Annotated in this window: 107 protein-coding genes, 2 tRNA genes and 1 rRNA gene; 60 read left to right on the plus strand and 50 right to left on the minus strand. The window is 66.1% G+C overall.

Annotation, left to right across the window (positions count from 1 at the left end):
- A partial coding sequence (locus BLU18_RS13470) for a PGF-CTERM sorting domain-containing protein (RefSeq protein WP_218124114.1) occupies nt 1-1,069 on the plus strand: 1,069 nt, incomplete at its 5' end.
- A 191-nt stretch (nt 1,070-1,260) separates the two neighbouring features.
- On the opposite strand, the gene BLU18_RS13475 is transcribed toward BLU18_RS13470, so the two are convergent.
- Together BLU18_RS13475 and BLU18_RS13480 are read right to left on the minus strand one after the other, a co-directional pair.
- The gene (locus BLU18_RS13475) at nt 1,261-2,589 is read right to left on the minus strand and encodes a ribonuclease catalytic domain-containing protein (protein ID WP_092635780.1); all 1,329 of its coding nucleotides are present in this window, start codon (nt 2,587-2,589) and stop codon (nt 1,261-1,263) included.
- 51 nt (nt 2,590-2,640) lie between these two features.
- Nucleotides 2,641-2,952 carry a DUF7562 family protein gene (locus tag BLU18_RS13480; protein WP_092635782.1) on the minus strand — a complete coding sequence of 104 codons (312 nt, stop codon included), beginning with the start codon at nt 2,950-2,952 and terminating at the stop codon, nt 2,641-2,643.
- Between the two features lie 105 nt (nt 2,953-3,057).
- On the opposite strand from BLU18_RS13480, the gene BLU18_RS13485 reads away from it, so the two are divergent.
- Nucleotides 3,058-3,537, plus strand: a complete 480-nt coding sequence (locus BLU18_RS13485) for an RNA-binding protein (RefSeq protein WP_092635784.1) — start codon at nt 3,058-3,060, stop codon at nt 3,535-3,537.
- Between the two features lie 15 nt (nt 3,538-3,552).
- Here the strand turns inward: BLU18_RS13485 and BLU18_RS13490 are convergent, their stop codons facing one another.
- Entirely contained in the window at nt 3,553-4,191 is a 639-nt protein-coding gene (locus BLU18_RS13490) for a DUF1028 domain-containing protein (protein ID WP_092635786.1), read from the minus strand.
- Nucleotides 4,192-4,284: 93 nt separating this feature from the next.
- On the opposite strand from BLU18_RS13490, the gene BLU18_RS13495 reads away from it, so the two are divergent.
- The 3 genes from BLU18_RS13495 to BLU18_RS13505 all read left to right on the plus strand — a co-directional run bounded on the left by BLU18_RS13495 (nt 4,285) and on the right by BLU18_RS13505 (nt 9,168).
- Nucleotides 4,285-4,644, plus strand: a complete 360-nt coding sequence (locus BLU18_RS13495) for a cell division protein SepF (RefSeq protein WP_092635788.1) — start codon at nt 4,285-4,287, stop codon at nt 4,642-4,644.
- Between the two features lie 50 nt (nt 4,645-4,694).
- Nucleotides 4,695-7,673, plus strand: a complete 2,979-nt coding sequence (gene uvrA, locus BLU18_RS13500; RefSeq protein ID WP_092635790.1) for an excinuclease ABC subunit UvrA — start codon at nt 4,695-4,697, stop codon at nt 7,671-7,673.
- 106 nt (nt 7,674-7,779) lie between these two features.
- The gene (locus tag BLU18_RS13505) at nt 7,780-9,168 is read left to right on the plus strand and encodes a ribonuclease FAU-1 family protein (protein ID WP_092635792.1); all 1,389 of its coding nucleotides are present in this window, start codon (nt 7,780-7,782) and stop codon (nt 9,166-9,168) included.
- Here BLU18_RS13505 and BLU18_RS13510 read toward each other — a convergent pair.
- Nucleotides 9,165-9,449, minus strand: coding sequence for a hypothetical protein (locus tag BLU18_RS13510; protein ID WP_092635794.1), 285 nt, complete (start codon nt 9,447-9,449; stop codon nt 9,165-9,167). The two genes, BLU18_RS13505 and BLU18_RS13510, sit on opposite strands and share 4 nt — an antisense overlap.
- 117 nt (nt 9,450-9,566) lie before the next feature.
- Between BLU18_RS13510 and BLU18_RS13515 the strand changes: the two genes are divergently transcribed.
- Nucleotides 9,567-10,304 (plus strand): SDR family NAD(P)-dependent oxidoreductase, encoded by a 738-nt coding sequence (locus tag BLU18_RS13515; protein WP_092635796.1) that lies wholly within the window; start codon nt 9,567-9,569, stop codon nt 10,302-10,304.
- Here BLU18_RS13515 and BLU18_RS13520 read toward each other — a convergent pair.
- Together BLU18_RS13520 and BLU18_RS13525 are read right to left on the minus strand one after the other, a co-directional pair.
- On the minus strand, nt 10,301-10,693 hold the full coding sequence (locus tag BLU18_RS13520) for a DUF5611 family protein (protein ID WP_092635798.1): 393 nt from the start codon (nt 10,691-10,693) through the stop codon (nt 10,301-10,303). The genes BLU18_RS13515 and BLU18_RS13520 overlap by 4 nt on opposite strands.
- A 54-nt stretch (nt 10,694-10,747) precedes the next feature.
- Nucleotides 10,748-11,650 carry a DUF7093 family protein gene (locus tag BLU18_RS13525; RefSeq protein WP_092635800.1) on the minus strand — a complete coding sequence of 301 codons (903 nt, stop codon included), beginning with the start codon at nt 11,648-11,650 and terminating at the stop codon, nt 10,748-10,750.
- Nucleotides 11,651-11,751: 101 nt separating this feature from the next.
- Between BLU18_RS13525 and BLU18_RS13530 the strand changes: the two genes are divergently transcribed.
- Together BLU18_RS13530 and ygfZ are read left to right on the plus strand one after the other, a co-directional pair.
- Nucleotides 11,752-12,048: a DUF6432 family protein gene (locus BLU18_RS13530; protein ID WP_092635802.1), complete on the plus strand. Its 297-nt coding sequence runs from the start codon at nt 11,752-11,754 to the stop codon at nt 12,046-12,048.
- A gap of 44 nt (nt 12,049-12,092) precedes the next feature.
- Nucleotides 12,093-13,181, plus strand: coding sequence for a CAF17-like 4Fe-4S cluster assembly/insertion protein YgfZ (gene ygfZ, locus BLU18_RS13535; RefSeq protein ID WP_092635804.1), 1,089 nt, complete (start codon nt 12,093-12,095; stop codon nt 13,179-13,181).
- Here the strand turns inward: ygfZ and BLU18_RS13540 are convergent.
- Nucleotides 13,166-14,278, minus strand: coding sequence for a geranylgeranyl reductase family protein (locus BLU18_RS13540; RefSeq protein ID WP_092635806.1), 1,113 nt, complete (start codon nt 14,276-14,278; stop codon nt 13,166-13,168). The two genes, ygfZ and BLU18_RS13540, sit on opposite strands and share 16 nt — an antisense overlap.
- A gap of 91 nt (nt 14,279-14,369) precedes the next feature.
- Between BLU18_RS13540 and BLU18_RS13545 the strand changes: the two genes are divergently transcribed.
- Nucleotides 14,370-15,377, plus strand: a complete 1,008-nt coding sequence (locus BLU18_RS13545) for a PrsW family intramembrane metalloprotease (protein ID WP_092635808.1) — start codon at nt 14,370-14,372, stop codon at nt 15,375-15,377.
- Here BLU18_RS13545 and BLU18_RS13550 read toward each other — a convergent pair whose 3' ends face one another.
- Nucleotides 15,378-15,956: a riboflavin synthase gene (locus BLU18_RS13550; protein ID WP_092635810.1), complete on the minus strand. Its 579-nt coding sequence runs from the start codon at nt 15,954-15,956 to the stop codon at nt 15,378-15,380. It lies immediately after the preceding gene.
- A gap of 82 nt (nt 15,957-16,038) precedes the next feature.
- Here BLU18_RS13550 and BLU18_RS13555 point away from each other — a divergent pair, with 82 nt between their 5' ends.
- On the plus strand, nt 16,039-16,677 hold the full coding sequence (locus BLU18_RS13555) for a DUF502 domain-containing protein (protein ID WP_092635812.1): 639 nt from the start codon (nt 16,039-16,041) through the stop codon (nt 16,675-16,677).
- Nucleotides 16,678-16,723: 46 nt separating this feature from the next.
- The gene (locus BLU18_RS13560) at nt 16,724-16,972 is read left to right on the plus strand and encodes a DUF7533 family protein (RefSeq protein ID WP_092635814.1); all 249 of its coding nucleotides are present in this window, start codon (nt 16,724-16,726) and stop codon (nt 16,970-16,972) included.
- Here BLU18_RS13560 and BLU18_RS13565 read toward each other — a convergent pair.
- The 4 genes from BLU18_RS13565 to BLU18_RS13580 form a co-directional block, all read right to left on the minus strand.
- Nucleotides 16,969-17,580, minus strand: coding sequence for a M24 family metallopeptidase (locus tag BLU18_RS13565; protein WP_092635816.1), 612 nt, complete (start codon nt 17,578-17,580; stop codon nt 16,969-16,971). The two genes, BLU18_RS13560 and BLU18_RS13565, sit on opposite strands and share 4 nt — an antisense overlap.
- Nucleotides 17,577-19,421 (minus strand): UvrD-helicase domain-containing protein, encoded by a 1,845-nt coding sequence (locus BLU18_RS13570; protein ID WP_092635818.1) that lies wholly within the window; start codon nt 19,419-19,421, stop codon nt 17,577-17,579. The genes BLU18_RS13565 and BLU18_RS13570 overlap by 4 nt, the downstream gene beginning before the upstream one ends.
- Nucleotides 19,422-19,473: 52 nt before the next feature.
- Nucleotides 19,474-19,659, minus strand: a complete 186-nt coding sequence (locus BLU18_RS13575; protein ID WP_092635820.1) for an HVO_0416 family zinc finger protein — start codon at nt 19,657-19,659, stop codon at nt 19,474-19,476.
- Nucleotides 19,660-19,722: 63 nt separating this feature from the next.
- A complete protein-coding gene (locus BLU18_RS13580) occupies nt 19,723-21,228 on the minus strand; it encodes a carboxypeptidase M32 (protein WP_092635822.1) in 1,506 nt (501 codons plus the stop codon).
- Nucleotides 21,229-21,326: 98 nt separating this feature from the next.
- Here BLU18_RS13580 and BLU18_RS13585 point away from each other — a divergent pair, with 98 nt between their 5' ends.
- The 3 genes from BLU18_RS13585 to BLU18_RS13595 all read left to right on the plus strand — a co-directional run bounded on the left by BLU18_RS13585 (nt 21,327) and on the right by BLU18_RS13595 (nt 24,040).
- The gene (locus BLU18_RS13585) at nt 21,327-22,640 is read left to right on the plus strand and encodes a divalent metal cation transporter (protein ID WP_092635824.1); all 1,314 of its coding nucleotides are present in this window, start codon (nt 21,327-21,329) and stop codon (nt 22,638-22,640) included.
- Complete coding sequence (locus BLU18_RS13590; protein ID WP_092635826.1) at nt 22,637-23,194, plus strand: hypothetical protein; 558 nt, start codon at nt 22,637-22,639, stop codon at nt 23,192-23,194. The genes BLU18_RS13585 and BLU18_RS13590 overlap by 4 nt, the downstream gene beginning before the upstream one ends.
- A 117-nt stretch (nt 23,195-23,311) precedes the next feature.
- Nucleotides 23,312-24,040 (plus strand): DUF4382 domain-containing protein, encoded by a 729-nt coding sequence (locus tag BLU18_RS13595; protein WP_281241043.1) that lies wholly within the window; start codon nt 23,312-23,314, stop codon nt 24,038-24,040.
- A gap of 18 nt (nt 24,041-24,058) precedes the next feature.
- Here the strand turns inward: BLU18_RS13595 and BLU18_RS13600 are convergent, their stop codons facing one another.
- A complete protein-coding gene (locus BLU18_RS13600) occupies nt 24,059-25,147 on the minus strand; it encodes a M20 family metallopeptidase (RefSeq protein ID WP_092635830.1) in 1,089 nt (362 codons plus the stop codon).
- A gap of 59 nt (nt 25,148-25,206) precedes the next feature.
- Here BLU18_RS13600 and BLU18_RS13605 point away from each other — a divergent pair, with 59 nt between their 5' ends.
- A complete protein-coding gene (locus BLU18_RS13605; protein WP_092635832.1) occupies nt 25,207-27,072 on the plus strand; it encodes a PINc/VapC family ATPase in 1,866 nt (621 codons plus the stop codon).
- Here the strand turns inward: BLU18_RS13605 and BLU18_RS13610 are convergent.
- Nucleotides 27,069-27,356, minus strand: coding sequence for a winged helix-turn-helix domain-containing protein (locus tag BLU18_RS13610; RefSeq protein WP_092635834.1), 288 nt, complete (start codon nt 27,354-27,356; stop codon nt 27,069-27,071). The two genes, BLU18_RS13605 and BLU18_RS13610, sit on opposite strands and share 4 nt — an antisense overlap.
- A gap of 164 nt (nt 27,357-27,520) precedes the next feature.
- Here BLU18_RS13610 and BLU18_RS13615 point away from each other — a divergent pair, with 164 nt between their 5' ends.
- From BLU18_RS13615 to pyrF, 5 genes are all read left to right on the plus strand, one after another.
- Nucleotides 27,521-29,614 (plus strand): acetate--CoA ligase family protein, encoded by a 2,094-nt coding sequence (locus tag BLU18_RS13615; protein WP_092635836.1) that lies wholly within the window; start codon nt 27,521-27,523, stop codon nt 29,612-29,614.
- Nucleotides 29,615-29,716: 102 nt separating this feature from the next.
- A complete protein-coding gene (locus tag BLU18_RS13620; protein ID WP_092635838.1) occupies nt 29,717-30,031 on the plus strand; it encodes an EMC6-like membrane protein in 315 nt (104 codons plus the stop codon).
- A 2-nt stretch (nt 30,032-30,033) separates the two neighbouring features.
- Nucleotides 30,034-31,863 carry a ribosome biogenesis/translation initiation ATPase RLI gene (locus BLU18_RS13625; RefSeq protein WP_092635840.1) on the plus strand — a complete coding sequence of 610 codons (1,830 nt, stop codon included), beginning with the start codon at nt 30,034-30,036 and terminating at the stop codon, nt 31,861-31,863.
- A gap of 231 nt (nt 31,864-32,094) precedes the next feature.
- Complete coding sequence (locus BLU18_RS13630) at nt 32,095-33,627, plus strand: amidohydrolase (protein WP_092635842.1); 1,533 nt, start codon at nt 32,095-32,097, stop codon at nt 33,625-33,627.
- A 25-nt stretch (nt 33,628-33,652) separates the two neighbouring features.
- Nucleotides 33,653-34,465, plus strand: coding sequence for an orotidine-5'-phosphate decarboxylase (pyrF, locus tag BLU18_RS13635; protein WP_092635844.1), 813 nt, complete (start codon nt 33,653-33,655; stop codon nt 34,463-34,465).
- Here pyrF and BLU18_RS13640 read toward each other — a convergent pair.
- Together BLU18_RS13640 and BLU18_RS13645 are read right to left on the minus strand one after the other, a co-directional pair.
- Nucleotides 34,462-34,602 (minus strand): zinc finger HIT domain-containing protein, encoded by a 141-nt coding sequence (locus BLU18_RS13640; RefSeq protein WP_143025274.1) that lies wholly within the window; start codon nt 34,600-34,602, stop codon nt 34,462-34,464. The two genes, pyrF and BLU18_RS13640, sit on opposite strands and share 4 nt — an antisense overlap.
- A gap of 68 nt (nt 34,603-34,670) precedes the next feature.
- On the minus strand, nt 34,671-35,402 hold the full coding sequence (locus BLU18_RS13645; protein WP_092635848.1) for a DUF7847 domain-containing protein: 732 nt from the start codon (nt 35,400-35,402) through the stop codon (nt 34,671-34,673).
- Between the two features lie 102 nt (nt 35,403-35,504).
- On the opposite strand from BLU18_RS13645, the gene BLU18_RS13650 reads away from it, so the two are divergent.
- The 3 genes from BLU18_RS13650 to BLU18_RS15205 are packed head-to-tail and all read left to right on the plus strand — an operon-like array spanning nt 35,505 to nt 37,766.
- On the plus strand, nt 35,505-35,978 hold the full coding sequence (locus tag BLU18_RS13650; RefSeq protein ID WP_092635978.1) for a J domain-containing protein: 474 nt from the start codon (nt 35,505-35,507) through the stop codon (nt 35,976-35,978).
- A 60-nt stretch (nt 35,979-36,038) separates the two neighbouring features.
- The gene (locus tag BLU18_RS13655; RefSeq protein ID WP_092635850.1) at nt 36,039-37,640 is read left to right on the plus strand and encodes a GTPBP1 family GTP-binding protein; all 1,602 of its coding nucleotides are present in this window, start codon (nt 36,039-36,041) and stop codon (nt 37,638-37,640) included.
- Entirely contained in the window at nt 37,641-37,766 is a 126-nt protein-coding gene (locus tag BLU18_RS15205; RefSeq protein WP_281241041.1) for a hypothetical protein, read from the plus strand.
- On the opposite strand, the gene BLU18_RS13660 is transcribed toward BLU18_RS15205, so the two are convergent.
- The 5 genes from BLU18_RS13660 to BLU18_RS13680 are packed head-to-tail and all read right to left on the minus strand — an operon-like array spanning nt 37,741 to nt 43,558.
- Complete coding sequence (locus tag BLU18_RS13660; RefSeq protein WP_092635852.1) at nt 37,741-38,838, minus strand: ABC transporter ATP-binding protein; 1,098 nt, start codon at nt 38,836-38,838, stop codon at nt 37,741-37,743. The genes BLU18_RS15205 and BLU18_RS13660 overlap by 26 nt on opposite strands.
- Complete coding sequence (locus tag BLU18_RS13665; protein WP_092635854.1) at nt 38,835-39,953, minus strand: ABC transporter ATP-binding protein; 1,119 nt, start codon at nt 39,951-39,953, stop codon at nt 38,835-38,837. The genes BLU18_RS13660 and BLU18_RS13665 overlap by 4 nt, the downstream gene beginning before the upstream one ends.
- Nucleotides 39,950-40,855, minus strand: a complete 906-nt coding sequence (locus BLU18_RS13670) for an ABC transporter permease (RefSeq protein ID WP_092635857.1) — start codon at nt 40,853-40,855, stop codon at nt 39,950-39,952. Before BLU18_RS13670 ends, BLU18_RS13665 begins: the two co-directional genes overlap by 4 nt.
- Nucleotides 40,855-41,814, minus strand: coding sequence for an ABC transporter permease (locus tag BLU18_RS13675; RefSeq protein WP_092635859.1), 960 nt, complete (start codon nt 41,812-41,814; stop codon nt 40,855-40,857). The genes BLU18_RS13670 and BLU18_RS13675 overlap by 1 nt, the downstream gene beginning before the upstream one ends.
- A gap of 1 nt (nt 41,815) precedes the next feature.
- On the minus strand, nt 41,816-43,558 hold the full coding sequence (locus BLU18_RS13680; protein ID WP_092635861.1) for an ABC transporter substrate-binding protein: 1,743 nt from the start codon (nt 43,556-43,558) through the stop codon (nt 41,816-41,818).
- Between the two features lie 271 nt (nt 43,559-43,829).
- Here BLU18_RS13680 and BLU18_RS13685 point away from each other — a divergent pair, with 271 nt between their 5' ends.
- On the plus strand, nt 43,830-44,153 hold the full coding sequence (locus BLU18_RS13685; protein WP_092635863.1) for a hypothetical protein: 324 nt from the start codon (nt 43,830-43,832) through the stop codon (nt 44,151-44,153).
- Between the two features lie 3 nt (nt 44,154-44,156).
- Here the strand turns inward: BLU18_RS13685 and BLU18_RS13690 are convergent, their stop codons facing one another.
- Both BLU18_RS13690 and BLU18_RS14980 read right to left on the minus strand, forming a co-directional pair.
- Entirely contained in the window at nt 44,157-44,348 is a 192-nt protein-coding gene (locus BLU18_RS13690; RefSeq protein WP_092635865.1) for a hypothetical protein, read from the minus strand.
- Nucleotides 44,345-44,497: a hypothetical protein gene (locus tag BLU18_RS14980; protein ID WP_176791252.1), complete on the minus strand. Its 153-nt coding sequence runs from the start codon at nt 44,495-44,497 to the stop codon at nt 44,345-44,347. The genes BLU18_RS13690 and BLU18_RS14980 overlap by 4 nt, the downstream gene beginning before the upstream one ends.
- Nucleotides 44,498-44,726: 229 nt before the next feature.
- On the opposite strand from BLU18_RS14980, the gene BLU18_RS13695 reads away from it, so the two are divergent.
- The 5 genes from BLU18_RS13695 to BLU18_RS14630 all read left to right on the plus strand — a co-directional run bounded on the left by BLU18_RS13695 (nt 44,727) and on the right by BLU18_RS14630 (nt 48,324).
- Nucleotides 44,727-45,038, plus strand: a complete 312-nt coding sequence (locus BLU18_RS13695) for an ASCH domain-containing protein (protein ID WP_092635867.1) — start codon at nt 44,727-44,729, stop codon at nt 45,036-45,038.
- A 72-nt stretch (nt 45,039-45,110) separates the two neighbouring features.
- Nucleotides 45,111-46,115 (plus strand): zinc-binding dehydrogenase, encoded by a 1,005-nt coding sequence (locus BLU18_RS13700; RefSeq protein ID WP_092635869.1) that lies wholly within the window; start codon nt 45,111-45,113, stop codon nt 46,113-46,115.
- Nucleotides 46,116-46,355: 240 nt separating this feature from the next.
- Nucleotides 46,356-46,556 carry a transcriptional regulator gene (locus BLU18_RS14620; protein ID WP_143025275.1) on the plus strand — a complete coding sequence of 67 codons (201 nt, stop codon included), beginning with the start codon at nt 46,356-46,358 and terminating at the stop codon, nt 46,554-46,556.
- A 191-nt stretch (nt 46,557-46,747) separates the two neighbouring features.
- A complete protein-coding gene (locus BLU18_RS14625; protein WP_143025276.1) occupies nt 46,748-47,359 on the plus strand; it encodes a hypothetical protein in 612 nt (203 codons plus the stop codon).
- A 2-nt stretch (nt 47,360-47,361) separates the two neighbouring features.
- Nucleotides 47,362-48,324 (plus strand): hypothetical protein, encoded by a 963-nt coding sequence (locus tag BLU18_RS14630; protein ID WP_143025277.1) that lies wholly within the window; start codon nt 47,362-47,364, stop codon nt 48,322-48,324.
- Here BLU18_RS14630 and BLU18_RS14635 read toward each other — a convergent pair.
- The 7 genes from BLU18_RS14635 to icd form a co-directional block, all read right to left on the minus strand.
- Nucleotides 48,321-49,877, minus strand: a complete 1,557-nt coding sequence (locus tag BLU18_RS14635) for a DUF2254 domain-containing protein (RefSeq protein ID WP_143025278.1) — start codon at nt 49,875-49,877, stop codon at nt 48,321-48,323. The genes BLU18_RS14630 and BLU18_RS14635 overlap by 4 nt on opposite strands.
- A gap of 186 nt (nt 49,878-50,063) precedes the next feature.
- A tRNA-Pro gene (locus tag BLU18_RS13715) sits at nt 50,064-50,134 on the minus strand.
- A gap of 56 nt (nt 50,135-50,190) precedes the next feature.
- A complete protein-coding gene (locus BLU18_RS13720) occupies nt 50,191-51,060 on the minus strand; it encodes an RNA-guided pseudouridylation complex pseudouridine synthase subunit Cbf5 (RefSeq protein WP_092635875.1) in 870 nt (289 codons plus the stop codon).
- Nucleotides 51,057-51,641, minus strand: coding sequence for a (d)CMP kinase (cmk, locus tag BLU18_RS13725; protein WP_092635877.1), 585 nt, complete (start codon nt 51,639-51,641; stop codon nt 51,057-51,059). Before cmk ends, BLU18_RS13720 begins: the two co-directional genes overlap by 4 nt.
- A gap of 39 nt (nt 51,642-51,680) precedes the next feature.
- The gene (locus BLU18_RS13730) at nt 51,681-52,577 is read right to left on the minus strand and encodes a DUF106 domain-containing protein (protein ID WP_092635879.1); all 897 of its coding nucleotides are present in this window, start codon (nt 52,575-52,577) and stop codon (nt 51,681-51,683) included.
- 84 nt (nt 52,578-52,661) lie between these two features.
- Nucleotides 52,662-53,309: an adenylate kinase gene (locus BLU18_RS13735; RefSeq protein WP_092635881.1), complete on the minus strand. Its 648-nt coding sequence runs from the start codon at nt 53,307-53,309 to the stop codon at nt 52,662-52,664.
- A gap of 91 nt (nt 53,310-53,400) precedes the next feature.
- Nucleotides 53,401-54,660, minus strand: a complete 1,260-nt coding sequence (gene icd, locus BLU18_RS13740) for an isocitrate dehydrogenase (NADP(+)) (protein WP_092635980.1) — start codon at nt 54,658-54,660, stop codon at nt 53,401-53,403.
- Between the two features lie 135 nt (nt 54,661-54,795).
- Between icd and map the strand changes: the two genes are divergently transcribed.
- Complete coding sequence (gene map / locus BLU18_RS13745) at nt 54,796-55,686, plus strand: type II methionyl aminopeptidase (RefSeq protein ID WP_092635883.1); 891 nt, start codon at nt 54,796-54,798, stop codon at nt 55,684-55,686.
- On the opposite strand, the gene BLU18_RS13750 is transcribed toward map, so the two are convergent.
- Nucleotides 55,683-55,883: a DUF7835 family putative zinc beta-ribbon protein gene (locus BLU18_RS13750; RefSeq protein ID WP_092635885.1), complete on the minus strand. Its 201-nt coding sequence runs from the start codon at nt 55,881-55,883 to the stop codon at nt 55,683-55,685. The genes map and BLU18_RS13750 overlap by 4 nt on opposite strands.
- Before the next feature lie 179 nt (nt 55,884-56,062).
- On the opposite strand from BLU18_RS13750, the gene BLU18_RS13755 reads away from it, so the two are divergent.
- Both BLU18_RS13755 and BLU18_RS13760 read left to right on the plus strand, forming a co-directional pair.
- Nucleotides 56,063-56,608 (plus strand): HIT family protein, encoded by a 546-nt coding sequence (locus tag BLU18_RS13755; RefSeq protein WP_092635887.1) that lies wholly within the window; start codon nt 56,063-56,065, stop codon nt 56,606-56,608.
- Between the two features lie 70 nt (nt 56,609-56,678).
- On the plus strand, nt 56,679-57,596 hold the full coding sequence (locus BLU18_RS13760; protein ID WP_092635889.1) for a cation diffusion facilitator family transporter: 918 nt from the start codon (nt 56,679-56,681) through the stop codon (nt 57,594-57,596).
- Here the strand turns inward: BLU18_RS13760 and BLU18_RS13765 are convergent.
- The 3 genes from BLU18_RS13765 to deoC all read right to left on the minus strand — a co-directional run bounded on the left by BLU18_RS13765 (nt 57,593) and on the right by deoC (nt 59,887).
- Nucleotides 57,593-57,865 (minus strand): PadR family transcriptional regulator, encoded by a 273-nt coding sequence (locus BLU18_RS13765; protein WP_092635891.1) that lies wholly within the window; start codon nt 57,863-57,865, stop codon nt 57,593-57,595. The two genes, BLU18_RS13760 and BLU18_RS13765, sit on opposite strands and share 4 nt — an antisense overlap.
- Nucleotides 57,866-57,911: 46 nt before the next feature.
- Nucleotides 57,912-59,168, minus strand: coding sequence for a tRNA (N(6)-L-threonylcarbamoyladenosine(37)-C(2))-methylthiotransferase (locus tag BLU18_RS13770; RefSeq protein ID WP_092635893.1), 1,257 nt, complete (start codon nt 59,166-59,168; stop codon nt 57,912-57,914).
- Nucleotides 59,169-59,260: 92 nt separating this feature from the next.
- A complete protein-coding gene (gene deoC / locus BLU18_RS13775) occupies nt 59,261-59,887 on the minus strand; it encodes a deoxyribose-phosphate aldolase (protein WP_092635895.1) in 627 nt (208 codons plus the stop codon).
- Between the two features lie 59 nt (nt 59,888-59,946).
- Between deoC and BLU18_RS13780 the strand changes: the two genes are divergently transcribed.
- Complete coding sequence (locus BLU18_RS13780; RefSeq protein WP_092635897.1) at nt 59,947-60,753, plus strand: DUF63 family protein; 807 nt, start codon at nt 59,947-59,949, stop codon at nt 60,751-60,753.
- On the opposite strand, the gene BLU18_RS13785 is transcribed toward BLU18_RS13780, so the two are convergent.
- Genes BLU18_RS13785 through BLU18_RS13800 form a run of 4 tightly spaced genes read right to left on the minus strand, consistent with a single transcriptional unit; the run spans nt 60,750 to nt 63,175 of the window.
- Nucleotides 60,750-61,724, minus strand: coding sequence for a hypothetical protein (locus BLU18_RS13785; RefSeq protein WP_092635899.1), 975 nt, complete (start codon nt 61,722-61,724; stop codon nt 60,750-60,752). The two genes, BLU18_RS13780 and BLU18_RS13785, sit on opposite strands and share 4 nt — an antisense overlap.
- A gap of 60 nt (nt 61,725-61,784) precedes the next feature.
- A complete protein-coding gene (locus BLU18_RS13790) occupies nt 61,785-62,090 on the minus strand; it encodes a DUF8036 family membrane protein (protein ID WP_092635901.1) in 306 nt (101 codons plus the stop codon).
- A 55-nt stretch (nt 62,091-62,145) separates the two neighbouring features.
- A complete protein-coding gene (locus tag BLU18_RS13795) occupies nt 62,146-62,421 on the minus strand; it encodes an ArsR/SmtB family transcription factor (RefSeq protein ID WP_092635903.1) in 276 nt (91 codons plus the stop codon).
- A 52-nt stretch (nt 62,422-62,473) separates the two neighbouring features.
- Complete coding sequence (locus tag BLU18_RS13800) at nt 62,474-63,175, minus strand: ferritin-like domain-containing protein (protein ID WP_092635905.1); 702 nt, start codon at nt 63,173-63,175, stop codon at nt 62,474-62,476.
- Between the two features lie 155 nt (nt 63,176-63,330).
- On the opposite strand from BLU18_RS13800, the gene BLU18_RS13805 reads away from it, so the two are divergent.
- On the plus strand, nt 63,331-64,071 hold the full coding sequence (locus BLU18_RS13805) for a nucleoside phosphorylase (protein WP_092635907.1): 741 nt from the start codon (nt 63,331-63,333) through the stop codon (nt 64,069-64,071).
- A gap of 1 nt (nt 64,072) precedes the next feature.
- Nucleotides 64,073-65,455 (plus strand): universal stress protein, encoded by a 1,383-nt coding sequence (locus BLU18_RS13810; RefSeq protein ID WP_092635909.1) that lies wholly within the window; start codon nt 64,073-64,075, stop codon nt 65,453-65,455.
- Here BLU18_RS13810 and BLU18_RS13815 read toward each other — a convergent pair.
- Nucleotides 65,452-66,609, minus strand: coding sequence for an NAD-binding protein (locus BLU18_RS13815; RefSeq protein ID WP_092635911.1), 1,158 nt, complete (start codon nt 66,607-66,609; stop codon nt 65,452-65,454). The two genes, BLU18_RS13810 and BLU18_RS13815, sit on opposite strands and share 4 nt — an antisense overlap.
- Nucleotides 66,610-66,703: 94 nt before the next feature.
- Here BLU18_RS13815 and BLU18_RS13820 point away from each other — a divergent pair, with 94 nt between their 5' ends.
- From BLU18_RS13820 to BLU18_RS13830, 3 genes are read left to right on the plus strand one after another with little or no spacing between them, the layout of a single operon-like run.
- Nucleotides 66,704-67,930: a potassium channel family protein gene (locus BLU18_RS13820; protein WP_092635913.1), complete on the plus strand. Its 1,227-nt coding sequence runs from the start codon at nt 66,704-66,706 to the stop codon at nt 67,928-67,930.
- Complete coding sequence (locus tag BLU18_RS13825; RefSeq protein WP_092635915.1) at nt 67,927-69,105, plus strand: DUF8167 domain-containing protein; 1,179 nt, start codon at nt 67,927-67,929, stop codon at nt 69,103-69,105. Before BLU18_RS13820 ends, BLU18_RS13825 begins: the two co-directional genes overlap by 4 nt.
- 23 nt (nt 69,106-69,128) lie before the next feature.
- A complete protein-coding gene (locus BLU18_RS13830) occupies nt 69,129-69,410 on the plus strand; it encodes a ubiquitin-like small modifier protein 1 (RefSeq protein ID WP_092635917.1) in 282 nt (93 codons plus the stop codon).
- Nucleotides 69,411-69,428: 18 nt separating this feature from the next.
- Here the strand turns inward: BLU18_RS13830 and BLU18_RS13835 are convergent, their stop codons facing one another.
- Nucleotides 69,429-70,265: a Rieske (2Fe-2S) protein gene (locus BLU18_RS13835; protein WP_092635919.1), complete on the minus strand. Its 837-nt coding sequence runs from the start codon at nt 70,263-70,265 to the stop codon at nt 69,429-69,431.
- 62 nt (nt 70,266-70,327) lie between these two features.
- On the minus strand, nt 70,328-71,122 hold the full coding sequence (locus tag BLU18_RS13840; protein ID WP_092635921.1) for an aldo/keto reductase: 795 nt from the start codon (nt 71,120-71,122) through the stop codon (nt 70,328-70,330).
- 137 nt (nt 71,123-71,259) lie between these two features.
- On the opposite strand from BLU18_RS13840, the gene pyrG reads away from it, so the two are divergent.
- The 9 genes from pyrG to BLU18_RS13885 are packed head-to-tail and all read left to right on the plus strand — an operon-like array spanning nt 71,260 to nt 78,104.
- The gene (gene pyrG / locus BLU18_RS13845) at nt 71,260-72,906 is read left to right on the plus strand and encodes a glutamine hydrolyzing CTP synthase (RefSeq protein ID WP_092635923.1); all 1,647 of its coding nucleotides are present in this window, start codon (nt 71,260-71,262) and stop codon (nt 72,904-72,906) included.
- Entirely contained in the window at nt 72,906-73,823 is a 918-nt protein-coding gene (guaA, locus tag BLU18_RS13850; protein ID WP_092635925.1) for a glutamine-hydrolyzing GMP synthase, read from the plus strand. The genes pyrG and guaA overlap by 1 nt, the downstream gene beginning before the upstream one ends.
- On the plus strand, nt 73,823-74,143 hold the full coding sequence (locus BLU18_RS13855; RefSeq protein WP_092635927.1) for a DUF7126 family protein: 321 nt from the start codon (nt 73,823-73,825) through the stop codon (nt 74,141-74,143). Before guaA ends, BLU18_RS13855 begins: the two co-directional genes overlap by 1 nt.
- A 54-nt stretch (nt 74,144-74,197) precedes the next feature.
- Nucleotides 74,198-74,512 carry a cupin domain-containing protein gene (locus tag BLU18_RS13860; RefSeq protein ID WP_092635929.1) on the plus strand — a complete coding sequence of 105 codons (315 nt, stop codon included), beginning with the start codon at nt 74,198-74,200 and terminating at the stop codon, nt 74,510-74,512.
- Complete coding sequence (locus BLU18_RS13865; RefSeq protein ID WP_092635931.1) at nt 74,513-75,499, plus strand: beta-ribofuranosylaminobenzene 5'-phosphate synthase family protein; 987 nt, start codon at nt 74,513-74,515, stop codon at nt 75,497-75,499. It abuts the gene before it with no gap.
- A 24-nt stretch (nt 75,500-75,523) separates the two neighbouring features.
- A complete protein-coding gene (locus BLU18_RS13870; RefSeq protein WP_092635933.1) occupies nt 75,524-76,360 on the plus strand; it encodes an RAD55 family ATPase in 837 nt (278 codons plus the stop codon).
- 49 nt (nt 76,361-76,409) lie between these two features.
- Nucleotides 76,410-77,228, plus strand: a complete 819-nt coding sequence (locus BLU18_RS13875; RefSeq protein WP_092635935.1) for a hypothetical protein — start codon at nt 76,410-76,412, stop codon at nt 77,226-77,228.
- Nucleotides 77,221-77,727: a DUF8135 domain-containing protein gene (locus BLU18_RS13880; RefSeq protein WP_092635937.1), complete on the plus strand. Its 507-nt coding sequence runs from the start codon at nt 77,221-77,223 to the stop codon at nt 77,725-77,727. Before BLU18_RS13875 ends, BLU18_RS13880 begins: the two co-directional genes overlap by 8 nt.
- Before the next feature lie 53 nt (nt 77,728-77,780).
- Nucleotides 77,781-78,104, plus strand: coding sequence for a transcription factor S (locus BLU18_RS13885; protein ID WP_092635939.1), 324 nt, complete (start codon nt 77,781-77,783; stop codon nt 78,102-78,104).
- A gap of 438 nt (nt 78,105-78,542) precedes the next feature.
- Here the strand turns inward: BLU18_RS13885 and BLU18_RS14640 are convergent, their stop codons facing one another.
- Together BLU18_RS14640 and BLU18_RS13890 are read right to left on the minus strand one after the other, a co-directional pair.
- A complete protein-coding gene (locus BLU18_RS14640) occupies nt 78,543-79,013 on the minus strand; it encodes a hypothetical protein (RefSeq protein ID WP_143025279.1) in 471 nt (156 codons plus the stop codon).
- A gap of 248 nt (nt 79,014-79,261) precedes the next feature.
- Nucleotides 79,262-79,843 (minus strand): dienelactone hydrolase family protein, encoded by a 582-nt coding sequence (locus BLU18_RS13890; RefSeq protein WP_092635941.1) that lies wholly within the window; start codon nt 79,841-79,843, stop codon nt 79,262-79,264.
- 85 nt (nt 79,844-79,928) lie between these two features.
- Here BLU18_RS13890 and BLU18_RS13895 point away from each other — a divergent pair, with 85 nt between their 5' ends.
- The 4 genes from BLU18_RS13895 (at nt 79,929) to BLU18_RS13910 (ending at nt 85,588) form a co-directional block, all read left to right on the plus strand.
- Nucleotides 79,929-80,702: a PspA/IM30 family protein gene (locus BLU18_RS13895; protein ID WP_092635943.1), complete on the plus strand. Its 774-nt coding sequence runs from the start codon at nt 79,929-79,931 to the stop codon at nt 80,700-80,702.
- A complete protein-coding gene (locus BLU18_RS13900; protein ID WP_092635945.1) occupies nt 80,702-82,225 on the plus strand; it encodes a glutamate-cysteine ligase family protein in 1,524 nt (507 codons plus the stop codon). The genes BLU18_RS13895 and BLU18_RS13900 overlap by 1 nt, the downstream gene beginning before the upstream one ends.
- Nucleotides 82,226-82,383: 158 nt before the next feature.
- A complete protein-coding gene (locus tag BLU18_RS13905; protein ID WP_176791253.1) occupies nt 82,384-84,630 on the plus strand; it encodes a 4Fe-4S binding protein in 2,247 nt (748 codons plus the stop codon).
- On the plus strand, nt 84,623-85,588 hold the full coding sequence (locus BLU18_RS13910; protein ID WP_143025280.1) for an FAD:protein FMN transferase: 966 nt from the start codon (nt 84,623-84,625) through the stop codon (nt 85,586-85,588). The genes BLU18_RS13905 and BLU18_RS13910 overlap by 8 nt, the downstream gene beginning before the upstream one ends.
- Here BLU18_RS13910 and BLU18_RS13915 read toward each other — a convergent pair.
- Nucleotides 85,585-86,616, minus strand: coding sequence for a dipeptide epimerase (locus BLU18_RS13915; protein ID WP_092635950.1), 1,032 nt, complete (start codon nt 86,614-86,616; stop codon nt 85,585-85,587). The genes BLU18_RS13910 and BLU18_RS13915 overlap by 4 nt on opposite strands.
- Nucleotides 86,613-87,656, minus strand: a complete 1,044-nt coding sequence (locus BLU18_RS13920; protein ID WP_092635952.1) for an N-acetyltransferase DgcN family protein — start codon at nt 87,654-87,656, stop codon at nt 86,613-86,615. The genes BLU18_RS13915 and BLU18_RS13920 overlap by 4 nt, the downstream gene beginning before the upstream one ends.
- A 79-nt stretch (nt 87,657-87,735) precedes the next feature.
- On the opposite strand from BLU18_RS13920, the gene BLU18_RS13925 reads away from it, so the two are divergent.
- The 6 genes from BLU18_RS13925 (at nt 87,736) to BLU18_RS13950 (ending at nt 91,330) form a co-directional block, all read left to right on the plus strand.
- Nucleotides 87,736-88,230 (plus strand): SRPBCC family protein, encoded by a 495-nt coding sequence (locus BLU18_RS13925; RefSeq protein ID WP_092635954.1) that lies wholly within the window; start codon nt 87,736-87,738, stop codon nt 88,228-88,230.
- Nucleotides 88,231-88,253: 23 nt separating this feature from the next.
- Nucleotides 88,254-88,652, plus strand: coding sequence for a VOC family protein (locus tag BLU18_RS13930; protein WP_092635956.1), 399 nt, complete (start codon nt 88,254-88,256; stop codon nt 88,650-88,652).
- Between the two features lie 143 nt (nt 88,653-88,795).
- Entirely contained in the window at nt 88,796-89,023 is a 228-nt protein-coding gene (locus tag BLU18_RS13935; RefSeq protein ID WP_092635958.1) for a DUF3311 domain-containing protein, read from the plus strand.
- Complete coding sequence (locus tag BLU18_RS13940) at nt 89,020-90,516, plus strand: sodium:solute symporter family protein (RefSeq protein WP_092635960.1); 1,497 nt, start codon at nt 89,020-89,022, stop codon at nt 90,514-90,516. The genes BLU18_RS13935 and BLU18_RS13940 overlap by 4 nt, the downstream gene beginning before the upstream one ends.
- A gap of 41 nt (nt 90,517-90,557) precedes the next feature.
- Nucleotides 90,558-90,782, plus strand: a complete 225-nt coding sequence (locus BLU18_RS13945; protein WP_092635963.1) for a hypothetical protein — start codon at nt 90,558-90,560, stop codon at nt 90,780-90,782.
- A 101-nt stretch (nt 90,783-90,883) separates the two neighbouring features.
- Nucleotides 90,884-91,330 carry a pyridoxamine 5'-phosphate oxidase family protein gene (locus tag BLU18_RS13950; protein WP_092635965.1) on the plus strand — a complete coding sequence of 149 codons (447 nt, stop codon included), beginning with the start codon at nt 90,884-90,886 and terminating at the stop codon, nt 91,328-91,330.
- Nucleotides 91,331-91,346: 16 nt separating this feature from the next.
- Here BLU18_RS13950 and BLU18_RS15210 read toward each other — a convergent pair whose 3' ends face one another.
- Together BLU18_RS15210 and BLU18_RS13955 are read right to left on the minus strand one after the other, a co-directional pair.
- Nucleotides 91,347-91,472, minus strand: a complete 126-nt coding sequence (locus BLU18_RS15210; RefSeq protein WP_281241042.1) for a hypothetical protein — start codon at nt 91,470-91,472, stop codon at nt 91,347-91,349.
- Nucleotides 91,473-91,588: 116 nt separating this feature from the next.
- A tRNA-Tyr gene (locus BLU18_RS13955) sits at nt 91,589-91,662 on the minus strand.
- A gap of 93 nt (nt 91,663-91,755) precedes the next feature.
- Between BLU18_RS13955 and BLU18_RS13960 the strand changes: the two genes are divergently transcribed.
- Nucleotides 91,756-92,523, plus strand: a complete 768-nt coding sequence (locus tag BLU18_RS13960) for a hypothetical protein (protein ID WP_092635967.1) — start codon at nt 91,756-91,758, stop codon at nt 92,521-92,523.
- Here BLU18_RS13960 and BLU18_RS13965 read toward each other — a convergent pair.
- A complete protein-coding gene (locus BLU18_RS13965) occupies nt 92,520-93,479 on the minus strand; it encodes an AIR synthase family protein (RefSeq protein WP_092635970.1) in 960 nt (319 codons plus the stop codon). The two genes, BLU18_RS13960 and BLU18_RS13965, sit on opposite strands and share 4 nt — an antisense overlap.
- Before the next feature lie 79 nt (nt 93,480-93,558).
- Between BLU18_RS13965 and BLU18_RS13970 the strand changes: the two genes are divergently transcribed.
- Nucleotides 93,559-94,605, plus strand: a complete 1,047-nt coding sequence (locus BLU18_RS13970; protein WP_092635972.1) for a pyridoxal-phosphate-dependent aminotransferase family protein — start codon at nt 93,559-93,561, stop codon at nt 94,603-94,605.
- Here the strand turns inward: BLU18_RS13970 and BLU18_RS13975 are convergent.
- Together BLU18_RS13975 and BLU18_RS13980 are read right to left on the minus strand one after the other, a co-directional pair.
- Nucleotides 94,602-96,422 (minus strand): DEAD/DEAH box helicase family protein, encoded by a 1,821-nt coding sequence (locus BLU18_RS13975; protein ID WP_092635974.1) that lies wholly within the window; start codon nt 96,420-96,422, stop codon nt 94,602-94,604. The genes BLU18_RS13970 and BLU18_RS13975 overlap by 4 nt on opposite strands.
- Before the next feature lie 39 nt (nt 96,423-96,461).
- Nucleotides 96,462-97,022: a TATA-box-binding protein gene (locus BLU18_RS13980; RefSeq protein WP_092635976.1), complete on the minus strand. Its 561-nt coding sequence runs from the start codon at nt 97,020-97,022 to the stop codon at nt 96,462-96,464.
- A gap of 500 nt (nt 97,023-97,522) precedes the next feature.
- Here BLU18_RS13980 and BLU18_RS13985 point away from each other — a divergent pair.
- Nucleotides 97,523-97,675 (plus strand): 16S ribosomal RNA (locus BLU18_RS13985); the annotation flags it as partial.

The following is a 97,675-nucleotide window of genomic DNA, read 5'->3' on the forward strand; positions in this document are numbered from 1 at the left end:
CGTATCTGATGTCGGTGGCACTGGTAACATCTCCTCTGACGTCTCGGTCTCGGACTTCAACACGGGAACGAGCGGTCAGAAATCGCTGCGCGTGACCGACACTGAGCTGAGCGCGACCTTCAACACGGTCGGCGGTCAGGTCTCTGTCGACGATCGCGTGGTGAACGTGACTGGCTCGTCGCTCGGTTCGAACACCGTGGCGTTCGTCTTCGTCGACGAACGGGGTAACACCTACTACACGGACGTGACGACCGACGACGACAACACGTTCGACGAGGACGACCTGAACATTGGGTCGAACCTGCAGGAAGGGCAGGTCAGCGCACACGTGCTGACGGTTGGCCGTGACAACGAGTTCGGTGACGGCGGCATCGAGAGCCGCTCCTCCGGCGACGCATACAACGACCTTGACCAGTTCGCCTCCGACCTCGACAACCAGTCGCTGACGGGCCAGCAGGTCCGTTCGCGCCTGCTTGAAGAGACGACCGAGGCAACTGCAAGCGACGACCGGATGGTCACGACGCGATTCCGTCTGACGGACTCGCGAACGACCATCAACTCGGTGTACCCCGACGGCATGCAGGCCTCGGGCGTCAACCCGGTCGGCGTTGACGACGAGATGGTCGTCGAAGGCAGGACGAACCTGCGCCCGGACGACAACTCGATCACCGTCGAGCTCCTGACTCAGGACGGCGACTCGGTCGCCCTGACGACGACTGAGGACTGGGGCTACGATGGCAAGTACGAAGTCTCGATCGAGCTTGAGGACGTGCAGACGGGCACGTACACGCTCGAAGCCGACGACTCGTACAACTCTGACACGGTCGAGGTAGAGATCGTGCAGAGCGTCGAGACGGCAACGCCGGAGCCGACGCCGACGGAGGAACCGACGGCGACGCCGACGGCAACCGCCGAACCGACGCCCGAGCCGACGCCTGAGCCGACGGCGAAGCCAACGGCAACGGCAACGCCGACGACCACTGAGGGCGGCGGCCCCGGCTTCGGTGCTCTCGTCGCTGTCATCGCGCTCATCGCGGCTGCGCTGCTGGCCGTGCGACGCGACGACTAACGACAATTAATCCCGACTGACCGCCGTTAGCGGTCATCCGGTGCGATTTCTTTTATCGCCGCTATGTCCGACAGAGCGGAGGCTGTCGATTCAGATACTGGTAGCTACCCCGATGCGTCTCGAAGAATATCGTCGGCAGGGTCGGCTACTGAAGTAGTCCGGTCGAGAGATGCGGCCAGCCGCCTTCGTGCTCAGTCCTCTTCGGGTGGCAGGCCGTGGTCGTTCACCACCGCACCGTCTTCGTTGACGGTGACGACGCCGCGGTTGTTCACCGCGTACGGGTCGAGATTGATCTCCTCCATGAACCCTTTGTAGAGTCGCTCCACCGTTTCGCCGTCCTTCTGTCGGTCCGAGGCCCGGTCACAGAGTTCGATCAGGTCCTCGGGCACGTCGTTCTCGTGGACGATCCAGTGGTTGATCAGGTCCGATAGGCGTCGGATGGGCGAGGTGAAGTGACCGTAGATGTCGAAGTTGAGGGCGTGGTGGCCGCCGAAGGGGTCGTTCATGTACTTCGCGCGGGGCATCACCTTCAGCACCGCCCGCTGAATCTTCGAGAGCATCCGGTCCGGGGAGGTTTCGAGGGCACCGTTGACCGCTTTCCGCGGGTCGTCCCACTTGTCCGAGGGGATGGAGACGCCGTTGAGTTCCTGAATCTCGCGGAGGGCATCGTTCCACTGGTCGGGCGTGGGCTGGGGGTGGACGCGATACATCGCCTCCACGCCGCGATTCCACATCAGCTCGTGCGTGACGGCCTTGTTCGCCTTGAGCATGCACTCCTCGATGATGGTGTGTGCGCGGTCACGGCTCGGGTTCAGGACGAGCGAGCCGTCTTCCTTGCGCTGTTCGTGCATCCGGTCGGCGAGCTCGAACGCGAGGGTGTTCTCCTCGTGGAGCGGGGCGTCCGGGTCTTCCAGTCGGTCCTCACACTGGCTGTACGTGAGACGCTCGTCGCTCTGGATGACGGATTTGTAGATGTCGATATTTTCGAAGGAGAGCGTCTCCGCGTCGAGTTCCATCTCTACCGTGTGCGCGAGTCGGTCCTCGTTCGGCACGAGCGAGCACACCGTCTCCGCGAGCGTCGGTGGGAGCATGTGGATGGTGTAGGACGGGAGATAGACCGTATTCCCGCGCTTGACGGCCTCTTCCCACATCGCGGAGTCGGGGTGGACGTAGTGAGTCACGTCGGCGATGTGGACCCAGAGTCGGTACACGTCGTCTTCGGCGCGGACGCTGATGGCGTCGTCGAAGTCTTGGGCGTCGATCGGGTCGGTCGTCCACGCGGTCAGGTCGCGCAGGTCCTCGCGGTGGTCGAGTTCGTCCTCGATCTCCTGTTGCACGTCCTCGGTACGCGCTTCGGCCTCTCGAATCACTTCGCGCGGGAACTCGTCGCGAATCTCGAACTCCTCGAACAGTTCCTCGCGTTTCTCCTGTAACTGCCGCGCCTCGGCAGGCGAAATCTCGACGGGACCTTGTCCCTCGGCGGTCCCAGCCTCGGCTTGGGCGTCAGAATCGGTCGTCATGCACCGGACTAAACGTGACGGGTAGTTAGACGTGTCGGGCGCGTCCGGGCGTCAGGATTCCGGCTCTTCGGGCGAGCCGTATCGGTCTTCGACGGTGCTGTAGTAGCGTTCGAGAAAGGCTCCTTGTGAGAGCGTCTCGCCCTCGCCGATGTCGACGAGGAGCGATTCGAGTTCGTCGCGTGGCTGATGACAGAGCGTTCGGTAGCACTCCTTGCAGAGGTGCTCGAACTCTTTCCCGTGTCGACTCCAGCGGTCGCCCTCTTTGTCGTACTCGCGCGCTTCGGATCGGAGAAGCGAGGAGCCACACGCGATACAGACGACCGTGGTTCGGTCCTGACTACTGTCCGACCCGGAACGCCACATAGCCGAAGGCAGACACCACGACCACTTAGCGTTTGTTACGCGTCCGACGCTCGGCCGACGCGCTGGATAATCAGTATTATCCCCAGAGCGACCCTCCCGGTTCGTATGGAAGTCAAATCCCGCCATCACCTGCGCAGCGACGAGATACGGGACCTGGAGACGAGCCTCGAATCGAAACTTGGGGTCGAGGTCGACGGCGACACCTACGAACGCGTCGACCTCGTCGGCACCGAGTTCGACCTGGTGCTCGTCGACGGCGAGCCACACGTCTTCCTCGTCGACGGCGAAACCTATCTCACCGTGCGCGGCGCGAACGCCTTCCCGCCCGAGCGCCGCGTGGTCACCGTCGACGCCGGCGCGGTCCAGTTCGTCAGCGACGGCGCCGACGTGATGCGCCCCGGCATCGTCGACGCCGACGAGGTTATCGACCCCCAGGACCTCGTCGTCATCGTCGAGGAGACCCACGGCAAGGCACTCGCCGTCGGCCGAGCGCTCGAACACGGCAGCGACCTGCCCGGCGACTCCGGAAAAGTCGTCGAATCGGTCCACCACGTCGGCGACGAACTCTACGAATTCTCGGTGTAGGTCGCGGCGAGCGGTCTAGCCGTATCGGTCGAGCGCCGCCTCGTATCCGTGCTTCGCCTGCCGATACGTCTCGCGTAGGTCGGCGACCGGATTTTCGCTCGCGTCCACCCGAAGGTCGTGATACAGCGGGTCGTCTTCGCCGCGGACGACGACCGCCGCGCTTCCGACCGGCAGGTCTCGGTCGTCGCCGCCCGCTCGCTCGCCCGCCGCGAGCGCCGTGAGCAGGCGCCGAACGAGCGGTGCGTCGCGCTCGTTGGCCGCGTATCCGTGTTCGAGGGCGTCAAGAACTTCCTTGTCGGCCATCGCCGTCCCGCCGACGGTGTGGGTGTCGCCAGCGCGGGCGCCCGCGACCGACTCGCAGTCCGCACCCGTGTGTGTCGCCGTCGCGTCGACGCCGACGCCGTGAAGCTGCCAGCGGGTCGCGCCGTCGTCCGTCACGAGTTCGTCGACGGCGTCGTCGATTCGCTGCCCTTCTGCGAGCGCATCGAGACAGCGCTGGCCCAGCGTGGTGTCGGTGACGCCGCCGACGGCGACGGCGCCGTGGTCGCCGACGTGGGGACAGACGCCCCCGACCGCCGGGACACGCGCCGCGGCGGCGACGCCGAATCGCCAGCCGTCGCTGGCTCGCTCCCGGACGCAGATGCTGTAGGTCACGGTCGTGCGAGGGGCAGCGTGCGTGAAAAGCCTCCCGTCGTGGCGCCTGTGTCTGACGCAAGAACTATTGAGCCCGTGGTTCCTGTACGTACTATGGGCATCATGAGCAAGATCCTCGGCGGCGGCGGCACCCACAGCACCGAGGACTACGTGGAACTGAACTTGGACGACTTCGACACGGCCCGCGGCGAGGCGGGGATTCAGGTTCGGTTTATAGAGATTAGCGAACACCGCGACGCCATCCCCATCAAGGACGCCATCTACGACGGCGACATCGTCATCGCCGACATCACGCGGATGAGTCCGAGCGACGGCGTGGTCGACCGCGTCCTCGAAGACCTCCGACAGGTGGCCCGCGAAGTCGACGGCGACGTAGTCGTGAAAGGGGAGAAAGAGGACGAAATCATCATCGCGCCCACGGGCGTGACCATCAACCGCGAGAAACTCTCCTGAAACCCCGGAACCGACAGGGTTTCACGGATTCGGTCCCCATCCTGCGGTAGATGAGTAAGGACTATATCGAGGTTCGCGGGGCCGAGGAACACAACCTCAAGGACCTCGACGTCCGCATTCCCCGCGAGGAGTTCAGCGTCGTCACCGGCCTCTCCGGGTCGGGCAAGTCGTCGCTCGCCTTCGAGACGGTGTACGCCGAAGGCCAGCGTCGCTACATCGAATCCCTCTCTGCCTACGCCCGCAACTTCCTCGGGCAGATGGACAAACCGCAGGTCGAGAGCGTCGAGGGTCTCTCCCCCGCTATCTCCATCGACCAGAAGAACGCCGCGAACAACCCCCGGTCGACGGTCGGCACCGTCACCGAACTCCACGACTACCTCCGTCTGCTCTACGCCCGCGTCGGCACGCCACACTGCCCCGAGTGCGGGCGCGAGGTGGGCGAACAGAGCGCGAGCCAGATGGTCACGCGCCTCCTCGAACTCCCCGAGGGGACGCGAGCCAAACTCTGTGCCCCCGTCGTCCGCGACCAGAAGGGCGCCTTCGAGGACCGCTTCGACGACCTCGTGAGCGAGGGGTACAGCCGCGTCGAAGTCGACGGCGAACCCTACGACCTCACCGTCGACCGGCCCGACCTCGACGAGAACTACGACCACACGATAGACGTGGTGGTCGACCGCGTCAAGATATCCACGGAAGCCCGGTCGCGCATCACCGACTCCGTCGAGATGGCGTTAGACGAGGCCGGCGGCGTGTTGAAGGTCATCCTCCCCGACCCGCCCGGGGGTGTCGAACTCGGCGGCTCGGCCGCTCGCTCGACCGGCGATTTGGCCGAGGTCGACGGCGAGAGCGACGAGACGGACGCGACTGACCGCCTCGTCGTCGAGTTCTCCGAGGCGCTCGCCTGCACCCACTGCGGCATCGACATCCCTGAAATCGAGACGCGGAGCTTCTCCTTCAACAGCCCCCACGGCGCCTGTCCCGAGTGTGAGGGCATCGGCAACACGAAGGAAGTCGACCCGGACCTCGTCGTGCAAGACGAGAGCAAGCCGCTGAAAGACGTCTTCGAGCCGTGGAGCTACAACCGGTCGTACTACCGCCGCCAGCTCGACTCGCTGGCGCGACACTTCGGTATCTCCGTCGATACGCCCTTCGAGGACTTGGACGACGACGTACAGGACTCCTTCCTCTTCGGCACCGACGAGGAGGTGCTCTTCAAGTGGACCACCAAAAACGGCGTCCGTCGCAAGGAACAGCCATTCGAGGGCGTCATCGGCAACCTCGAACGCCGACACGTCGAGACGGACTCCGAGAACACCCGCGAGCACATCGAGGAGTTCATGGCCGTCACCACCTGCCCCGAGTGTGAGGGGACGCGCCTCAAGCCTGCCTCGCGGGCCGTCCTCGTCGACGGCACCGATATTACCGAGGTGAACCGCATGAGCATCGCGGACGCCCTCGCCCACTTCGAGGGGCTGGAATCCTCGCTCACGGAGCGCGAACGCACCATCGCCGAGGAGATTCTGAAAGAGATTCGCGCTCGCCTTGGCTTCATGCAGGAAGTGGGACTGGAGTATCTCACCCTCGACCGCGAGGCGGCGACGCTCTCGGGCGGCGAGTCCCAGCGCATCCGACTGGCGACGCAGGTGGGGTCCGGCCTCGTGGGCGTCCTCTACGTCCTCGACGAGCCCTCGATTGGCCTCCACCAGCGCGACAACGACCGCCTCCTCGACACGCTGGAGGGCCTTCGCGACTTGGGCAACACCCTCCTCGTCGTCGAACACGACGAGGAGACGATGCGCCGCGCGGACAACATCATCGACATGGGGCCGGGCCCGGGCCGGCGCGGCGGCGAAGTCGTCGCACAGGGTGACTTCGACGACGTCGTCGAGGCCGAGAACTCCGTCACGGCCGACTACCTCGCCGGGCGGCGCGAGATTCCGGTGCCCGAGGAGCGCCGCGACGCCGACGCCGGCGAACTCACGATTCGCGGCGCTCGCCAGCACAACCTCGACGACCTGGACGTCTCGATTCCGCTCGGCGAGTTCGTCGCCATCACCGGCGTCTCCGGGTCCGGCAAGTCGACCCTGATGCACGACGTGCTCTACAAGGGCCTCGCGCGCGAGATGAACGACAACACGTCGGTCGACCCCGGCGACCACGACGCCATCGAGGGGACCGACCAGATAGAGACGGTCAGGCTCATCGACCAGTCGCCAATCGGGCGCACGCCGCGTTCGAACCCCGCCACGTACACCGGCGTCTTCGACCACATCCGCGAACTCTTCGCGGAGACGAAGCTCGCGAACCAGCGTGGCTACGACAAGGGTCGCTTCTCGTTCAACGTCAAGGGCGGTCGCTGTGAGGAGTGTGGCGGGCAGGGCACCGTCAAAATCGAGATGAACTTCCTCTCGGACGTGCACGTCCCCTGCGAGGAGTGTGACGGCGCGCGGTACAACGACGAGACCCTCGACGTGACCTACAAGGGCGCGACCATCGCCGACGTGCTGAACATGGAAGTCGACGAAGCGCTCGACTTCTTCGAGGCCAACCCCGGCATCCGTCGTCGCCTCGAACTGCTTCGGGACGTTGGCCTCGGCTACATGCAGCTCGGCCAGCCGTCGACGACGCTCTCGGGCGGCGAAGCCCAGCGCGTCAAACTCGCCGAGGAGCTGGGGAAGAAAGACTCCGGCGAGACGCTCTACCTGCTGGACGAACCGACCACTGGCCTCCACTCCGAGGACGAACGCAAACTCATCGAGGTGCTCCACCGCCTCGTCGACGCCGGCAACACGGTGGTCGTCATCGAACACGAACTCGACCTCGTGAAGAACGCCGACCACGTCGTCGACCTCGGCCCCGAGGGCGGCGAGGGCGGCGGCGAAGTGGTCGCGACGGGCACGCCCGAGGCACTCGCCCGCACCGACGCCTCTCACACCGGCCGCTACCTGCGCGACCTGCTTCCCGCCATCGACCGCGACGGACCTCGCTCGGACCGCCGCAAGCCCGCGAAGGCGTCCAGCGACGACTAGCGACTCCCACTCCGTCGCAGTCAAAACCCCGGCGGTCCAACGGGAGTGTGATGGACGACGAACTACTCTCGCCGCCGGTATCGACCGGTCGGCGCCGTCGAGTCGTATGAACGTTCGCCTCCGCGGCATCTACACCACGGCGCTCACCCACCGGGTCCGCGAGGCCGGCCACGACGTGGTCGCTGCATCCGACCCCATCCGCGAGCGCTTCGACGCCGACTTCGGCCACGCTCCCCACGACGTCGCCGTCGACACGACGGACGACCGACAGGGCGTCAGCCTGACCGGCGACCCCGACGACGTCGCCCGACTCGTCGACTGTATCATTCCCTCGCGCGACACCTTCGCGTGGTCGTCGCCCGCCCCCCGCGACGCCGTGTTCGACGCGCGCGTCACCGAGACGCTGGGGAGTGGCGCCGTCTGTGACCTCGGCGAGACTGAGGGCTTCCTCCCCTTCGGCAACGTGGACGCCCACGTCGACGTCGGCGACGAGGTTCGGGTGCAAGTCGAGGAAGCCGCGCCGCCGTGGCTTGACCGCCGTCCCGTCCTCGACGGCGACGTTCGAGTGCGGGCCGGGCCGGCGACCCTCGTCCGCGGCGAGTCGGGGATTACCGTCGACACCTACGACGACGAGGCGGGGCGGGAACTCGCGGGCATGACCGACCTCCTCGGCATCGAACCACCGGACGGGTGGGGTCTGCGGTGGGGCGACGACGCCACCGATGCGGACATGGGCGCCCTCCAGACGTCGCTCGAACGCGCCGTCGACCGAGCCGAGTCGCTCTCCCTCGACGACGATGTCGCCGCGCCGCGTCGCCTCGCCGCACCTCTCGCGACGACATGGCTCTGGTTCGGGCGCGAGTCGCGCTTCGAACTCGATACGGACCGCCGCGCGGTGACGACGACGATGCCCGGTCACCACCGCGTTAAGGCGTCGTCGTCGGACGCGAGTCGCGCCGTCGACTTCGTGGAAGCACTCGACGCGGCCGCGGGCGACGACTTCCCCTTCGGGGCCGTCACCGACACCTTCGGTCCGACGACGGGTGACTACGTCCGCCTCGCGCACGGGAAACCGGACGGCCGACTGATAATCCTCGGACGCGCTGAGGTGACCGACCGCGACCCGGAGGGGTCGCTCACGCTCCGCCGCGAGATGACGGCCGGTGGCTCATACGACGCCCTTGACGCCCGCCGCGAGGCTGGCGACGTGGCCGTGACTACGGTCAAGGAGGGTCGCTGGTGGTATCCGACCGTCTACCGCGACGACGAGGGGCGACGGAAGGGAACCTACGTCAACGTCTGCACACCCGTCGAGTGTTTCCCCGACGCCGTCCGCTACGTCGACCTCCACGTCGACGTGGTGAAAGAGCGCGACGGGACGGTCCGCCGCGTCGACGACGACGAACTCGACGCCGCCGTCGAGGCCGGGAACGTCTCCGAAGCCCTCGCCGAGCAGGCCCGCACCGTCGCGTCGAGTCTCGAAGACGCGCTCTAGCGCGCCGCCCGGTCGCGGGCACCCGTCCCGTCGGTGATGGCGCTCGCGAGCGCATCTCTGACGACGGCGTCGCCGTCGGCGTCAACGCCCCGAATCTCGGGCACCGCTGTCGCGACGTTGTCCGGCAGTCGCTCGCGAATCCGGTCGAGCACCTGCGCCGGGTTGTTGCGCGTGACGCCGCCCCCGACGGCGTCGTTGTGGGGGGTGATGCGGTCCGTCGACAGGAGCGTGCCGAGTGGTCCGACGAGGGGAACGCGGTCGACGCCCAGATACGGCGCCATCTACGCCACCTCCCGAGTGGGACGCCGCGCGTCGCGTCGGTTCATGGCCCCTCGGTTCCGCGTCCGCGCACAAATCGCTACCGACCACTCTTTGGGTCCGCCCTCCGATGTGTTCGTATGCTCACGACCGACCTCTCGGACCGCGTGGCGCTGGTGACGGGCAGCTCGCAGGGCGTCGGCCGCGAATTCGCGCTCTCGATGGCCGAGGCCGGCGCGTCCGTCGCCGTCCACTACTACTCCAGCGACGAGGAAGCGCGAGCGACGGCGGCCGTCGCCCGCGAGGAGAGCGGGTCGGCGATGACGGTCCAAGCCGACGTGACCGACCCCGACGACGTGGACGAGATGTTCGAGGCCGTCGAATCGACGCTCGGCGAGGTGGACGTCCTCGTCAACAACGTCGGCGACTTCGCGCCCGAGCACTGGGAAGACATCTCCTTCGAGACGTGGAACCGCGTGATGGACACCAACTTCACGGGCACATATCTCTGCTCGAAGCGGGCGCTCCCTGCGATGCGCGAAAGCGAGTTCGGGCGCATCGTCAACGTCGGCTACGCGGGCACGGAGAAAGCGCTCGTCTACCCGAAGAACTTCCCGTATCTCGTCGCGAAGACGGGCGTCATCATGTTCACGCGGATGCTCGCGAACGACACGCGCGACGACGGCATCACCGTCAACTGCATCTCGCCCTACGTCGTCGAAACCTCGGACGAGTTCCCGGCGGAGGCCCCGCGGGGCCGGTGGGCGTCGCTCGACGACCTGCGACAGGTCCTCTTCTTCTTCCTCGACTCCGACAGCGGCTACGTGAGTGGCGAGAACGTAGAGGTCGACGGCGGGTGGATTCCGGAGGCGCTCTAGGCGTTCGGCACGTCGTCCGGGTCGTCCTCGACGGAGCGTTTCATGGAGTCACGTCGGGACTTGGCGTCGCGGCCGGTGACTTCGAGTAGGAAGTCGTTTTTCACGCTGACGGCGTCTTCGGCGGCGTCGGCGTGGCCCTCTTCGATGACCTGCGCGGCGGGTTTCTCCTCGAAGTGGACGGCGAGTTTGTCCTTCTTGCTGCTGTACTCCGAGGCGCCCGCGACGATTTGCTCGAAGACGGGATTGTCCGGTTCGCCGACGACGTAGAGGTCGTTGCCCTTGAACTCCTCCGTCCCCGTCACCGGGCCGAAGTAGTCCTCGATAGTCCCCTTGAGGTCCGGCGCGTTCTCCTCTAAGGTTTCCCCGCGACGCATCTTGTACTCCTTCATGGACCCTGCTTCGGAAGGCGATGGTTTACCAGTTTCGTCCTCGGGAAACGGGCGTCACCGCTCGCGTTCGGCGATGTACCCCTTGTGGCAGTCCGGGCAGATGTCGCCAGCACGCATCGACGACCCGCCAGCGACGCGGGCGTAGTCGCAGTTCGGACAGAAAAATTCCGTCTCGCCTTCGTCGGCGTCCACGCGTTCGACGCCCTCGGCGGCGACGAACTGTTTGCCTGCGGCGCTCCCCGTCGCCGCAGTCGTTGCGCTCTCGTCTTCTTCCGACGCCGCCTCCTCGGTCGTCTCGGCGCGTTCCTCGGGCGTCAGTCCGCCACCGAACTCCACGTCCATCGTCTCGCCGTCGTTCGGTTCGGCGTCGAAGCCCTCGTCCTCGCCGTCGTGGTCCGGCCACCCCTCGCCGGTGACGACGGTCGCCCCGTCGTCGACTGCGTCGGTCGAGTCGTCCGGTTCTTCCTCGGCTTCCTCCTCTTCCGCGCCGGGCCACTCGCCGCGTCCCCGGTCGCCGAGGGTGTCTTCCTCGCCGTCGTCGTCGAGGATGATGCCGCCGTCGGGGTCGTCCGTAGTCGGTTCGTCGGCAGTCGGCTCGCTCGCCGTCGATTCGTCCGGTGTCGACCCACTCGCCGCCGGTTCGTCCGGCGTCGCCGTCGTCTCCGGTGTCCGGTCGGCCGCGCCGCTCTCCGGCGCGTCCGGCGTCGACGGTTCGTCTGCCGTCGCCTCGTCGGGGTCGGGCGTCACGCTCCCGCCGAGTCCCGTCGTCACCGTCTCGTCCTCGGGGTTTCGGACGGGCCGGACTTCCTTGTTCTCGCTGACGACGCGGCGCTCGCCACACCGGTCACACGTCTCGACGGTCCGGTAGGTCACGACCACCTCGTTGCCGCGTTCCTCCCGCTCACGCTCCACCTCTCGGTTTGCGTATTCGTGTCCCAGAAGGCACCTGAGTCCCATTGCGTAGGAGTAGCGAGACCCTCCACCAAAAGCATCCGTCAGACGCACGTCCGACCGCGCCGGCGGTACTGGTAAACCCCCCGCGGTCGTTAGGCTCAGGCATGCAGGCCAAACGGGAGTTCCGCGACCGCGAGGACGTGGAAGTGGCCGTTCTCGACGCGCTGGTGGACCGCGGTGGCGACGGCATGACCGTGTTCGAACTCCGCGCGGCCGCCGATGTCGACATCGACACGCTCGAAGACGCACTCGCCGAACTCAAAGACGACTCGCTCATCTCGGTCGAGACCGACGAGGGACGGACCGTCGTCCTGCCCGCCGACCGCGTGATTCCCGACCCGACCGAGGCGCCCGACGAGGAGTCGCTTCTCGACGCGGTCCGCGACCGACTCGGGCTCTGACGTAACCGCGTCACTTTTTCCGCCGCCGCGTCTACGACTTGTCGATGCAGGGGCGTCACACCGACTACGGTGCCGAATTCGAGACGCACGGCGACCGGACGGTCGTTTCTCACTACGGCCGCCCCGAACGGACCCACCTCGCGGTCCGCAACGGTGTCGGCGCCATCGAGATGGACTACGGCGTCGTCGTCGTCGAGGGCTCTGACGCCGTCGACTTCGTCGACAACGCCGTTTCCAACGCCGTCCCCGACGACGACGGCGCGGGCTGTTACGCCCTCCTCCTCGACCCGCAGGGCGGCATCGAGACGGACCTCTACGTCTACAACGCGGGCGAACGCCTCCTCTGTTTCACGCCGCCCACCCGCGCCGCCCCACTCGCGGACGACTGGGGCGACAAAGTGTTCATCCAGGACGTGTCGATTCGCGACGCCTCCGAAGAGTTCGCCGTCTTCGGCGTTCACGGCCCCACCGCGACGGAGACGGTCGCGACGCTCCTCGCCGGCGCCGAAGTGCCGGAACCGCCGCTGACCTTCGTCCGAGGCGCCATCGGCGACGCCGGCGTCACCGTCGTCTCGACGGACGACCCGACCGGCGAGACGGGGTACGAGGTCATCTGTCGCGCCGACGACGCCGACGACGTGTGGGAGTCGTTGCTCACGAGGGGCACCCCGACCACGCCCGTCGGCTACCGGACGTGGAACACGCTGACGCTCGAAGCCGGCACGCCGCTGTTCGAGACGGAACTCGACGGCCGGATTCCGAACGTCGCGGGCGTTCGCAACGCTCTCGATTTCGACAAGGGCTGTTACGTCGGCCAAGAGGTCGTCTCCCGCGTCGAGAACCGTGGGCGTCCCAGCGAGCGTCTCGTCGGCCTCGAACTCGACGGCCTCCCCGAATCGGGGGCGGCGGTGCTTGACGGCGACGACGCTATCGGCGAGGTGACCCGTGCCGTCCAGAGTCCATCGCTCGACCGACCCATCGCGCTCGCGTACGTCGAGAGCGGGGCGCTGGAGGAGACATCGACCGTCGCGGTCCGCGTTGACGGCGACGACGCCGACGCCACGGTCACGGCCCTCCCCTTCGTTGAGGGGAGCGGCGAGTCAGCGCGCCGTCCGCGCTACGACTCCGAGTGAGGGCGCTCTTCTTCTCCGCTTCCCACAAGCGCCCGCAGGTGTGACGCCGAGAACAGCGAGGACGGTCGGTCCATGTGGACGCCGATTTCGCCGCTGAGCGTTCGGAGACCGAGTCGCTGGACTGGTTCGGGCAGCGAGTACGCCCGGCGAATCAGGTGGCCGAGTCGAATCTCTCGCCCGAGGTCGTCGCGCCACGCCCGTTCGTACGCCGCAAGCGTCGACGGGTCGTCCGGGTCGACCGTCTCGACGGCGTGGTCGGCGGCGGTCATGCCGTAGAGAATCCCGCCCCCGGTGAAGGGCTTGGTCTGGGCGGCGGCGTCGCCGACGAGGAAGGTCCGGTCGCCGGTGACGCTGTCCGGCGGGCCGATGGGGATGGCGCCCGAACAGCGGTGGGTCGTCTCGGTGCCGTAGGCCTCGGTGAACTGGTCGAAGCGCTCGGTCACGTCGGTCCCCGGCGGCACCGCGAGGCCGTACTCCACGCCCGCGTCGCCGCGGGGGATGCGCCACGCGAAAAAGCGCGGCACCGTCAGGTGGACGTCAACGAAGTCGCCGTCGTCTGGCGTCTCGTCGAACGCGAGGACGCCGTGGAGTCGTTCGTCGGGGTCGGGCAGGCCGACTGCCTGCCGAACTCGCGAGACGGGGCCGTCACACCCGGCGACGAGGCGCCCCTCGAACTGGACCGTCTCGCCGTCGGTCCGGGCGGTCACCGTCACGCCGTCCGCGCGTTCCGTCACGTCGGTGACGGTGTGACCCTCGCGCACGTCGGCGCCGGCGTCCCGGGCCGCGTCAGCGAGCGTCCGGTCGAGCGCGACGCGGTCGATGACGTTCGACACCTCGCGTGACTTGTAGAAGGGGTACGCGTCGGAGTCTGGCCCGCCGAGCCGGAAGTTCGCGCCGTACACGCGGTTCTGGAGGAGGTCGCTCTTCGCGCTCTCGGGGACGTACTCCCAGATGTCGGTGCTGACGTGGCCCGAGCAGGCCAGCGGGGTGCCGACCGTGCCCTTCTCAAGCGCGAGCACGTCGTACCCAGCGTCGGCGGCGCGGCGTGCGAGACGAGCGCCCGCCGGGCCGACGCCGACCACGACGAAATCGTACATACTCCCTGTTCCGCCGCGCCGAGACAAATACCCGATGGTTCGAACCACCTCTAGGCCAAGGACTTAACCGCTCGCGGGCGAGCCTTCGCCCATGTCGCGCAGACGGGACCCCGTCGAGGAACGCGCTGACGACACTCGCGACCTCTACGACATCGCTACGTGGGAACGCCGCGGCGCGCTCGACACCGTTGCCGCGGGCATCTACCACGCGCTGGTCGCGTCGACGCGCCTCGTGGTCGTCGCCGTCGCGCTCCTCATCCTCGTCGGCATCGGCGGCCTGAGCGCCATCACCGACCCGCAGATCGGGACGCTGACGCTGCTCTCCGCGCTTCCGGCGCTCGCGCTGGCGCTCTACGTCCGCCGAACCGATGTCACGACCGCCGAACCCCTCTCGCTGCTCGTCGCCACCTTCCTCCTCGGCGTCCTGACCGCCAACTTCGCCGCGGTGCTCAACTCCTTCAGCCAGCAGTTTTTCACCGGTCTCGGGCTCGTCGGCAACGTCCTCTTTTTCTTCCTCATCGTCGGTCCCATCGAGGAGACGGTGAAGCTCCTCGCGGTCCGTCTGTACGCCTACGGCACCGACAGTTTCGAAGCGGTCGTCGACGGTGCGGTGTACGGCGCCGTCGCCGGCCTCGGCTTCGCCACCATCGAGAACGCCCTCTACATCACCCAGAGTATCGATATGCCCACGGCAGGTGCGCTCGGACTCATCGGCGCCGGCGGCGGCATCACGGCCGTCCGCGCGCTCGCCGGTCCGGGCCACGTCATCTACTCCGCCTTCGCCGGCTACTACCTCGGCCTCGCGAAGTTCAACCCGGAAAACCGCGGACCGATAATCATCAAGGGGCTGCTCATCGCGACGTTCATCCACGCCGTCTACAACACCACCGTCGGCATCGGGACCGGCCTGATTGGCTTCGCGACCGGGCTTCCCCAACTCCCCTCCTATCTGGTCTTCGTCCTCGTCTACGACGGCTTCTTCGGGCTCATCCTCTTCGGAAAGATTCGGCGGTACAGCCGCGCTTACCGTTCGGTCCACGATAGCGAGGACATCGAGGAGTCGTCGTTGGAGGTCGAGGCCGACGAGTTCGACCCCTGATTACTCGGCCAGGCGCTCGACGTACTTCGCCACCACGTCCACCTCGACGTGGACGGGATCACCCGGCTCCTTGGCCGAGAGCGTCGTTTCGTCGTACGTCGTCGGGATGATGGCGACCGTGATTTCGCCGTCGGTCCGCTCCGCGATGGTGAGGCTGATGCCGTCGAGTGCTATCGACCCCTTCGAGACGACGTAGCGGTCCAACTCGGGCGGCAGCGAGAAGGTGAAGGCCCAGTCGTCGCCGACGCGCTCGACGGACTCCACGGTCGCGACGCCGTCGACGTGGCCCTGCACGATGTGGCCGTCGAAGCGCCCGTCGGCGGGCATGGCGCGTTCGAGGTTGACGGCGTCGCCGACGCCGACATCGCCGAGATACGTCTTCGCCACCGTCTCGCTCGCGAGGAAGACTTCGAACCAGTCGTCGCCGAAGTCTTCGACGGTGAGACAGACGCCGCTGACGCTGATGGACTGCCCGTGTTCGACCGTATCGAAGTCGTGACGCAGGCGGAGGCGCCGCCCCTCGTCGCTCTCGTCGACTCCGAGCACCTCGCTCGTCGTCTCGACGATACCCGTGAACATACTCACGCTTCGCCGACGCGGGAGTAAGGGGTTGCGGTCCGCTGCCCACACGACTATTACTCGCCTCGCCCTCACGTCACCCATGAGTCTCAGCGGCCGGCTTCGGGCGAGCTTCGTCACCGGACTCCTCCTGGTGACACCGCTCGCCGTGACCCTGTTGGTCCTGCAGTTCGTGTTCGTCCGCACGACGCGACTGTTGAATCCGGTCGTGCGCGCGACGCGACTGACCTCCTACACCGGTAACGTCGAAATCGTCGCGCAGTTGCTCGCGGCCGTCCTCCTCGCTCTCGGCATCACCGCGCTGGGCTATCTCGCCTCGTGGCGTCTGGGCAAGCGCCTCTTCGGTGGCGTTGAGCGAGCCATCCGACTCGTCCCCCTCGTGCGCACCGTCTACTTCGGCGTCCGACAGGTAAGCGAATCGCTCGCCCAGCGCACCGCCGGCTACGACGCCGTCGCGCTCGTCGAATTCCCGCGCGAGGGCGTCTACGCCATCGGCTTCGTCACCAACGAGGCGCCGCGAAGCACGCGCCGCGCGACGAACGAGGACCTCTACACCGTCTTCCTCCCCAACAGCCCCAACCCCACCGCTGGGACGCTCACACTCGTCCCCGACGACGATATCTACGAGGTGGATATGTCCGTCCGCCGCGGGCTACGCCTCCTCGTCACCACCGGCCTCAGCGTCGACGACGTGGACGACCTCCCCGAAGTCGTGGCCTGACTGCGGAGCGACGAGCCTTTTGCCGCTCCGTCGCCTACGCCCGCCAATGCGACTCGGCATCTTGGAGACGGTGGGGCTCGCGGCGTCGCTCGTCTTCGCCATCCCCGTCGGCGTGTTCGGCATCGAGACGCTGCTCGCCGGCCAGCAGGCACTCGGCGCCGGCCTCGTTGTCGTCGCGGTGTTGATGGTCGTCCTCCCCCGCCGACTCACGACGCCGACTGACCTGCCCGGCGCCGTGGCCGAACGAGTCATCGGAACTGCGGTCAAAGACCCCGAGTCGGACGACGAGTCCTAGTACGCCGACGGCGACAGCGACGTGGACACCGACTCCTCGCGCCGACAGCCGTCGTCGGTGACGACGTACCGTCCGCTGACGCGCACGCAACGCTCGGTGTCGGGGTCGGGGTCTGTCGCCGCCGGGTCGAGGACGAAGCGGTCGCCGACCTCGAATTCCTCGCTGTCTGAACCGTCGAGCGGTCGAACCACCGGCCCCTCGCCGGGAGCCAGTCCGTACGCCCCGAGTTCGGCGATGGCCTCATCCGTGATGCGCTGGACGGTGACGCCGGGTTCGGCCACGCGCCCGACGGCGTCGTGTGCCATCTCGACGGCGACGGCCGCCCGGCGCTCCCACCCGCCGCGCCCGTCGACGACGAACGTCCGCGCGAGCGGTGCGCGACGCCCGTCGGCGCGGGGCGCGACGGCGACGACGATTGGCTCCGCGGGGCGGAGCGTCCCCGGTTCGACCGTCGTCGCGCCGTCGGGGTCGGCCCCCGCTCGCTCGATGGCCTCGTCGGCGAGGCGTTCGAGCGTCGCTGGCGAGAGTGAGGACACGTCGGCACTCGCGAGACGCGTCGCGACGGCGACGATGCCGGCTTCGGCGGCCGCCGTCGCCTGCGTCGTCACGCTTCGGGTTCGGGGACTGGCGACGACTGTGCCGCTTCGAGCATCTCGTCGACGTCGACGTCCCGGAGTTCGTTGTGGAGGACGACGCTGATAGGCAGCGTCGGCGCCCCGCTGATGAGGTTTTCGAGCAGTACCAGGCGTTCACGTGCACGACTCATACCGACGTAGAACACGCGGCGTTCGTTGTCGGTGAGGACGGGCACCGGGCTCGTGTGAGCGGTGAACTCCTCGACGCCGTCGATGTCGGTGGGGTCGTCGACGCTCGCGGCCATCTGCTCGACCACCTTCTCCGTGAGGTCGGTGCAGACGAAGACGTGGTCGGCTTCGCGACCCTTCGCGGAGTGGATGGTGCCGACGCGGACGCGACTCGGGTCCATCCCGCGGTAGTCGTTTTCGAAGTAGGCTTCGACCGCGTTTCGCTGGAAGCTCGTCACCTTCCGCAGCATATCGCCGGCGGACGCGGTGTCCGGCAGGAAGGGGATGTGGTCGTCGATGACCGACGGCGCCACCGAAATCTCGGCGATGTCGTCGGTCGCCGCGTTCTCCTCCAGCTCGTCGAGAGTGTCGTAGAAGTCGTCGCGTTCGTTCGTGCCGAACGCCGACTCCTGGAGCATGTCGGCGAGGCGACGCGCCTCCAGACCGGTCACGTGGTCGCCGGCCTCCAGTTTCTCGATGGCGCGGACGTACTGCGTGAGGCGGTCGGTCCACATCCGCTGGTCGGTCATCATCGAGAACGGGATGCCCTTCGGGAGGAACTCGTCGATGAACTGGAACATCTGGTAGCGCGCCCGGAAGAGGATCATCAGCGTCTCGTCGGTGGAGTCGACGGTGTGCTGGACGTTCCGAACCACCTCGAACATCGAGGGGCTCTGAATCCCCTCGACGACGCCGCCCTCCTTGCGCGGGTTCAGGTCCTTCTCTTGGCGCTTGTCGATGTGCTGAATCTCGCGGTTGACGACGTTGAGGATGCGCGAGGGCAGGCGATAGGAGTTGGGCAACACCTCGTCCTCGTGGACCGTCGCGTCGAGGAGGATGTTGGGGTCGGCGCCCTGCCAGGCGTACACGACTTGGTCGTCGTCGCCGGCGATGAGGACGCCCTCCGTGTGGGGTTTCCACTCCTCGTACACCTCGTACTGGAGGGTGGTGATGTCCTGGAACTCGTCGATGACGAGGTAGTCGACGTGGGGCACCAGGGACCGCTGGGCGACGCGTTCGAGCATATCGGCGAAGCCGACGAGTCCGTGTTCGCCCTTGTACGAGCGCCACGCGCGAATCACTTCGGGCACGTCGATTCGGTCGTCGTCCGTCGGCCACGTCGGGGTGTACTTGTTCCCCTCCTGGGCGTTCGGGTCGACGTCCGGCGGGAGGCGAACCGCCTCCTCGTCCCACTGGAAGGGCACGTCGTACCAGTCGGCCACGTCGCGCTGAGTGCGCTGGAGCCACTGACTGGTCGCGATTATCTTGTTGCCGAGCGTCGTCGACCGGGCGGTGCGTCGGCCGGCGCCGCCGTGTTCGTCCTCGTACTCGACGCCGTACTCCTCGCAGAACTCCTCCTTGTCGTTCTCGCCGACCACGTCGCCTCGCGAGAGGTCGAGCAGTTCGTACGCCTTCGCGTGCATCGTACAGACGTTCCCCTGCAGCGCTCGGGGAGACACGTCGAGGCGTTCGGCGAGGCGTTCGCGAACCTCGGCGGCCGCGGCACGAGTGTACGAGACGACGAGCACGTCGCGGATGCTCACGTCGTCGTCTTCAAGCAACTCGTCTACGCGGTCGAGGAGGGCGGTGGTCTTCCCGCTCCCGGGGCCACCGAAGAGACGGGTGACCGTGGCGTCGTCGCTCATAGTCGAAATACACGCCCCGAGGTGGTATAAACGGCGTGGCTCGGGGGAACCGCTACGACGCGGGGTCCCAACCGCAGACCGAACAGTCGGCCGCGGTTTCGTCGTGCAGCGCCCCACAGTCCGGGCACTGCAACTTGTTATACGACCGCTCCCAGCGTACCGCTGTGGTCTCGTGGCCGTTGTCCGCGAGGAACTGGTCGAACAGTTCGTCGTCGTGTTCGCTGGGTCCGGCTGCCATACATGCTATGGTATGACACACCACTACTTAGGCGTATTGGTTAGTGTAACGTTCACACACCACTCACAGTTCGTACAGGTCGCCGTACTTCGCCGTCGCGTAGTCGACGAAGGCGTCGGCGGAGACGCCCTCGCCCGTTGCGCGCCGGACGAGTTCGTTCGTCTCGTAGCGCTTGCCGTGGCGGTGGATGTTCTCGGTCAACCACTCGTGGAGCGAGTCGAACTCGCCCGCGCGAATCTGGTCGTCCAGTCCCTTGATATCGTCCGCGGCGGCGTCGAACAGTTGCGCCGCGACGACGCTACCCAGCGAGTAGGTGGGGAAGTACCCGAAGTTGCCGTGTGACCAGTGGATGTCCTGCAGGCAGCCCTCGGCGTCCGTCTCGGGGCGCACGCCCAGATAGGACTCCATCTTGTCGTTCCAGACGGCAGGCACCTCCGACACGTCGAGGTCACCCCGAATCAGGTCGCGTTCGATTTCGAACCGGAGGACGATGTGAAGGTGGTAGGTAAGTTCGTCCGCCTCGACTCGAATCAGGTTCGTCGGGTCCACGGCGTTGACCGCCTCGTACGCTTCGCGGGGACTCACGTCGTCGACGCCGGGGAAGGCATCGACCACCGCGGGCAGGAATCCCTCCCAGAACGCCGTCGACCGGCCGACGTGATTCTCCCAGAGTCGGGACTGCGACTCGTGGATGGACAGGTCGCGCGCCTCGCCCAGCGGCGTCCCGTACGCGTCGTCGGGCAGGCCGAGGGTGTACGTGGCGTGGCCGAACTCGTGGACCGTCGACAGCAGGGCGCCGATGGGGTCGGCCTCATCGTAGCGAGTCGTCACCCGCGCGTCGAACTGCGTCCCCGTCGAGAACGGGTGCGGTGCGATGTCGAGGCGTCCCCGTTCCCACGGGTAGCCGAGTCGGTCCAGCGCCGTCCGCATCAGCGCCTCTTGGCTCTCGGTGTCGAACGGGCCGTGCGCGGTGAACGCGTCGGTCGCGAGGTCGGCGTCCGAAGCCCGGATATCGTCGACCAGCGGCACCACCGCGTCCCGCAACGTCGTCAACACGTCTTCGGCGTGCGAGAGCGGGAGGCAGGGTTCGTACTCCTCGAACAGCACCTCGTAGGGGTCGCGGTCGGGGTCGACGTGTTCGGCGTACCGCCGCTTCAGGTCGACCAGCTCCTCCAGGTGTGGGGCGAACGTCTCGAAGTCGTCCGCCGACTTCGCCTCGCGCCACGCCGTCAGCGCCTCGGAGGAGGCCGCCGAGATGCGCTCGACCAGGTCGGTCGGGACACATACTGCGCGCTCTTGCTCCCGGCGCACCTCGCGAACGACCGCCGCTCGGTCGTCCTCGAGGCTCGACTCCGAGAGGTCGTCGAGGAGTCGCCCGAGCTCGTCGTCGGTGAGCAGGTCGTGATGAACCGCCGAGAGCGTCGAGAGTTGCTGCGAGCGGGCGGGCGTCCCGCCCTCCGGCATCATCACCTGCTGGTCCCACGAGAGCACTTCGCGGGCCTTCGAGACGTTCGTGAGTCGACCGACGTGGTCGAGCAAGTCGTCGTACGCGTCCGTGGCGTCGCTCATGTCCCAATGTCACGCCGGACGGTACTAAACCTCGCGTCGGTAGTCGGTGCTACCACGGAGTGGTAACACCTATACGCGCGAGGCATCCACCGGGTGGTATGGATACGAACGACGCGGGCCTCGGAAGCCGACTCGCGGCCTATCTCTCCGGGATGGGGCCGTCGTGGGTCGCCGGCGCCGTCGCCGCCGGGCCGGCCACCATCGCCAGTCTCGTCACCGCCGGCGCGCTCTTTGGCTACCAACTGCTCTGGGTCGTCGTCCTCTCGGCCGGCGCGGGGGCGCTCACCCAGTATCTCGCGATGCGTCTCGGCCTCCTGACCGAACGCGGCATCGTCGCCGTCGTCGAGGACCACCTCGGCGAGTGGTGGGCGTGGCTACTCGTCGCCGACGCCGTCATCGCCGCCGGCGTCGCGCAGTTGGTCATCATGAAGACAGTCGCCACCGTCTCGTCGACGGTGACGGGCGTCGACGCGCGAATCTGGGGTGTCGTCTGGGCGCTCGTCCTCGCCGTCGGCCTCGCCGGACGCGGCTACCGCTTCCTCGAAGTCGCGGCGAAGACCATCGTCGCCCTCGTCATCGTCGCCTTCGTCGCCAGCCTGTTCGTCGTGCCCATCGATCCCGGTGCCGCCGTCGCCGGCCTCGTCCCCTCCGTCCCCTCGGGCGGTGCGCTCGTCGCCGCGGGCATCCTCGGTGGCGCCGTCCACATCACGCTCATCACCATGCACTCCTACACGATGCGCTCGCGTGGCTGGACTCGCGACGACTACAGCCTCGCCGCCTTCGACGTGGGCGCCTCGATGCTCGTCGCCTTCGGCGTCTACTCGCTCGCCATCTTCCTCGTGACCGCGAGCGTCCTCACCTCCGCCGACCTCTCCACCGTCGGCGCGGCGCAAGCGCTCGGTCCGTTGGTCGGCCCCAGCGCGAAGTGGCTGTTCCTCCTCGGTCTCTGGGGTGCCGCCGTCTCGACGCTCGGCGGTAACACCATTGTCCCGCCCTTCCTGCTGGCCGACAAGCTCGGCTGGGGGACGACCATCGACGACTCGCGCTACCGCGGGCTGCTCGTCGCGGCGGCGCTCCTCTCGGCGCCCGGCGCATTCATCGGCGGCGCCGTCCTCGGCCAGCTCGTCCTCGTCCTCGCACTCGGCACCGTCGGGACGCCCTTCGCCATCGCCATCGTCCTCTACCTGCTGAACTCGGACGCCGTCCCCGACCGCAACTCGACGCTCGCGAACGTCGGCGGCGTCGCACTCTTGCTCGTCACGGGCACCCTCGCCGCCAACTTCGTCCGCTCGCAGGTCGCCGGCGGCATCGGCCCTCTCTCGGGGGTCGTCCTCGCGTTCGCCGCCGCCCTCGCCCTCGCGATGCTCGTCTTGCTCGCCAAGTTCGTCCGCGAGGAAGTCGTCGCCGCGTGACCGACACCGCTCCACTCTCAGGGACGACGCTCGTCGTCGGCCCCTCGAACGCCGGCAAGACGCGACTGACCGCCCGCACGCTCACTCGGTGGCTCGAACGCGAGGGCCACGAGGGCGTCGTCGTCTTCGATTTCGCACCCGAGGTGGAGCGCGACGGCCAGATTCTCGGCGGGCGACTCGACCGCTTCGTCACGCTCCCCGACGACGTGTGGCGGGGCGTCCTCGACGCCCACGCCCCCCGCACCACCGGCGACACCGACGACGAGGCCGTCGAACTCGCCGTCGACAACGCCCGCCGGGCCGCCGACCTGTTCGATGCCGCCCCCGCCGACCCGCGGGCGGTGTTCGTCAACGACGCCACCATCCCGTTCCAACACCCCGACGCCGACCCGTCGCGCCTCCGCGACTACTGTTCGGGGGCCGAGGTGGTCGTCCTGAACGCCCTCGAAGCCGACGCCATCGTCGGGTCGGACCCCGTCTCCGAGGCGGAGCGGGCGACGCTCGACGCGTTTCGGTCGTGGGCAGATCGGGTAGTCGAACTCGACGGCGCCTGACGGCCACCAGACGTATCCGCGGCAGGACCCGAGTGAAGGTATGGTATCGACACTACGACGGCAGTCACGACTGCGTCAGACGGGGAGCCAGCCACAGGAAGTGCGGCCGGGTTCGGCATCACGGCGCTCGCCGGCTGTTCTGGTGGCGGGGGCGACGGCGGAGCGAGTGGCGGAAGCGACGGTGACACGGACGATAGCGGCGGCGGGAGCGACGGTGGGAGCGGTGCACTCGGTGCCTTCCGACTCCTCATCAGCGACCAGCCAGCGGCCATCGAGGACTTCGAGTCGCTGGACGTGACGCTCTCCTCGGCTCGCGTCTTCCGGGCCGAGGAGGGCGAGGAAGTCACCTCGGCGGCGGTGACCGGGACGGCGTCGACGGTGACCGAGGAGAGCGACGACGAGGACGACAGCCGCGGAGTCGTCGAATTCGACCTCGACGACGTCACCGTCGACCTGACGCAGGTGGTCGGCGACCGGGCCGTCTCGGTGCTCGAAGGCGAACTTGAGGCGGGCCGGTACTCCGGCATCGAGCTCCGCGTCGCGAGCGCCGAGGGCGTCGTCGACGGCGAGAGCGTCGACGTGATGGTGCCGAGCGACCGACTCCGCATCGTCAGACCGTTCGAGGTCGCGGCCGACACCGAACTGGAGTTCGTCTTCGACATCAACGTCGTCCGCAAGGGGCAGAGCGGCGAATACAACCTCCTGCCCGTCATCGGGAAAAGCGGCGTCGCGGGCGAGGACGTGGACGTCGAGGAGGTCGACGGCAACGAGTCGGCGGGGACGGCGACTGGCACCGCGAACGCGACTGCAACGCCGACCGCGAACGCGACCGACACGTCGAACTGAGACTGGCGAGGCCCGCAGTCACGCCGCCCCGGTCGGGTGTGACTCCGCGACCCGTCGATAGATTTCTTCGCACCGCTCCAGAACGTCGATAGCGACGCTCTCCGCCGCGGTATGGGCCTCGCCGGGTTCGGCGGCGCCACAGACGACGCAGGTCGTCCCCGCCGCCGCCAGCCACCCCGCGTCGGTCGCGTGCGGCTTGGCGACGCGTTCGGGGGCGTCGTCCTGCGTGTCTCGGGCCGCCGCCAGCACCGTCTCGGCGAAGGCGGCGTCGTCACACGCCATCGGCGGGAGGTCCTGGTCGACGACCCACTCGACGCCCGGCACCGATTCGGTACGCTCCAAGTCGGCCCGCTCGCCCGGGACGGTGCGCTCGTCGACCGTCACCGTACAGCGCTCGGGGACGACGTTCCACGCCGACCCGCCCTCGATTTCGGTGACGGCGACGCTCCCCCGGAGGTCGCGCCCGAGCACCGTCGTTTCGGGTGCATCGAGGTCGCGAACCACGTCCACGGCGTCACAGGCGCGATACACCGCGTTCTCGCCGGCCTCGGGTTCGCTGGCGTGGGCGCTCTCGCCCGTTGCGACGAGCGTACTCCCGCGTCGGCCCTTGTGGGCGACGGCCACGTCGGTGACGCCGGGCGCGGAGTAGCCGGTCGAGCCCTCGCCGACGACGGCGTAGTCGGGGGCGAAGCCCGCGTCGATGGCCTTCCGCGCTCCGACGCCGCCCTGTTCCTCGCCGACGAAGGAGGCGAAGACGAGTTCCGTCGCGGGGTCGGCGTCGCGGAAGGCGACCATCGCGGCCGCGAGGCTCCCCTTCATGTCGGCGGTGCCGCGCCCGTGGAGGCGGCCGTCGCGCTCTTCGACGACGTACTCGTCCCCGCCGCAGGCGACCTGTTCCTCGGCGGGGGCGACCACGTCGTGGTGGCCGACGAGGGCGAGCGAGTCGGTGCCCGACCCGCGCCGCGCTATCACTCCGGAGTCGTCGTGGCGCACCGTCGCGTCCGTCTCCTCGCGGAGCCACGTCGCGACGGCGTCGCCGGCCGCGCGCTCGTCCTCGTGACTCGGAATCGAGACCAGTCGGCGCGTCAGGTCCAGTACCTCGCTCATGACGGCAGGGAGGGGCGGCGCTTGAATACCCTTTTCCGTCTCGCCCCCCGACTCAGTGTATGAACGTCGTACCGGACACGAGCGCGGTCATCGACGGCCGCGTGTCCGAACGCGTCGACTCTGGAGCCTACGAGGGTGCGACGATTGTCGTCCCCGAGGCCGTCGTCGGCGAACTCGAGTGGCAGGCCAACGAGGGCCACGACACCGGCTGGGAGGGCATCGAGGAGCTCCAACGGCTGGTCGAACTGGCCGACGAGTCCACCATCTCGGTCGAATATCACGGGAAGCGACCCAACGAGGGACAGAAACGCGACGCCGACGAGGGCGAAATCGACGCCATCGTCCGGGACGTGGCCGCCGACCTCGGCGCTACGCTCCTCACGAGCGACGTGGTGCAAGCCGAAGTGAGTCGCGCGAAGGGGCTGGACGTCGAGTACGTCGAACCCCGCGGGCGCGACGCCGACGGACTGGAAATCGAGCAGTTCTTCGACGAGACGACGATGTCCGTCCACCTCCGCGCGGGGTCGAAGCCGAAGGCCAAACGCGGCGCTATCGGCGACATGCACTACGAGGTCATCCGCGACGAGGTGACCACCGAAGCGGAGATGAAGGAGTTCGCCCACGACGTGGCGGAGACGGCCCGCGCAAGCCCCGACGGCTTCGTCGAACTCGACGAACCGGGCATGTCCATCGTCCAGTACCGCTCGTACCGCATCGCCGTCGCTCGTCCGCCCTTCGCGGACGGCTTCGAGATTACGGCCGTTCGGCCCATCGTCAAGACGGACCTCGAGGACTACGAGTTCGCCGAGGACCTCAAAGAGCGCTTGCTCGAACGCCAGCGTGGCGTCCTCATCTCCGGGGCGCCCGGCGCCGGGAAGTCCACCTTCGCACAGGCCGTCGCGGAGTTCCTCGCCGACAACGACAACGCGGTCAAGACGATGGAGAAACCCCGCGACCTGCAGGTCGGCCCCGACATCACCCAGTACACGGCGCTCGGGGGCGACATGGCCAAGACGGCCGATTCCCTCCTGCTCGTCCGCCCCGACTACACCATCTACGACGAGGTGCGCAAGACCGACGACTTCGAAGTCTTCGCGGACATGCGCCTCGCGGGCGTCGGTATGGTCGGCGTGGTCCACGCCACCCGCGCCATCGACGCCCTCCAGCGACTGGTCGGCCGCGTCGAACTCGGCATGATTCCGCAGGTGGTCGACACCGTCGTCTACATCGAGGACGGCCGCGTCGACACCGTCTACGACGTGGAGACCGAGGTGAAGGTCCCCGAAGGCCTGACCGCTGAGGACCTCGCCCGCCCGGTCATCCAGATTACCGACTTCGAGACGGGGAAACCCGCCTACGAAATCTACACGTTCAACCGACAGGTCGTCACCGTCCCCCTCGAAGACGGCGGCGGGTCGTCGGAGACGGGCGTCTCCCGACTCGCGCGCAAGGAGGTCGAACGCGAGATTCGGTCCATCGCTCGCGGACACGTCGAAGTCGAGCTCAAGGGTCAGAACGAGGCCGTCGTCTACGTCGAGGAAGACGACATCTCCTACGTCATCGGCAAGGGTGGCGGTCGAATCAACGATGTCGAGGACCGACTTGGCATCTCCATCGACGTGCAGACGCTGAGCGAGCGCCCCAGTAGTGGGAGTAGCAGTGGCAGTAGCGGCGGTGGCGGGGCCAGTGGTGCCACGCAGGGAACTGTCGTCACGCCGGAAGTCACCTCGCGACACGTCGTCGTCGATGTGGGCGACGGTGCAGCGGTCGGCGAGACGGTGGAGGTCCGCGCCGACGGCGAGTATCTATTCACCGCGACGGTCGGTCGCGGCGGCGAGATTCAGGTGTCACGCGGGAGCGCCATCGCGGACGAACTCGAACGCGCTATCGACGAGAAACAGCAGATTCGCGTCGTTTCGAGTTAGTCACACTCGACGCAGGCCGCCTCGACGTCGGCGTCGGCGTCTTTGGCTAGTGCCGTTTCGTTGAGCTGGTAGAGATTCTGTCGTGCGTCGGCGAAGTAGACGTCCTCGTCTACGATACCGATTTCTTCGAGTCGTTCGAGCGCGTATCGGACCGTTCGAGCCGACAGCATCGACTCTTCGACGATCCCCTTCTGTGTCAACGAGCCGTTGTATTCGAGGACCTTGAAGACCAATTTCGCGCTCGGCGGGAGGTCGTCTAGACCCTCCTCGTCAGTTCCAGCCATCACCCGAAACCAGTAGGGCCACGGGCTTAAATGTTCACAGACACGGAACAAACGTTTGCGTACTCGTCACGATTAGTCACGAAAGTTCGACACCCAGCGTATCGCCCCTCGACAATAGTGCCACTAAAGCCACGATTAATGAGGGGGGTGGAAGTTGGTAGAGTATGTCACGACAACTCGACTCACTGTTCGACCCGTCGTCGCTGGCCATCGTCGGCGCCAGCCCCGATTCGTGGTACTCCTCCCGTATCACGGACAACCTCCTCTCCTACGGCTACAACGGTGACGTCTACCTCGTCAACCCGAACCGCGAGGAGGCGTGGGAGCGGCCCTGCTACGACTCCGTCTCCGACCTCCCGGAGGTGGTCGACCTCGTGGTCGTCGTCGTCCCCCGCGAACACGTCGTCGACGTAGTACGTGAGTCCGGTGAGGTTGGTGTCCCCGCCGCGCTTGTCATCACGACCGGGTTCAGCGAGGCCGACGAGCACGGCGCCGAACTCGAAGCCGACCTGGAAGCCACCGCCGCCGAGTACGACATCAGCGTCGCGGGGCCGAACTGCATCGGCCTCGCCAACGCACAGGCGGGGACGGTGTTGACCGGCCTCTGCTCTCGCGAACCCGAACCCGGGAACATCGGCCTCGCCAGCCAGTCTGGCGCCCTCTCCTTTGCCACCTTCTACGAGAACGCCGCCGACGAGGACACCCACTTCTCGCACGTCATCTCGACAGGCAACGAGGTGGACCAGAGCCTCGCGGACTACGTGGAGTACATGGCCGCCGACCCCGACGTCGACGTCATCTGTACGTACATCGAGGGCGTGACCGAGCCACGGCGGTTCATCGAGGTAGCCCGCGAGACGGTGGCGACGGGGACGCCCGTCCTCGCCGTGAAGGTCGGGAGTTCGGACGTGGCGCAGGCGGCCGCCGAATCCCACACGGGGTCGCTGACCGGCAACGACGCCGCGTGGGACGCCGCCTTCGGTCAAGCGGGCATCGAGCGCGTCCCGGACATCCCCGACCTCACGACGCGGGCGCAGGCCCACGCTGCCTTCGACCCGCCGGACTCCCGGCGCGTCTGCGTCGCGTCGACCAGCGGTGGCCTCGCAACGCTCTTGGCCGACTTGGCCGAGGAGCGCGGCCTCGAACTCCCGTCGCTCGACGACTCGACGGAGACGGCCCTGCTGGAGATGGACGACCTGCTCACCTTCGGCGAACTCCACAACCCGGTCGACATCCGCGCGGCCGGCGCCGAGGTGCTGACCGAGGTGGCGGACGTGCTCTTTGCCGACGACAACTTCGACGCCTACGTCTTCGGCATCGGCCTCTCGATGGTCGACGAGGACGCCGACGCCATCGCGGACCGCTTGCTCGAACTCGGCGAGATGACGGACGACCCCGTCATCTTCCTGTGGACGGGTCGGAAGGAACCGGACGAACTCGACGACCCCCAGCCCTACGAGCGAGTTCGTGCCGAGTACCCCCTCTACTACGAGCCGACCAAGTCCATCGACGCGCTGGCGTCGCTGGTCAACTTCGACGAGGCACGCGACCGACTCGTGGGCCGCCCACCCTTCGAGCTCGACGAGGCGAACGGCTCCGACCTGCCGAGCGACACCACGCTCACGTGGTCGCAGGCGACGACCCTGCTCGACGACTACGGCCTCGACCTGCCCGCCACTCGGTCGGCGTCGTCGAGCGAGGAGGCCGCCCGCTACGCCAGCCAAATCGGCACGCCCGTCGTGATGAAGGTGGACTCGCCCGACATCGCCCACCGCAACCAGGTGGGGGCGGTCCGGGTCGGCGTCGAGTCGCCCTCGGCGGCCCAGCGAGCGTACGAGGAAATCGTCGCGAACGTCTTCGAACACGACCCAGAGGCGACCATCGAGGGCGTCCTCGTCCAGGAGATGGTCGAGAGCGGCGTCGAAGCGCTCGTCGGTGCGTCACAGGACCCGAACCTCGGCCCGGTCGTCACGCTGGGGTCCGGGGGGACGCAGGTGGAGGCACTCCAGGACACCACGCACCTCATCGCCCCCTTCGGCAAGGGCGACGCCTACGGCGCCCTCAAACGGACGGACATCCCGGCACGCTTCGAACACGAGTTCGGGCCCGACGCGTCGCTGGATAGCCTCGCCAACCTCGTCACCAAAGTGGGGTCGCTCGTCGCCAGCCGACGCGACGTGGCGGAACTCGACCTCAACCCCGTGATGGTTCGCCCGGAGCGGAGCGTCTGCGTGGACGCGTTCGTCCGCACCGACTGAGCGCGCCGTGAACGGGTAGTGTCGGTCGACTCCGATACGCGCTGTATCGGTCGCGTTCCCCGTATCGAACACCTTTTCATTCTCGCCGTCGGAGGGTCCTGTATGGCTACGGAAACGCAAACCGGTCTCACGGGGCACGTCCGCGGGGTGACGGTCACCACGCTGGCCTGCCTCGGCGGCGTCGCGGCAGCGCTCGCCGCCGCCGTCGTCGTCGGGACCAGCGCCGCGGCCGCCACGGACACGCAGACGCTGTTGCCCGTGGTCGCCGCAGTCGCCATTCAGTACCCCATCCTGAAGGCGATTGGCGTCGATACCGGCGACTTCGGCGCGAAGGACCACCTCTACGTCGGGTTCATGACGTTCGCGCTCTGGTTCATAACCTACGCAATTCTCCTCACCACTGGCGCGACCCTGTAATCATGGCCGATGACAGTATCGCGGTCGTCGACCTCGACCGGTGTCAACCCGACCGCTGCAACTACGAGTGTGCGAACTTCTGCCCGCCGAACCGAACGGGCGAAGAGTGCATCGTCACCCTCGAAGAGCGTCACGACGACCCCGACCTCTACGAGGGTGGCCCGGAGCAGATTAGCATCTCCGAGGAGCTCTGTCTGGGCGAATCCTGCGGTATCTGCGTCGAGAAGTGTCCGTTCGACGCCATCGAAATCATCAATCTCCCCTCCGAACTGAACGACGACCCGGTCCACCGCTACGGCGAGAACGCCTTCTCGCTCTACGGCCTGCCGATTCCGGAGTCCGGCACGGTGACCGGGCTGCTCGGCCCGAACGGCATCGGGAAGTCGACGGCCGTCCACGCCCTCGCGGGCGAGATGGTCCCTAACCTCGGGCAGTACGATGACGACCCCGACTGGGAGACGGTGCTTGACCAATACCGCGGCACCGCGCTCCAGAACTACCTCGAACGCCTCATCGACGACGACGTCACCGTCGCTCGCAAGCCCCAGTACATCGACCGCATCCCGGACCAGTTCGATGGCAACACGCGCGCGCTCCTCGAACAGACCGACGAGCGCGGCGCCGTCGACGACCTCATCGATCGGCTCTCCATCCGGCCGGTCATCGACCAGCCCATCGACACGCTCTCTGGGGGCGAACTCCAGCGTGTCGCCCTCGCGGCGACGCTCGCTCGCGACGCCGACTTCTACTTCCTCGACGAAATCACGCCCTACCTCGACATCGGACAGCGCGTGACTGCGGCGCGTCTCATCCGCGAACTCGCCGACGAGGAGGACCGTTCGATGCTCGTCGTCGAACACGACCTTGCCGTACTGGACTTGCTCGCCGACCGCCTCCACGTCGCCTACGGTGAACCCGGGGCGTACGGCGTCATCACCGACCCCAAATCGGTGCGAAACGGCATCAACGAGTACCTACAGGGCTACCTCGACAACGAGAACATGCGTATCCGCCCGAACGAAATCACGTTCGAGGAGCACGCGCCTCGCGAGTCGGTGTCGGGGACGCCGCTGGTGGAGTACCCCGACATCTCGAAGTCCTACGGTGAGGGCGAGTTCTCGCTCGACGTGGAGGGTGGCACCATCTACGAGAGCGAGGTGCTCGGCGTGGTCGGGCCGAACGGTATCGGGAAGTCGACGCTCGCGAAGCTGTTCGCGGGGTCGCTCGAACCCGACGGCGACGAACTCGACTTCGAACTCGACATCGCCTACAAGCCTCAGTACATCGAGGTGGACCAGCCGATGCGCGTCGACATCTTCCTCTCCTCGATTACCGACGACTTCGGCACCTCGTTCTGGAACACGGAAATCGCCAAGCCGCTCCAACTGGAGCGCATCATGGAACAGCAGCTGACCGACCTCTCGGGCGGGGAGCGTCAGCGTGTCGCCATCGCGGCCTGCCTGTCGAAAGAGGCCGACCTCTATCTGCTCGACGAACCCTCGGCCCACCTCGACGTGGAACAGCGTGTGCAGGCCACCACCGCCATCCGGCGCTACGCCGAGAACCACGACGCCACCGCGATGGTCATCGACCACGACATCTACATGATCGACCTGCTGGCCGACCGCCTGATGGTGTTCGACGGCGAACCCGCCGAACACGGCCACGCCTCGACGCCGCAGGACATGCGCTCGGGCATGAACGACTTCCTCGCCGACCTCGACATCACGTTCCGGCGCGACGAGCGGACGGGCCGCCCCCGCATCAACAAGCCCGAGAGCCAACTCGACCGCGAGCAGAAGCGAGAGGGCGAGTACTACTACGCGCCCTGAACGCGACTGCCCGCCACTCGCGCACGACCGCCACACCGTTTACGTCGACGCGACCCAACGCCCAGCCATGGCAGAGTCTCCCACAGCAACCGAGGACGACCTCGAACGCCCCAAATTCCGCGGGTGTGTCGTCTGTTACTCCGTCGAGATGGTCGCCTACGGCGTCCGTCGGGCGCGGCGCTGAATCGCTCGCCCCAAAGCGTTAACGCGCTCGCCCGCGGCAGGTCGATTATGACCGCGGCCGCCGACCTCCTGTTGACGAACGCGGAGGTTCACACCCTCGCCCGTCCCGACGAGACTCACGAGGCCGTCGCCGTCCGCGACGGCCGCATCGTCCGCGTCGGCGACGCCTACGAACTCGACTTCCTCGCCGGCGTCGACACCCGTGTCGTCGACTGCGAGGGCGGAGTCCTCCTCCCCGGCTTCATCGACGCCCACACCCACCTCGACGTGCTGGGCCGTCGCCTCGTCCACGCCGACCTCTCCGAGGCCGAGAGTCGGGCCGAGGCGCTCGATATCCTACAGTCCCGGGCCGAGGCCGTCGACGCCGGCGACCCCGTCCTCGGCGTCGGCTACGACGAACACGCGTGGGGCGAGCGCGACTACCTCACGCGCGCTGACCTCGACGCCGTCGACGCCGCGGGCCCCGTCGTCGCCGTGCGCGAGGACCTCCACGTCGTCTCACTCGACACCACCGCTGTCGAGCGCTACCTCCCCGACCCGTCCGCGGACGGTGTCCGGCGCGACGCCGCGGGGCCGACGGGCGTCGTCGTCGAGGAGGCTGCGAAGACGGTCCTCGACGCTCTCGAACCGGGCGCCGACGAGATGGCGCGACTGCTCCGGGCGGCCCAAGACCACGCCACCGCCCGTGGCGTCACGGGCGTCCACGACATGATTCGGCGGCCGCAGGCCGCCCGCGCCTACCGCGATTTGGCTCGGGACGGCGCCCTGTCGCTTCGGGTGCGACTCAACTACTGGGCGGACCACCTCGACGCCCTGCAGGACGCGGGCTTGCGGACGAACCACGGCGACGGACTGGTTCGCGTCGGCGCGCTCAAGACGTACACGGACGGAAGCCTCGGCGGGCGGACGGCGCGACTCTCGGAACCCTATGCCGACGCCCCCGACGAGCGTGGGGAGTGGGTCGTCGACCCGGCGGCGCTCCAGTCGCTGTTTGAGGCGGCCGAGGCCGCCGGCTTTCAGGTGGCCGTCCACGCCATCGGCGACGAAGCGGTCGACGCCGTCGCCGAGGCGTTCGCGGACGGCGACTCGACGGCGCGGCATCGAATCGAACACGCCGAACTCGCGAGCGACGCGACTATCGACCGACTGGCCGACGCCGGCGCCGTCGCCTCGGTCCAGCCCAACTTCCATCGCTGGGCGGGCGAGTCGGGGCTGTACGCCGACCGACTGGGCGAGCGCTGGCGCGAGACGAACCGTCTCCGCCGACTGGTCGACGCGGGCGTCCCCCTCGCGTTCGGGAGCGACGGGATGCCACTCGACCCGCTCTACGGCGTGCATCGCGCCGTCAACGCACCGACCGACGCACAGGGCCTCGGCGTGACCGAGGCGCTCCGGGCGTACACCCTCGGGAGCGCGTACGCCGGCTTCGACGAGGACCGACTGGGAACGGTCGAACCGGGCAAGTGCGCCGATTTGGTCGTCCTTGACGACTCGCCGTGGGAGCGGTCGGGCGCCATCGACGACATCGACGTGACGCTGACCGTCGTCGACGGCGCCGTCGTGTACGAAGCGGATACTTAAGTCCGACCCACCGCGATGCATCTCCATGACCGCGTTCTTCGACCACCTGCGCGAGCGAATCGACCGCGTGGACAGCGTCGTCTCGGTCGGCCTCGACGCCGACCCGGACCGCATCCCCGACTTCCTCGACGACCGCGACCTGCCGCGCTGGGCCTTCAACCGCCGAATCATCGACGCGACGCACGAACACGCCGCCTGCTACAAGCCCAACGCGGCGTTCTACGAGGACGCCGACGGGTGGCGGGCGCTCCGCGAGACAATCGCCTACGCCCACGGGAAGGACGTGCCCGTGTTGCTGGACGCCAAGCGCGCCGATATCGGCAACACCTCGCGGCGGTACGCCGACTTGCTCGACACGGCCGACGCCATCACGGTGAATCCGTACATGGGTCGGGACTCGCTCGACCCCTTCCTCTCTCGCGAGGAGGCGGGCGTGTTCGTCCTCTGTCGCACCTCGAACCCCGGCGGCGCCGACCTGCAGGACCTCGAACTCGCCTCGGGCGAACCGCTGTACCGGCGCGTGGCGGCGCTCGCCGACCTCTGGAACGAGCACGGAAACGTCGGCCTCGTCGTGGGCGCGACGGCGCCCGAGGAACTCGAGACGCTCCGGCAGGAGGTCCCCGACCTCCCCTTCCTCGTCCCCGGCGTGGGCGCGCAGGGCGGCGACGCGGAGGCGGCGGTCGAGTATGGCCTCGCGGACGGCGTCGGCCTCGTCAACTCCTCGCGGGGCATCATCTTCGCGGGCGAGGACGCCCCCGACGGGGACGAAGGGGCGTACTTCGGGGCGGCGGGACAGGCCGCCCGGCAGCTGCAGCGTCGACTCAACCAGTTCCGCTAACGCAGTCCACCGGCACAGCCGGCACACAGACCGCTCTCGCGGTCGTAGTGGGCCGGACAGACCGCGGCGCCACACGCGTCGCAGGTGTATCTGGCCGTCGCGGACTCACAGACCTGACAGAGTGTCGTGACGCTCATGCGTGAGCGTTCGGCGGCCGGCGGTTTCAGCGTGTGGTCGGACTCGGGCACGTCGCCGTCGGCAATCGCTATCGAGCCATGGGCGACACACCGTCGCGCAGTTGCTCGAACGCCACCGACATCACCGCGAGGTTGAACAGCGTCACCGGCGTGAAACACGCGGCAGCGAGCACCGGCATCACCACGCCGTAGCCCGCGAGAGAGAGGACGACGTTCGCCACGCCGAAGACGATGCCGACGGCGAAGGCGACGGCGAACACGACGACGAGGACGCCCAGAATCGGCAGGCGGTCGCCGCGCGAGAGCGCCCAGCTCCGCCGCATCGCCGTCACGAAGTTGTCGTTCTCGACGGCGATGTACATCGGCAGGAACGCGAAGCTGACCGTCAGGAAGATTCCGGGGACGAGGAGGAGGACGAAGCCGACGCTGACGAGCACCATCGTCACCAGGCCGCCGACGAAGAGGTTGGGGACGGTCCACGCCAACCCCTCGGTGTAGTACTCCCGCGGGACGGCGTCGCGCTCGCCCGCAACGAACGTCCGCGTCGCGACGATGCTCATCGTCGAGAGACCGAGGAGACAGACGAGGACGACGACGCCGGCGAGGGGCGTCGGGAGCGAAACCGGCGTGGGGAGCGTCGCTTCGAGACCCCAGCGAGCGTACAGCGCGTTCAGAAAGGCGTTGTACCCGACCTGATAGACGACGTACAGGGCGGCGTAGACGACGGTAAAGAGCGCGCCGGTTCGACTGGCGAAGCGATAGCCGCCTTGCTTCAGGGCGGCACCGATTTGGAGGGACATGCGCCCCGAAATCGTTGGTTATCTGTCGTGTATCTTTCGGTCCCCTCGGGGTCGACAGATTTCGCCGGGACGCTTACAGTCGTGGCACCCCGAAACGGGGACGTGGACAGGGACCGACTCGTCCTCGGACTCGCGGCGGTGTTCGCTGGCCTGACGGTGGTCCTCGTAGTCGTGGCGTTCGTCCGCCAACTGTTCTTGCTGTTCTTGGCGCTCCCGTTCGCGGCGACGACGTACCTGATGTGGAAGCACGCGACGGGTCGCATCGAGGCCCGCGCCCGGCAGCGAGTTCGGACCGGCCCTCAGCGCGGCGCTCGACGGCGTGACGCTCGCCGCCGCGTCGCCGACGGCGTGGGCGCCCGTTCCTCGCGAGGCACCTCGCGTACCGCCCCGTCGTCGACTCAGTCGCTCTCCCGGCGCGAGGCGTACGATATCCTCGGACTCGACTCCGACGCGAGCGACGATGCGGTCAAGCGCGCCTATCGGGCGAAGGTAAAGGAGGTTCACCCCGATGCCGACGGCGGCGACGAAGCGGCGTTCAAGCGGGTGAAGCGCGCCTACGAGCGACTGCAACCGTAATGTGACAACTATACACACACGACGGAAAGGGTTTTGTCGTGTGATTACCTACCGCGCCACATGACCGCCGATCGGGCCGTGCTGGAAGCGGCCCTGGAACGCGGTGAAGAGGAGGGCGGCCCAATCGAGTTCAAGGAACGCCTCTCCCGAGACGTCCACCTCAGCGACGGTCGGATGGAGAGTCTCGCAGCGCAGTTGCGCCATCGCGTGCTCTCCGGTGACGGCGAGGCGACGTACGTCGTCGGTGTCACGGACGACGGTCACGTCGCCGGTATCGAGCCGACGGCTTTCTCCGAATCGATGGACGTGCTCTCCCTACTCGCCGAGGAGTCCGGCGCGCACATCGAGGACGTGGAGACGTGGGGCGTCGGCGGTGCAGACGGCGAGGGTATCGTCGGCGTCGCGACGATTCGTGAGGGATCCATTCTAGACACCGACGACTCCCACATCGTCGTCGGGACGGCGGGCCACGTCGACCACGGCAAGAGCACGCTGGTCGGGTCGCTCGTCACCGGCGAGGCCGACGACGGGCAGGGCGAGACGCGGTCGTATCTCGACGTGCAGCCCCACGAGGTCGAACGCGGCCTCTCGGCGGACCTCTCCTACGCGGTGTACGGCTTCGACGCCGGCGGCCCGGTTCGCATGGACAACCCCCACCGGAAGTCGGACCGCGCCCGCGTCGTCGAGGAGGCGGACCGCCTCGTATCCTTCGTCGACACCGTCGGTCACGAACCGTGGCTTCGGACGACCATCCGTGGGCTGGTGGGCCAGAAACTCGACTACGGCCTGCTGACCGTCGCGGCCGACGACGGGCCCACCGAAACCACGCGCGAACACCTCGGCATCCTGCTCGCGACGGAACTGCCGACGCTCGTGGCCATCACCAAGACCGACGTGGTGAGCGACGAACGCGTCGCCGAGGTGGAACGGGAGGTGGAGCGACTGCTCCGCGACGTTGGCGAGACGCCGCTCCGCATCGAGCGACACGGTGTCGAGGCCGCCGCGGAGGAGATAGGCGACGTGGTGCCTGTCCTCCGAACCAGCGCCGTCGACGGCACGGGACTGGACACGCTGGACCACCTCTTCGAGCGACTGCCGAAGACCAACGGCGACGACGGCGACTTCCGGATGTACATCGACCGCACGTACTCGGTGACGGGCGTCGGCGCCGTCGCCTCCGGGACGGTCAACTCCGGCACCGTCGAGGCGGGCGACCCCCTCCTCATCGGCCCCATGCCCGACGGCTCCTTCCGCGAGGTGGAGGTCCGATCCATCGAGATGCACTACCACCGCGTCGACCGGGCGGAGGCCGGCCGCATCGTCGGCATCGCGCTCAAGGGCATCGCCGAACGCGACATCGAACGCGGGATGGTGCTGCTACCCGCCGATGCCGACCCCACGCCCGTCCGCGAGTTCGAGGCCGAGGTGATGGTGCTCAACCACCCCACGCGCATCGGCACGGGCTACGAACCCGTCGTCCACTTAGAGACGGTCAGCGAGGCGGCCATCTTCCGCCCCGAGGGCGGCCACCTTCTCCCCGGTGACCGCGGGACGGCGACGGTCGAGTTCAAATTCCGCCCCTATCTCGTCGAAGAGGGGCAGCGGTTCGTCTTCCGCGAGGGCCGGAGCAAGGGCGTCGGCACCGTCACCGACATCTCGTAGATGGGCTGGCACGGGTCGTCGCTCCGCGTCGTCGCCGTCGCCGTCTACACCGCGCTCGGGAAAATCGACGCGCACGCCGCCGGCACGAGAGTGACCGTCGTTAGGAGTCGGTGGACTCCTGAATGATATCGCGTTCGGCTCGCGACGGCGGGGTGTGAGTTGCTCGCTCTTCCTCGCTCCGGTCGAGCCAGTGGCAGGCGGCCTCGTGGTCGCCGTCGCCCTCGACGGACTGGAGGCCGGGCTGTTCGCCTGAACAGCGCCCGTCGATGAACTCCGGACAGCGCGGGTGGAACCGGCAGCCCGAGGGCGGATTCGTCGCGCTCGGCGGCTCGCCCTCGAGGTGCGTGCGGGTCCCGCGCTCGCCACCGACCTCCGGGATGGCGTCGAGGAGCGCCCGCGTGTACGGATGCTGGGGATTGTCGAAGATGTCGGCGGCCGTCCCTCGCTCGACAATTTCTCCCGCGTACATGACGGCGATTCGGTCACACACCTGCCGGACGACGTTGAGGTCGTGCGATATCAGCAGGTAGGAGAGGTCGAACTCCCGCTGAAGCCGGTTGATGAGGTTCAGAATCTGTGCCTGCAGCGTCACGTCGAGCGCTGACACGGGTTCGTCGAAGACGACGAGGTCGGGCTCGGTCACGAGCGCGCGACAGAGGCCGACGCGCTGACGCTGGCCGCCCGAGAGTTCGTGCGGGTAGGCACTCATCTGTGATGGGGTCAGCCCCACCTCCTCGAACAGGTCGGCGACGCGTGCCCACTTCTCCTCGCCCGAAGCGATATCGTGCACCGTGAGCGGCCGTGCGACGGTTTCACCGACCGTCTTTCGCGGGTTGAGCGACGACATCGGATCCTGAAAGACGTACTGTACCCGTCGGCGGATGGGTCGGAGCTGTCGCCCCGAGTACGTCTCGATGTGTTCGTTGTCGAAGATGACGCTCCCGTCAGTCGGCTCGTAGAGCCGGGAGACTGTTCGTCCGAGCGTGCTCTTGCCGGATCCGGACTCGCCGACGATGCCAACCGTCTCGCCGGCGCGAACGGTCAGGTCGACGCCGTCGACGGCGCGGACGACTCGGTTCTCGCCGAACAGCCGGTCGAACAGCCCTTCATCGAGCGGGAAGTGTTTCTTGATATTCGTCGCCTGCAGGAGCTCTGCTCGGTTCGTCTCGGTGGCGGTGTCGCTGTCGCTTGTGCTCATCCGTCGGTCACCTCGGTAGCAGTTGTTCTGTCGTCGACCGCGCCGTTCACCTCGCTGGCTCGTCGTGTCGGGCCGTCCCACGACACTTCGGGGTCGTCTCCCTCCGTGTAGAGATGACAGCGCGTCACGTGGCCGTCGTCGACGACGTGTTCCGGCAGGGGGTCGGAACACGCGTCGAACGCGGCGGGACAGCGGTCACGGAACGGGCAGCCGTCGGGGCGTTCGGACGGCTCCGGTGCTGATCCCGGAATCGTCGCCAGTTCGCCGTCGGACGGCGCCTGTTCGGGAATACTCCGGAGCAGGCCCTTCGTGTAGGGATGGGCCGGGTTCTCGAACAGCTGGTCCGTCCGCCCGTGTTCCATCACCGACCCCGAGTACATCACGGTCACGCTGTCACAGGTTTCCGCGACGACGCCGAGGTCGTGGGTGATAAGAAGCATCGCGACCCCGAACTCGTCACACAGATGCTGGAGTTCGTCGAGGATGCCGGCCTCCACGGTCACGTCGAGCGCCGTGGTTGGTTCGTCGGCGACGATCAGGTCGGGATCGCCCCCGAGCGCCGACGCGATCATCACGCGCTGGCGCTGGCCACCGCTCAACTGGTGGGGGTAGGTCATCGCCACGTCCTCGGGGTCTGCGATGCCGACGGTCTCCAGCAGTTCGACCGCGCGGCGCCACGAGGCGGCGGACGTGCGCGTTCCGGTGACGTACTTCCGCCGCAGTTCGCTCAGCAGGCCCGCCGATTCGTCAACGTCGCCGTGGTGTCTGACGACCTCGGCGATCTGTTCGCCGACGGTCATGACGGGGTTGAGCGCCGAGAGGGCGTCCTGAAACACCATGGCGATGTCGTCGCCCCGAACTTGGCGCATCTCCGCCTCGGATTTCGCGTAGAGGTCCTCGCCGCGGTAGTCGAAGCGGTCGGCGGACACCTCGGCGCCGTCGAGGAGCCGCATGATCGAACGCGCAGTCACGCTCTTGCCCGACCCCGATTCGCCGACCAGTCCGTGAATCTCGCCGCTCTCGACCTGCAGGTCGACGCCGTCGACCGCCGGGACGTCCGGGCCGCCCTGCACCGGGAAGGTCACGGCGAGGTTCTCGATATCGAGGAGCGTCACGGTGCTCCCTCCTCCCCGCGTACGTCGAAGGCGTCGCGGAGTGCGTCGCCGAACAGGTTGATGCCGAGGACGGTCACGACGATGGCGATACCGGGGATGATCGAAATCCACCAGGCCTGTCCGATGAGGCTCCGTCCCTGTCCGAGGAGCGCGCCCCATGTCGGCGTGGTCGGCTTGACGCCGATGCCGAGGAAAGAGAGCGTACTTTCGGCGAGCATCGCCCGCGCGACGAGGACGGTGAACTGGACGATAAGCGGCGCCACCGCGTTGGGAAGCACCTCCTCGACCATTATTCGGGTGTCCGTCAGACCGACGTTTTTCGCCGCGAGGACGAACTCCTCTTCGCGAATCGACAGCACTTCGCCGCGCGCGAGGCGGGCGAAGTCGTCGATGTACGCGAAGGCGATGGCGGCGATGACGTTCCAGACGCTCTGCCCGAACACCGCGACGAGCATGATGGCGATCAGGAGCCACGGGAACGCCCAGAGGACGTCCACGAAGCGCATGAGTGCGTCGTCGACCCACCCGCCGAAGTAGCCGGCGACGACGCCGAGGGTGACGCCGAAGACGGCGCCGATGGTGACGGCTCCGAGGCTGACGCCGAGGCTGATTCGCGCGCCGTACATCATCCGCGAGAGCAGGTCTCGACCGAACGAGTCGGTTCCAAGGGGGTGAGCGCCGGTCAGCGACGGCGCTTGCATGAGTGCGAACTCCTGCGCCATCGGATCGTACGGCGCCAGTTCGGGCGCGAAGGCGGCCGCGAGGACGAATAGGACGACGGCCGTCAGGCCGAAGGTGGCCTTGTAGTCACCCGAGAACGTCTCGCGGAGGCGGTCGAAGCGGTCGACACGGACCCCGAAGACTGTCCGCTCGTCGCCGTAGCCGCCGTAGTCGGCGCCCATCAGGCCTCACCCCCGTAGCGGATCTTCGGATTGATAGACATGTACAACAGGTCGACGAAGAGGTTCATGAACACGAATATGACCGAGATGACGATGACCGATCCCTGCACGATGGGGAAGTCCTGTCGTTCGATGGAGCGAATCAGCAGACGCCCGAAGCCCTGAATGCCGAACACCATCTCGACGGCGACGATGCCGCCCAGGAGGAGCGCAAAGAGGATGCCGGCGACGGTCACGACGGGCAGGAGCGCGTTCTGCAGGCCGTGTTTCAACAGCACCAGTCGCGGCGGCAACCCCTTCGCGCGGGCAGTCTGCATGTAATCCTCGCTCAACACCTCGAGCATCGAGGACCGAGTCATGCGGGTGATGATGCCGGCGTAGGGGAGTCCCACCGCCGCCGCCGGCAGGATGACGTGGGCAAGCCACGGACCTACTCCCTCGCTGATCGAGGCGTAGCCGTACGACGGAATCGCCGACACGACCGACCCGACAGTCAGCAGGAGGACGATGCCGATCCAGAACGAGGGCATGCTGATGCCGAGGAAGGCGACGCCAGTCGCGACGTAGTCCTCCCACTGGTTTCGCCGCGTCGCGCTGACGATTCCCGCGGGGATGGCGATCAGAATGGCGATGCTAATACCGACGACCCCAATACTCAGCGTCGGTTCCGCGGCGCCGGCGATGCGTCCGAGGACGGGTTCGCCGGTGTATATCGACGTCCCGAAGTCCCCTCTCGCCAGGTCGGCCATCCAGCGGCCGTACTGGACGTAAATGGGCTGATCGAGGCCGAGTTCGGCGCGCACCGCCGCGATGGCGTCGGCGTCGGCGTCACCTCCGAGTATCAGGCGTGCGGGGTCGCCCGGGATGGACCTAATCGCGACGAACACCGTGGTCGCGACCACGTAGATGACCAGAATCGCTTGCAGCGTCCGTTTCGCGACGTACCGTTGGATGCCCATTTCACTCGAGTTGTGCGGTGTGGAAGTTGCTCAGTCCGGCTTGATTCCCGACGCCGGTGAGATTCGACGTGCTCGCCTTCGGAATTAGCGGGAACGTCGTCATGGCCCATGCGGTGTCCTCGAGGAACAGCTCTTCGGCCTGCCGGAGGAGTTCTGTTCGTGTCTCCATATCGGAAGTTCTGTAGTCTTCCTCGAGGAGGGAGTTGAACTCGGAGTTCTGGTAGAGATTCGCCTGCCACGCACCCGCCGAGCCGGACTCGACCGGCGTCTTGAGCTGCTTCCACAGCGACATCCACGGGTCGATGTCGACGTAGCCGTCGTACATCACGAGTTCGTTCTCGTAGCGGTAGAGGTTGTCCCAGTAGGCCGACTCCTGCTGGACGTTGAGTTCGACTTCGATGCCGACCTGCGAGAGCATCTCCTGCACCACGGTCATCCGTCGCTCGTCGCTCGGAGTGCCAAGCAGCGAGAGGCTCATCCGCGGCTCGCCCGTGTAGCCGGCGTCGTCGAGGAGTTGCTGGGCCGCTTCTGGATCGTAGTACTGGCCCGGTTCCGGTTCTTCCTCGTAGAGCCACGCGATGGCGGGATTGAAGACGGAGTGTGCGGGTTCGGCGTAGCCGAAGAAAGCCCGTTCGATGAGCGCCTCGCGGTCGATGGCCATGGCGATGGCCTCCCGAACCTGCGGGTCGGTCGTCGGAAGGTCCTCGTCCGACCACTTGTCGGTCGGCTCGCCGGCACCGCTCGCGTACTGCTGCCACTCGACCTCTGCCGGGTCGTTACACAGCGGCGCGATGCAGAACCACGCGCCCGGATTCGTCCCCACGACGTCGAGCGAATCCATCGATTCGGCCTGCCCGGCGTTCTGTGGCGGAATGCTGTTGGAGTACTGAAGCTCCCCGCCCCGCATCGCCGTCCACATCGTCGATGGTTCCGGGATGAGGTCGATCCGAACCGAGTCGAGGTAGGGGAGTGCGTTCCCGTCCTCGTCCGTTTCGAAGTAGCCGTCGTGGGCCTCCAGTTGTAGGTACTCACCCGACTCGCGGTCGGTGAGTTCGAACGCGCCGCTCCCGACGGGCATCCGGTTGTACTCGTCGGGGTTCTCCGTGGCGCTCGGGGCATGGACGATGGTGCCCGCGCGTCCTGGCCCTCGGGTCAGGAACGAGATGAAGGGCCCGACCGTCTCCGAGAGGCTGATACGTAGCGTCGTTTCGTCTTCGGCAGTGATGCTCTCGACCGACGACACCTTCCCGAGATGCGGCGAGTCGTCGAGGCTCATGAGCCGTTCGAGTGACGCCTTCACGGCGGCGGCGTCGAGCGGGTCGCCGTTGTGGAACGTCGCCCCCTCCTTCAGGTCGAACACGTACGTCGAACTGTCCGGGAGCGACCAGTCGTTGGCGAGGTCACCCACAATAGCGCCGTCCGATCCAATCTTGACTAGCCCGCTGTAGATGTTCGAGGAGACGTAGATCTCCTGGCCCTTGTCGATGTAGTGGGGGTCGAGGTACTCGATTTCGTCGATGTTCCAGCCGGCACTGATCGATCCACCGCTGGAGCCACCGTCGCTCGCTCCGCTCGATTCGTCCGAGCCGCTCGAACTGCTTTCGCCCGAGCTATCGGTCGATTCCGAGCTATCCCCGCTCCCACCGCTGCAGCCTGCCAGCCCGGTCAATCCGCCCGCTGCGAGTAGTTTCGTCGCCGTCCGTCGGTCGATCCGTGGTCCCTCGAGGTCCTCTTTGTCGAACATTAGTGTCTCAGTTGGCTCCGCTGGTGCCCGCGCTGCTCTTCGAACTCGTGTACTCTATGCACGTATCTGCACTATTCAACGAAAATCCTGCGTGGTTATCCTCTATCACGACGATTGTACTGGAGTTTGTCCGGATATATATTCCTTATCCTAGCATATGTCCGAATACGCTAGAGGCGTGTGTGGGTATAATAGGCAATAATACACATCATAGGTCGCGGCGGTAGGTCGCGTCACAAACGCTTTGTCACTCTACGGCCCTGCGTTCCCCATGGGAGACACTGACGGACCCATCATGTCTGGCGATGCCGACGGCCACCCGAACGGCGGTACCTGTCCGGCGTGCAAGCGAGAGTACGAACGCGCACTCGCGTTCACGGACGCGACGGGCGTGCTCCGCGGCGAGATTTCCGGGGATTTCTGTCTCACACCGGAGTATCTCTTCGTCCACTCCGCGCTCACGATTTCGGCGCCCGACGACGACTTCCCGACCCGAACGATCGGCGCAATGGGGAATCGAAAAGAGGTGCCGGTCGACCCGACGGCGGTATCGGACGTGTGGGCCTCCGACGGCGACCCGCCCGATTCGGCGTGACGCTCACCGAACTTCTTCGAGCGACACCGCAGTCGACTGGTCGACCGTGACCCACTCCGTCGCGAGACGCTCCGTCTCCGGCGTGAAAACGGTCAGTTCCGAGGGGTTCGACGGGTCGTCGTAGAGACACTCCAGTTCGAACTCCGGCTCGGTCCCGAGCGCCGTCACCACTGGCATCGCGTCTTCTGCACTCATCCGTTCGTGCGGGCACAGCGACTGCACAGTCGCCGCCCGCCCCGCGTCTCGTCGACGGGGACGCTCATCCCACACCCCACGCACTGTACCCGCGTGCGAGCGTACTCCGTGTGCGAGGCGACCCGCGTTCCGTTCTCGTGTTCGACCATACACGACCATATGACCAAGGGAATAAATATTTTCCGGACGATTGGGCTTTCAATTCTCTTATTCTGTCTGTATATGGTTACAAAGGGCATCAAAATATTATATTTTTATTCCAAATTCTGTTTCGTTGGATGTTCGTTCGTGAGACGACTCACGTTGACGCCGTGGACGGACGTACGTTCGATTCCGTCCCGGCCGACCGCTTTTGTCGCTCCGTCCCGACGACTGCGTATGGCACAGCTCGACCCCGATACGCTCCTCCCGAACGACCGGATGCGCCAACAGGCACTCGACGGCGACGTGACACAGATTCACCGCGGGCAGCGATACGCCGACGAGGGCGACACCTTCGCGCTCGACGACACGACGTTCGAAGTCGTCGACGTGACCGAGCGAACTCTCGGCGACATGACCGACGCCGACGCCCGCGCCGAGGGGGCGCGTGACCTCGACCACTACAAGCAGATTCTGGAACGCGCTCACGACAACTTCGAGTGGGACGACGACTCCGACATCGTCCGGCATCGCTTCGAGAAGCGCTAATCCGCTCGTCGAAAGCCCACCCAAATCTCCTCGGGCGCGGGGTATAGAGGGCCGAGTCCCCAAGGGTCGTCGATGCCTTCCGAGATGGACGCCTACACGATTGCAGAGTTCGGCGACCCCGACGTGTTCGAGCAGACCACCGTCGAGGTTCCCGACCCCGCGCCCGACGAGATTCGAGTCGAAGTCGTCGCCTCCAGCGTCAACCCCGTCGACTACAAGATTCGGCAGGGGTATATCCCCGAGTTCACGCCCGAGTTCCCGGCAACGTTACACTGCGACGTTTCCGGCGTCGTCGACGCCGTCGGTGAGGACGTAGAGGCGTTCGACGTCGGCGACGAGGTGTACGGCATGCCCGGCGGCGCGGGCCGACAGGGGTCGCTCGCCGACTACGTGGTCGGCCACGCGGGCACGTTCGCCCACGCCCCCGACTCGATTCCGCTCGAAGACAGCGCCGCCCTCCCCGTCGTCGCCCTGACCGCGTGGGAGATGCTCGCCGACAAGACCAGCGTCGACATCGACGACGACGTGTTGGTCTACGGCGCGACCGGCGGCGTCGGCCACATCGGCGTCCAACTCGCCGACTGGTTCGGCGCGAACGTCGTCGCGACTGGCTCCACCGACGCGAAACGCTCACTCGCCGCGGACCTCGGCGCCGACGCCACGGTCGACTACACGCAGACCGATGTCGCGACGTACGTCGACGAGTACACCGGCGGCGACGGGTTCGACGTGGTCTTCGACCCCATCGGCGACGACCACATCAACACGTCGTTCGAGGCGGTCCAGCCATACGGCGCCGTCGTCACCACCGAATCGAGCGAGGCAGAGGACGTCGACCTCGCACCGATGCACGCCACCTCCCTCGAACTCGGCGTCGTCCTCGTCATCTACCCGGTGCTGGCCGGTGAGCGACAGGAGCGCATCGGCGAGGAACTGGACACCATCGCGACCCTCGTCGACAAGGGCACGGTCGCCCCGCACATCGACGACCGCTACACCTTCGACGAGGTTGCCGACGCCCATCGACGCGCCGAGGAAGGCGACTTCGTGGGCAAGCTGTTGCTCGTCAACGAGTGAGCGACGGCGTCGCGGCACCTCCCGGAGTCACGGGATAACTCTCTCGTCTCTCATACGGAGGATTGATATTCGCTGGCCACGTCTCTGAGTATGGCTTCCGCTTAGGATACGGAGGCACATGCGGACCCGACACCTTATCGGGGTCCGTTTCCTGCACGCTCTGGAGCCGTGGCGCTCGTGAGAAGTTGTGGTGACTATCAGGAGGTATTTTTGGGTGAGGTCAGTGGCTGGGGAACGGGTATGGCCGATGAGATCTTGGAAGCACTTCTGCAGGGTTCGACGCTCTTTCCATCAATCATCGGAGAGAACATCGACCATTCGAGAAGAGGTGTGAACTGCCGACTGAACACTCTTCAAGCATCAGGCTTCGTAGATAAAGTTGATCGAGGAAAGTATAAAAATTCTAAGAAAAGGAATGCATTCATTGAAGAGACAGATTGAATTCTGATTCTGGAGTTGCAAATGGGCTCTTTGAAATCCTATCTACGATTTTGATTAGGGATCTGAGTCGGCAGAAGGTAGCGGAGATAATGGATGGTGGTCGTCTAATATTGGACCATCGCTCTCAGAAGAGAATAAGGACAACAAATTAATGCTGTGGGCCTTTGGATTTAGCCCAACTGATTGAACCGATGACGATAACTGCTAGAGACCGTCGGGAAGTATCCGAAGCTGTATCTCCCTTTAGCGTACAGAATGCCCTCTATGATGACACTCCCAATGTCATCAAAAACATGTTGCGAGAATTGGCGGAGAGACCTGTCGTTCCCGATGGTGTCGAATTGAGTGAACGAGTGATTAGGGACATCTGTGATCAGAAAGAACTGGGAAGCACGAGGCTCCGGATTGATAATCGGCTGAGTGCTGAGTTGAGTCAACATTCCTTTGAAGCGGAATATACGACAGGATTGGATATTGACGATCTAAAGCAGAAAGTGGAGAAACCGCAGTATTCCTATCCTGCAGTAGAATTATCTCTGGAGATCTATGAGCCAACTGGATATGAGATTCAATTAGATTCCAATGGACGAGCCCGATCTCTTAGCGTATTGGTCATGTGTATAAATCATGATTCCGTGCTGATGTACGACCCACTAAAATATGCAGACACGGATATATCTGGGAGCTTGGAAGCGACTGAAGTAGACAAAAAAGAATTCGTAAAGGGTTGGAAAGGAAGACTTGAAACCACGAGCGCCCTCTGGGTGGAAGAGACAGACCAACAGAGATTATCTCAATATTAACGATGAGTAAATCTACGGAATTTCCGGAGACGGTGTCAATATACGCTGACAATCCCAATACCCGGAAGAAAAAATTTGAGCGTGTGATTCAAGACGCCTATGGAAGCGGAACGTATCTATCTGACTACTACGAAGCTGAAAATGGAATCGTCTCTCTAGAACTGGGGAATTCCTTCCCGAAAGATGTCACCGATTGTAGACCAGGAGAGCAGAGAGTCATCAAATATATCGCCGTTGATGATATTGCGGAAATAAACGCTGAACGGCAGGGAGACGAGTATATTCTGGAATTGTTACCACGAGAGGAAGTGAATCGTGGTCTAATTGATGGAAAGAAGCGGCTACGAGACGATTTAGACCAAGCGATGGCTAAGGCGAGCTACAAACAGATCGCGTCTATTCCTGCTGTTGAGAACCAACTCAACCCGATCAAACAGATTCTCCGGTGGACTCGAATATACCAGCCTCCTTTTGAAGAAGTGAGGAAAGCTCAGGGGAAGGATGATGAGAAGACACTGAGATATGTCAACACTCTTGAAGAACTGGGGTTTATAGAACTACGAGATGACGGTCATCTGTACGCGCAAAGGCCACTTGATAAATATGATTTGGAAGAAATTGAAGGAGAGAATTTCACTAAGGAGATCTTAGGGGAGGTTATTGAACAGGGGTTCAAGCAATTGTCTCGCGATTTAGGTCTTGGTATCCTCCGAAATCTACCAAAGTTTGCCAATGGATATTATCTTGATGCAGTTGAAAAGGAAGATCCCGGTCTTCACCTTGACCTAGATACAATCCACGAAAATATCATAGACTGGTACGGACCATCGGAACGCAGGCATGAGTATGTTGTTCGAGATAAGCTAGATAGGCTAACCTCTTTGGGTATCCTGGAAAAGGAGGGTGAATATTACACGTCGAATACTAACACGTATAATCGAATGGAGTCTTATTCCCCAATCTAGCTTGCGCTCTCTCTGAGTGCTTCGATAAATTCACGCATTTCGGCATCAGTATGAGAGAAGACCGTGAATTCGCGTGTTTTTATCTCGCCTGAAGAAATTTCCCCAGCGATATTTTGTATTTCATCCCCGAGTTTTTCCGTATCCTGACACGAACTTTGAAGATCTGATGCAAGCTTAGCCGCATCTTTTCCGAGTTCGAGTGCAATCTCAGATACACCTATTGTTAATCGTTGGAAAATAATCTGATCATATTCTACCGTCTTGGAAGCAATCTCTGTCAAATTCCTATATATATCATTTAAGAGATTCTGTTTAATTCCGGAAGAATCATCTTGAGTTTCCAGCTGGTGTATGACATCTATGAGCGATTGATTGGTTTGATGAAATACCTCGCGAGCGAGAATTCGGCTATCGCTTGAACTTATCAACTCACTCGATACAGATTCATAGACGATCTCAAAGCCGAGAGAAATCGATGTGGAAATGACTTCTCTTTGACTACTCTGCAAACCTCCGTCGATATTGAGCAATATTTGTGGAATGTTTACAAGTTCAGATTCAACTTTCGTTAGCACACCAATTGAATTTGTATCCATTGCTTTCCGAGCTAATTGCTTGTATTCATCGAGTAGGTCAGTCTCAAAATGTTCTTCCGTAAGAATGTGGCGGAGGATATCGGTCAAAATAGATGTTTGCGTTTCAGCGATCTCCTTCTGACCAGATTCAGCGAAAGCTTCGATTAATCGCCGCTGAATACGGAATGTATGGAGCATCCTATCTAGTGGTCCATCTATTCCACATGTGGTGCAGGTTTCCCATCTGGCCAGTATAATATCAAAATTCAGATCTGACGGCTGAATCGGGTCACGATTAAATAGAGTCTCTTCTTGAGCGTTTAGGAGCTCGTTTATGGATTTGTACATATAGAAGATAGATAGCTGTACTGTATATTCGTCATCGCGCTCGTCAGACGCAGAGAGAATGCGTTCAATCGTCAGAAGAGAAGTTCGCTCCGGTTTCAGTTTAGTCGATTTGTTTTTTGAACCTGATTCTTTCAAGATATTGTCTTCGGTTATCTTATTTGAGGTCCTTTTTAGCAAGGTTTCTGGAGAGGTAAGGGAAACTAACAATTGGCGAGCTAGAACCAATGAAAATAGAGATATAGATGCGAGACCGGCTGCTATTCCGACAGTATAATTCCAAGAATCCGGGAGATATTGAAAAAAGATATCCGGGACCGTATATCCCAATCCATGAGCCTGAATAACATAGATATCGAATAGAATAGATACGCTATAGAATGTTAATAATCCTAGAAAAGTGTTAGATTTACTCAGATTCTCTAGTGTCAAGGGACTAAATTCTGTGGCATTCACTTGTGATGCCAAAATAAAAATCGAGAATACGATACCGACAAACGCGCCTTGTACCGTAGCTAGGGCGACGAATGTATTTGCAGTATAAGTCGTTCCCTGGGTGAATTTCGAGAATGAAATCCCGGTTATCAGTCCAATAGATAGGATCGCCAGGACGATCCATTTGTTTCTGGACACAGTTGACCAAGAAAAGACACGTTCTTGATATAGTTCTAGTGTGTTGGTCTATAACTTGAGAGGGCCCCGGTGTCTATCATACTCTTTCAGCGAGAATCGTAGAACGTGGTTTTGGCTGATCAGAGAAGATATCTAGTCCATAGTGTACCCAACGCTCTGGATGTTAGCGCTCGGTACGTAAGTGAATGGGACCGCCGTGATTCGAACACGGGTCCAACGCACCCCATGCGCAGAGGATACCACTACCCCACGGTCCCACGATTCGACGGAGGGCAGTCTGCGGGTTAAGCGTGTCGTTTCATCCTCACTCGCATCAGACGAGCACCCGTTCGAGTTCGACCACGACGCCCTCGGACGCCGTCGGGTCGCCGACGAGACGCCCGAGACAGACGGCGGCGTCGTCGGGGGTGTAGCAGGCGACGAGCGCACCCTCTTCGGCGTCGTCGGCGTCGATGACGCCCGGCGCGTACACCTGTGCGCCGGTGGCGACCTGTTCGGCGGCGCTCGGTGCGATGATGACGCTCGGTAGGCCGGTCAGCACGCGTTCGGCGGGGGCGACGACCTCGCGAATCGGTTCTTCGTCGCCCTCCTCGGCGAAGGCGAGGGCGTCGGCGAGGTCGTGGAGCGTCACGAGGTCGCGGTCGTCGAAGGGGTCGGTCGCGGTCCGGCGCAGGGCACCCATGTGCGCGCCGGTCCCGAGGGCGAGGCCGAGGTCGTGACACAGTTTGCGGACGTACGTCCCGCTTGCACACTCGATTCGGAGGAGGACCTGCCGGTCGCGGACTTCGAGGGCGGTCAGGTCGTGGATGCGGCGCGTGCGGAGTCGGCGCGCGACGGCGCTCTTGCGCGGGGGTTTCTGGTAGATATCGCCCTCGAACTCGGCGAGGACGTCTTCGAGGTCCGCGGGAGCGTTGCCGTGGAGTTCGAGGACGGCGGTGTACTCCTTGCGCCCCTCCAGAAAGACGGGCGCGAGGCGCGTGGCGTCGCCGAGCATGACGGGGAGACACCCCGTCACCTTCGGGTCGAGCGTCCCGGCGTGGGCCGCGCGGTCGACGCCGACGAGGTCACGCACCCACCCGGCGACCTGGTGTGCGGAGGGGCCGGGCGGTTTGTCGAGGTTGAGGACGCCGAACGAGAGGCGGTCGTCGAGCGACCGTTCGCCCGGTGGGTCGCGGAGCGTCACGACTCGAATCCGTCGAGTTCGACGCCCTCGATGGCGTGGCGGCCCTCGTCGTCCGCGGTGTCGTAGCGTTCGACAGCGGTGGTGAGGATGGCGAGGACGTCCGGCGCCGTCCACCGCGCCGTGTTCACCACGAGGTCGTAAATCGAGAGGTCGTCGATAGGGATGTCGTAGTACTCGTCGTAGCGTTTCCGCTCGCTTCGCTCGCGTCGGAGCGTCTCCTCGCGGGCCTGCTCGACCGATTTCCCTTCTCGGTCGGCGATGCGGGCCGCGCGAACGTCGATGGGGGCGTCGAGCCAGAGCCGGAAGTCGGCGTCGGGAGCGAGCCACCCCGCGAGACGCGATTCGAGAACCACGTCGTCTCGGTCGCGGGCGATTTCGTAGAGCCGTCGGTCTAGGTCGTTGTCGATGTGTTCGTCTTCCTCGGCGAGTTCGTTGAATTCGACCGGCGAGTAGCCACGTTCGGCCGCGAGGTCGCGGAAGATGTCGCCACCGCTGATATGTTCCAGATCGAGCGCCTCCGCGAGGCCGGCGGCCGTCGTGCTCTTCCCACTGCCCGCCGGACCGGACACGGTGAGTAACATATCGCCACTCAGGATGGCCGGCTAAAAGAGCGTGTTCACTTACGACCCAGTCGGGCTGATGTCGATGTTCAGCCCTTTGCGGATGATCTGGGTGAAGCCCATCGAGCAGAGGAAGTACCAGACAATCCACACCTGAATCGGGCCGAGCGCCTGCGCGGTCCACGCCTTCTCACCGACGAGCGGTAGGACCAGTGGCTGGAGGTCGAACACCGGGTTCGCGTTCGCGCCGATGCCGACGCCCCAGTACATCCAGAGGAAGACCGGGATAGTGAGGAACATGATCCACACCATCGGTCGGAACTGCTCTTTGAACATGCCCATCTGGTCGCCCATGGCCTCCATCTGCTCGTCCTGGATGCGGTCGAGGGCCTCGTCGTCGCCGCGCTCTTTGGCCGCCTTGCGTTTCTCCTGAATCTCCTGCATCTTCGCCTGATACTCGCCCATCTTCTCGCTGTCCATCAGGTTCGCCTGGAGGATGGTGGAGTACAGCCCCGTCACGACGGCCAGAATCATGACGACGGCGTAGAAGGGGAGCATCGAGTTCAGCGGACCGAGCGCGACGTTCATCGCGGACCCGATGAGGTTCCGCATCGGCGCCCACGAGTAGCCAGCGAAGAGGCCGATACTGACGACCGCTGCGCCCTTGTCCCATTTCGACCACGACGACTCCCCGTCGCTCGAACTCGCGGTCACCGTCTCGTCTTCGAGGGCGTCGCGAGTCGCCTCGGGGTCGTCCAGTCGGAAGCCAGTCTCGCCGTCGATCAGGATACCCTTCTCGATGAGGCGGCCCCACTGGCCACTCGAGATGTCCTCGCGGACGTCGACCCACTTGACCTCGCCCGTCTCGTCCGCGCGGTCGAGGATCGTCTCGATGACGGTCTCCATCTCCGCGTCCTCGGAGACGAGGGTTCGCACCTTCTGCTCGATCCGTGCCATTGGTGGCAGTTTCCCCCCGACAGTTATGAAGCTTTTACTCTGCCTCCCGCCGGGACCGCGCAAAAAAGAGAACTGCGACCGCGCTCAGGCCGCGTCGGCGACTTCGTCGCGGATGGCCTCGAACACTTCGTCCGGCGTCCCCTCGCCGTCGATTTCGACGAGGACGCCCTCGTCGCGGTAGTGTTCGACGACCGGTTCGGTGTTCTCCTCGTAGACGCGGAGTCGCTCGCGGACGGTGTCTTCCGTGTCGTCGTCTCGCTGAATCAGGTCGCCGCCACAGTCGTCACAGACGCCCTCCGTCTCCGGCGGACTGAACTCGACGTGGTAGTTGGCGCCGCAGTCGTCACAGACACGCCGGCCGGTGAGGCGGTCGACGAGTTCCGATTTGCTTACGTCGAGGAAGACGACGGCGTCGAGGTCGGTGATGTCCGAGAGATACTCGGCCTGGTCGAGGTTGCGGGGATAGCCGTCGAGGACGTAGCCGTCGGCCTCCTGCAGCGCCGTCTTGACGATTTCGTTGACGACTTCGTCGGGGACGAGTTCGCCAGCCTCCATGTACGCACGCGGCGTGTCGTACTCCGTGTCCATGTGGCTGATGTCCATGTCCTTGTTCGCGCGGAGGGCATCGCCCGTCGTGACGTGTTCGATGCCGAACTCGTCGGCGAGGCGCTTGCTCTGCGTCCCTTTCCCTGCACCCGGTGCACCGAGCAGTAGCACGTGTGGCTCGCTCATACCCTCACCTGCCCCTCCGGCTATAAATTAGTGTAGAATCCCGCGCGATATTGTCAGCATCCGAACGCAGGATGGTGACACACCGCGTGGCTTACGCCAGTTCGTGAATCTTCTCGACGACCGCCTCGGCGTACTCGCTGGTGGCGAGTTTGGTGCCGCCCTCGATCTGTCGGTGGAGGTCGTAGGTGACCTTGCCCGACGAGATGGTCTCCTCGACGGCGTCGCGAACGAGGTCCGCGGCGTCCTCCCAGCCCAGCTGTTCGAGCATGATGCGCCCGGAGAGAATCATCGCGGTCGGGTTGACCTTGTCCTCGCCGGCGTACTTCGGCGCCGAACCGTGGACGGGTTCCGCGAGGACGCGCCCGTCGCCGAGGTTGGCGCCCGGCGCGATGCCGAGGCCGCCAATCTGGGCGCCCGCGGCGTCCGAGAGGTAGTCGCCGTTGAGGTTCGGCATCGCCAGCACGTCGTACTGCTCCGTCCGCGTCAGCAACTGCTGGAGCATGTTGTCGGCGATGCGGTCCTTGACGACGACCACGTCCTCGGGCGCCTCGCCGTCGTACTCGTCCCAGAGTTCGTCCTCGGTGATGACGTTCTCGCCGTACTCCTCTGCGGCGACTTCGTAGCCCCAGTCGCGGAACGCCGCCTCGGTGAACTTCATGATGTTGCCCTTGTGGACGAGCGTCACCGAGTCGCGGTCGTTCTCGAGGGCGTACTCGATGGCCTGTCGGATGAGGCGCTTGCTCCCGAACTCCGAGATGGGCTTGAGACCGATGCCGACCGGGCCGTCGTGGATGGTGTTGTCGAAGCCCATCTCCTCCTCGACGAACTCGCGGACTCGTTCCACTTCCTCGGTGCCGGCCTCCCACTCGATGCCGGCGTAGACGTCCTCGGTGTTCTCCCGGAAGTTGACCATGTCCATCTTCTCGGGGTGGGTGACGGGCGAGGGGACGCCGTCGAGATGGTAGGTCGGCCGCATGTTCGTGTAGAGGTCGAGCTTCTTCCGGAGGGCGACGTTCAGCGACCGGAACCCGCTCCCGACGGGCGTCGTCAGCGGACCCTTGATGGCGACGCGGTGTTCGCGGATGGCCTCGACCGTCTCCTCGGGCAGGTTCTCGTCGTAGCGTTCGCGGGCCGACTCGCCCGCGTAGAGTCGCATCCAACTGATGGAACGGCCCGTCGCTTCCGCGGCCGCTTCGAGGACGGACTGGGCCGCCGGGCCGACGTCCGTGCCGATACCGTCGCCGTAGATGATGGGGATAATCGGATTCGACGGTACGTCGAGTTCGCCGGTCGCCTCGTCGACGGTGATGCGCTCACCGTCGTCAGGAACCTCGACTCTGTCGTAGCTCATATCGTCGCCGAATTCACCGACCAGCGTGAAAGAACTGCCGTTCTCCCCGAACGCGGCCGTCCCGTGCGGGGGTCGCTGTCGCACTCCCGTCGCCCATGCCGCAACCTCTTTCCCCGACTCACGCCAAGAGCGCCCATGAGCGTAGGACCCCTCGACGAGGAAACCGTCGAGAAGTATCGCCAGGCCGGTGAGGCGTTGCGGACCGTCCTCGACGAGGCAGCCGAGATGGTCGAACCGGGTGTCACGCACCTGGAAGTGGCCGAACACGCCGAGGAACGCATCTACGAACTCGCCGACGGCCCCGCCTTCCCCGTCAACATCAGCATCGACGAGGAGGCCAGCCACTCCACGCCCGCCCGCGACGACGACACCGAGTTCGGCGAGGAGATGGTCTGTCTCGACGTGGGCGTCCACGTCGACGGCTACATCGCCGACGCCGCGACGACGGTAGACCTCTCCGGCAACCCGGAGATGGTCGAAGCGGCCGAGGAAGCGTTGGACGTGGCAATCGACGCCGTCGAACCCGGCGCCGACACCGGCACCATCGGCGGCGAAATCGAGGACGTCATCCGCGGCTACGGCTACACGCCCGTCCTCAACCTCTCCGGTCACGGCGTCGAACAGTGGGACGCCCACACCGCGCCGAGCGTCCCCAACCGCGGCGTCGAACACGGCGCCGAGCTACAGGTCGGCGACGTCATCGCCATCGAACCGTTCGCCACCGACGGCCGCGGCAAGGTGAGCGAAGGCGCCAAGGAGGAAATCTACGGGCTGGAACGCGAACGCTCCGTCCGCAACCGACAGGCCCGACAGGTCTTGGACCAGGTCACCTCGGAGTACCGCACGCTCCCCTTCGCGGCCCGATGGCTGGACGCCTCTCGCGCCGAGATGGCGCTCCGACGACTCAAGCAACAGGACGTCATCCACGGCTACCCAGTACTGAAAGAGGAAGACGGCTGTCTGGTCAGTCAGGCCGAACACACCCTCATCGTCACCGAAGACGGGTGTGAGGTTACGACTGCCTAAGCGTCGTTCATCCGCTGAATCGACTCCGCTTCGCAGACGTCGCAGACAGACACCCGATAGGGTTCCCGCGAGAACGCCGCGTTCGACGATGCGGGGTTCTCGGTTCGAATCTCTACCCGGACCTCGTGTCTGGTTTCTCGGCCGCAGTCGGGACACCGTTCGCGGTTGGTGTTCGGGTCGGGTCGTTTCGCCTTCATCACGTCGGGCGTTTCCGTGCTGGTTGCATAAGCCCGGCAGTCGGTTAACCCGGATTAAACCCGGTTAATCCGGGATGAACCGGGTTCTCAGCCGTGAGAACGTTCCAGCGTCTGCCGGATTTCTGACGCGACGCGACCGGGAGCCGACAGTATATATCCGTGGCTGCCCCGCTGACGGTATGGACCAACTGTTCGCCCCGTGGCGCATCGAGTGGGTGACTCGCGACGGCGACGACGACATCGACGGCTGTCCGTTCTGCGTGCTACCCGCGCGCGACGACGACAGAGCCAGTCGCATCGTCGCGCGCAGCGACCACGCTTTCGTCATCCTGAACAACTACCCCTACAACCCCGGCCACGTCATGGTCATCCCGTACGCCCACGAGCGACGGTACGGGGCCCTCGACGACGCGACCCTCCTCGACCACGCCCGCCTCAAACAGCGGACCTTCGACGCGATGGACCGGGCGTTCGAACCCGACGCCTACAACGCCGGTCTCAACCTCGGCGGCGGCGCCGCCGGTGGCTCCATCGACGACCACCTCCACACGCACGTCGTCCCGCGGTGGGAGGGCGACACCAACTTCATGCCCGTCGTCGCGGACACGTCGGTCATCGTCGAAGCCGTCGACGAGACGTACGCCCGCCTCCACGACGCCTTCGCCGAACTCCCCGAGGCGACCGCCCCCGGCGACGACAGCGCCGTCCAGTTTGCCTTCGATTAGACTCACTCGAAAGCTGCCTTCTATGCGTCTAATGGCACGCCTTATGTGGCATTAGGGTCTTTGCTGAGGTATGAGCGAGGACCGCGCATCGTTCCTCAAGGCGTCGTGGGTCAACGTCGCCTCGAACGTCCTCAAAATCGTCGTCGAGGGAGCGCTCGGCCTCACTTTCGGCAGTCTCGCGCTCATGGCCGACGCCGCCCACTCCGTCGCTGACCTCCTCGCCAGCGCCGTCGTCCTCGTCTGGGGTCGCTTCGTCTACGACGACGCCGACGACTCCCATCCCCACGGCCACGACCGGTTCGAACCCCTCGCCGCGCTGTTCGTCGGCGGCGTCCTCGTCATCCTCGGCTTGAAACTCCTCTACGACGCGGGCCACGCGCTCCTTGCTGGCCCGACTGCCGAGTACAGCGCCATCCTCGTCGCCGGCCTCGTGTTCGCACTCGTCGTCCGCTACGCCTGTTACTGGTACACCGTCGTCGTCAACCGCGACGTGGACTCCCCGAGTCTGCGCGCCCTCGCCGCTGACAGCAAGAACGACGTGTACACGACGCTCGCGGCCTTCGCCGGCGTCGTCGGCATGGCCTTCGGCTACCCGATTCTCGACCCGATAGCCGGGGGCGTGGTGAGCCTGCTCGTCATCTACCAAGGTATCGAAATTTCGCGAGAGAACGTCCGCTACCTCTCCGACAGCGCGCCGCCGCCGGACGAACGCGAGCGCATCGAGGCGGCCATCCGCTCACACCCCGAGGTACGGGGGATTCACGACTTCGTCGCCTACTACTCCGGGCACGTCATCGAGGTGGAGTTCCACGCCGAAATCGACGGCGACCACACGCTCGCGGAAGCCCACGACATCGAGACCGAACTCCACCAGCGCGTCCGCGAAATCGAACCCGTTTCCGACGTCCACGTCCACCTCGACCCGGCCGGCTTGGGCGAGTGGAAAGACGCCGCCGACCGCTCCTCGGCGTCGACGACGACCCGTTAGAGCGCCTCGCGCACCCACTCGTAGTGGTCGCGGAGCGCTTGCTCCCCCGCTTCGGTGAGCGCGTACCGGTCGTGGATGCCGTCGACGCGCTTCGTGAGGTGACCCTTCTCCGTCAGCGTGTCGAGCGCACCGTAGAACTGCGATGGCTCGATTCGCCCGTCGTACTGTGATTCGAGCGCCGCTTTACACTCCTGTGCCGTGGGGTCGCCCTCGCTCGCGACGACGACGCAGATGTCTCGACGGAGGCCGCTTCGGAGCCACTTGGCCATACGCGTCTCTCCGCCAGCAGGATAAAAACCGCGTCGGTTCCGCGCCTCAGACCGGCGTTCCGAAGGTGTACATCGTCTCGTGGCCGGTTATCTCGACCTCCACGAAGTCACCGGGTTCGACCCCCTGGTCGTCGGCGTGTTGGACGATGACCTGCCGGTAGGCGCCGTCGCGACACTTCACGGAGTCGCCGGTGCCCGGTCGGACCGCGAGCACCTCTCGGCGCTCACCGACCATCGACTCGTGTGCCTCGCCAACTACCTCGCGTTTCAGTTCCGACATCGCCTTCGAGCGCTTCTTCTTGAGCGTTCCGCCCAGCCCTTTCATCTCCGCGGCGTCGGTCCCCGGCCGCTTCGAGAAGCGGGTGACGTTGATCTTCTCGGGGCGGACCCGGCGCAGGAGGTCCATGCTCTGCTCGTGGTCCGCCTCGGTTTCGGTGGGGAAGCCGACGATGAAGTCCGTCGACAGCGTCCACTCGTCCAGTCGGTCGTCGAACGTCTCGACGACTTCGAGGAACTCCTCCACCCGGTGCTGGCGGCGCATGTCGCCGAGGACGTCGTTCGACCCCGACTGCACCGGCGCGTGCAGGAAGTTGTAGAGTTCGTCGTTCGCAGCGAACGTGTCGGCGAGCTCCTCGCGGGCGCCGTGAACGCCCTTCGGGTTCGCCATGCCGACGCGCACCCGGAAATCACCCTCGATGTCGCAGATGCGGTCCAGCAGTTCGGGCAGGAGGCTCTCGCCCTGATTGCGGTCCCAGCCGTAGACGCCGGTGTCCTGTCCCGTAATACGAATCTCTTTCGCGCCCGCGTGGATTAGCGCCCGCGCCTTCTCGACGTTCTCCTTGACGGGCGGCGAGTCGAGTTTGCCCGTCGCCCGCTTGGTGATGCAGTACGAGCAGTCGCTCATACAGCCGCGAGCGATGGGGAGAATGCCGATGGCGCCGTCGAGAATCGGCTCGGTGTCCGGCGTCGTCGTCGGACACTCGCCGTTCATCGCCGCCTCGGGCACCTGGTCCCAGTGGACCACGTCGGCGTCGATGTCAGCGTCGGCGAACTCCTCGCCCTGGGCCAGCGCCATACAGCCCGTGACGACGAGGTCACCGGTTTCGTCCTGCAGTTCCTCGGCCCGACGGAGCATGTTCCGCTCCGTCTTCTCGACGACCGTACAGGTGTTGAGGATGGCCACGTCGGCGTCGGCGGGACCCTCCGCGGGGTGGTGCCCCCCGTCGCGAAGCCGTTGCTCGATGGCTCGGCTCTCGCCGCGGTTGGCCGTACACCCGTACGTCTCGATGTGATAGCGGGCCATTCGGTGTGTCGCTAACTTGCGCCCGCGCGGAGAAAAGCGAAACGGTCCGCCCCGACCGATTTCGTCGCCGCCGATATCTCCCGACTGCGCGACTAAAATTCCTCGACCAACTCGACGCCCGCCGAGGCGCCGATGCGCGTCGCGCCCGCGTCCAGCATCGCTCGCGCCGCCTCCGCCGTCCCGATGCCGCCGCTCGCTTTCACCGGCAGATACTCGCTGAGGAGGGCCACGTCCTCCGTGGTCGCTGGCCCCGCGAACCCCGTCCCGGTCTTGAGGTAGTCGGCGTCGGCGTCGACGGCCGCCGCCGCCGCCCGGCGCAGCTCCTCCTCGTTCAGCAGCGACGCTTCGACGATGACTTTCACCGGAACGGGCACCGCCGCGACGAGTTCGGAGAGCTCCTCGACGACGGCCGCGTCGTCGCCCGCCTTGAGTCGGCCGACGTTCACAACCACGTCGAGTTCGTCGGCGCCGTCGTCCCACGCCCCGACTGCCTCCTCGCGCTTCGCCGCCGGGGCGTGCTGGCCGTGCGGGAACCCGACGACGGTCAGCAGCGTCACCGACGGCGCCACGTCGGCCACCTCGCGCACGTAACACGGCGGGATGCAGGCGTTCATGCCGTGGTCGGCCGCCTCGCGCACGACGCGTTCCGCGTCGGCGAGTGTCGTCTCCGGGCCGAGGACGGTGTGGTCGATGCAGGCGGCGAAGTCGGCTCGGTCCATGCCCGCCCCTTGCCGCGGCGGAGCGTAAGGCTTTCCCGCCGACTCACCGCTCATCCTCCATGGCCGTCCTCCCCGAGGGATTCGCGCTCCCGCCCGCGCCCTACTTGGTCGCACTCGTCGCCGGCCTCGTCGTCGTGGGTGGGCTCCTTCGCCGGCACCGTCCGCCGGTCACCGACCTGACCGTCCTCGCGTTCGCGCCGTGGATGGTGCTCGGCTCCGCGCTGCACGTCCTCTACGTGCTCGGTACGCTCCCCGCCGTCGTGCGCCCGTTCGCCGGCACGCCCGCCGTCTACCTCTCCGTCGCCGTCGTCGCTGGCGCGGCGTGGCTCCTCACGGCGCGAGTGAGTGCGTCGACGCCACGACTCCTCGCCGCCGCCGGCTGTCTCGCCCTCGTCCCGCCCGCCGTCACCGTCGTCGGCGTCGGTCTCGAACGCGGGTCGCTCCGCCTCCTCCCGTCGCTCGGCATCCTCGTCGGCACCGCCGTCGCCGCCGCGGCGACGTGGGGCGCCCTTCGCCGCGCCGTCCCCGCCGCCACCGTCACCGGGGCGCCGGGCGTCCTCGCCGTCGTCGCCCACGCCCTCGACGGCGTCTCGACGGCCGTCGGCGTCGACCTCCTCGGCTTCGGCGAGCGAACGCCACTCTCAGCGGTCATCCTCGAGTTCGCGGCGTCGCTCCCCACTGCATCGCTCGTTGGAAGCGGGTGGCTGTTCGTCCTCGTGAAACTCGCCGTCGCCGCCGCGGTGGTCGCCGCCCTCGCGGAAACGGTCCGCGAGGCGCCGACACAGGGGCGACTCCTCCTCGGCTTCGTCGCCGCCGTCGGACTCGGCCCCGGCGTTCACAACGTGTTGCTCTTCGCCGTCGCCTAGACGAACCGCAACTGGTAGTCGTAGTACCGCCCGTCGTACAGCGCCATCCCGACGCCCGGGTCCTCGGTGTACGCGTCCTTCTCGATGTTGCCGTCGAGGTACGCGCGGGCGTGAAGACTGGTTAGCACCGAACGGAATGCTTCGGAGTAGGGGTGTGACTCCTCGTAGTGTTCACCTTGCGCTGTCCGGAGAATTGACCGCGCCTCGGCCGAGAGCGAGTCGCCCGACAGACGAGTGTCGACGAACTGCGCGCGGAGAATCGCCTCCATCCGCTCGGGCGACTCGGCGACCGGGTCGACCGTCGCTCGGTACACGGGTTCGTAGAACCGTTCTCGGCTCACCCGGAGTTCGTACATCGTCTCGCGGTAGGCGACGTGCGAGGGGGCGTCGTCGCCGAGCAGTCGGCTCTCGCTCGCCCGCTCCTCGCCGCGGTAGACGTACCCGCCGCGCTGGACGAGTCCCCACGGCGCGCCGCCGACGTTGCCCCGCGCTCGGGCCGCCATGTGGGCGACGTGGACGGCGGTCTGGTCGGCCTCCGAGAGCGAATCGGCGTCGACGGCCGACGGCGCGTCGCTCGACTCGGCGTCGGCGACTTCCGCCAGTCGAACCACGGGATGCGTGACTGCGCGTTCGTTCACGACGACGTGGCCGAGGCGGTAGTACGTCCCCTCGTGGCGGGCGTAGCGCGGGTCGTCGGACTGGGCGCCGAAGGGCGTCCGCTGCTGGGTCGTGTACGTCTCGCCGGCGAGCGCCGCCGCGAACGCCTCGTCGTCGTCCGGGCGCTCCGTTTCCGCGAAGTCGACGACGTACCCGTCGCGCAGGGGCGTGGGAGCGTCGGACAGGTAGAGTCGGAGGCTGGTGTCGGCGTCGTCAGACGTGTCGTCGCCGCGGAGCGAGTCGAGACAGCCGGCGAGGCCGACGAGGCCGGCAGTCGCGCCGGCGGTCAGTAACTGTCGTCGTTGGAGGGGCATACACCGCCCGTCACCAGCCAGCGGGTTGTGTGTGTTGGTCGCTAAAAGAGACGGTTGTGCCTAGTCCCAGGTGGCCCACGTCAGGAAGGCGAGCCCGAGCGCTTGGAGGACGTGGAGCGTCATCGTCGCCCGCCAGACGATGACGGGCATCTGCGTGCTGTACCATATCGAGAGGTCCGGGTCCAGCAGGTAGTAGTAGAGCGTCAGGCCGTTCTCCGCGAGGAGGAAGACGGAGAACAGCAGGAGTCCGAGGGTGTGTTTCGTCCGCACCGCGAGGTAGTTGCGCCCCCAGACGTAGCCGAGTGCGATGAGCAAGCACACGTTCACGACGGTGGCGAGTCGCGCGATGTCGGTCCACACGCTCATCCTCGCCCACCGTCCGTCGAACGCAACCTGTCCGCCGTGAGTGTTGTCGTCATGTTCAGTCCACCTGCTCGATTATCTCCTCGACGAGGTCCCAGTGGTCCTCCGCCTGCGGTGTCGGCAGGTACACCGCCCCGTAGTCGTCGCCGCTGCTTCGCAACACGCCGTTGTCCACCAGCACGTCGAGGTGGTGCTGGACGGTCTTGTAGTGGAGGTCGAGTTCCTCGGCGAGCTGGTTGGTGTTTCTCGGTCGCTCGTCGAGCGATTGGAGGAGCCTGATACGGTTGACGCCACCGCGGGTACCGGTGAGCACGTACCAGAGGCGGGCCTCCATCATTCAGTTGCAGAGTGACCACCACGGTAAGCCCACCGGCAGGGGGACTGCCTCAGAAGTCGACGATGAACCCACCAGCCGCGTCCAGAATCTCGCTCATGCTCTGTGCGTCGTCGAACGCTTCCGGGAACGGGTCCTTCTCGTTCAGGGTGTTCAGGTACGCCGCGTGCCGCCCCTCGACGGTGGCGATGGTCGCGCCCGCCGTCAGCAGGTCCGCGTTCTCGATCATCGAAATCGCGCCGTCGTACGCCGAGACGCCCGTGTTCTCCAGCACGCCCGCGACGGCGATGAAGTCGTCCACGTCCTCGACGCCGAAGTCGTAACACGCCTCGGCCACCGGGTCGCCGCCCAGGTCGCCGATAACCGTCGTCAGCGTGTCGACGTGTGCCTTCTCGTGGTCGCGAATCGCCTCGAAGTTGGGGCGGACGTCCTTCCGGGTTCGGTACGCCAACCCGTTGAGCGTCTGCGCGCGCTCGAAGTCGTTCTCGCCGAACCGTTCGAGGCCGTCGCGGTAGAACGCGTGTTCGAGGTGTTCGAGCGTGAGCGCGTAGTTCAACACGTCGACGTCGGTCGTCTCGTCGCTCTCGGCCTCCTGTGCCAGCGCGGCGTTCGACCCCGCGATGGAGAGCGCGAGCGTTCCGGCGCCTGCCGCGGCCGACCGCTGCAGGAACTGTCGCCGCGACGCCGCCGATTCGCCGCGCAGGTCGTCGACGATCCAATCGAGCCAGCCCGTCTGGGAGTTGTCGTCCGTCATTGCATATCGGTAGAGGCCGGACACACATATGATGATTTTCCGAGGTGTTACCGAACCACGGCCCAACCCCCGCCGAACGCTCACCGAACCTTCACCGAATTTCGATTCGTGGCGTGCCGGGAACGTTTTTCTCCCCTGCGGCGCGAGGGGCCTGTATGGCACTGCAGCCGCATCTTCGAGTCGACACGGGCGACGTACACGACGTGGCGTTGCTCCCCGGCGACCCCGATCGGGTCGAGCGCATCGCCGACGCCTGTGACGACGGCTCCGTCGAAGAACTGGCGCACAACCGCGAGTATCACCTGTGCAACGCCGAGTACGAGGGCGTGCCCCTGACCATCTGTTCGACCGGCGTCGGGTCGCCCTCGGCGGCCATCGCCCTCGAAGAGCTCGCGGCCGTCGGCGTCGAGACGGTCATCCGCCCCGGAACGACCGGCGCGCTCCAAGCCGACATCGAAATCGGTGACATGGTCGTCGCCACCGCCGCCGCCAAGGAGGAGGGGACGACCAAGCGCTACGAGCGCGTCGAGTATCCCGCCGTCCCCGACCACGACGTGGTGTCGGCGCTCGTCGCCGCCGCCGAGTCGAACGACGAGGCGATTCACGTCGGCCCCGTCGTCACCGACGACGCCTTCTACGCCGAAACCGACGACTACGTCGAGGACTGGGAGGCGGCGGGCTTGCTCGCCGTCGAGATGGAGGCCGCGGCGCTCTTCACCCTCGCCCGACGGAAGGGGCTTCGTGCGGGCGCCATCTGCACCGTCGACGGCAACCTCGTCGCCGGCACGCAGAAGGGGAGCGGCGACGCCACCGAGGACGAACTCCCGCCGAAGGCCCGCAACAACGTCGAGCGCATGATCGAACTCGCCCTCGACGCCACCGCGACGCTCGGATAGGATGTTCGACCGAGTTCTCGCTCGTCTCGTCGCCGCAGCTCGTCGCGTGCGACGATTCGAACGGCGCGAACTCGACGCTTTCAGTCGCTGGCTACAGGACACCGGCAACCTCCTCCACCTGACGGTACTGGTGGCGGTGCCCCTGCTCATCGCCTCGGTCACCTTCATCTCGAACGCCCTCGCCGAACTCTCCTTCCTGCTCTTCCCGCCACTCGCCTCCGGGACGTACACCCTCTTTTCGGACCCCGAGGGGCGCTACGCCTCCCCCCATCGATTCGTCATCGGCCTCGTCGTCGGCGCGTGCTGTGGGTGGGCGGCTATCTGGCTCTCGATGCCTGTGGCGACGGGCTGGGTCGTCTCGCCCGCCAGCGCCGCGCTCTCGATTTTCCTCACCGGCGCCGTGACGTGGCTGCTCGACGTGGAGGAACCCGCCGCCTTCTCGACGGCGCTTCTCGTCCTCGTCACCGACGACGTCTCGCCCGAGGCGTACGTCACGAGCGTCGCCGTCTTCGGCGGCCTCGTCGCCGTCGTCTTCTCGGTCTGGCGCGCTCGCTTCTACGAACGCCGCTCGCAGTACCTCTACGACACCGCCAAGAGCGACGACCACGTCCTCGTTCCGATGCGTGGCGACCACGAACGCGCGGAGACGACGGCCCTGTTCGGAGCCTCACTCGCCGCCTCACACGACGCCGGGAAGGTGGTGTTGCTGGCGGTGCTCGACCCAGACGAGGCCGCTGATGACCCGTCGCTCGACGACGTGGCCGCGGAGACGGCCGAGCGCCTCGAATCGACCGCCCGAACTGTCCGGACGAAAGCGGGCGTTCCCTGTGACGTGGTCGTCGCTCGCGGCCCGCCGGTGTCGACGACCATCGAGACGGCGTCGAACACGAACTGTGACCTCGTGGTCACGCCGTACGAGGAGGACCGCGGACTGCTCTCGGGGTACGTCCGTGGCGTGTTCAACAGCCGATTCGACACCATCGCCTTTCGTCCGACGACCGGCGCGCGTCGCTGGCGACGGGTGCTCGTCACCGTCGCCAAACCCGGCGACACCGCCCACGCGATGCTCGATTTCGCGGCGCGGCTGGTCGGCCGGATTGGGAGTCTGAGCGTCTGCACCTGCATCGACGCGGAGGTGGAGCGCCGAACCGCCGAGAAGCGACTGGCCGACCTCGCCGAGACGATCGAGGTGGACGTGGAGACACGCGTCGCTCGCAGCGAGATTACGGCCTTCATCGGCGCCAACGCCGGCGCGTACGACCTGCTGTTCGTCGGGTCGTCCGGCGAGCGCTCCCCTGCCTCGCGGTTCGTCTCGCCGCCGACATTCGAGCGCCTGCGCGACGTCGACTGCGACGTGGCGGTGTTCGACCGCGGGAACTCCTAGATTTCGTCGAGCAAGCGGTCCGCGATGGCCTCGGTGTCTACGTCCCGGCCGCCGAGCGCGGATTCGACCAGCAGGTGGCTGCCGATGCTCGCGGGACTGATGACGGTGTCGGCGCCCGCCCGCCGGAGTTTGTCGACGTTCTCGCGCTGGGTCGCCGCGGCGACGATGTGGACGTCCGGCGCGAGTTGGCGCGCGGTCAGCACCGCAAGCGCGTCCGCGCCGTCGTCGTTCGTCGCGGCGACGACGGCCCGCGCGTCCTCGATGTGGACGCGCTGAAGCGTCGCCTCGTCGCTGGTATCGCCCACGAGCGTATCGACACCGCGTTCGCTGAGTCGTCGCGAGATGTCCTCGTCGGGGACGATGACGAGGAAGGGTGCTTTGCCGTTCAGTTCTTGGATGAGTGCTTCGGTCAGGTCTCCGTACCCGAGCACGAGTATGTGGTCGTCGAGCAAGTCGAGTTCTGATTGTGACATTTTACCGAGTGCTTTGACGAGTCGGGCCTCGATGGCCGGGGTGAGCAGGACACCGAGCGCGATGGCGAAGCTCGCGGTGCCGACGACGAGCGCCGAGATTGCGAACAGCCGTGCCACCGCCGTATCCGGCGTGATGTCGCCGTAGCCGACGGTACTGGACGTGACGATGGAGAAGTAGAGGGCGTCGACGAGCGTGTCGAGGCCGTTGAACTGCTCGTTGAGAGCGTACGCGCCGGTCGTGATGTACACCTGCGAGCCACCGAGGGCGAGGAAGGCGGCAATCTGCGACGCCGAGAAGTCGACCGTCCGGTCGAAGCGACGCCGATTGAGGGCGACGGCGGGCAGAGCCAGCACCGACAGCACCACCAGCGGGACCGACGTTTCGCTCGCCTGTATCAGCCCTTGGGCCGCCGAGACGACCAGCAGACAGAGCGTCGAGTACCACGCAGAGCGCAGCCCTCGCCGCAGGCCGAGCGCACTCCCGAGCAAGAGGAAGCCGGTGAGCGTCCCGGTAAACCCGGCGGTGGTGCGGGCGACGGGCGGGACAAAGGGGACGAGGGGCCGCCCCGTGGGCGACCCCATGTGGACGAGACCAGTCACCATCGAGAGCGCACCGGCCAGGAGGGTGAGTCCGACCGCAGCGCGCACGCCGAGGAGTTGGTCACCCCGACTCACAGCCATTGACCTACGCTCACGCGCCCGACTGATAAACCACTCGTCGTCGCCCGGGCGTTCGCACGCAACCACTATTAGTCGTCCGCGCCCAGACCGGACCATGGCTTCCTTCCCGGTCGAGGTGCTATTCGGACTCTATCTCGGGGTTCTGACGGGCATCGTCCCGGCGCTGGTCGCGTGGGGGTTCGGTTTCGCGTTCAAGTACATCACCGGCGTCACCATACCCGCCCTCGGTGTCGTGGTTCTCTCTGTCGCCATCGCGGGCGTCAACGGCGGGCTGATGGCGCTCAACGACCCCACGTTCACGCAGTCGGCGAGTCAGGTCCGACTCAGCGTCGCGGTCATCTTCGTGTTGATGCTGTCACTCTACGCCCACAGCGTCGGCGACAAGATGGGCGCTGAGTTCCCCCGCAAGCTCTCCCTCCGAAAGCTCACCAACCGCACCCTCTCGGCCGACGTGGTCGAACTCGTCGGCGGACGCGGGCTGGTCGAGGTGCGCATCTCGGGCGACATCGACGACATGGAGGGCTACCCCGCCGTCCCCGCCGACCTCCGGAGCGAGATTCGGGAGTGGTCGAGTACGTTCCCCGCGGACGTACCGCTCGTCGAACTGGAGTCGCGGGTCGCCGACCGCCTCCGCACGGAGTTCGACCTCGCGGACGTGTCGGTCACGCTGGACGAGCGAGCGACGGCGACAGTCGCCGCCGCGCCGCCACTCGGTGGGCTGTCGAAGCGCATCCCCTCGGGCAAGCGCGGCGTCTCGGTTCGGGCGCTCCTGCCCACGGGCACCGCCCGCGGCGACGAGGTGTCGCTCGCGACCCCCGACCGCCGCTACCGCGGCACCGTCGTCAGCCTGCGTAGCGACCACGCTCGCGACGCCGCGATGCGAGTCGCAGACACCGACGGCGGCACCGACGTGGCTCCCGACCCGACGCTCAGTCCGTCGCTCCCCGTCGCCGACGGCGGTGACGGACGCCTCACCGTCGCCGTCGACGCCAGTCAGGCGTCGTCGTTGCTCGGGGACACCGTCGACCGCCTCACCGTCCAGTCTCGGGGCACCCGCCGCGAGTACGAACTCCTCTCCTTGCTCCGCTGGGCGGGGAACCGCATTCAGAAAGTCGCGGTTCGAGAAGGGGCCCCACTCGCGGGTACGACCATCGGCGACGCCGCCGTCCGCGACACGCACGGCGTGACGGTGCTCGCCGTCCGCCACGAGGGGAACTGGCAGTTCGCACCCCGCGGCTCGCAGGCGCTCACCGCCGGTGACGACCTGTTCGTCGTCGGGACGAACGACGCGATAACCTCGTTCCGGGGGGCCGTGGCATGAGCGTCCTACAGGTGTCGGCCCCAGCTGTCGACTCGACGCTGCTCCGCACGCTCGCCGAACTGCTCGCGTTCGGCGTCGGTGCCGCCGTCGTCGGCGGTGCCTCGGCGCTCGTCTATCGCTGGTACACGAAGGCCCGGTTACCGCTGTGGCTGTCGGTGTTGTTCGGCCTCTCCGGCGTGGCGCTGACGCTCAACACCGTCGGCGTCTTCTCCGACCTTCTCAGCGGGTCGACGGGCATCTTCGACACCGCTCGCATGCTCTACAACGTCGCGGCGCTCGGCGCTGGCGGCCTCGGTGCGCCCGCGGGCCGTCTCGTCGGTGACCGCATCGCGACGGACGTGTTCGCCGTCACTGGCATGCGTGAACTCGACGTCGAGGTGAGTCGCCTCGTCCGCTCCGTCGGCCGCATCACCGACGTGACGCTCCCCGAGGACGCCGACGACATCGGCGACATCGATGGGTACGACCCCGTGGCCCAGTCCATCAAGGAGACGCTCGCGGGCAAGACGCTCATCTTCCCGCGGCGCCTGACTGTCGCCGAACTCGAAGACCGACTGGTCACGCGCCTGCAGGACGACTACGGCGTCGGCCACGTCGACGTCGAACTGACCGCGGATGGCACCGTCGAGTATCTCGCGCTCGGCAGTCGGGCTACCGGCATCGGCCCGACGCTCGCACCGGGCACCGTCGCCATCGCGGTGCGGGCCGACCCCGCGAACGCTGCCAGTCCCGGTGACCGCGTGCAGGTGTGGGGGACCGGTCCCGAACCGGAGCGACTCGTGACCGCCGAACTCCGCGCGCACGTCGACGACGTGGCGACGCTGGTCGTCGACGAACAGGACGCGCCCCGACTCGACGCCGACGAGACGTATCGGCTGGTGACGCTCCCGACCGAACCGCAGGCCGAACGCGAGTTCGCGTCCCTGCTTCGCGCCGCCGAGGAGACGATGTACGTCCTGACCGTCGCGGCGGGGAGCGACCTCGTCGGTGCGACCGTCGAATCCCTCGATGCGACGGTGGTCGCGGTGAAAAGCGCCGACGGCGGCATCGACGACCTGCCCGACGACCGAACCCTCGCCGCCGGTGACTCGGTGTATCTCGTCAGTCGCCCCGACACGTACCGCCGACTCGACGCCCGGAGTCGCGGCCCGGACGAGGAGACGCAACTCCTTTGACCGCCGGCGCGCGAGAGGTAGCCATGCAGTGGAAGTTGTTCGCGGACCTCGCGGAGGTGGCTGGCGACCGGGAGATTCGCGTTGAGACCGAACCGGGCGCGACCGTCGGCGACGCGCTCGACGAACTGCTCGACGCCTACCCGGCACTCCGTGACCGTGTCCTCGACGACGACGGCAACGTCGCCGACCACATCAACGTCCTCCGGAACGGCGAGAACGTCCGCGCTGGAAATGGGTTGGCAACGACGCTCCAGTCTGGTGACGAACTCGCGCTCTTCCCGCCGGTCAGCGGTGGGCGCGCGTAACGCCGGCTCGACGGAGGATTAGTCGGGACGGGGTCGAGCGACGAACAGCGTCTGGACGAGCGAGAAGGGGTCGTACGTCGACTGGTGACACTGGCAGTAGACGTTGTTCGGGTCGCCGAAGCGCGCGGCGTCCTCCGTCTGCTTGTAGCCGGGCACACAGCAGAAGTGCGTACACTTGTTGAGCCACGCGATGAAGCCCTCGTCCGTACTGGCCTGAAGCCACTCGTTGTCCTGTGCGGCCTCTTCGATTTGCGAACTCCGCATCAGCTGGATCGGGATGACGTCTTCCGCGTCCTCGGAGCGCCAGCGGCCGGTCGCGGGCTTGCCGACGCCCGCGGTACCGATGCCGTTGCCCCACTCCTCGTAGTCGCTGAAGTCGTCGACGTGGAAGCGGTCGCCGCCCTCCTTCCTCTGGGACTGCCAGTCGTAGGCCGGATTCGACCCCGAGCGGAAGTAGTTCTCGCTCTCGTAGTCGGGCTGGATGCCCGCGTATCCCTCGACGCCACAGTACTGGAACCACTCGGAGGAGTAGGTGGTGCCGCCGAGGTCCATCTCGGCCACCTGCACCTGTCGCCCGCCCTGTGCGACGGTTTCGACGGAAGGCCACACGCCCTTGATGTACCCCTCGGAGTCGATTTCGAGGGGAATCTGGGGCATGCCGCGCGGCGCCGGGCCGCCGGTGTTCTCGATGGCCCACGCCTGTGTCGTCCCTCCACCGGACCCGGGCGAAGCGGTCGCGCTGTTGACGGTGACCGTCCCGAGGGCGCCCACGCCGGCGAGCGCCGAACCACCGACGACCCCCTTGACGAATCGCCGTCGGCCACTCTCCTCGGGATACTTGTCGTCCGCGCTCATGTCCGACCCTTAGTGCGGGCTGTAAAAAGCGTGACGAAGTGCCAAACGTTACCCGATGTTCTCTATGCGTTCCAGGGCGCTTCGGGGAAGTCGACGATTCGCTCCTCGCGGTCGATGCTATCGATGCGAGCCACGTCCTCCTCGTCGAGTTCGATATCGCGGGCGGCGTAGTTCTCGCGGATGTGCGACGGCGTCCCCGACTTCGGGATGGCCGTCACGCCCTTGGCCATCACCCACGCTAGCGACACCTGCGCGGGCGTCGCGTCGTGTTTCTCGGCCACCTGCTGGATTTCGGACACGTCCGCCACGTCGTTGCGCGCGATGGGCGCGTACGCGACCAACTGGTAGTCGTGGCGCTCGGCGTGTGCGCGGAGTTCGTCCTGTTGGAGCAGGGGGTGCAGCTCGACTTGGTGGGCGGCGGGTGGCTCGCCGAGGTGGTCGATGGCCTCGTCCATCTGGGCGGGCGTGAAGTTGCTGAGGCCGACGTCGTGGGTCAGACCCTCGTCCCGTGCCGTCGCGAGCGCCGACAGCGTCTCCTCGGGGTCGTAGGTGTCGAGCGGCCAGTGGACGTACAGTAGGTCGAGGGCGTCGACGCCGAGCAAGTCCAGACGCTCGCGCGCACTCGCGAGGAATTCGTCGCGCCCGAGGCGGTCACGCCACACCTTCGAGGCGAGGCAGACATCGTCTCGGGCCACGTCGCTCGTGGCGATGCCCTCGCCGACGGCGGCTTCGTTCTCGTAATACTCCGCGGTGTCGACGTGTCGATACCCCGTTTCGAGCGCCGTTCGGACGGCTTCGGCGCAGTCCTCCGGGTCGGTCAACTGGTAGGTGCCGAACCCGAGCGGTGGAAGGTCCATATCGGCGACACGACTTCGACGGGGTCGTATCCTGTGGTCCCGGCACCACCCACCGGTTCGCGCACGACGAGTGTCCACGCGACACACGCCGCGGGCCCAGGCGAAACGATTTTGATGCGCGCTCGCGCAGGGTCGTTATGCCGACGGAACCCGAAACAGGGTACGACCCGGAACTGGGTCGGAAGTTCATTTTCGTAACCGGCGGGGTGATGTCCGGGCTCGGCAAGGGAATCACGGCCGCCAGCACCGGCCGCCTCCTGTCGAATGCGGGCTTCGACGTGACCGCCGTCAAGATAGACCCCTACCTCAACGTGGACGCGGGGACGATGAACCCCTACCAACACGGCGAGGTGTACGTCCTGAAAGACGGGGGCGAGGTCGACCTTGACCTCGGTAACTACGAACGCTTCCTCGGGACCGACATGACCTCGGACCACAACGTCACCACGGGGAAGACGTACAAGCACGTCATCGAGAAGGAACGCGCGGGCGACTACCTGGGCAACACCGTCCAGATCATCCCCCATATCACCGACGACATCAAGCGTCGCATCCGCGAGGCCGCCGAAGGGACCGACGTGTGTATCGTCGAAGTCGGCGGCACCGTGGGCGACATCGAGGGGATGCCCTACCTCGAAGCCCTCCGCCAGTTCTCCCACGAGGAAGACGAGGGCGACGTGCTCTTCACCCACGTCACGCTCGTCCCGTACTCGAAAAACGGCGAGCAGAAGACCAAGCCCACCCAGCACAGCGTGAAGGAACTCCGCTCCATCGGCCTCCAGCCAGACGTGCTGGTCGGCCGGTGCGAGGACCGCCTCGACTCCGAGACACGGGAGAAGATAGCGCTGTTCTGTGACGTGCCCATGGACGCCGTCTTCTCGAACCCCGACGTGGAGGACATCTACCACGTCCCCCTGATGGTCGAAGAGGAGGGCCTCGACGAGTACGTGATGGAGCGACTGAACATCGCGGACGAGGCGCTTCCCGAGGGCGAACGCGACAGTCGCTGGCGGGAACTCGTCACGCGCGACCGAACCGGCGAAATCGACGTGGCGCTGGTCGGGAAATACGCCCTCGAAGACGCCTACATGTCGATTCACGAGGCGCTGAAACACGCGGGCATCCACGAACAGGTCGAAGTGAACGTCCAGTGGGTCGACGCCGACGAGATGCGCGACCACCACACCGAACGCCTCCGCGAGGCGGACGCGGTGGTCGTCCCCGGCGGCTTCGGGTCCCGCGGCGCCGAGGGGAAAATCGAGGCCGTCCGCTACGCCCGCGAGAACGACATTCCCTTCCTCGGCCTCTGTCTCGGCTTCCAGATGGCCGTCATCGAGTACGCGCGGAACGTCCTCGGTCTGGAGGGCGCCCACTCCGCCGAAATCGACGAGGACACGCCCTACCCCGTCATCGACCTCCTGCCCGAGCAGTACGACCTCGAAGACCTCGGCGGGACGATGCGTCTCGGCGCCCACGAGACGGACATCCAGTCCGGAACCCTCGCTCACGAGGTGTATGACGCCGACTCCTGTACCGAACGCCACCGCCACCGCTACGAGGTCAACCCCGAGTACATCGACGACCTCGAAGCCGGAGCACTCACGTTCTCCGGGCGCGCAGGGAACCGCATGGAAATCGTCGAACTCGACGACCACCCGTACTTCCTCGGGACGCAGTTCCACCCCGAGTTCCGCTCCCGACCCGACCGCGCGAGTCCGCCCTTCGTCGGCCTCGTGAACGCGACGCTCGAACAACTCGACGAGGAACGGGAGGTGCAGGCCTGATGGTCGACGTCGACAGCTTCATCGACGAGGCAACCGAGGAGATTGCCAGCGAAGTCGGCGACGCCAACGCCATCATCGCGCTCTCCGGCGGCGTCGACTCGTCCGTCGCGGCCGCTCTCGCCTACCGCGCCATCGGCGACCAGCTGACTCCTGTCTACGTCGACACGGGGCTGATGCGCAAAGGCGAAACCGAGCAGATTCGCGAGACGTTCGCGTTCATGGACAGTCTCCGCGTCGTCGACGCCAAGGACCGCTTCCTCGACGCCCTCGAAGGCGTCACCGACCCCGAGGAGAAACGCCACGTCATCGGCGAGGGGTTCATCCGCGAGTTCGAACGCGCCGCCCGCGACACCGACGCCGACTACCTCGTGCAGGGGACCATCTACCCCGACCGCATCGAGAGCGAGGGCAACATCAAGTCCCACCACAACGTCGGGGGCCTCCCCGAGGTCATCGACTTCGACGGCATCGTCGAACCCGTCCGCGACCTGTACAAAGACGAGGTGCGCGAGGTGGCGCGAGCCCTCGACCTCGAAGAGGTCGTCTCCGAGCGAATGCCCTTCCCCGGCCCCGGCCTCGCCGTCCGTATCATCGGCGAAGTGACCGCGGAGAAGTTGGAAGTCGCTCGCGAGGCGTGTCACGTCGTCGAAGAGGAAGTCGCCGAACACGACCCGTGGCAGGCCTTCGCGGCCGTCATCGGCAAGGCGACGGGCGTCAAGGGCGACAACCGCGTCCACGGCTGGGTCGTCTCCGTGCGCTCCGTCGAGAGCCGTGACGGCATGACCGCGCGGGCACAGGACCTCCCGTGGGAGACGCTCCAGCGCATCCAGAGTCGCATCACGGGCGAGAACGACAACGTGGCCCGCGTCGTCTACGACGTGACCCACAAACCGCCCGCAACCATCGAGTACGAGTGATGACGCGAGCCATCCTCGCCGGCCCGGACGACGCCGGCCTCGGCGCCGCACTCGAAGGTGAGGGCATCGACGTGGCGCGTGTCGAGGGCGTCCTCACCGCGTCCGTGTTGGCCGAGGCCGGCCTCGACGACGCCGACCTGTTCGTCCTCACGGACCTCGACGAGGCGACGGCCATCGCCGTCGCCAAGGACCACAATCCCGACGTTCGCGTCGTCGTCTACAGCCACGACTCCCTGCCCGAGTTCGCCCGCGGGCAGGCCGACCTCGCGATGGACCCCGACCTGTTCGGGGTCGACATGGTCGCCGAGGAACTGGCCTGAGCGGCGACGCGCCGAGCCACACGTGTTAAGGCGCGGGCCGTCGATTTCTCTCCCATGACACTCGACCGACTGGAGACGCTCGACCCGGACCCCGACGAGGTGCTCACCGCCGAACTCGCCGTCAGCGACGACGTGTTGGTGAAGGCCTTCGCGCTGGGTCCCGGTGCGGAACTCCACGCACACGAACACGCCGACTCGACGAACGTCTTTCACGTCCTCGAGGGGACGGTGACGGTGATTCAGGGCGACGACGAGGAGGAAATCGACGCCCCGGGCGTCGTCCACCACGAACGCGGGGTGGCACACGGCGCCCGCAACGACACCGACGAGGTGGTCGTCTTCACCGCGAGTCTCTGCCCGATGCCCTGAATGACCCGCGCCAGCGTCACGGCCTTCGCGCGCCTGCACTTCGGCTTCTGTAACCTGAGCCTCGCTCGCGAGCGCATCTACGGCAGCCTCGGCGTCGGCCTCGACCGGCCGACGGTCAGCGTCTCGGCGACGCCCGCAGACGGGGTGACCTGCGAGCACTCGGTGGTCCGCGAGTTCGCCGAGCGAGCCGTCGATTTGCTCGACGTGGCCGGCGCCGACCTCTCGGTCGAGGGGGCGTTCCCCCGCCACGTCGGCCTCGGAAGCGGGACGCAGTTCGCCCTCGCGACGCTTGTGGCGGTGGCGCGGGCCCACGACCGGACGGTCGACGTTCGAGCGCTCGCCCCCGACCTCGGCCGCGGCGGGCGGTCGGGCGTCGGCGTCGCCACCTTCCAGCACGGCGGGTTCGTCCTTGACGCCGGCCATCCGACGGCGCGGTTCACGACGGACCGTCCGGCGGTCGGTGCGTGGTCGGTCCCGCCCGTGGCCGCCCGGCACGCCATCCCCGAGGACTGGCGATTCCTCCTCGTCGTCCCCGAATCGCCGTCGGGGCCGAGCGGCGACGCCGAGGACCGGAGCATGCGCTCGGTCGTCGAATCCGCGCCGCCGGCGCCGAGCGACCACCTCGCGGGCGTGATTGCGCGCCGTGTCCTCCCCGCGATTACGGAGGGGTCGGCCGAGCGCTTCGGCGCCGCGGTGGCGGAGGTGGGGCGACTGAACGGGTCGTGGTACGCGGACGAACAGGGCGGCGTCTATCGCCCGCCGGCGGGCGAGCTCGTCGCGGCCCTCGACGACGCGCCGGCCGTCTACGGCGCGGGCCAGTCGTCGTGGGGGCCGGTCGTCTACGGCGTCACCGACGCCGACCGGGCGGTGGCGGCGCGCGAGGCGGGACGGGACGCCCTCGACGCCGCGGGCGTCGACGGGCGCGTCCTCGTTGCGTCGGGGCGAAATCGTGGCGCGCAGGTCGACGGCGAGCGCCGCAACGAATAACTCGCGGACTCTCGTAGGTCGCCCATGGCCCGGATTCCCTTCGGTATCGCTCGCCTCGACTCCATCATCGGGGGCGGTGCGCCCCCGGGGAGCGTCGTGCTACTGAGCGGCGAGGCGGGGGCCGGCGCCCGCGAGTTCGTCCACACGAGCGCCGCCATGAACGGGCTCTACTACGGCGATTCGGAGGCTTTCGATCTCCACTACGGCGACATGGACGCCCGCGCCTCGCCGCCGGACGAGATTCACTACGTCTCCTTCACTGCCGGCGGCGACGACGTGGAACGCGAGATGGGGTACACGATGAACGAAGAGTTGGTCCGGGACGCCTCGGACCACGTTCACTTCTGTGACCTCTCGCCGGAATACTTCCAGTTGAGTCCGATTCCGCGCTCGTGGTACGCGGGCAAGACGCGGACGGTGAACGACCTCGCCGCCGAGGAGCGCCGCGAGAGCGCACTCGAAGCGCTCGCGGACTACCTCGGCGCCCACGCCGCCGGCAACCTCGTCGTCGTCGACTCCGTGACCGACCTCGTCGCCGCCGTCAGCGACGACATGACGTGGAGCGACATCGCCCTCCTGATGAAGGGGATTCAGAAGGCGGCCTACGATTGGGGTGGCCTCATCCTCTTGCTCGTTCAGGAGGAGACGCTGGCGCCGACGGAACTCGGCCACCTGATGGACGCCGCGTCCGGCACCCTGCAGTTCGGGTGGGAGAGCGGTGGCTCCAAGCGCGCGCGGACGATGTTCGTTCGGGAGTTCCGTGGCGTTCTCTCCCGAATCGAGCAGGAGAACATCATCCGCTTCGAGACGGAAGTCCACGAGGGCGGCTTCGACGTGAGCGGCGTCCGGAAGATTCGCTGACACCTTCTGCGACCAATACTTATACCGCCGGGGACCCAGCCACTACGAGATGGCACGGGAGCAGTCCGAGGCACTCCCGCCCGAACTACGGGAGTGGGTCGAGCAGCGAGCGGCCGAGCGCGACACCAATCCAGCGACGATTCTCGCACGCGCCGTGACGATCTATCGTGCGCTCGACACCGAGTCCGAGGACCCCCACACGACGCAGTTGGACACCCTCGATTCGGAACTCGAGGACCTCGACGACCGTCTCTCGACCCTCGAAGACGACGTGGACGAGAAAGTCGAGGACGTCCGCAGTCGAATCGTTCAGGTCAAGCGCGAAGCCGACGAGAAAGCGCCTCGCGACCACGACCATCCGGACCTCGAAGAGCGCCTCGACGTCGCGGGTCGCACCGCCTCCGAAGCGGCGGAGAACGTCGAGGACCTCGCCGACCGCCTCGACCGCGGCTTCGAGAACTACGAAGAGATTCTGGAGTACCTGACCGACGCGACCGACGACCTCGACGAGAAGGCCGACGCGCTGGCGAGTGCCGTCGTCGACGTGCGCGCCGAACTCCGGCGCGTCTCGGCCGCTGAGCACGACCGCAAGGCGGTCGACGACCTCCAGACTGCGGCGAATCGCCACGGCGAGCGCACCGCCGCCTGCGGCGACTGCGACGCGACGATTGCGCTCGGCCTCCTCTCGCGGCCGCGCTGCCCGCACTGCGAGGCCACGTTCGTGGAGTTCGAACCCTCGTCCGGCTTCTTCAGTAGCGCGACGCTGGTCACCGGCGACCACCTCGCACTCGACGACGGCGAGGTCGACGTGCCGGACGGCCCGGCGGACCTGTTCGAGGCGGAATCCGGAGGCTCGACCGATGGCTGACGACGAAGGCTCGGGCGCCGACGACCCCACCGACGCGGACGACGACCCCGCGGACGACGAACCCCTCGGTGACCTCGCGCGCGAGGTGCGCGCCCGCCGCGAGCGTCAGGCGGCGTCGGAGTCGGTCGACACCGACGCGCCGCCGGACGCCGACCTCTTCGGGTCGGCTGACGCCGACGCGCCATCTGACAGCGACCCCTTCGAATCGGTCGACGTGGACCACATCGACGAGGACGCCGTCTGGGAAGCCTTCGCCGAAGGCGACACCGGGCAGGAGGCGTCAATCGGCCTCGAATCCCCGGCCGAGACGGCCCCCGAAGCCGACGAACACGTCGTCCCGAAGCGTGACTTCTGTCAGCGCTGCCCGCACTTCTCGGCGCCCCCGGACACCGCCTGCACGCACGAGGGGACGACCATCGTCGAGATGGTCGACACCGACCACTTCCGCGTCCGCAACTGCCCCATCGTCGAGGACGAGGACGCCACCACGCCCGACTGACTCCTCCCGACGACTCGGGGAACCTTTGAGTGTCGACCCGCTACCCCGACTCAATGCAGTTCTGTGATGACTGCGGGTCGATGATGGTCACCCGTGACGGCGAGATGGTCTGTACCGACTGCGGCGCGACCAGCGAACGCGACGAGGAACGCGCCGCGGAGTTCGTCTCCACCGAATCCCAGAGCGACGAGGAACTGATAGAGACGGAGGAGGGCGCCAACTTCGAGGGCAAACCCACGGCGACGGACGTGACCTGTGACGACTGCGGGCACGGCGAAGCGTGGTACACGATCAAACAGACCGGTGCCGCCGACGAACCGCCGACGCGATTCTTCAAATGTAAGGAGTGCGGGTATCGCTGGCGGGAGTACAACTAAGGTGACATTTGCAGTAGATCCGGTTTTGAACGCATTCTCACAAGACTATACTAGAAATAGAGTTAGACGCATCTATCATGACGGGAGTTGATTCTGGATATTAGTAATTGTTTCTCGAACCATAATTAACGTACTTTCTGCTTCTTGTTCATCTGGTGATCGATCTGGGTGTGCAACTTGATTTCTCCGTTCTTTTAGGAAATCTAGGTGAGATAATATTGGTGGTTTATCATTATCTGTATAATGGTCGTCTAGTTCAGATAGAACTTGGCCAAATGTTCGGTCTTCGATGTCCCTACCGGTCTCGTTTTCATACCATGCATTAAGTCGTTCTTCAACTGCCCGTAGAGAAAGAAAAACTGTGGATGTTGGACACTGGAATGCTAGCGTTTGACATGCTTCTGTTAGGTCTGATTGAGTTTGGGCCGGCAAGTCTTCTCACATAGATTTCTCATGAAATAATTCTTTAGGATTCTGCATAGCCTGTTCAACATCAATTAGGCCCCTATTTTCAATACGAATCAAACCTATTGATGCTAGTTCTTCTGTTATTATATTTTCCCACGTGTCTACGGTCTTTAACAAATTATTATAATCATTCTGGTCTAAATGGATTTTTCCTTCATCTCTTTCGTCTTCTTCAGAAATATACGATTCAATGAGGTCATTCTTGGTATGTTCAATATCTGTTAGAACCGAGGTATCTAGTCTTGATTTCTTGAATATATAAGTGACATCTTCTAGTCCATCAAGTATATAATTTCCATCTTCGTCATCATAACTTGTAAATGGAAATTCGTGGCCTGCTGCAAGATATAGATAATTCATTACTTTTCCTAAGTGATATGCATAGTTCAGGTCAAGCCATTCCTCGTTTTGTGGTGTATCTAAACTCTCTTCTTCGCTCATACGAATTGCAGATCTTATCAAATTGGTAAAAGATTTTCTACCTCCTATCTTCGGTGTGGCCTTACAATACAGTCAGCGGCCGTCACGCAAATGAGTGGTATGGGTGTCTATTTCCAACGACGGGTGAGCTACTTCTATTTCTAATATCTCTCCACTGCGTCCGTTACGGCGGAGAAAACCTCTTGCCGTAGCCCGCCAAATACAGCGAGAGGGCTGTACTTGTAAGCCAGATCCGTCCGTTCAGACATCTAAAGTCGCTCGCCGACCCACGCGGCAACCCGCTCTCCCACCTCCACTTCCTGCCCGACGAAGCGATGGTCGGTGGAAAACGTCTCCACCGTCCCGACGGCCTCCTGAACTGCGTTGGCCACCCGGTCGGCGTCGACCGTCTCGTCTCGCGTCCCGTAGCCGACCCATAGCGGTGCGTCGATAGCCGAGACGGCGGCGACGACATCGGTGCCGTCGTCGAGACGCGCCACGGGCGCGAGCGCGGCCACGGCGTTGACGTTCGTTTCACTCGCGGCGGCGAGGGCGACGCCGCCGCCGAAACTGTAGCCGAACAGCCCCACCCGGTCGTAGCGCTCGGCGGCCCACGCACACGCTCGGCGGGCGTCGGTGCGTTCGCCACGTCCCTCATCCCACGGGCCGTAGTCGAGGCGGAGGCAGTCGGCGTCGAGGGCGTCGCTCACCGCGCGGAGACGCGCGTCGTGTCGGTCGCCGCCGTACTGCGGATGAGGCGGGCAGGCGACGACGACGGTGGCCGCGCCCTCGCCGTCGAGACTGGCGCGGGCGTCGCGGCCGCCGGGGAGGGCGAGGCGTTCGGTTGGCACGCGACGCCGTAGGCTACGGGTGCATACGTGCCTGTCGCTCGCGCGGCGGATGAGATTTTAACCCTCGCGTCCCAAACGGGGTGGTATGGGAATACTCTCGCGGGCCTCCTACGTCGTCCGGTCGAAGCTCAACGCCCTTCTCAACCGGGCCGAAGACCCCACCGAGACGCTCGATTACTCCTACGAGCGGATGCGCGACGAACTCCAGCAGGTCAAGCAGGGCATCGCCGACCTGACCACTCAGAAGAAGCGGCTGGAGATTCAGAAGCGACGGCTGGAGGAGAACGTCGAGAACCACAACGAACAGGCGCGCGAAGCGGTGCGGCAGGACCGCGAGGATTTGGCTCGGCGAGCGCTGGAGAAGAAAAAGCAGAAGATGAGCCAAATCGACGACCTGGAGGAGCAGATTGCCGACCTTCAGTCGACACAGGACGACCTCGTCGAGAAGAAAAACGAGCTGCAGCGACGTATCGAGGAGTTCCGGACGAAAAAGGAGACGATGAAGGCGCGGTACGAGGCGGCGGAGGCGTCGACGCGCGTCTCCGAAGCCATGAGCGGCGTCGGCGACGAGATGAGCGACGTTTCGCGTGCGCTCGAACGCGCCGAGGAACGCACCGACGAGATGGAAGCTCGCTCGGAGGCGATGGACGAACTCCAGGAGTCGGGCGCGTTCGAGGACGCCCTCTCCGACGAAGACGAAATCGACCGCCAGCTGGAGGCCGGCCGAACCCAGTCGGAGGTCGATGCGGAACTGGAGACGCTGAAAGCCGAGATGGGGGAATCGAGCGACGGCGACACCGCAGATTCCGAAATCGAGGCCGAACTCGACGAACTCCGTGAGGACGAGGAGTCGTCCTGATGGGGGCCGACCGTGACCTCGTCGACTCGGTCGAGCGTTCGCTCGCCGCCGAGACGCGCGAGGAGTTCGACCGGAGAGTCCGGGCGCAGGCCGACCGCATCCGCGACGACATCCGGGCAGGCCGTCTCGACACCGGCGAGTTCGCTATCGGACTGGAACTGGAGGCGTACGCCGTCGACGGGCAGGGGCGCCTCGCCCGGATTCCCGAGGATGCCTTCGAGCGCGGCGGGTTCGCGAAGGAACTCGGCGTCCACAACCTCGAACTCAACACCGCGGCGACCGTCTTCGACGCGGCGGGGGTGGCCGAACAGGCGGACCGGTTAAAATCGAGTGCTGCCGCCGCGACGGACGCCCTCGAAGCGGATGACCTCGCTCCGGTTCTCGACGCGATGTGGACGATTCCACCGGCGATGGGGACCGACGACTACCTCGGGTCGGTCGAGACGCGTGCAGGGATTACCGTCGCCGAGCACATGCGCCAACACCCGCGCTACGTCGCCCTCGACGAGGAGATTCGGGAGCGAAGCGGCGGCCGAATCACGCTCGACGTACCCGGTGTCTCCCTCGACTACCCGACCATCCTCCTCGAATCGCTCGCCACGTCGATGCAACCCCACCTCCAGGTGCCGGCCGTCGAGGACTTCCCCGCGTACTTCAACGCCGCCGTCAGAACGCTCGGGCCCGTCCTCTCGTTGACGAGCAACGCCCCGTTCCTCCCGGCCGACTGCTACGACGACGACCCCGACATCGTCGAGGCGACGCCACACGAACTCCGGATTCACGTCTTCGAGCAGAGCATCAACGCCGACGCCCCGCGCGGCGAGGGGATGGTCCGCTTCCCCGACGACGTCTCGCGCGCGACGGACGTGGTCGACCGCGTCGTCGCCGACGAGACGTACGCGCCGGTCCTCGCGGACGGCGAGGAGAATCCCGACGACTACCGAACGACCATCCGGGAGTACGACCACAAGCGCGGCGTCCACTGGCGGTGGGTCCGCGGCGTCGTCGGCGGGCAACCGGTCGGCGCCGCGAAGACGGGCGCCTCGCTCCGCATCGAGTACCGACCGATTCCGACGCAACCGACCGTCCGCGACACGCTCGCGGTCCAACTGCTCGTCGTCGGCCTCGTCCGGGGTCTGGTCGCCGCCGACCACCCGGTCACCGACCTGCCGTGGACCGCGGCCCGCGACTGCTTCTACGACGCCGTCGCCCGCGGCCCGGACGCCGACCTCGCGTGGGTGACGGCGTCGGGCGACCGCACCGACGACTCCGAGGTGGTGTACGACGAACTGTTCGCGTTCGCGCGGCGCGGCCTCCGCGAAGCGGGCCTCGACGACGACGTTATCGACGGCTACCTCGACCCCGTGGAGCGCCGACGCGACGGTACCGTCCCGAGCGCGTGGAAGAAAGCGCGCGTTCGGGAGGCCGTCGCCGACGGCGCGACGCTCTCCGAGGCCATCGAGCGGATGCAACGCGCGTACTTCGACCACGCCGGCGGTGAGACGGCCTTCGTCGACTGGTAACGTCGCCCCGGCTGTCAGTCTCACCCACACGCTTATGGTGACCGCGTCTCGATACGAGCCGGACCCGTGTTCACGACATCCACTCCCACGCGTGGGGAATCCACGACTGACCGCCTCGCTGCCCGGTTGTCGCCGTCCCCTTCGGAGCTGTGTCCACCGTGACCCGACGCCGCAGACTTACGGTCGTGTTCGCCCTCCTCCTCGTCTTCTCGACGGCCGCGCCGGTGGCCGCAGTCGACCGGACCACCATCGACGACCCGTTCTCCGAGCGGAGTCTCTCGAAGGTGTACCCCGAGGCCGACTCCTTCTCCGAGCCCTCGGGTCAGTACCAGACGGTCGAAGCCTACCGGCAGGTCGACGGTGAACGCCGACTCGTCGGCTACGTCTACCTCACGAGCAACGTGGTCGACGCCGAGGGCTACGGCAACGAACCCATCGAGTTCTTGGTCGCACTCGACACCAACGGCACCATCCACGGCATCGAACTCGTCGAGCAACACGAACCCTTCTTCGACCGCGCCTCTGCGGTTCAGCGGCTTCGGACCTTCAGCCACCAGATGGTCGGTATGTCCGTCACGAAGGAAGTCACCATCCGCGAGGCGGAGTCGGGCGAACGCCACATCGACGCCCTCACCGGCGCGTCGGTGACGACGCGGGTGTCAATCGAGACGGTGACGCAGTCGGCCCGTATTGTCGCCCGCGAGAAGGGCCTCATCGAGGGTGAGGCGGCCACGCAGTCGTCGGCGCAGCGAAACGCGTCGCTCGACGACCTGCGACGCGAGACCGACCTCGCCCACTGGCCCGTGGGTGCCTTGGATGCCAACGACGCTTCGTCGCTCGATATCTACGCCGCGCCGATCGAATCGACGTCGATGCAGTCGCGTCTACTCGACAACGACACCGCGCCCGCGAACGCGACGATGATATGGGTCGGCCTCGGCGGCGCGTCGGCGGCCCCGCCGGACCGCCTCCGCCTCCACCAGTGGGTGCGGTCCTACGCCCCATCGACACGGGAGACACAAGTCGAGGGCGTCGAGTGGAGCGCCGCGTTGCTGGTCACCGACCCCATCGACACCACCGAGCCGTTCGTTCTCGACCTGACCGTCGCCGGCGAGCGCACCCGCCGGACCTACGGGCCGGGCGGGATGGCGGCCAAGCGCCCGGTCGACGTCGCCGCCGCGCAGACCCTCCCGGCGTGGGTCAGCTCTGTCGAATCGGCGTGGGAGGACAACTGGGGCACCGCCATCGCCCTCGTCGTCTTCCTCACCGCCATCCTCGGCGTGTTCACGTTCCGGTCGCGCATCTGTCGGCGGGCGGGCGTGACGGTCAACCGACTGCGTATCGGGACGCTTGGGGTGACGCTCGTCTTCCTCGGCTGGTATCACCCGACGCAGCCGACGACCCAACAGATAGCGATTCTGGTCCGCGAACTCATCTCGTGGGCCACGACCGGGGGATTCCGGTGGGCGCTCTTCCTGTCGGCGCCGCTCGTCGCCATCACGTTCGTCGCCATCGCGCTCACCATCCCGAAGTGGGGGCGCGGCGTCTTCTGCGGGTGGATCTGTCCGTTCGGTGCGCTCTCGGAACTTCTGTACAAGGTGACGCCGTGGTCGTACGAACTCCCGCGGAAGTACCACGTCAAACTAGAGAAGATACGCTACCCAATCTTCATCGCCATCGTCGTGGGCTTCGTCATCTCCACGGACTTCGGCGCGAAACTGGCGAAGGTCGAGCCGTTCAAGGCCGCCTTCTACAGTTCGCTGGTGACCGACCCCGTCTACATCGGGTGGTCAGTCGTGCTCATCGCGGCCGGGGCGGTCATGTTCCGCCCGTACTGCCGGTACCTCTGCCCGCTCGGCGCCGGGTTGGCGCTGGGGAACGTCGTCCAGCAGACGCCCATCCAGCGCTACGACCTCTGTGGCGACTGCGTGAAGTGCCAGACCGACTGTGACTTCCAGGCCATCGAGGACGACGGCTCGATAAACAAGTTCCAGTGTTTCCAGTGCTCGGTCTGTGTCGACAACTACTACGACCCCGAGGGCTGTCCGGTCGTGCTTCAGTACGACAACGAACACGGCTTCACCGTCGACGCGTGGCGCGACCCGCATCTCATCGAGCGCATCCGCCCCGAGGACCGAACCACGGAGCAACAGCGCATCCTTGCCGAACGCGTCGCGACCGACGGTGGCAAGCCGGAACTGTTCGCAGAGAGCGGTGACCTCGTCCCCGACGGCGCCGTCGTCAACATGGTCCGTCAGTCGACGGACGACGCAGACGGTGGCTCCTGCGGCTGTTCGACTGGAGACGCCGGATGCGGCTGTTCGACCGGCAACTCTGGGTGTGGCTGCTCGGACTCGGAGACGACCGGAACCGACTGGCTCGGCGGGGGTGACGGCGATGCGTGAACTCGACCGTCGCTCGTTGCTCGCCGCCGCCGGCGGCGTCGCCGGGGCCGGCTTCCTCGGGCAGACGCTCCTCGTCCGCGACGAGGTGACCGAGGTGCGGAGCACGCGGCTGATAATGGGGTCGCTCGTCACCGTCACCGCCGTCACCCGCGACACGGACCGGGCCGAACTCGGCGTGGAGCGTGCCTTCGCGGAGATGTCGCGACTGGAGTCGGTGTTCACCCGCCACGACCCCGATGGGGAGGTGGCGCGCCTGAACGACGCGGGCGTCCTCGACTCCCCCTCGCCCGAACTGGTCGCGCTCCTCCAGCGATGCCGACGACTGTACGACCGGACCGACGGCGCGTTCGACCCGACGGTGCTGCCGGTGGTGAGCGCCTTCGAATCCGGCGCGGACCACCCGCAGGACGCCCGTCGGCACGTCTCGGACGCGACGTTCGAGGACGTGGTCGTCGACGAATCCGAACTCCGGACGCCGACGCCGCTCACCCTCGACGGCGTCGCCAAGGGGGCGGTGGTCGACGCCGGCGTGGCCGCCCTCCGGGACTGGGTTGACGCCGGCTTGATAGAGGCCGGTGGCGACGTGCGCGTCTTCGGCGGCGACGACTCCTCGTCGCGGTGGCGCGTCGGCGTCGAGAACCCGCGCGGCGACGGCCTCGCCTCGACGGTCCGTCTCGACAGCGGCGGCGTCGCTACCTCGGGCGACTACCGAATCTACTACGACGAGGACCGCACGAACCACCACATCATCACGCCCGGGACCGGGCGCTCGCCCACCGAGGACACGAGCGTCACCGTCGTTGCGGACGACGCCGAGACGGCGGACGCCCACGCCACCGCGGCGTTCGTGTTGGACGACGACCGGGCGGCGGCGATGCTCTCGACTCGCGACGACCTTGCGGGACTGTTTCTCACTCGTGACGGCGAGCGACGGGTCACCGACGGCTGGGGCGACTAGTCCGAGCGCACGCCCGTCCCCGGCCGGTCAGGGAACGCGAGACTGCCGCCCGCGTAACTCGGGCCGTCGTAGGGGTTCTCGGCCAGCAAGAGCGCGCCGTCGAGGTCCACGTAGTCGACGAGGGGTGCGAGATGGCAGGCGGCGGCGAGCGAGGCCGTCGACTCGACCATACAGCCCAGCATGACTTCGAGGCCGTGCGCGCGGGCGGCGTGGACCATCCGCACCGCCTCGCGGACGCCGCCACACTTCATGAGCTTCAGGTTCACGATGTCGACCCGGTCGGCCACCTGTGCGATATCGGGGAGCGTGACGCAGGACTCGTCGGCGGCGACAGGGAGCGCGCTCCGTCCGGTGACGCGGCGGAGGCCCTCGGGGTTCTCGGCGGGCACGGGTTGCTCGACGAACTCGACGCCGAGGTCGGCCAGCCACTCGCTCTTCCGAATCGCCTCCGCGGGCGTCCACGCCTCGTTGGCGTCGACGCGAACCGTCGCCTCGGGGGCGGCCTCGCGAACTGCTTCGACGCGCTCCCGGTCGCGGGCCGTCCCCAGTTTCACCTTGAGCACGTCGTACCCCGCGTCGACGGCGTCCGCGGCAGCCTCGCCCATCGCCTCGGGGTCGTCGATGGCGACGGTGTATGAGGTGGGCGGCGCTCGCTCGGCGTCGAGGCCGAGGTAGCGGTAGAGCGGAATCCCGAGGCGACGCGTCGCTAGGTCGTGACACGCGACGCTCACCGCCGCCCGCGCGGCGGGGTTGTCGCGGACAACGTCCCGGAGTTCGCGCTCGATTCGGTCGAGGGCAAGGGGGTCGTCGACGCCCTCCACCGCCTCCAGCAGGTCGGGCAGGACCGCACACACGGTGTCCGCCGTCTCGCCGTAGTGTGGGTCAGGTGCCGCGGCGCCGATACCCGTCTGTCCCGCGTCGTCGCGGACGCGCACGACCACCGTCTCGACGGCCGCCTTCGACCCGCGCGAGATGGTGAAGTCGCCGTCGATGGGGAGGCGTTCGCGTTCGAACGTCGCGTCGATCATAGCGCGTCCAGAATCTGGTCGACGCCGAAGCGGACGGGGTCGGTCGCCGGTGCGCCGATGGCGTCGGCGTAGTCGTCGACTGCCGCCTCGGCGGCCGCGTCGTCGTCGAGAGCGCGCGTGTCGAGGGCGCCGGCCACCACCTCCGCGGGGGCGACGGGGTCTGCCAGATTCTCGTAGAGGTCGACGTACGTCTCCGCGGGCGGGATGGCGAAGTCCTCGTAGCCGTGGATGGACTCGCGCCCGGCGCTGTGGGTGAGGACGAGGGCGTCGGGCATCGCGCCGTGGAGCAGGCTACAGGTGACACCGGAGTAGGCGGGGTGGACGATGGTGCCCTGTCCCTCCACGAAGAGGACGTCGTGTTCCTCGGCGGCGTCGAGAATCATGCGTTCGACGGCGCCCGCGGCGAAGTCGGCGATGACGCGGTCGACGGGAATCCCCCAGCCAGCGATCATGATGCCCGTCTGGCCCGTGGGGACGAAGCCGGCGTCGATGCCGCGTTCGCGCGCGGCGGCGACGAGTTCGAGCGTCGTCGTCATCTTGCCCGTCGAGCAGTCGGTGCCGACGGTCAACACCACGTCGGCGTCGACGTCGCGGGCGCGCCCCTCGCTCACGGTGAGGTCCTCCGGCGGGCGGCGCACGTCGATGAGGTCGACGCCGTGGTCGGCGGCCAGCGCCGCGAACTCGTCGTCGTCTTCGAGGAAGTAGTGGAGGCCGGACACCACGTCACAGCCGGCTTCGATGGCCGCTCGCACGTCGGCGCGCCACGACTCGTCGAACCCGCCGCCGATGGGGGCGATGCCGATGAGGAGCGCGTCGGGGTCCGTCACGTCGAGGGCGTCCGCCATTTCCGCGACGATGGGGGCATCGGAGACGCCGGGTACGTGGTCGTCGACGGTGTCGCCGGCACACGCCCGGTCGAGGACGGCGGTCACGTCGTAGTCTGCGTATCGGAGGACGCCGACGGCGGTTTTCGCCCGATTCGGGAACTGTTCGTGGGCGAGGACGACCACCTCGTCGTCCGGTTCGAGTGACGTGGACATACCGACACAGAGGCCCGTGACCCGAATTAACCTCCCGGTTGACCCGCGCGCTTTTCCGGATATCCGCCCTACACGAAGTATGGCCGTCTACCAACGCCGGACGCGCGTCGCCGCGCCGCTCGACGAGGTGTGGGACTTTCACTCCCGAGTCAGCGGGCTGGAGGCGCTGACGCCCGACTGGCTGAACCTCCGCGTCGAATCGGTTACCGGGCCGGACGGTGACCCCGACCCCGAGATACTGGAAGCCGGGGCGCGCATCGACGCCTCGGTCCGTCCCTTCGATATCGGCCCGCGACAGCGGTGGACCTCGATAATCACCGCCCGCGAGCGCGACGACGGGACCGCGTACTTCCGCGACCGGATGGAGGGTGGCCCGTTCCGGGAGTGGGAGCACACCCATCGCTTCTTCGCTGACGGCGACGAGACGATAGTCGACGACCGGGTCGCCTACGCCCTCCCACTCGGCCCACTCGACGGCGCGATTGCGCCGCTCGCGAAACTCGGTCTCGACCCGATGTTCCGGTATCGCCACCGGCAGACACGCGAACGCCTCGAATCGCCTGAACGGTTTTGAGGGCGGCGTCCCAACTTCCGGGCATGGACGTCGTCGATATGGACCACGTCGCGCTCCGCGTCAGCGACGTGGACCGCGCGCTCGAATTCTATCACGACCTACTCGGCCTCTCGGTCCGTGACCACGACCGGTTCGAGGCCGGTGAGGTGCCCTACGTCGCCGTCGTCGCCGGGGGCCGCCACCTCCATCTCGTCCCCACCGACGACCCCATCGACGTGGGCGGCGAACACGTCTGTCTGCTCGTTCGCTCCGACGGGACGGGCACCCGTGCGGAACTCGACGCCCTCCTCGACGACTTGCGCGACGCGGGCGTCGAGATAGAGGCCGGCGAACCTCACGAGCGCTACGGGGCCTACGGCCGCGACTGGGCGGCGTACGTCCGTGACCCCGACGGGCGACGGGTCGAACTCAAGTTGCATTAGCGGTGCTTCGGATGGCGTGACTACTCGACTACCCCTACGGTGTCCTGCGATTCTATCTTATGAAGACTAATTTTCTTCGAAACGGCAAATAGGGGGATATTCAACATCATTTACGTAGTTGGAGGTATAGGTATGCTCCAACGATGCGTTCGATACGCGATTGGCTGTGGGTGGTCGGGTTTGCAACCCTCGTCGTGTTCTCGATTCCCTGGTTCCTCTGGGGGTCGTCGAGGGTGGTCGCCGGGTTGCCGGTGTGGCTCTGGTGGCACCTCGGCTGGATGGTACTGGCTTCCGTCACGTTCGCGCTGTTCACCCGGTCGGCTTGGGACCGGCTGATGGGCGTCGACGCCGTCAGGGGTGGTGACGCGTGACGCTCCAACCGCTCGGCATCGTCCTCGCTTACCTCCTCCTGACGCTCGGCATCGGCCTGTTCGCCTACCGCGTCGGCGGCAACGACGCCGAGGACTTCTATCTCGCCAGCCGGACGCTCGGCACGCTCGTCCTCCTCTTCACCACCTTCGCGACGCTCCTGTCGGCCTTTACCTTCTTCGGGGGGCCGAACCTCGCCTACGCCGCCGGTCCCGAGTGGATTCTCGTGATGGGCGTGATGGACGGGGTTCTTTTCGCCATCCTCTGGTATCTCATCGGCTACCGGCAGTGGCTCATCGGCCGCGCCCGCGACTACGTCACGCTCGGCGAGATGCTCGGTGACCGCTTCGGGTCGCCGCTCCTCCGAGCGCTGGTCGCCGGCGTCAGCCTCCTCTGGCTCTTCCCCTACGTCATGCTCCAGCAGATGGGGGCCGGCGAGGCGCTCCGTGGACTGACGGCCGGCGCCGTCCCCTACTGGGGCGGCGCGGCGCTCATCACACTCTTTATGATTGCCTACGTGACCCTCTCGGGACTCCGAGGCGTCGCATGGACCGACACGATTCAGGGGCTGTTCATGCTCTCCGTCCTCTGGGTCGCGGTGGCGTGGGTCGTGAGCAGTCTCGGCGGCGTCGGCGCCGCTACCGACGGGATGATCGCTGCCAACCCCGACTTCGCCTCGCTCGGCGGCGGCGTCTACACCCCGCAGTTCATCATCTCTAGCGCCGTCACCATCGCCTTCGGCGTCACCATGTTCCCGCAGATAAACCAGCGCTTCTTCGTCGCGAAGTCGGCGACGGTGCTGAAACGCTCCTTCGCGCTCTGGCCGGTGCTGGTCCTCCTCCTGTTCGTCCCCGCGTTCATGCTCGGGGCGTGGGCCGCGGGGCTTCCCATCGAGGTGCCCGAGGGGGCGAACGTCCTCTCGGTCCTGCTGGCGGAGTACACGCCAACGTGGTTCGCGGCGCTCGTCGTCGCCGGCGCGATGGCGGCGATGATGTCCTCGTCGGACTCGATGCTCCTCTCGGGGTCGTCCTACTTCACCCGTGACCTCTATCGACCGCTGGTCGACCCCGACGTGAGCGAGCGACGAGAGGCGTGGATTGCTCGGCTGGGCGTCGCCGTCTTCGCGACGTTCGCCTTCCTCGCCAGCCTCACCCGCCCCGGCACACTCATCGAAGTCGGCGACACCGCCTTCTCCGGGTTCGCCCTCTTGGCTCCGTCCGTGATGATCGCGCTCTACTGGGACGCGACGACCCGCGACGGCATGCTCGTCGGCATCGCCGTGCCGCAGGTCCTCTATCTCCTCCACGTCCTGCTTCCGGCGGTCACCGTCAGCCTTCGCGGCACGACCGTCGACCTCCTCGCTCGCTCGTACGGCGGGTGGGACGTCGCCCTCGCGTTCATGGCTCTCGGCGCCCTCCTGACCGTCGGCGTCTCGCTCGCCTCCTCGCCCTCCTTTGGCGAGGACGCCGCGCGCTTCGCTGTCGACGGGGACTAGTCTCCGGAACACCTACTTACTCCCCGTGTTATCACCTCCCTATGAGCGATATTCTCGACGACGAGACCACCGCGAAAATCGTCAAGAACATCCGAGAGAGCGAACAGCCGAGTCCGCACTTTCAGGCGACGATGATCAACTTCGTCTTCTCGCTCAACCAGAGCGACGGCGGCCTCGACGACATCGAGATGACCGAGGAGGAAATCGACGAGATTCTCAACGACCTGCCCACGAATCCCGAACTCGAACTCGCCTACATCGACTGACTGCGCGGCGATGTCACCGTGTCCGGGGCGCCCTGCGCACCTCGACACGGGCACGGACTCGAAAGACGGCTTTTTTCAGGCCGAATCTCGGACGAGAGGCCATGTCTGCCGATTCGCGCCGCGCCGAGATGACCGAGGAGCAGATGTCTCAGTTCCTCGCTCGCCAGGGTCACGGCGTCCTGTCCTTCGGCGGTGACCGCCCGTATAGTCTCCCGCTCTCCTTCGGCTACGATAGCGCCGACGGCCGCTGTATCTTCCAGTTCGTCTTCGACGGACAGAGCACGAAACGCGCCCGCTCCACAGATGCCGCCCCCGTCTCGCTCGTCGCCTACGACTGGCACTCGCCCGACGACTGGCGGAGCGTCGTCGCCGCCGGCCGGCTTCGACCTATCGACGACGACTCGCCCGAGGCCATCGCCGCCGCCGATGTCTTCGCCGAACACGCCTCGGCAATCGGCCTCAGTGTGTTCTCGAAGTCGTTCGACGACCTTGACACGCAGTGGTCCGCGCTCGACATCGAGGAGCTGTCGGGCTACTGCTCGCCGTGAGGACTCGACGCCCGCGCTACGCCGATTCTCGGTACTCCGGTCCCCACTGCTCGCCACACCGCGGACAGTAACTGGGCGCGGCGGCGACGTCGTCGTAGCGCTTCTCGCACCCGCAACTGTCACACGTCAGTGTCCGCGACATCGTTCTCGATTGATGTGTCGGACGTGGGTTAGTGCTTGGGATGACAGGAGTGTCGGGTGGGCTCTCGTAAATCCACAGTAACGCCTCTCGACGTTGCGTCGTTCGGAGAGAAGGTATCCGCCCTCCCCGATTTGAACGGGGGGCAAGCCGATCTACAGTCGGCTGCTCTACCAGTCTGAGCTAAGGGCGGGCGCACATGAACGTAATCGGCAGACTGGACTTAAGGATTCTCATTCGTTCGGGCGACCGAACCCTTTCGTCGGCGCACCGCCATCGACGCGGCATGGACGAGGAGCGACAGGCCACCTTCGGGCCGGACGGCGAACTGGAGACGGAGGCGCCGGAGGCGACCGGCACCAACGATTTCGGCGAGGAGACGGGTGCCGACGAGACGGACGGCGGCTTCAACCGCTACGCTGTGGTCAGCCTGCTCCAGAAAGCGATTCGCCGCGGCGACGAGGAGGTGTCCGCGTGGTGTGCGTGGGAGCTCGCCCGCTCCGGGTTCGGCTGGAACCTCTGGGACCGACTCAACACGTTCGTCGTCGAGGACCTGCGAGCCGATGCCCAGGCCGCGTTGCTCGTCGGCCGATATGAGGAGTTGGCCGAGGACTGGGACATGGACTCCCGCCGGGGGCAGATGGCCGCGGTGCAGGCGGCGCTCGTCGTCGCCCGCGCTCGCGCGGCTCGCGAGGGCGCGAACGCGGTGAACGCCTTCCACGCCATCGCGAAGCGCCGCGCCGAGGCCCACGAGGCGGGCGAGGAGCCTGCCCATTCGTTCCCCGTCTCCGACGAGGACCTCGCCGCGGGCGGGAAATACGACGTCGCCCTCGACGGACACACGGGCGAGGGCGCGCGACTGGACCGCAGTTCACCCTTCTTTCGCGTGCACGGCGCCCGCGTGGGGCCGGAGGGTGAACCGGAGCTCAGCGCGCGCTGGAAGCGGCTGTATCTAGCCTTGGACGAGTACGACTACACCGAGGAGGAAGTCGCCCACGCCCTCGACGCCGTCGACGCCGACGACCCGTGGACCGACCCCGGCTTCGACGATTAGTCCCACAGGGCGTACATGTCGTCGCGGATGGGCTCGGTGTAGCGCTCGACACCCAGTTCGACGCCCGCGTCGCCGGATTCCACACGGCCAATCACGGCCGCGTCGATACCCTCCGCTTCGAGTGCGTTGAGGGCCGCGTCCGTCTCGGAGTCGTCGACCGTCGCCAGCAACGCGCCCGAGCCGAGGACGCGAAGCGGGTCGACGCCGACGGCCTCGCACGCCGCGCGCGTCTCCGGGCGGACGTGAATTTCGTCCCGGTCGACGCGGAGTGTGCTGTCGGACGCTATCGCCATCTCGATGAGACCCTCCAAGACGCCGCCCTCGGTGGGGTCGTGCATCGCCGTCGCCACGGGCGCGAGGACAGCGCTCTCGGGCATCACGCTGAGGTCGTCGAACGCCGCCCGCGCGCGGCCGGCGAGGTCGTCGGCGAGGTCGAGTCGGTCCCGGAAGTCGGTCGCGAGGACGCCCGTCGCCTCGATGCCCGCGCCCTTCGTGAGGAGGATGCGGTCCCCGGGCTTCGCACCGCCGCTGGAGACGTAGCGGTCGGCGACGCCGAAACAGGTGAGCGAGCAGAGCGGGCGGGCGAGGCCGGCGACGACTTCCGTGTGCCCGCCCACGATGGTCAGGCCGAGGCGCTCGGCCTCCGCGTCGAGTTGGCCGGTGATCGTGTCGAGGACCTCCGTGTCGGCGTCGGGCAGGAGGAGCGTGCTGAGGAGGAATTCGGGCCGGCCGCCGGAGGCGGCGACGTCGTTCGAACTGACGGCGACGGCGAGGTCACCGATGCGCTCCGCCGCAAGCGAGATGGGGTCGGTGCTGACGACCATCGTCTGCTCGCCGACGCGAACCGCCGCGGCGTCCTCGCCGAAGGCAGGGCCGGAGAGCAGGGCCGCGCTCTCGGCGCCGGTCCGGCCGAGGACGAACTCCGACAACACCGTCGGATCGAACTTCCCGGTCATGGCGTCGGCTACACAGCCCCTGCCCATGTGCCTTCCCGTTACCCCGACCCTACAAGCCCTCCCAGTGGGTACTGGGCGTATGCTCATGACACCCGGCCCGACGGCGCTCCCGCCGTCGGTCAGGGAGGCGATGAGTCACGAACTGCTCAACCCCGACGTGGACCCGGTCTTTGCCGACCGATACGACGCCCTCCTCGAGAAACTGGGTGTCGCCTTCGGGACTGACGACGAAATCGTCGTGCTGGGCGGCGAGGGCATCCTCGGCCTCGAAGCGGCCATCGCCTCGACCGTCTCTCCCGGCGACCACGTCGTCTGTCTCTCGAACGGGCCCTACGGCGACGGCTTCGCGGATTTCGTGGAGAGCTACGGCGGCGAGGCGACCGTGGTCGGCGCCGACTACGGCGACCCGCTCCCAATCGACGAACTGGAGCGAACGCTCGCCGACTCGACGGTCGACCTCGCGACGATGGTCCACTGCGAGACGCCGACGGGCACGCTCAACGACCTCGGCCCCGCCCTCGACCTGTTCGAGGCCCACGACGCCCTGACCGTCGTCGACGCCGTCTCGTCGCTCGGGGGGACGCCCGTGCCCACCGACCGCATCGACATCACCATCGGCGCGTCACAGAAGTGCTTCAGCGCACCGCCCGGACTCGCTATCTGTGCCGTGAGCGACGCGGCGTGGGAGCGCATCGAAGCCCGCGACCCCGACTCGCTCTACACCAACCTCCTCCCGTGGCACGAGGCCGACCAGCCCTATCCCTACACCCACCTGACGACGCTCGTGGTCGCGCTCGACCAGGCGCTCGATATACTTCTCGATGAGGGGCTCCAGTCCGTCTACGGTCGCCACCGCGAGGCCGCTGCCCGCTGTCGGGAACGCGGCGACGAACTCGGTCTCAAACTCTACCCCGACCCCGACCGGAGCTCACCGACCGTCACCGCCTTCTCGGTGCCGGGTCGGGCGAATGACCTCCAGACCCGCCTCCGCGACGAACACGACGTGACCCTCTCGACGGGGTTCGGTGACCTTGCCGACGACGTGCTACGCGTCGGTCACATGGGATACAACGCGGATACCGAACGCGTCGACCGGGCGATGGATGCCCTCGCCGACGTGCTCTAGTCGATTCCCTGTTCGGTCACGCGGATGCCCTTCTCCGAGAGGTGGCGCATCTGTCGCTGCGCGAAGTCTTCCTCTCTCGTCCCGCGGGTCGCCAGCACGTACACGGTGGCGCTTCCGGTGGGGCGCATCGTCCGTCCGGCGCGCTGGGCGCCCTGCCGGCGCGACCCACCGAGGCCCGAGGCCACGATGGCGAGTTCGGCGTTCGGGAGGTCGATTCCCTCGTCGCCGACGCGGGAGACGATGAGCGTTCGGCGCTCGCCGTCTCGGAACTCGTTGAACAGCCGGTCGCGTTCGTGATGGGGCGTCTCACCGCTGATGAAGGGCACGTTGAGCGCGTTCGAGATATCCCGCCCTTGGTCGAGCCAGTCGACGAACACCAGCGCTTTCGCCGTCGGATGCTCGGTCAGCAAGTGCCTGATTTCGTCGACCTTCGCGGGGTTCTCGGCGGCGATTCGGTGTTTCGCGCGTGGCTCCGCGCTCGCGTACGCATTCCGTTCCTCGTCGTTCGCCCACGGGAGATACCGAATCTCGACTTCGGGCTCTTGGACGTACCCCGCGTCGAAGAGTGCGTCCCAGTCGGTGCCGATGGGCGGCCCGACCAGCGTGTAGATGTCTGTCTCGCGGTCGTCCTCTCGCACCGGCGTCGCCGACAATCCGAGTCGGTGTTTACTCTGGAGGTCTGCGCTCCGGCGGTACACCTCGCTCGGGATGTGGTGCACCTCGTCGTAGACGATGAGTCCCCACTCCCGGCGGTCGAAGAGCGCGCGGTGGCGGTCCATCCCCGCCACTTGATAGGTGGCAATCGTCACGGGTTCGATGTCCTTCTGCCCACCGTGGTACTCGCCGATCTGCTCGGGGTCGAGCGTGGTGTGTTCGAGCAGTTCGGCTCGCCACTGCCCCGCGAGTTCGCGACTGGGGACGAGAATCAGCGTCTCGCCACCGACGGCGGCGAGTGCGCCGATGGCGGCGACGGTCTTGCCGCTCCCCGAGGGCCCGACGAACACGCCCGCTCGCTGGTCGAGGAAGCGGTCCACCCAGTCGCGCTGGTAGTCCCGCAGTGTCGTTTTCAGCTCGATGTCGAGGGGGTCCCCAGTCTCCAACTCCCGCTCGTCGACGACGGGGTAGCCCGCCTCGTAGAGGATGCGCTTGATGGCCGCTTCGCTCCCCTCGACGACCCAACTCTCGGTGTCCGAGATGGGCGCGTGGAGGTGTTCCTCGTCAAGTTTCTGGCGAGCGACGTTGCCCATCAGACTCTCGCTCGCCGCCTCCAGCACCGTGTAGCCGTCCTCGTGGGTGGTGAGCGTGAATTGGCGCGCGCGGGACCACTGACGCTCAATCCACTCCTCAAGATGCGGCGAGCGGCGCGGGAGAACCGACCGAAGCGTCTGGAGGAGGTCGCCCAGTTCCTCGAAGGGCGCGGCCCAGATGTCCTCTTGTCTGATGCGATAGAGATAGCCCTTGGTGCCGGAGGTGTCGACCAGATGCGCTACTTGGGAGAGTTTCGCGCGCGTGAACTGACTCGGCTGGTCAACGACGAGCTCGCGGCGTTCGGGGAAGAGGACGACGCGTTCACGGTCGGCCAGGCGGCCCCACTCCGTCGGATACCAGACGACGGGGTCGGACTCGACGTTGAGCCGTTCGACGTCGCCGTCCTTGACCAGTCGGTTGAGGGCGTCGCTCGCGGTGGCCTGTGAGCAGTCGAGACGCCGGGCTATCTGTTGGGCGGTGGCGACGGGTCGCCCTTCGTCCTGTAGCGCGTCGAGAAACGATTCCAGAGTGACGGCGTCGGCGGTGCCGTCGACGGACTCGTCAGTCATCGACGCTGATACGCCCCGGACGGAGAAACGCGTTGCGACCTAGCCGAGTAGTCCGAGGTCGTCGATGCGTTCGACGATGACGCTGACGGCTTCGGCGGCGTCCGCGGTGCGTTTCCCGCCCGTGATAACGATTTTTCCGCTCCCGAACAGCAGGATGACCACGTCCGGGTCGTCCATGCGGTAGACGAGGCCGGGGAACTGCTCGGGTTCGTACTCCACGTCCTCCAAGCCGAGGCCGATGGCGAGGGCGTTGAGATTGAGTGTGTGGCCGAGGTCCGCGCTCGAGACGATGTTCTGGACCGTGATATCCGGGTCCTCCTCGACGGGGATGTGCAGGTCGCGGAGTTTCTGGAAGATGATGCCCAGCGCCTCGTGGACGTCGTCTATACTCTTCGCGCCCGTGCACACGATCTTTCCAGAGCGGAAGATCAGCGCGGCTGCCTTCGGGTCCTGCGTCCGATAGACCAGTCCCGGGAAGTTGTCGGGGTTGAAATCCGCGCCCGGAAGGTCCTCTGCCAGCGCTTCGAGGTCGAGTTCCTGCCCGATACCGGTCGACGCCACCACGTTCTGAATCTCTATCGAATCTGCCGGGTCACTCATCGTATGCGCCCATTTGGTGTCCCCATCCTTATAAACCACCCCGGAGACCGGCTGCCGATAGATCTCCACGGCCGGAATGAGGACTATTTTGCCGAGATGTGTGGGGAGGCCACGACAGGGAACACCACGCAAATATCAAACCGTCTGCCGATTTCAGGGGAGATCAACGGGGTTAAGTATTCACCTCCATTCTGACTGTAATGCGAAGGCGACGAGGGCGACGATGCCCTCGACCCCGGACCACACGCTCGATTCAGCGTTCCCACGCGGCTCGACCAATGAGCTTATATGGGTCGCTCTACTCGATTTAGGTCCGGACGAAACATGAGGATTCCACCCCTGCGGTCCGCCGTAAGACGGAATCTGATGTGAGCCTCGGTGGTTCGATGTCATCCGGTCGGACCGGTGACTCGAACCACCACCTTGGACCTCAGTGGTCTTTACGACGCGGAAACGATTCGACGTTTCCCGCCACCCCTCACTCCACACGGAGTGAGACCATTCCGGTTGATCCTGCCGGAGGCCATTGCTATCGGGGTCCGATTTAGCCATGCTAGTTGTACGAGTTCACACTCGTAGCAAATAGCTCCGTAACACGTGGCCAAACTACCCTACAGAGAACGATAACCTCGGGAAACTGAGGCTAATAGTTC

This window comes from Haloplanus vescus (genome assembly GCF_900107665.1).
GTDB classification, from domain to species: domain Archaea; phylum Halobacteriota; class Halobacteria; order Halobacteriales; family Haloferacaceae; genus Haloplanus; species Haloplanus vescus.

Coding starts and splice junctions, on each gene's coding strand:
- BLU18_RS13475 (WP_092635780.1), bottom strand. CDS start 2,589: ATGACGACCGATTCTGACGCCCAAGCCGAGGCTGGGACCGCCGAGGGA.
- BLU18_RS13480 (WP_092635782.1), bottom strand. CDS start 2,952: ATGTGGCGTTCCGGGTCGGACAGTAGTCAGGACCGAACCACGGTCGTC.
- BLU18_RS13485 (WP_092635784.1), top strand. CDS start 3,058: ATGGAAGTCAAATCCCGCCATCACCTGCGCAGCGACGAGATACGGGAC.
- BLU18_RS13495 (WP_092635788.1), top strand. CDS start 4,285: ATGGGCATCATGAGCAAGATCCTCGGCGGCGGCGGCACCCACAGCACC.
- uvrA (WP_092635790.1), top strand. CDS start 4,695: ATGAGTAAGGACTATATCGAGGTTCGCGGGGCCGAGGAACACAACCTC.
- BLU18_RS13505 (WP_092635792.1), top strand. CDS start 7,780: ATGAACGTTCGCCTCCGCGGCATCTACACCACGGCGCTCACCCACCGG.
- BLU18_RS13510 (WP_092635794.1), bottom strand. CDS start 9,449: ATGGCGCCGTATCTGGGCGTCGACCGCGTTCCCCTCGTCGGACCACTC.
- BLU18_RS13515 (WP_092635796.1), top strand. CDS start 9,567: ATGCTCACGACCGACCTCTCGGACCGCGTGGCGCTGGTGACGGGCAGC.
- BLU18_RS13520 (WP_092635798.1), bottom strand. CDS start 10,693: ATGAAGGAGTACAAGATGCGTCGCGGGGAAACCTTAGAGGAGAACGCG.
- BLU18_RS13525 (WP_092635800.1), bottom strand. CDS start 11,650: ATGGGACTCAGGTGCCTTCTGGGACACGAATACGCAAACCGAGAGGTG.
- BLU18_RS13530 (WP_092635802.1), top strand. CDS start 11,752: ATGCAGGCCAAACGGGAGTTCCGCGACCGCGAGGACGTGGAAGTGGCC.
- ygfZ (WP_092635804.1), top strand. CDS start 12,093: ATGCAGGGGCGTCACACCGACTACGGTGCCGAATTCGAGACGCACGGC.
- BLU18_RS13540 (WP_092635806.1), bottom strand. CDS start 14,278: ATGTACGATTTCGTCGTGGTCGGCGTCGGCCCGGCGGGCGCTCGTCTC.
- BLU18_RS13545 (WP_092635808.1), top strand. CDS start 14,370: ATGTCGCGCAGACGGGACCCCGTCGAGGAACGCGCTGACGACACTCGC.
- BLU18_RS13550 (WP_092635810.1), bottom strand. CDS start 15,956: ATGTTCACGGGTATCGTCGAGACGACGAGCGAGGTGCTCGGAGTCGAC.
- BLU18_RS13555 (WP_092635812.1), top strand. CDS start 16,039: ATGAGTCTCAGCGGCCGGCTTCGGGCGAGCTTCGTCACCGGACTCCTC.
- BLU18_RS13560 (WP_092635814.1), top strand. CDS start 16,724: ATGCGACTCGGCATCTTGGAGACGGTGGGGCTCGCGGCGTCGCTCGTC.
- BLU18_RS13570 (WP_092635818.1), bottom strand. CDS start 19,421: ATGAGCGACGACGCCACGGTCACCCGTCTCTTCGGTGGCCCCGGGAGC.
- BLU18_RS13575 (WP_092635820.1), bottom strand. CDS start 19,659: ATGGCAGCCGGACCCAGCGAACACGACGACGAACTGTTCGACCAGTTC.
- BLU18_RS13580 (WP_092635822.1), bottom strand. CDS start 21,228: ATGAGCGACGCCACGGACGCGTACGACGACTTGCTCGACCACGTCGGT.
- BLU18_RS13585 (WP_092635824.1), top strand. CDS start 21,327: ATGGATACGAACGACGCGGGCCTCGGAAGCCGACTCGCGGCCTATCTC.
- BLU18_RS13600 (WP_092635830.1), bottom strand. CDS start 25,147: ATGAGCGAGGTACTGGACCTGACGCGCCGACTGGTCTCGATTCCGAGT.
- BLU18_RS13605 (WP_092635832.1), top strand. CDS start 25,207: ATGAACGTCGTACCGGACACGAGCGCGGTCATCGACGGCCGCGTGTCC.
- BLU18_RS13610 (WP_092635834.1), bottom strand. CDS start 27,356: ATGGCTGGAACTGACGAGGAGGGTCTAGACGACCTCCCGCCGAGCGCG.
- BLU18_RS13615 (WP_092635836.1), top strand. CDS start 27,521: ATGTCACGACAACTCGACTCACTGTTCGACCCGTCGTCGCTGGCCATC.
- BLU18_RS13620 (WP_092635838.1), top strand. CDS start 29,717: ATGGCTACGGAAACGCAAACCGGTCTCACGGGGCACGTCCGCGGGGTG.
- BLU18_RS13625 (WP_092635840.1), top strand. CDS start 30,034: ATGGCCGATGACAGTATCGCGGTCGTCGACCTCGACCGGTGTCAACCC.
- BLU18_RS13630 (WP_092635842.1), top strand. CDS start 32,095: ATGACCGCGGCCGCCGACCTCCTGTTGACGAACGCGGAGGTTCACACC.
- pyrF (WP_092635844.1), top strand. CDS start 33,653: ATGACCGCGTTCTTCGACCACCTGCGCGAGCGAATCGACCGCGTGGAC.
- BLU18_RS13640 (WP_143025274.1), bottom strand. CDS start 34,602: ATGAGCGTCACGACACTCTGTCAGGTCTGTGAGTCCGCGACGGCCAGA.
- BLU18_RS13645 (WP_092635848.1), bottom strand. CDS start 35,402: ATGTCCCTCCAAATCGGTGCCGCCCTGAAGCAAGGCGGCTATCGCTTC.
- BLU18_RS13655 (WP_092635850.1), top strand. CDS start 36,039: ATGACCGCCGATCGGGCCGTGCTGGAAGCGGCCCTGGAACGCGGTGAA.
- BLU18_RS15205 (WP_281241041.1), top strand. CDS start 37,641: ATGGGCTGGCACGGGTCGTCGCTCCGCGTCGTCGCCGTCGCCGTCTAC.
- BLU18_RS13660 (WP_092635852.1), bottom strand. CDS start 38,838: ATGAGCACAAGCGACAGCGACACCGCCACCGAGACGAACCGAGCAGAG.
- BLU18_RS13670 (WP_092635857.1), bottom strand. CDS start 40,855: ATGGGCGCCGACTACGGCGGCTACGGCGACGAGCGGACAGTCTTCGGG.
- BLU18_RS13675 (WP_092635859.1), bottom strand. CDS start 41,814: ATGGGCATCCAACGGTACGTCGCGAAACGGACGCTGCAAGCGATTCTG.
- BLU18_RS13680 (WP_092635861.1), bottom strand. CDS start 43,558: ATGTTCGACAAAGAGGACCTCGAGGGACCACGGATCGACCGACGGACG.
- BLU18_RS13685 (WP_092635863.1), top strand. CDS start 43,830: ATGGGAGACACTGACGGACCCATCATGTCTGGCGATGCCGACGGCCAC.
- BLU18_RS13690 (WP_092635865.1), bottom strand. CDS start 44,348: ATGAGTGCAGAAGACGCGATGCCAGTGGTGACGGCGCTCGGGACCGAG.
- BLU18_RS14980 (WP_176791252.1), bottom strand. CDS start 44,497: ATGGTCGAACACGAGAACGGAACGCGGGTCGCCTCGCACACGGAGTAC.
- BLU18_RS13695 (WP_092635867.1), top strand. CDS start 44,727: ATGGCACAGCTCGACCCCGATACGCTCCTCCCGAACGACCGGATGCGC.
- BLU18_RS13700 (WP_092635869.1), top strand. CDS start 45,111: ATGCCTTCCGAGATGGACGCCTACACGATTGCAGAGTTCGGCGACCCC.
- BLU18_RS14620 (WP_143025275.1), top strand. CDS start 46,356: ATGGCCGATGAGATCTTGGAAGCACTTCTGCAGGGTTCGACGCTCTTT.
- BLU18_RS14625 (WP_143025276.1), top strand. CDS start 46,748: ATGACGATAACTGCTAGAGACCGTCGGGAAGTATCCGAAGCTGTATCT.
- BLU18_RS14630 (WP_143025277.1), top strand. CDS start 47,362: ATGAGTAAATCTACGGAATTTCCGGAGACGGTGTCAATATACGCTGAC.
- cmk (WP_092635877.1), bottom strand. CDS start 51,641: ATGTTACTCACCGTGTCCGGTCCGGCGGGCAGTGGGAAGAGCACGACG.
- BLU18_RS13730 (WP_092635879.1), bottom strand. CDS start 52,577: ATGGCACGGATCGAGCAGAAGGTGCGAACCCTCGTCTCCGAGGACGCG.
- BLU18_RS13735 (WP_092635881.1), bottom strand. CDS start 53,309: ATGAGCGAGCCACACGTGCTACTGCTCGGTGCACCGGGTGCAGGGAAA.
- icd (WP_092635980.1), bottom strand. CDS start 54,660: ATGAGCTACGACAGAGTCGAGGTTCCTGACGACGGTGAGCGCATCACC.
- map (WP_092635883.1), top strand. CDS start 54,796: ATGAGCGTAGGACCCCTCGACGAGGAAACCGTCGAGAAGTATCGCCAG.
- BLU18_RS13750 (WP_092635885.1), bottom strand. CDS start 55,883: ATGAAGGCGAAACGACCCGACCCGAACACCAACCGCGAACGGTGTCCC.
- BLU18_RS13755 (WP_092635887.1), top strand. CDS start 56,063: ATGGACCAACTGTTCGCCCCGTGGCGCATCGAGTGGGTGACTCGCGAC.
- BLU18_RS13760 (WP_092635889.1), top strand. CDS start 56,679: ATGAGCGAGGACCGCGCATCGTTCCTCAAGGCGTCGTGGGTCAACGTC.
- BLU18_RS13765 (WP_092635891.1), bottom strand. CDS start 57,865: ATGGCCAAGTGGCTCCGAAGCGGCCTCCGTCGAGACATCTGCGTCGTC.
- BLU18_RS13770 (WP_092635893.1), bottom strand. CDS start 59,168: ATGGCCCGCTATCACATCGAGACGTACGGGTGTACGGCCAACCGCGGC.
- deoC (WP_092635895.1), bottom strand. CDS start 59,887: ATGGACCGAGCCGACTTCGCCGCCTGCATCGACCACACCGTCCTCGGC.
- BLU18_RS13780 (WP_092635897.1), top strand. CDS start 59,947: ATGGCCGTCCTCCCCGAGGGATTCGCGCTCCCGCCCGCGCCCTACTTG.
- BLU18_RS13785 (WP_092635899.1), bottom strand. CDS start 61,724: ATGCCCCTCCAACGACGACAGTTACTGACCGCCGGCGCGACTGCCGGC.
- BLU18_RS13790 (WP_092635901.1), bottom strand. CDS start 62,090: ATGAGCGTGTGGACCGACATCGCGCGACTCGCCACCGTCGTGAACGTG.
- BLU18_RS13795 (WP_092635903.1), bottom strand. CDS start 62,421: ATGGAGGCCCGCCTCTGGTACGTGCTCACCGGTACCCGCGGTGGCGTC.
- BLU18_RS13800 (WP_092635905.1), bottom strand. CDS start 63,175: ATGACGGACGACAACTCCCAGACGGGCTGGCTCGATTGGATCGTCGAC.
- BLU18_RS13805 (WP_092635907.1), top strand. CDS start 63,331: ATGGCACTGCAGCCGCATCTTCGAGTCGACACGGGCGACGTACACGAC.
- BLU18_RS13810 (WP_092635909.1), top strand. CDS start 64,073: ATGTTCGACCGAGTTCTCGCTCGTCTCGTCGCCGCAGCTCGTCGCGTG.
- BLU18_RS13815 (WP_092635911.1), bottom strand. CDS start 66,609: ATGGCTGTGAGTCGGGGTGACCAACTCCTCGGCGTGCGCGCTGCGGTC.
- BLU18_RS13820 (WP_092635913.1), top strand. CDS start 66,704: ATGGCTTCCTTCCCGGTCGAGGTGCTATTCGGACTCTATCTCGGGGTT.
- BLU18_RS13825 (WP_092635915.1), top strand. CDS start 67,927: ATGAGCGTCCTACAGGTGTCGGCCCCAGCTGTCGACTCGACGCTGCTC.
- BLU18_RS13830 (WP_092635917.1), top strand. CDS start 69,129: ATGCAGTGGAAGTTGTTCGCGGACCTCGCGGAGGTGGCTGGCGACCGG.
- BLU18_RS13835 (WP_092635919.1), bottom strand. CDS start 70,265: ATGAGCGCGGACGACAAGTATCCCGAGGAGAGTGGCCGACGGCGATTC.
- BLU18_RS13840 (WP_092635921.1), bottom strand. CDS start 71,122: ATGGACCTTCCACCGCTCGGGTTCGGCACCTACCAGTTGACCGACCCG.
- pyrG (WP_092635923.1), top strand. CDS start 71,260: ATGCCGACGGAACCCGAAACAGGGTACGACCCGGAACTGGGTCGGAAG.
- guaA (WP_092635925.1), top strand. CDS start 72,906: ATGGTCGACGTCGACAGCTTCATCGACGAGGCAACCGAGGAGATTGCC.
- BLU18_RS13855 (WP_092635927.1), top strand. CDS start 73,823: ATGACGCGAGCCATCCTCGCCGGCCCGGACGACGCCGGCCTCGGCGCC.
- BLU18_RS13860 (WP_092635929.1), top strand. CDS start 74,198: ATGACACTCGACCGACTGGAGACGCTCGACCCGGACCCCGACGAGGTG.
- BLU18_RS13865 (WP_092635931.1), top strand. CDS start 74,513: ATGACCCGCGCCAGCGTCACGGCCTTCGCGCGCCTGCACTTCGGCTTC.
- BLU18_RS13870 (WP_092635933.1), top strand. CDS start 75,524: ATGGCCCGGATTCCCTTCGGTATCGCTCGCCTCGACTCCATCATCGGG.
- BLU18_RS13875 (WP_092635935.1), top strand. CDS start 76,410: ATGGCACGGGAGCAGTCCGAGGCACTCCCGCCCGAACTACGGGAGTGG.
- BLU18_RS13880 (WP_092635937.1), top strand. CDS start 77,221: ATGGCTGACGACGAAGGCTCGGGCGCCGACGACCCCACCGACGCGGAC.
- BLU18_RS13885 (WP_092635939.1), top strand. CDS start 77,781: ATGCAGTTCTGTGATGACTGCGGGTCGATGATGGTCACCCGTGACGGC.
- BLU18_RS14640 (WP_143025279.1), bottom strand. CDS start 79,013: ATGAGCGAAGAAGAGAGTTTAGATACACCACAAAACGAGGAATGGCTT.
- BLU18_RS13895 (WP_092635943.1), top strand. CDS start 79,929: ATGGGAATACTCTCGCGGGCCTCCTACGTCGTCCGGTCGAAGCTCAAC.
- BLU18_RS13900 (WP_092635945.1), top strand. CDS start 80,702: ATGGGGGCCGACCGTGACCTCGTCGACTCGGTCGAGCGTTCGCTCGCC.
- BLU18_RS13910 (WP_143025280.1), top strand. CDS start 84,623: ATGCGTGAACTCGACCGTCGCTCGTTGCTCGCCGCCGCCGGCGGCGTC.
- BLU18_RS13915 (WP_092635950.1), bottom strand. CDS start 86,616: ATGATCGACGCGACGTTCGAACGCGAACGCCTCCCCATCGACGGCGAC.
- BLU18_RS13920 (WP_092635952.1), bottom strand. CDS start 87,656: ATGTCCACGTCACTCGAACCGGACGACGAGGTGGTCGTCCTCGCCCAC.
- BLU18_RS13925 (WP_092635954.1), top strand. CDS start 87,736: ATGGCCGTCTACCAACGCCGGACGCGCGTCGCCGCGCCGCTCGACGAG.
- BLU18_RS13930 (WP_092635956.1), top strand. CDS start 88,254: ATGGACGTCGTCGATATGGACCACGTCGCGCTCCGCGTCAGCGACGTG.
- BLU18_RS13935 (WP_092635958.1), top strand. CDS start 88,796: ATGCGTTCGATACGCGATTGGCTGTGGGTGGTCGGGTTTGCAACCCTC.
- BLU18_RS13945 (WP_092635963.1), top strand. CDS start 90,558: ATGAGCGATATTCTCGACGACGAGACCACCGCGAAAATCGTCAAGAAC.
- BLU18_RS13950 (WP_092635965.1), top strand. CDS start 90,884: ATGTCTGCCGATTCGCGCCGCGCCGAGATGACCGAGGAGCAGATGTCT.
- BLU18_RS15210 (WP_281241042.1), bottom strand. CDS start 91,472: ATGTCGCGGACACTGACGTGTGACAGTTGCGGGTGCGAGAAGCGCTAC.
- BLU18_RS13960 (WP_092635967.1), top strand. CDS start 91,756: ATGGACGAGGAGCGACAGGCCACCTTCGGGCCGGACGGCGAACTGGAG.
- BLU18_RS13965 (WP_092635970.1), bottom strand. CDS start 93,479: ATGACCGGGAAGTTCGATCCGACGGTGTTGTCGGAGTTCGTCCTCGGC.
- BLU18_RS13970 (WP_092635972.1), top strand. CDS start 93,559: ATGCTCATGACACCCGGCCCGACGGCGCTCCCGCCGTCGGTCAGGGAG.
- BLU18_RS13975 (WP_092635974.1), bottom strand. CDS start 96,422: ATGACTGACGAGTCCGTCGACGGCACCGCCGACGCCGTCACTCTGGAA.
- BLU18_RS13980 (WP_092635976.1), bottom strand. CDS start 97,022: ATGAGTGACCCGGCAGATTCGATAGAGATTCAGAACGTGGTGGCGTCG.